The sequence below is a fragment of the Rhizobium sp. FG96 genome, from assembly GCF_057808655.1.
In genome coordinates this window covers 279,280-394,622 of sequence record NZ_JBMDIL010000004.1, presented here as the reverse complement: position 1 = coordinate 394,622, position 115,343 = coordinate 279,280, and the positions used below count along the sequence as shown (strand labels likewise).

General features: G+C 61.1%; 103 protein-coding genes, 1 tRNA gene, 1 pseudogene and 1 riboswitch (2 of these 106 only partly in view). Of the genes and pseudogenes, 57 read left to right on the top strand and 48 right to left on the bottom strand.

Translation table 11 applies throughout. The features are described from left to right. Positions 1–689: the beginning of an MFS transporter gene (locus tag ACODR6_RS10350; RefSeq protein ID WP_112718093.1), read on the bottom strand. 712 nt of this gene lie to the left of the window's left edge; 689 of the gene's 1,401 nt are visible here — the first part of the coding sequence; its start codon is at positions 687–689; its stop codon lies off the left edge, out of view. Between the two features lie 31 nt (positions 690–720). Then, complete coding sequence (locus tag ACODR6_RS10345) at positions 721–5,499, bottom strand: NAD-glutamate dehydrogenase (RefSeq protein WP_489022470.1); 4,779 nt, start codon at positions 5,497–5,499, stop codon at positions 721–723. Between the two features lie 277 nt (positions 5,500–5,776). Between ACODR6_RS10345 and pdxY the strand changes: the two genes are divergently transcribed. The 3 genes from pdxY (at position 5,777) to ACODR6_RS10330 (ending at position 9,040) form a co-directional block, all read left to right on the top strand. After that, a complete protein-coding gene (gene pdxY / locus ACODR6_RS10340; protein ID WP_489022469.1) occupies positions 5,777–6,655 on the top strand; it encodes a pyridoxal kinase PdxY in 879 nt (292 codons plus the stop codon). 62 nt (positions 6,656–6,717) lie between these two features. After that, complete coding sequence (locus ACODR6_RS10335; protein WP_489022468.1) at positions 6,718–7,359, top strand: carbonic anhydrase; 642 nt, start codon at positions 6,718–6,720, stop codon at positions 7,357–7,359. 91 nt (positions 7,360–7,450) lie between these two features. Further along, the gene (locus ACODR6_RS10330; protein ID WP_489022467.1) at positions 7,451–9,040 is read left to right on the top strand and encodes a GGDEF domain-containing protein; all 1,590 of its coding nucleotides are present in this window, start codon (positions 7,451–7,453) and stop codon (positions 9,038–9,040) included. A gap of 57 nt (positions 9,041–9,097) precedes the next feature. Here the strand turns inward: ACODR6_RS10330 and ACODR6_RS10325 are convergent, their stop codons facing one another. From ACODR6_RS10325 to ACODR6_RS10315, 3 genes and pseudogenes are all read right to left on the bottom strand, one after another. Next, on the bottom strand, positions 9,098–9,919 hold the full coding sequence (locus ACODR6_RS10325) for a lytic murein transglycosylase (protein WP_112718103.1): 822 nt from the start codon (positions 9,917–9,919) through the stop codon (positions 9,098–9,100). Positions 9,920–10,107: 188 nt separating this feature from the next. After that, the gene (locus ACODR6_RS10320) at positions 10,108–11,142 is read right to left on the bottom strand and encodes an aspartate-semialdehyde dehydrogenase (protein ID WP_112718105.1); all 1,035 of its coding nucleotides are present in this window, start codon (positions 11,140–11,142) and stop codon (positions 10,108–10,110) included. A gap of 111 nt (positions 11,143–11,253) precedes the next feature. Continuing rightward, a pseudogene (locus tag ACODR6_RS10315) lies at positions 11,254–11,443 on the bottom strand (hypothetical protein). Between the two features lie 111 nt (positions 11,444–11,554). On the opposite strand from ACODR6_RS10315, the gene ACODR6_RS10310 reads away from it, so the two are divergent. The 5 genes from ACODR6_RS10310 (at position 11,555) to ACODR6_RS10290 (ending at position 17,836) form a co-directional block, all read left to right on the top strand. After that, positions 11,555–13,303, top strand: a complete 1,749-nt coding sequence (locus tag ACODR6_RS10310; protein WP_489022466.1) for an alkaline phosphatase — start codon at positions 11,555–11,557, stop codon at positions 13,301–13,303. A gap of 73 nt (positions 13,304–13,376) precedes the next feature. Continuing rightward, entirely contained in the window at positions 13,377–13,850 is a 474-nt protein-coding gene (locus ACODR6_RS10305; protein ID WP_489022465.1) for a hypothetical protein, read from the top strand. Beyond that, positions 13,850–14,539: an ABC transporter ATP-binding protein gene (locus tag ACODR6_RS10300; RefSeq protein WP_489022464.1), complete on the top strand. Its 690-nt coding sequence runs from the start codon at positions 13,850–13,852 to the stop codon at positions 14,537–14,539. The genes ACODR6_RS10305 and ACODR6_RS10300 overlap by 1 nt, the downstream gene beginning before the upstream one ends. Next, the gene (locus ACODR6_RS10295; protein ID WP_489022463.1) at positions 14,536–15,771 is read left to right on the top strand and encodes an FtsX-like permease family protein; all 1,236 of its coding nucleotides are present in this window, start codon (positions 14,536–14,538) and stop codon (positions 15,769–15,771) included. Before ACODR6_RS10300 ends, ACODR6_RS10295 begins: the two co-directional genes overlap by 4 nt. Before the next feature lie 181 nt (positions 15,772–15,952). Further along, entirely contained in the window at positions 15,953–17,836 is a 1,884-nt protein-coding gene (locus tag ACODR6_RS10290; RefSeq protein WP_203429924.1) for an MFS transporter, read from the top strand. Between the two features lie 54 nt (positions 17,837–17,890). On the opposite strand, the gene lpxE is transcribed toward ACODR6_RS10290, so the two are convergent. The 3 genes from lpxE to leuB form a co-directional block, all read right to left on the bottom strand. Next, positions 17,891–18,619: a lipid A 1-phosphatase LpxE gene (gene lpxE / locus ACODR6_RS10285; RefSeq protein ID WP_130283016.1), complete on the bottom strand. Its 729-nt coding sequence runs from the start codon at positions 18,617–18,619 to the stop codon at positions 17,891–17,893. An 80-nt stretch (positions 18,620–18,699) separates the two neighbouring features. Further along, positions 18,700–19,458: a phosphatase PAP2 family protein gene (locus ACODR6_RS10280; protein WP_489022462.1), complete on the bottom strand. Its 759-nt coding sequence runs from the start codon at positions 19,456–19,458 to the stop codon at positions 18,700–18,702. Between the two features lie 112 nt (positions 19,459–19,570). Next, positions 19,571–20,683, bottom strand: a complete 1,113-nt coding sequence (leuB, locus tag ACODR6_RS10275; RefSeq protein ID WP_130283018.1) for a 3-isopropylmalate dehydrogenase — start codon at positions 20,681–20,683, stop codon at positions 19,571–19,573. A 175-nt stretch (positions 20,684–20,858) separates the two neighbouring features. Between leuB and ACODR6_RS10270 the strand changes: the two genes are divergently transcribed. Then, entirely contained in the window at positions 20,859–21,791 is a 933-nt protein-coding gene (locus ACODR6_RS10270) for a pyridoxal-phosphate dependent enzyme (RefSeq protein ID WP_489022461.1), read from the top strand. 57 nt (positions 21,792–21,848) lie between these two features. Here the strand turns inward: ACODR6_RS10270 and leuD are convergent, their stop codons facing one another. From leuD to ACODR6_RS10255, 3 genes are all read right to left on the bottom strand, one after another. Next, entirely contained in the window at positions 21,849–22,457 is a 609-nt protein-coding gene (leuD, locus tag ACODR6_RS10265) for a 3-isopropylmalate dehydratase small subunit (protein WP_112718121.1), read from the bottom strand. Positions 22,458–22,593: 136 nt separating this feature from the next. Continuing rightward, positions 22,594–23,013, bottom strand: a complete 420-nt coding sequence (locus ACODR6_RS10260; protein WP_489022460.1) for a VOC family protein — start codon at positions 23,011–23,013, stop codon at positions 22,594–22,596. Between the two features lie 126 nt (positions 23,014–23,139). Further along, positions 23,140–23,373, bottom strand: coding sequence for a hypothetical protein (locus tag ACODR6_RS10255; protein ID WP_112718125.1), 234 nt, complete (start codon positions 23,371–23,373; stop codon positions 23,140–23,142). Positions 23,374–23,484: 111 nt separating this feature from the next. Between ACODR6_RS10255 and ACODR6_RS10250 the strand changes: the two genes are divergently transcribed. Further along, positions 23,485–24,387, top strand: coding sequence for an HpcH/HpaI aldolase/citrate lyase family protein (locus ACODR6_RS10250; RefSeq protein ID WP_489022459.1), 903 nt, complete (start codon positions 23,485–23,487; stop codon positions 24,385–24,387). Between the two features lies 1 nt (position 24,388). Then, positions 24,389–24,595: a DUF1737 domain-containing protein gene (locus ACODR6_RS10245; RefSeq protein ID WP_112517868.1), complete on the top strand. Its 207-nt coding sequence runs from the start codon at positions 24,389–24,391 to the stop codon at positions 24,593–24,595. A 3-nt stretch (positions 24,596–24,598) separates the two neighbouring features. On the opposite strand, the gene ACODR6_RS10240 is transcribed toward ACODR6_RS10245, so the two are convergent. After that, a complete protein-coding gene (locus ACODR6_RS10240; protein WP_112718129.1) occupies positions 24,599–25,036 on the bottom strand; it encodes a metallopeptidase family protein in 438 nt (145 codons plus the stop codon). Positions 25,037–25,200: 164 nt separating this feature from the next. Between ACODR6_RS10240 and ACODR6_RS10235 the strand changes: the two genes are divergently transcribed. The 5 genes from ACODR6_RS10235 (at position 25,201) to bfr (ending at position 31,980) form a co-directional block, all read left to right on the top strand. Beyond that, positions 25,201–26,136 (top strand): ImuA family protein, encoded by a 936-nt coding sequence (locus tag ACODR6_RS10235; protein WP_489022458.1) that lies wholly within the window; start codon positions 25,201–25,203, stop codon positions 26,134–26,136. Positions 26,137–26,176: 40 nt separating this feature from the next. After that, entirely contained in the window at positions 26,177–27,586 is a 1,410-nt protein-coding gene (locus ACODR6_RS10230) for a Y-family DNA polymerase (protein WP_489022519.1), read from the top strand. Next, on the top strand, positions 27,583–31,038 hold the full coding sequence (locus ACODR6_RS10225; protein ID WP_489022457.1) for an error-prone DNA polymerase: 3,456 nt from the start codon (positions 27,583–27,585) through the stop codon (positions 31,036–31,038). Before ACODR6_RS10230 ends, ACODR6_RS10225 begins: the two co-directional genes overlap by 4 nt. An 86-nt stretch (positions 31,039–31,124) precedes the next feature. After that, a complete protein-coding gene (locus ACODR6_RS10220) occupies positions 31,125–31,523 on the top strand; it encodes a (2Fe-2S)-binding protein (RefSeq protein WP_112718135.1) in 399 nt (132 codons plus the stop codon). Continuing rightward, complete coding sequence (gene bfr / locus ACODR6_RS10215; RefSeq protein ID WP_130283029.1) at positions 31,489–31,980, top strand: bacterioferritin; 492 nt, start codon at positions 31,489–31,491, stop codon at positions 31,978–31,980. The genes ACODR6_RS10220 and bfr overlap by 35 nt, the downstream gene beginning before the upstream one ends. A gap of 209 nt (positions 31,981–32,189) precedes the next feature. On the opposite strand, the gene ACODR6_RS10210 is transcribed toward bfr, so the two are convergent. The 6 genes from ACODR6_RS10210 to rsfS form a co-directional block, all read right to left on the bottom strand. Beyond that, positions 32,190–32,723: an RNA pyrophosphohydrolase gene (locus tag ACODR6_RS10210; protein WP_489022456.1), complete on the bottom strand. Its 534-nt coding sequence runs from the start codon at positions 32,721–32,723 to the stop codon at positions 32,190–32,192. A gap of 9 nt (positions 32,724–32,732) precedes the next feature. Then, on the bottom strand, positions 32,733–33,935 hold the full coding sequence (locus tag ACODR6_RS10205; protein WP_489022455.1) for a divergent polysaccharide deacetylase family protein: 1,203 nt from the start codon (positions 33,933–33,935) through the stop codon (positions 32,733–32,735). A gap of 78 nt (positions 33,936–34,013) precedes the next feature. After that, positions 34,014–35,336, bottom strand: a complete 1,323-nt coding sequence (locus ACODR6_RS10200) for a S41 family peptidase (RefSeq protein ID WP_112718143.1) — start codon at positions 35,334–35,336, stop codon at positions 34,014–34,016. Then, entirely contained in the window at positions 35,326–36,750 is a 1,425-nt protein-coding gene (locus ACODR6_RS10195) for a murein hydrolase activator EnvC family protein (protein ID WP_489022518.1), read from the bottom strand. Before ACODR6_RS10195 ends, ACODR6_RS10200 begins: the two co-directional genes overlap by 11 nt. A 129-nt stretch (positions 36,751–36,879) precedes the next feature. Further along, positions 36,880–37,362: a 23S rRNA (pseudouridine(1915)-N(3))-methyltransferase RlmH gene (gene rlmH / locus ACODR6_RS10190; RefSeq protein ID WP_130283035.1), complete on the bottom strand. Its 483-nt coding sequence runs from the start codon at positions 37,360–37,362 to the stop codon at positions 36,880–36,882. 121 nt (positions 37,363–37,483) lie between these two features. Continuing rightward, entirely contained in the window at positions 37,484–37,930 is a 447-nt protein-coding gene (rsfS, locus tag ACODR6_RS10185) for a ribosome silencing factor (RefSeq protein ID WP_112718147.1), read from the bottom strand. 199 nt (positions 37,931–38,129) lie between these two features. On the opposite strand from rsfS, the gene ACODR6_RS10180 reads away from it, so the two are divergent. Beyond that, entirely contained in the window at positions 38,130–38,507 is a 378-nt protein-coding gene (locus tag ACODR6_RS10180) for a winged helix-turn-helix domain-containing protein (protein ID WP_489022454.1), read from the top strand. On the opposite strand, the gene modC is transcribed toward ACODR6_RS10180, so the two are convergent. The 3 genes from modC to modA form a co-directional block, all read right to left on the bottom strand. Further along, positions 38,508–39,575, bottom strand: a complete 1,068-nt coding sequence (gene modC, locus ACODR6_RS10175) for a molybdenum ABC transporter ATP-binding protein (RefSeq protein WP_489022453.1) — start codon at positions 39,573–39,575, stop codon at positions 38,508–38,510. Then, a complete protein-coding gene (modB, locus tag ACODR6_RS10170; RefSeq protein WP_112718153.1) occupies positions 39,572–40,273 on the bottom strand; it encodes a molybdate ABC transporter permease subunit in 702 nt (233 codons plus the stop codon). The genes modC and modB overlap by 4 nt, the downstream gene beginning before the upstream one ends. A gap of 92 nt (positions 40,274–40,365) precedes the next feature. Further along, positions 40,366–41,157: a molybdate ABC transporter substrate-binding protein gene (modA, locus tag ACODR6_RS10165; protein WP_489022452.1), complete on the bottom strand. Its 792-nt coding sequence runs from the start codon at positions 41,155–41,157 to the stop codon at positions 40,366–40,368. Positions 41,158–41,472: 315 nt separating this feature from the next. On the opposite strand from modA, the gene ACODR6_RS10160 reads away from it, so the two are divergent. After that, complete coding sequence (locus ACODR6_RS10160; RefSeq protein ID WP_489022451.1) at positions 41,473–42,258, top strand: class I SAM-dependent methyltransferase; 786 nt, start codon at positions 41,473–41,475, stop codon at positions 42,256–42,258. 265 nt (positions 42,259–42,523) lie between these two features. Here the strand turns inward: ACODR6_RS10160 and ACODR6_RS10155 are convergent, their stop codons facing one another. From ACODR6_RS10155 to obgE, 4 genes are read right to left on the bottom strand one after another with little or no spacing between them, the layout of a single operon-like run. Then, positions 42,524–43,108, bottom strand: coding sequence for a nicotinate-nucleotide adenylyltransferase (locus ACODR6_RS10155; RefSeq protein WP_413711279.1), 585 nt, complete (start codon positions 43,106–43,108; stop codon positions 42,524–42,526). Between the two features lie 37 nt (positions 43,109–43,145). Beyond that, positions 43,146–44,429, bottom strand: coding sequence for a glutamate-5-semialdehyde dehydrogenase (locus ACODR6_RS10150; protein WP_489022450.1), 1,284 nt, complete (start codon positions 44,427–44,429; stop codon positions 43,146–43,148). Next, positions 44,422–45,591, bottom strand: coding sequence for a glutamate 5-kinase (gene proB, locus ACODR6_RS10145; RefSeq protein ID WP_489022449.1), 1,170 nt, complete (start codon positions 45,589–45,591; stop codon positions 44,422–44,424). The genes ACODR6_RS10150 and proB overlap by 8 nt, the downstream gene beginning before the upstream one ends. Further along, entirely contained in the window at positions 45,578–46,660 is a 1,083-nt protein-coding gene (gene obgE, locus ACODR6_RS10140) for a GTPase ObgE (RefSeq protein WP_112718165.1), read from the bottom strand. Before obgE ends, proB begins: the two co-directional genes overlap by 14 nt. An 83-nt stretch (positions 46,661–46,743) precedes the next feature. Here obgE and ACODR6_RS10135 point away from each other — a divergent pair, with 83 nt between their 5' ends. Beyond that, positions 46,744–47,607: an endonuclease/exonuclease/phosphatase family protein gene (locus tag ACODR6_RS10135; protein ID WP_489022517.1), complete on the top strand. Its 864-nt coding sequence runs from the start codon at positions 46,744–46,746 to the stop codon at positions 47,605–47,607. A gap of 37 nt (positions 47,608–47,644) precedes the next feature. Here the strand turns inward: ACODR6_RS10135 and ACODR6_RS10130 are convergent, their stop codons facing one another. The 4 genes from ACODR6_RS10130 to rplU all read right to left on the bottom strand — a co-directional run bounded on the left by ACODR6_RS10130 (position 47,645) and on the right by rplU (position 49,633). Then, positions 47,645–48,232, bottom strand: a complete 588-nt coding sequence (locus ACODR6_RS10130; protein ID WP_449098874.1) for a GNAT family N-acetyltransferase — start codon at positions 48,230–48,232, stop codon at positions 47,645–47,647. Further along, entirely contained in the window at positions 48,229–48,885 is a 657-nt protein-coding gene (locus ACODR6_RS10125; protein WP_489022448.1) for a GNAT family N-acetyltransferase, read from the bottom strand. Before ACODR6_RS10125 ends, ACODR6_RS10130 begins: the two co-directional genes overlap by 4 nt. 124 nt (positions 48,886–49,009) lie before the next feature. Then, positions 49,010–49,279 carry a 50S ribosomal protein L27 gene (gene rpmA / locus ACODR6_RS10120; protein ID WP_112718171.1) on the bottom strand — a complete coding sequence of 90 codons (270 nt, stop codon included), beginning with the start codon at positions 49,277–49,279 and terminating at the stop codon, positions 49,010–49,012. Positions 49,280–49,315: 36 nt separating this feature from the next. Beyond that, positions 49,316–49,633 (bottom strand): 50S ribosomal protein L21, encoded by a 318-nt coding sequence (gene rplU / locus ACODR6_RS10115; RefSeq protein ID WP_112385937.1) that lies wholly within the window; start codon positions 49,631–49,633, stop codon positions 49,316–49,318. Between the two features lie 303 nt (positions 49,634–49,936). Here rplU and ACODR6_RS10110 point away from each other — a divergent pair. The 3 genes from ACODR6_RS10110 (at position 49,937) to ACODR6_RS10100 (ending at position 52,716) form a co-directional block, all read left to right on the top strand. Next, positions 49,937–50,026 (top strand) — tRNA-Ser (locus tag ACODR6_RS10110). Between the two features lie 178 nt (positions 50,027–50,204). Further along, the gene (gene galE, locus ACODR6_RS10105; RefSeq protein WP_489022447.1) at positions 50,205–51,188 is read left to right on the top strand and encodes a UDP-glucose 4-epimerase GalE; all 984 of its coding nucleotides are present in this window, start codon (positions 50,205–50,207) and stop codon (positions 51,186–51,188) included. Continuing rightward, positions 51,166–52,716 carry an alkaline phosphatase family protein gene (locus ACODR6_RS10100; RefSeq protein ID WP_489022516.1) on the top strand — a complete coding sequence of 517 codons (1,551 nt, stop codon included), beginning with the start codon at positions 51,166–51,168 and terminating at the stop codon, positions 52,714–52,716. The genes galE and ACODR6_RS10100 overlap by 23 nt, the downstream gene beginning before the upstream one ends. A gap of 5 nt (positions 52,717–52,721) precedes the next feature. Here the strand turns inward: ACODR6_RS10100 and ACODR6_RS10095 are convergent, their stop codons facing one another. Next, entirely contained in the window at positions 52,722–53,231 is a 510-nt protein-coding gene (locus tag ACODR6_RS10095) for a DUF1993 domain-containing protein (protein WP_489022446.1), read from the bottom strand. 323 nt (positions 53,232–53,554) lie between these two features. On the opposite strand from ACODR6_RS10095, the gene ACODR6_RS10090 reads away from it, so the two are divergent. From ACODR6_RS10090 to ACODR6_RS10020, 15 genes are all read left to right on the top strand, one after another. Then, the gene (locus ACODR6_RS10090; RefSeq protein WP_112718179.1) at positions 53,555–54,484 is read left to right on the top strand and encodes a sugar ABC transporter substrate-binding protein; all 930 of its coding nucleotides are present in this window, start codon (positions 53,555–53,557) and stop codon (positions 54,482–54,484) included. 69 nt (positions 54,485–54,553) lie between these two features. Beyond that, the gene (locus ACODR6_RS10085; protein WP_112718481.1) at positions 54,554–56,095 is read left to right on the top strand and encodes a sugar ABC transporter ATP-binding protein; all 1,542 of its coding nucleotides are present in this window, start codon (positions 54,554–54,556) and stop codon (positions 56,093–56,095) included. A 37-nt stretch (positions 56,096–56,132) separates the two neighbouring features. Then, complete coding sequence (locus ACODR6_RS10080) at positions 56,133–57,158, top strand: ABC transporter permease (protein ID WP_112718181.1); 1,026 nt, start codon at positions 56,133–56,135, stop codon at positions 57,156–57,158. A gap of 156 nt (positions 57,159–57,314) precedes the next feature. Then, positions 57,315–58,373: a dipeptidase gene (locus ACODR6_RS10075; RefSeq protein WP_489022445.1), complete on the top strand. Its 1,059-nt coding sequence runs from the start codon at positions 57,315–57,317 to the stop codon at positions 58,371–58,373. 48 nt (positions 58,374–58,421) lie between these two features. Beyond that, positions 58,422–60,065, top strand: coding sequence for an ABC transporter substrate-binding protein (locus ACODR6_RS10070; protein ID WP_489022444.1), 1,644 nt, complete (start codon positions 58,422–58,424; stop codon positions 60,063–60,065). 18 nt (positions 60,066–60,083) lie between these two features. Next, positions 60,084–61,151, top strand: coding sequence for an ABC transporter permease (locus ACODR6_RS10065; RefSeq protein WP_413710545.1), 1,068 nt, complete (start codon positions 60,084–60,086; stop codon positions 61,149–61,151). Continuing rightward, positions 61,148–62,083 (top strand): ABC transporter permease, encoded by a 936-nt coding sequence (locus tag ACODR6_RS10060; protein ID WP_112718189.1) that lies wholly within the window; start codon positions 61,148–61,150, stop codon positions 62,081–62,083. The genes ACODR6_RS10065 and ACODR6_RS10060 overlap by 4 nt, the downstream gene beginning before the upstream one ends. After that, positions 62,080–62,913 carry an ABC transporter ATP-binding protein gene (locus tag ACODR6_RS10055; protein WP_413710543.1) on the top strand — a complete coding sequence of 278 codons (834 nt, stop codon included), beginning with the start codon at positions 62,080–62,082 and terminating at the stop codon, positions 62,911–62,913. Before ACODR6_RS10060 ends, ACODR6_RS10055 begins: the two co-directional genes overlap by 4 nt. After that, on the top strand, positions 62,910–63,659 hold the full coding sequence (locus ACODR6_RS10050) for an ABC transporter ATP-binding protein (protein ID WP_112718193.1): 750 nt from the start codon (positions 62,910–62,912) through the stop codon (positions 63,657–63,659). Before ACODR6_RS10055 ends, ACODR6_RS10050 begins: the two co-directional genes overlap by 4 nt. Positions 63,660–63,819: 160 nt before the next feature. Further along, positions 63,820–64,011 (top strand): hypothetical protein, encoded by a 192-nt coding sequence (locus ACODR6_RS10045; RefSeq protein WP_489022443.1) that lies wholly within the window; start codon positions 63,820–63,822, stop codon positions 64,009–64,011. A 138-nt stretch (positions 64,012–64,149) separates the two neighbouring features. Next, positions 64,150–64,314 (top strand): hypothetical protein, encoded by a 165-nt coding sequence (locus tag ACODR6_RS10040; RefSeq protein ID WP_199627972.1) that lies wholly within the window; start codon positions 64,150–64,152, stop codon positions 64,312–64,314. Positions 64,315–64,512: 198 nt separating this feature from the next. Continuing rightward, positions 64,513–65,022 (top strand): Dps family protein, encoded by a 510-nt coding sequence (locus tag ACODR6_RS10035; RefSeq protein ID WP_489022442.1) that lies wholly within the window; start codon positions 64,513–64,515, stop codon positions 65,020–65,022. Positions 65,023–65,185: 163 nt separating this feature from the next. Continuing rightward, entirely contained in the window at positions 65,186–65,347 is a 162-nt protein-coding gene (locus tag ACODR6_RS10030; RefSeq protein WP_112718199.1) for a DUF1328 domain-containing protein, read from the top strand. Positions 65,348–65,678: 331 nt separating this feature from the next. Next, the gene (locus ACODR6_RS10025) at positions 65,679–74,201 is read left to right on the top strand and encodes a glycoside hydrolase family 94 protein (RefSeq protein ID WP_489022441.1); all 8,523 of its coding nucleotides are present in this window, start codon (positions 65,679–65,681) and stop codon (positions 74,199–74,201) included. Positions 74,202–74,300: 99 nt separating this feature from the next. After that, positions 74,301–75,509, top strand: coding sequence for an OpgC family protein (locus ACODR6_RS10020; RefSeq protein WP_489022440.1), 1,209 nt, complete (start codon positions 74,301–74,303; stop codon positions 75,507–75,509). Positions 75,510–75,559: 50 nt separating this feature from the next. Here ACODR6_RS10020 and ACODR6_RS10015 read toward each other — a convergent pair whose 3' ends face one another. Beyond that, positions 75,560–75,913, bottom strand: a complete 354-nt coding sequence (locus ACODR6_RS10015; RefSeq protein ID WP_489022439.1) for a VOC family protein — start codon at positions 75,911–75,913, stop codon at positions 75,560–75,562. A 299-nt stretch (positions 75,914–76,212) separates the two neighbouring features. Beyond that, complete coding sequence (locus ACODR6_RS10010) at positions 76,213–77,976, bottom strand: glucan ABC transporter ATP-binding protein/ permease (RefSeq protein ID WP_130283081.1); 1,764 nt, start codon at positions 77,974–77,976, stop codon at positions 76,213–76,215. A 316-nt stretch (positions 77,977–78,292) separates the two neighbouring features. Between ACODR6_RS10010 and ACODR6_RS10005 the strand changes: the two genes are divergently transcribed. Continuing rightward, the gene (locus ACODR6_RS10005) at positions 78,293–79,033 is read left to right on the top strand and encodes a LuxR family transcriptional regulator (RefSeq protein ID WP_112718209.1); all 741 of its coding nucleotides are present in this window, start codon (positions 78,293–78,295) and stop codon (positions 79,031–79,033) included. A gap of 117 nt (positions 79,034–79,150) precedes the next feature. Then, on the top strand, positions 79,151–82,615 hold the full coding sequence (gene pyc, locus ACODR6_RS10000) for a pyruvate carboxylase (RefSeq protein ID WP_489022438.1): 3,465 nt from the start codon (positions 79,151–79,153) through the stop codon (positions 82,613–82,615). Positions 82,616–82,669: 54 nt separating this feature from the next. Here pyc and ACODR6_RS09995 read toward each other — a convergent pair whose 3' ends face one another. The 3 genes from ACODR6_RS09995 to ACODR6_RS09985 form a co-directional block, all read right to left on the bottom strand. Beyond that, the gene (locus tag ACODR6_RS09995) at positions 82,670–83,431 is read right to left on the bottom strand and encodes an amino acid ABC transporter ATP-binding protein (protein ID WP_489022437.1); all 762 of its coding nucleotides are present in this window, start codon (positions 83,429–83,431) and stop codon (positions 82,670–82,672) included. Continuing rightward, on the bottom strand, positions 83,428–84,108 hold the full coding sequence (locus ACODR6_RS09990; RefSeq protein WP_199627960.1) for an amino acid ABC transporter permease: 681 nt from the start codon (positions 84,106–84,108) through the stop codon (positions 83,428–83,430). Before ACODR6_RS09990 ends, ACODR6_RS09995 begins: the two co-directional genes overlap by 4 nt. A gap of 210 nt (positions 84,109–84,318) precedes the next feature. After that, positions 84,319–85,089 (bottom strand): amino acid ABC transporter substrate-binding protein, encoded by a 771-nt coding sequence (locus ACODR6_RS09985; protein ID WP_112718217.1) that lies wholly within the window; start codon positions 85,087–85,089, stop codon positions 84,319–84,321. 248 nt (positions 85,090–85,337) lie between these two features. On the opposite strand from ACODR6_RS09985, the gene ACODR6_RS09980 reads away from it, so the two are divergent. The 3 genes from ACODR6_RS09980 to ispG all read left to right on the top strand — a co-directional run bounded on the left by ACODR6_RS09980 (position 85,338) and on the right by ispG (position 88,703). Then, positions 85,338–86,111 carry a DeoR/GlpR family DNA-binding transcription regulator gene (locus ACODR6_RS09980; RefSeq protein ID WP_489022515.1) on the top strand — a complete coding sequence of 258 codons (774 nt, stop codon included), beginning with the start codon at positions 85,338–85,340 and terminating at the stop codon, positions 86,109–86,111. Positions 86,112–86,161: 50 nt separating this feature from the next. Next, positions 86,162–87,355 carry an MFS transporter gene (locus ACODR6_RS09975; RefSeq protein WP_489022436.1) on the top strand — a complete coding sequence of 398 codons (1,194 nt, stop codon included), beginning with the start codon at positions 86,162–86,164 and terminating at the stop codon, positions 87,353–87,355. Positions 87,356–87,452: 97 nt separating this feature from the next. Beyond that, positions 87,453–88,703, top strand: coding sequence for a flavodoxin-dependent (E)-4-hydroxy-3-methylbut-2-enyl-diphosphate synthase (ispG, locus tag ACODR6_RS09970; protein WP_130283090.1), 1,251 nt, complete (start codon positions 87,453–87,455; stop codon positions 88,701–88,703). Positions 88,704–88,706: 3 nt separating this feature from the next. Here the strand turns inward: ispG and ACODR6_RS09965 are convergent, their stop codons facing one another. Both ACODR6_RS09965 and ACODR6_RS09960 read right to left on the bottom strand, forming a co-directional pair. Then, positions 88,707–89,345 (bottom strand): LysE family translocator, encoded by a 639-nt coding sequence (locus ACODR6_RS09965; RefSeq protein ID WP_112718223.1) that lies wholly within the window; start codon positions 89,343–89,345, stop codon positions 88,707–88,709. Positions 89,346–89,470: 125 nt separating this feature from the next. After that, positions 89,471–90,385 carry a polyprenyl synthetase family protein gene (locus ACODR6_RS09960; protein ID WP_489022435.1) on the bottom strand — a complete coding sequence of 305 codons (915 nt, stop codon included), beginning with the start codon at positions 90,383–90,385 and terminating at the stop codon, positions 89,471–89,473. 133 nt (positions 90,386–90,518) lie between these two features. Between ACODR6_RS09960 and mtgA the strand changes: the two genes are divergently transcribed. The 4 genes from mtgA (at position 90,519) to ACODR6_RS09940 (ending at position 92,883) form a co-directional block, all read left to right on the top strand. Further along, the gene (gene mtgA, locus ACODR6_RS09955) at positions 90,519–91,265 is read left to right on the top strand and encodes a monofunctional biosynthetic peptidoglycan transglycosylase (RefSeq protein WP_199627954.1); all 747 of its coding nucleotides are present in this window, start codon (positions 90,519–90,521) and stop codon (positions 91,263–91,265) included. 75 nt (positions 91,266–91,340) lie between these two features. Then, the gene (locus ACODR6_RS09950) at positions 91,341–91,988 is read left to right on the top strand and encodes a glutathione S-transferase family protein (protein ID WP_489022434.1); all 648 of its coding nucleotides are present in this window, start codon (positions 91,341–91,343) and stop codon (positions 91,986–91,988) included. A gap of 155 nt (positions 91,989–92,143) precedes the next feature. After that, entirely contained in the window at positions 92,144–92,329 is a 186-nt protein-coding gene (gene rpmF / locus ACODR6_RS09945; RefSeq protein ID WP_003543812.1) for a 50S ribosomal protein L32, read from the top strand. A 146-nt stretch (positions 92,330–92,475) separates the two neighbouring features. Next, positions 92,476–92,883: a hypothetical protein gene (locus tag ACODR6_RS09940; protein ID WP_112718233.1), complete on the top strand. Its 408-nt coding sequence runs from the start codon at positions 92,476–92,478 to the stop codon at positions 92,881–92,883. A gap of 10 nt (positions 92,884–92,893) precedes the next feature. On the opposite strand, the gene phaR is transcribed toward ACODR6_RS09940, so the two are convergent. Beyond that, entirely contained in the window at positions 92,894–93,466 is a 573-nt protein-coding gene (gene phaR / locus ACODR6_RS09935; protein WP_112718235.1) for a polyhydroxyalkanoate synthesis repressor PhaR, read from the bottom strand. 240 nt (positions 93,467–93,706) lie between these two features. Here phaR and ACODR6_RS09930 point away from each other — a divergent pair, with 240 nt between their 5' ends. After that, positions 93,707–94,888: an acetyl-CoA C-acetyltransferase gene (locus ACODR6_RS09930; protein ID WP_489022433.1), complete on the top strand. Its 1,182-nt coding sequence runs from the start codon at positions 93,707–93,709 to the stop codon at positions 94,886–94,888. A 62-nt stretch (positions 94,889–94,950) separates the two neighbouring features. Next, complete coding sequence (locus tag ACODR6_RS09925) at positions 94,951–95,676, top strand: beta-ketoacyl-ACP reductase (protein WP_489022432.1); 726 nt, start codon at positions 94,951–94,953, stop codon at positions 95,674–95,676. A gap of 3 nt (positions 95,677–95,679) precedes the next feature. Here ACODR6_RS09925 and ACODR6_RS09920 read toward each other — a convergent pair whose 3' ends face one another. The 4 genes from ACODR6_RS09920 to ACODR6_RS09905 all read right to left on the bottom strand — a co-directional run bounded on the left by ACODR6_RS09920 (position 95,680) and on the right by ACODR6_RS09905 (position 96,663). Next, entirely contained in the window at positions 95,680–95,811 is a 132-nt protein-coding gene (locus ACODR6_RS09920) for a hypothetical protein (protein ID WP_413710525.1), read from the bottom strand. Positions 95,812–95,880: 69 nt separating this feature from the next. Further along, positions 95,881–96,024 carry a hypothetical protein gene (locus ACODR6_RS09915; protein WP_199627951.1) on the bottom strand — a complete coding sequence of 48 codons (144 nt, stop codon included), beginning with the start codon at positions 96,022–96,024 and terminating at the stop codon, positions 95,881–95,883. A gap of 167 nt (positions 96,025–96,191) precedes the next feature. Beyond that, a complete protein-coding gene (locus ACODR6_RS09910; protein WP_130283108.1) occupies positions 96,192–96,479 on the bottom strand; it encodes a YMGG-like glycine zipper-containing protein in 288 nt (95 codons plus the stop codon). 28 nt (positions 96,480–96,507) lie between these two features. Then, complete coding sequence (locus tag ACODR6_RS09905) at positions 96,508–96,663, bottom strand: DUF3309 family protein (RefSeq protein ID WP_112718243.1); 156 nt, start codon at positions 96,661–96,663, stop codon at positions 96,508–96,510. Positions 96,664–97,395: 732 nt separating this feature from the next. Between ACODR6_RS09905 and ACODR6_RS09900 the strand changes: the two genes are divergently transcribed. From ACODR6_RS09900 to ACODR6_RS09880, 5 genes are all read left to right on the top strand, one after another. After that, positions 97,396–100,479: a helicase-related protein gene (locus ACODR6_RS09900; protein WP_489022431.1), complete on the top strand. Its 3,084-nt coding sequence runs from the start codon at positions 97,396–97,398 to the stop codon at positions 100,477–100,479. Between the two features lie 3 nt (positions 100,480–100,482). Continuing rightward, the gene (locus tag ACODR6_RS09895) at positions 100,483–100,887 is read left to right on the top strand and encodes an RNA-binding S4 domain-containing protein (protein ID WP_112718249.1); all 405 of its coding nucleotides are present in this window, start codon (positions 100,483–100,485) and stop codon (positions 100,885–100,887) included. A 193-nt stretch (positions 100,888–101,080) separates the two neighbouring features. Continuing rightward, positions 101,081–101,419 (top strand): ferredoxin FdxA, encoded by a 339-nt coding sequence (gene fdxA / locus ACODR6_RS09890; protein WP_112718251.1) that lies wholly within the window; start codon positions 101,081–101,083, stop codon positions 101,417–101,419. A 397-nt stretch (positions 101,420–101,816) separates the two neighbouring features. Next, complete coding sequence (locus tag ACODR6_RS09885; RefSeq protein ID WP_112718253.1) at positions 101,817–102,389, top strand: CarD family transcriptional regulator; 573 nt, start codon at positions 101,817–101,819, stop codon at positions 102,387–102,389. A 374-nt stretch (positions 102,390–102,763) separates the two neighbouring features. Further along, positions 102,764–103,627 carry an RNA polymerase factor sigma-32 gene (locus ACODR6_RS09880; RefSeq protein WP_112718255.1) on the top strand — a complete coding sequence of 288 codons (864 nt, stop codon included), beginning with the start codon at positions 102,764–102,766 and terminating at the stop codon, positions 103,625–103,627. Between the two features lie 50 nt (positions 103,628–103,677). Here ACODR6_RS09880 and ACODR6_RS09875 read toward each other — a convergent pair whose 3' ends face one another. The 5 genes from ACODR6_RS09875 to ACODR6_RS09855 all read right to left on the bottom strand — a co-directional run bounded on the left by ACODR6_RS09875 (position 103,678) and on the right by ACODR6_RS09855 (position 110,588). Continuing rightward, complete coding sequence (locus tag ACODR6_RS09875; protein WP_489022430.1) at positions 103,678–105,222, bottom strand: M48 family metalloprotease; 1,545 nt, start codon at positions 105,220–105,222, stop codon at positions 103,678–103,680. Positions 105,223–105,474: 252 nt separating this feature from the next. After that, complete coding sequence (locus tag ACODR6_RS09870; RefSeq protein ID WP_203429955.1) at positions 105,475–106,185, bottom strand: thiamine ABC transporter ATP-binding protein; 711 nt, start codon at positions 106,183–106,185, stop codon at positions 105,475–105,477. Further along, complete coding sequence (thiP, locus tag ACODR6_RS09865) at positions 106,172–107,809, bottom strand: thiamine/thiamine pyrophosphate ABC transporter permease ThiP (protein WP_489022514.1); 1,638 nt, start codon at positions 107,807–107,809, stop codon at positions 106,172–106,174. Before thiP ends, ACODR6_RS09870 begins: the two co-directional genes overlap by 14 nt. Continuing rightward, a complete protein-coding gene (thiB, locus tag ACODR6_RS09860) occupies positions 107,809–108,831 on the bottom strand; it encodes a thiamine ABC transporter substrate binding subunit (protein WP_489022429.1) in 1,023 nt (340 codons plus the stop codon). The genes thiP and thiB overlap by 1 nt, the downstream gene beginning before the upstream one ends. A 52-nt stretch (positions 108,832–108,883) precedes the next feature. After that, positions 108,884–108,996: riboswitch (TPP riboswitch) on the bottom strand. A 56-nt stretch (positions 108,997–109,052) separates the two neighbouring features. After that, the gene (locus ACODR6_RS09855; protein ID WP_112718491.1) at positions 109,053–110,588 is read right to left on the bottom strand and encodes an MDR family MFS transporter; all 1,536 of its coding nucleotides are present in this window, start codon (positions 110,586–110,588) and stop codon (positions 109,053–109,055) included. Between the two features lie 115 nt (positions 110,589–110,703). On the opposite strand from ACODR6_RS09855, the gene ACODR6_RS09850 reads away from it, so the two are divergent. The 4 genes from ACODR6_RS09850 to ACODR6_RS09835 all read left to right on the top strand — a co-directional run bounded on the left by ACODR6_RS09850 (position 110,704) and on the right by ACODR6_RS09835 (position 114,499). After that, entirely contained in the window at positions 110,704–111,231 is a 528-nt protein-coding gene (locus ACODR6_RS09850; protein ID WP_489022428.1) for a MarR family winged helix-turn-helix transcriptional regulator, read from the top strand. Positions 111,232–111,273: 42 nt separating this feature from the next. Then, positions 111,274–111,930, top strand: coding sequence for a thiamine diphosphokinase (locus tag ACODR6_RS09845; RefSeq protein ID WP_489022427.1), 657 nt, complete (start codon positions 111,274–111,276; stop codon positions 111,928–111,930). Between the two features lie 3 nt (positions 111,931–111,933). Further along, on the top strand, positions 111,934–113,757 hold the full coding sequence (locus ACODR6_RS09840) for an ABC-F family ATP-binding cassette domain-containing protein (RefSeq protein WP_489022426.1): 1,824 nt from the start codon (positions 111,934–111,936) through the stop codon (positions 113,755–113,757). Positions 113,758–113,875: 118 nt separating this feature from the next. Continuing rightward, positions 113,876–114,499, top strand: a complete 624-nt coding sequence (locus ACODR6_RS09835) for a hypothetical protein (RefSeq protein WP_489022425.1) — start codon at positions 113,876–113,878, stop codon at positions 114,497–114,499. 6 nt (positions 114,500–114,505) lie between these two features. Here ACODR6_RS09835 and ACODR6_RS09830 read toward each other — a convergent pair whose 3' ends face one another. Further along, on the bottom strand, positions 114,506–115,343 hold the end of the coding sequence (locus tag ACODR6_RS09830; RefSeq protein WP_489022424.1) for an ABC transporter ATP-binding protein/permease. 998 nt of this gene lie beyond the right edge of the window; 838 of the gene's 1,836 nt are visible here — the last part of the coding sequence; the start codon falls outside the window, past its right edge; it ends in the stop codon at positions 114,506–114,508.

Below are 115,343 nucleotides of genomic sequence, written 5' to 3'. Positions count from 1 at the left end.
GCATCAGGCGTGAAGAGGAACATCGGGATGATGAAGATCAGGTACCAGACCGCGGAAATCGGTCCGGTGACGCGGGCGTCCTCGCCGGTATGGGGATCGAGGCCGAAGAGCGGGTCGAAGCCAAGCAGCGTCTTGCCGGTTTCGAGGCTGCCGGCGAGCAGGGTGACGACGGCGATCAGCACGATCATGCCGCCGAGATAACCGAGGCCCCAGGCGGTGTTGGAGAGTCGTCCGACTTCGTCCTTGCCGACCAGCCGCGGCATCATCGAATCGTTGAAGACGATCGAGAACTCGGCGGCGATCGAGGCCAGGATCATGAAGATCATCGGGTAGATGACAGGTGAGCCGGGTGCCGCAAACCAGAGGCCGAAGAGGCTGGCGATCTTGATGACCGCGAAGAAGCCGATCCAGGGCTTTCTGGCGCCAGATTGGTCGGCGATCGAACCCAGGATCGGTGAAAGCACAGCGATGATCACCGAGGAGATCGTCGCCATGTTGCTCCACATGGCCTGGGCATGGACGGGATCGGTGGTGAGCCGGGAGACGAAATAGGGACCGAAGATGAAGGTGGTGACGACGGTGAAGAACGGCTGCGCCGCCCAATCGAAAAACATCCAGCCCCAGATACCCGCCTCCGGCGCTTTCTGCGGCGCCGGAGTTCCCTCTCCCGTCCAGTCGATTCTGCTCACACGTCCGCTCCCATTGTCGCGGCGGACTGTGTCACCTCGTCCGGTCGCGCGCAAGATCGGTCAGGAGACCTGCGGCAACGGTGATCCGGGCGAGATTCGGTTCGCCGCTGTCGCCGAGGCTGGATAGCTCTTCGGTGATGCGGTTGATGCGGATACGATCGACCGCGTGCCAGGCCTGAACCGGCAGCTTTTCCTTGCCGTGCTCCGAGAGCGCCGAGATGACGATGTCGCGGCGCGCGCTGGCGATCTGGTCGATACTGCGGGCCAGAGCCAGGTTCTCGTAGTGATCGGAAGTGACGATCCGGTTGCCGGCGGCAAGTAGGCGGCCGATGCGGAAGGTCTGCGATACTGCGAAATAGCTCTCGGCTGCGCGTGCCAGCGCTTCGCCGGTCCGCTCGGCGATCTGCATGATCTCCGGCACCAGTGCAAAGCCCGGAAGGCCGGCGATATCGGCTGCCAGCTTCTCGGGAAGACCGGCTTCCTGAAACTCCGTCTGCCGTGCTTCGAACTCGGCGGGCGCCTGCGCCGCGAAAGACGGCTTCAGCTTCTTCAGAGCTGCCTGCAGCCGGCTAACGGTTTCGGCGATATCGCCCTTGGCCATGCCGGTTTTCAGCATCAGGCGGGTCAGGACCGTGAAGCTATGGCCGATCTCTTCGTAGATGCGGTTCTGCATCTGGCCGGAAATCTTGCCATCCAGCGCATCGGTCTCGCTCCAGAGGCGTGTCAGATCGAAGCCATCGCGGGCGATGATTGCGGCACGGACGACTTCGGCTGCGGAGGCTGCTGTTGCGTCTACCATGCTGACGGCAAAGGCCGGACCGCCGCGATTGATCGCTTCGTTGGCCAGAACCGTTGCGACGATTTCGCGCTTCAGGCGATGGCTGTCGATGTCAGCGGCGTTGGTCTTCTGCATCTTCGCCGGGAAATAACCAGACAGCGTCGAGGCGAAATAGGGATCGTCAGGCAGGTCGCTGGCGATCAGCGCGTCGAAGAGCACGATCTTGGCGTAGGAAAGCAGGACGCCGATTTCCGGGCGGGTCAGCGGCTTTCCGGCGGCATAACGCTCGGCGAGCGTTGCATCGTCAGGCAGGGTCTCGACCTTGCGGTTCAGCTGCTTTGCACCTTCGAGCACGGTCATGAAGCGGGCGAGCTCCAGGCCGTTGGCGGTGCCCTTGCGCTCGGTCAACGAGATGGCGAGCGACTGCAGATAGTTGTTGCGCAGCACGAGGCTCGCGACTTCGTTCGTCATGGAGGACAGCAGCTGGTCGCGCTTGGAACGCGTCAGGCGGCTGTCATGCATGGCGTTGGCGAGTGCGATCTTGATGTTGACCTCGACATCCGAGGTGTTGACGCCGGCGGAGTTGTCTATGGCGTCGGAATTGCTGCGGCCGCCCTTCAGACCGTAGGCGATACGGCCCTTCTGGGTGACGCCGAGATTGGCGCCCTCGCCGATCACCTTGGCGCGGACATCGTCGGTGGCAATGCGGATCGGGTCGTTGGCGCGATCGCCGACTTCGGTGTCGGTTTCGGCCGCGGCTTTTACATAGGTACCGATGCCGCCGAACCAGAGCAGGTCGACCGGGCTCTTGAGGATCGCGGTCATGATCTCGAACGGTGTCGCCACGGACTTGTCGATGCCGATCGCAGCGACAGCTTCAGGCGTCAGGGTTACCGACTTTGCGGCACGGGAGATGATCATCGCGCCCTTCGACAGAACCGACTTGTCGAAATCCTGCCAGCTGGAGCGCGCGAGATTGAACAGGCGCTGACGCTCGGCGAGCGTCTTCTCCATATCCGGATCGGGATCGATGAAGATGTCGCGGTGGTCGAAGGCGGCGAGCAGCCGGATCTTCGGAGAGAGCAGCATGCCGTTGCCGAAGACGTCGCCCGACATGTCGCCGACGCCGGCGACGGTGAAGGGCGTCGCCTGGATGTCGATATCCATTTCGCGGAAGTGGCGCTTCACGGTCTCCCAGGCACCACGGGCGGTGATGCCCATCTTCTTGTGGTCGTAACCGGCCGAGCCGCCCGAGGCAAAGGCGTCGTCCAGCCAGAAGCCGGCTTCCTGCGCCAGCGCGTTGGCCGTGTCGGAGAAGGTCGCGGTGCCCTTGTCGGCGGCGACGACGAAATAGGGGTCGTCGCCATCGATGCGAACCGTGTTGGCCGGCGGCACGATATCGGCGCCGGAGATGTTGTCGGTAATCGACAGCAGCGTGCGGATATAGGTCTTGTAGGCTTCGCGGCCGGCGTTGAAGATCTCGTCGCGGCTGCCGCCGACCGGGAGCTTCTTCGGATAGAAGCCGCCCTTGGCACCGACGGGGACGATGACGGCGTTCTTGACCTGCTGTGCCTTCACGAGACCCAGCACTTCCGTGCGATAATCCTCGGCGCGGTCGGACCAGCGCAGGCCGCCACGGGCGACCTTGCCGAAGCGCAGGTGAACACCCTCGACCTCGACGCCGTAGACGAAGATTTCGCGGAAGGGCAGCGGCTGCGGCAGGCCATCGACCAGATGCGGGTCGAGCTTGAAGGCGAGCATCGCCTTGGTCGAGCCATCCTCGTTGCGCTGGAAATAGTTGGTGCGCAGCGTGGCGTCGACAACGTTGATATAGCGGCGCAGGATGCGGTCGTCGTCGAGGCTCGGAACGTTGGCGAGCGCCGTTTCGATCGACTGGTGCAGATCGGCAAGCTTCTTCAGCCGCGGCTTCTCGGCGACCGCCGGATCCATGGTTTCATGGAAGAGGCGGAAGATCGCTGCTGCGATATCAGGATATTTGTCGAGCGTAGCGGCGATATAATCCTGCGAATAGGCAATGCCCGCCTGGCGCAGATAGCGCGCGTAGGCACGCAGCACGTTGGTTTCGCGGGCGGAGAGGGCCGCCGAGAGGATCAGGCGGTTGAAGCTGTCATTGTCGATCGTGCCATTGAAGGCGGCAACGAAAGCTTCTTCCAGCGGCGCGCCGAAGCGGCCGAGATCGATGTCGGCGCCGCTGCGGGCTTCGAGCTCCATATCGTGCAGCACGACGATGCTGGTGGCGCCATCGGCAGCGGGGACTTCGATATCGAAAGTCCTTTCGCTGAGCACGTTGAAGCCGAGATTTTCAAGCAGCGGAACACGGCGCGAGAGCGGCAGCTGCTCGCCACTGTGGAAGATCTTCAGGGACAGGATGCGTCCGCGCTCATTGTCGTCGCGGTAATAGAACTCGATGCGGATCGGTTCGCCGGCTGCGCATGCGCTGATATCTGGAAGATCGCCGACGGCTTCATCCGGCGAGAAAGCTTCCTGGAAGGCGTTACTGACGCCGATCCGGGGTGCCTTCGGGCCTGCCAGCATCTCGAAGCGGCTGTCCCAGCGGGCGGTGATCGCCCGGATCGCTTCCTCAAGCTTGGCCTGGGGAATGCGCGGCGTCTTGCCGCCGGAGCGGCCGATGATGAAGTGGACGCGGGCGACGCCGCCTTCCGGGAAGGCCGGATAATAGGCGGAAACGCGGCCGTCATAGACGGTCTTCAGGTAAGTGCCGATCTTCTCGCGGACGATCGAGTCATATTCTTCGCGCGGCACATAGATGATGACGGAGACGAAGCGGTCGAAATGGTCGATGCGCGGCAGGACGCGCACGCGCGGCCTGTCGGCGAGGTCGTTGATCTGCTCGGCAAAGCTCGACAGCAGCGTCGTGTCGATCTGGAAGAGATCGTCGCGCGGATAGGATTCCAGCGTGTTGTCGAGCATGCGGCCGGAGTGGCTCATCGGGTCGAAGCCGAAATGCTCCTTCACCTTGGCGATCTTCGAGCGGATCAGCGGGATCTCGGACGCCCAGGACGTATAGGCCGTCGATGTGAAGAGGCCGACGATGCGGAGTTCGCCAGTGACGTTGCCATCCTTGTCGAAACGCTTGACGCCGACATAGTCCATATAGGCGCGGCGGTGGACCACCGATTTGACGTTGGCCTTGGTGACGATCAGGAAATCCGGACCGTCGAGGAAGGCGAGGATCTCGGGCGTCGTCGTCACCGCATCCTTGCCGGTGCGCAGGACGAGAACGTCGGGATTGGAGAGAATACCGAGGCCGGTGCCCTTGTCGCGCTCCACCTTGGCGCCGGCGCCCTTGCCGGAATAGACGTATTCGCGCATGCCGAGGAAGGTGAAGTTCTCATCGCGCAGCCAGGTCAGGAAGGCGAGTGCTTCGTCGCGGTCTGCCTTCTTGCGGCTGGAGCCATGTTCACGCAGCTCGTCGATCGCCGTATCGAGCTTGGACAGCATCGGCTTCCAGTCGGAAACCGCCTGATCGACCTGCTCCAGCACCGTCTTGATGCGCTTCTGCAGGTCGGCGGCCTGGGCCGATGTCAGCGGCGAAATATGGATCTGGATATGGCTGACGCGCTTTGCCGGATCGCTCGGCTCATCGGCCGAATACAGCTCAGGAGCCTTGCCGTCTTCGAGGACCAGAATGGGGTGAACCGCCATGAAGAGATCGCGGTAGGTGCTGGTCACCTCGCCCATCACGGACTCGTAGAGGAAGGGCATGTTGTGGTCGGTGATCGTCAGAACCGATACGGCAATGCCCGCGGGCTCGACATCCGCGATGGTGTCGATGCTGACGCGCGGCGTCTTGCCGTTCCAGGCCTGTAATTCGCGGGCGGAATGGACCGCCGACAGCGCGAGCATCTCTGGGGTGTAGCGGTCGAGATCGTCGCCGCTGGCGCGGCTGAAGAGAATTTCGGGCTCAAGAAATTTGTCGCCGGTCGCGGCCGCGATCTTCTTGGCGCTCCCGATCTGCTTTTCACGTTTCGGATTTTGTCTTACGGCCATTTCAGATGCTCCCCCCGAGTCGGTCGGTTTTGGGCAAAATATCAGAAGAGTTATCGAAAAAATCTCTAAAAGAGGCGGTTTGACGGCAGCTTTCGTTCATTTTCGCCCCTGTTTGGATCACTTTCCGGAAGAATTGACGCTTATCTCGAATAGCTAAAATAAGTCGTCTCCGGTTTTCTCCGTCCGCTTCGCGACCTTTCCACGCAGAGATGAAGAACGGTTGACAGCTGTGGCGCAAAAAGGGGATCAACGGCGCATCGGGTTCAGGACCATCATCATGCCAGAAAATACCGCTGCCGGAACGGTTATCGTCATCTCCAGTCACGTCGTTCGTGGTTCGGTCGGCAATCGCGCCGCCGTCTTCGCGCTTGAAACGCTCGGACATCAGGTCTGGGCTCTTCCGACGGTGGTTTTGCCCTGGCATCCCGGGCATGGCCGCTCCACACGGCTGACCTTTGCCGAAGCCGACTTCGATGCGGCGATCGATGACCTGATCCGCGCGCCCTGGGTGGGCGAGGTGAAGGCGTTGCTGTCAGGCTATTTCGGCAATGCGGCGCAGGCCAAGTCGGTGGCCCGGCTGGTCAGCTCGCTGCGGCAGGGCAATCCGGATCTTCTCTACGTCTGTGACCCCGTCATGGGCGATCTCGGCGGGCTCTATGTCCCGCAGGCAACGGCTGAAGCGATCCGCGACCACCTGATCCCGCTTGCCTCGCTCGCGACACCCAACCGCTACGAGCTCGCCTGGATGGCCGGCGCACCGCTCGATGACAACAATGCCGTCATGGAGGCGGCGTTGTCGCTCGGCCCGTCACGCATGCTGGTCACCTCGGCTGTTCCGATGATGAGCGGCGGGATCGGCAATCTCTATCTTTCCGGACGCCACGCGCTGCTTGCCGAGCATCGGGCGATCGACAATCCGCCGAATGGGCTCGGAGACCTCCTGGCTGCGCTCTTCATGTCACGGTTGCTCTCGGGCATGGATGACGAGAAAGCGCTGCAGCTGGCGACGGCCAGCGTCTATGAAGTGCTTGCTCGCGCCGTCAAACGCGGAAGCGACGAATTGACGCTTGCGAGTGATGCTTCCAGTCTCGCCACGCCGATGGCCATGGTGCAGATGAGCCGCCTCATGCATCCGGCGCAGCGGCGCAAGCAATAGCAACGACTCATTTTGCACTGCAGCAGTTGATCTTGCCCGCGCCAAGCGGTAATCGAAATGTCATGCAGCGTTTTCCTGGATCACTTCTCGACGGTTATCGCAACTTCATGAGCGGGCGCTATGCCGATGCGCGCGACCGCTACAAGACGCTTGCGGAAAACGGGCAGAGCCCAACCACGCTCGTCATCGCCTGCTGCGACTCCCGCGCGGCTCCGGAGTTGATCTTCGATGCCGGCCCGGGCGAGCTCTTCGTCATCCGGAACGTCGCCAATCTCGTGCCGCCCTATGAGCCGGACGGGCATTTCCATGCGACTTCGGCTGCCCTCGAATTTGCCGTACAGGCCCTCAAGGTCACCGATATCGTCGTCATCGGCCATGGCCGTTGCGGTGGTATCCGCGCTGCACTCGATCCGAGCTCAGAACCGCTCTCGCCGGGCGATTTTATCGGCCGCTGGATGTCGCTCGTCAAGGATGCCGCCGAGCAGATCGGCAGCAACGACGTTATGACCCAGACCGAGCGCCAGACGGCGCTCGAGCGTGTCTCGATCCGCAACTCGATCAACAATCTCAGGACCTTCCCCGAGGTCAAGGCGCTGGAAAAAGAGGGCAAGATCGCCCTTCACGGCGCTTGGTTCGACATCTCGACCGGCGAATTGTGGGTCATGGATGCCGAAACGCGCGATTTCATCCGCCCTGACGTATAGGCCTTCGCATATAGGTTTATGGGTTCTTTAGGGAATCCCGCTAGAATTTCATCGAAACACGTCTTCAACCTGCGGATTGCGGCGGCTTTCGATGAAGTTCGAAACGACCAACAAGATCATTCTCGCGGCCATCCTGCTGCCTTTCATCTTCATGATCGCCGAAGGCGTTCTGGTCGTACGCACGTCGTTCCGCCAGTATGTTTCGCTGGAAAAAGACTATCGTTTCGCTGATGTTCTGGCGCGCGGTGGCTCGATCGCGGCGAACGAGATCCTCGGCGAGACCGTTGCGACCAGGCAGTATCTCACCCATCCCGGTACCGACAATGCGGTCAGCATGCAGCAGAGCCGCGCGCGGCTCGATGAGGAGCGCCGGAAATTCCAGATGAGCCTGCCCTCGGCAGGCATGCTCGATGGCAATCTCCAGAACGAACTCTCCGATCTCGCACTTGCCTATAGCCGTATCATTTCGATCCGCGCCGCTGTCGACCGCGGATATTATGCCGGGGGCGATCCGGGCTATGTCTATTGGCAGGCAGCGCTGAAGCAGCTTGATGTCGTCGATGCGCTATCGCCGCTGATCCAGGATCCTGTCTTGTTGGAAAAATCGAACGAGCTGATGGGTATCCTGCTGACCTATTACGGTGAGCGGCTGCTAACATTCATCGGCACGCGTCACCTGAGCGAGCACGGCTATTCGCTGCGCTCCAGCGACCTCTATGTGCAGGGCAAGATGATGCAGGCCGAGGGTATGGACCATATGGTCTTCCACTCGACGTCCCCGCTCGTCACGTCGATCACTGATTACATGAAACTGCCGCAGCAGGTTCGTGCCGACGCGGTGACCGATGCGATCCTGACCCGCGAAGCGCGGCCTCCGCTGGAGGTCCGCAACGATTGGGCGGCGGCGCAGGCTGACCGCATTGCTTTCCTCAAGGAGAAGATCACCGAGGCGACTGCGGACATCCATCGCACCGGCGAAACGCTGGCGCAGCGCTCGCATCTGCATGTGATGCTGGTTTTTGTGCTCTGCGGCGGCTTGCTGCTGCTTGCTGGCGTTGTCGCGACATTGGCGACCAAGGGTCTCGGGATGATCTCGCGGCTGACACGGGAGCGTGAGGTTTTGGTCGGTGAGCTTCGCAGTGCGGCGCAGACGGATCTTCTGACCGGGCTTTATAACCGCCGTGGCTTCGAGGCGGCTGCAGCTGCCCTCTTCGAGCAGGCCAAAAGCGGGTCACGATGGATCTCGGTGGTGCTCTTCGATCTCGATCATTTCAAGAAGATCAACGATATCCATGGTCATGACGTCGGCGATATCGTGCTGCGCCACGTTGCGGCTGTCGCCAAGCATAATTTCCGCCAGTTCGATCTGCTGGTGCGCCATGGCGGGGAAGAGTTTCTTGCGCTGCTGCCTGATGTGACGCCGGATGAGGCGGCGGCCGTTGCCGAAGCCGTGCGTGAGGCGATAGAGCGTGCAGTCATCATATTGCCGGGCGGAGAAAGCCTGGTGGTAACCGCGAGCTTCGGCTGCGCCGGTCGCACGCAAGCCGGCGGTGGTCATCATTTCGAAGATCTGGTCAAGCGGGCGGATATGGCGCTCTATGCCGCCAAGGCTTCCGGACGCAATTGCGTCGTGGCGGGCTCACTGGTGCCGCAACCGATGGCACGAGCCGAAGCCAAATGAGAAAGGCGCCCATGAGGCGCCTTTCGATTTCGTCTGCAATCAATCTGTCGCCGCGGCTTATTGGCCGTCGATCTGCTGACCGATATAGGCGATTGCCTGCTGGTAGACCGTTGCTGCATTCCAACCCTGGATGGCGACGAAGTTCGGCTCGCCCGGCTGGTAGCCTGCGCCGGCGCGCCAGCCGTGACCCTTTAGGAAGTTTGCGGTCGATGCGAGAGCGTCGGCGCGCGAGCCGACCATGTCGACGCGGCCATCGCCATCGCCATCGGCGCCGAAGCGGACGACATTGCGCGGCAGGAACTGCGTCTGGCCGATTTCGCCGTGCGCCGCGCCACGCGCCTGCGGGCTCAGATAGCCTTCGGAGACGAGCTGAAGGGCAGCGTAGAGCTGGTCGGTGAAATAGTCGGAGCGGCGGCAGTCATAGGCCAGCGTCGAGACCGCAGACATGGTGTGCTGCGTGCCCATATAGCTGCCGAAGCCGGTTTCCATGCCCCAGATTGCGATCAGCGGGCCGGCGGGGACGCCGTAACGGCGCTCGATCGAGGTGAAGAGCGCCTGGTTGGAGCGCTTCATGCCCTTGCCGCGGGAGATGATTGCTGCGCCGCCGCGCTTCTGCATGAAGGCGTCGAAGGAGAGCTTGAAGCTCTTCTGGCCGCGGTCGGCGGCAATTGTCGGGCGATTGTAGGCGACGTTGGCGAAGGCGCGGTTGAGAACCGACTGGCTGACGCCCTGCGCTGCAGCTTCCTGCTTGAACTGCTGCACCCAGGCATCGAAGCCGGCGCCGTTGTTGCCGCATTGCGCAGCATTGGCCGCTGCCGGAACTACATGGAAAGCGCCCACCGCCGCGATGGCCGCCACCAAGAACTTTGTCATGCGCATGAGAAACCCCGATCTCGATCTGCAGTCGCTGGAATGCCGGGCAGAATGCCAGCCGGGGGTGATTTTGTCACGATCACCTTTTAGCGAGATTGGCGGTCTGCGGCGCGATAGCCGTCTGTCTGTTAAGGAAAGCCCCGCAAGTCTGACGACATGCGGGGCTGATAGCAAGCTATGGTTAATATTCGGTATCAGGCGGCCTGCTTGCGCGGCTTGACGAGGCCGCGGTTGACCAGGAGTTCGGCGATCTGAATGGCGTTCAGAGCCGCGCCCTTGCGCAGGTTGTCGGAAACGACCCACATGTTGAGACCGTTCTCGACAGTCGCATCTTCGCGGATGCGCGAGATGTAGGTCGCGTCTTCGCCGGCGGATTCGTAAGGCGTGATGTAGCCGCCGTTTTCATGCTTGTCGATGACCTGGCAGCCTGGGGCGTCGCGCAGGATATCGCGGGCCTGGTCGGCAGTAATCTCGTTTTCGAACTCGATGTTGACCGATTCCGAATGACCGATGAAGACGGGGACGCGAACCGCGGTGCAGGTCACCTTGATCTTCGGGTCGAGCATCTTCTTGGTCTCGGCCAGAACCTTCCACTCTTCCTTCGTGTAGCCGTCTTCCATGAACACGTCGATGTGCGGGATGACGTTGAAGGCGATGCGCTTGGTGAACTTCTTGTTCTCGATCGGATCGGCAACGAAGACGGCACGCGTCTGGTTGAAGAGCTCGTCCATGCCGTCCTTGCCGGCGCCGGAAACCGACTGGTAGGTCGAGACGACCACGCGCTTGATCTTGGCAGCGTCATGCAGCGGCTTCAGGGCCACGACGAGCTGGGCGGTCGAGCAATTCGGGTTGGCAATGATGTTCTTCTTGGTGAAGAGCGAGATGGCGTCGGGGTTCACTTCCGGCACGATCAGCGGCACTTCGGCGTCGTAGCGCCAGGCCGAGGAGTTGTCGATGACGACGCAGCCCTGCTGGCCAATCTTCGGCGACCACTTCTTCGAGACGTCGCCGCCGGCGGACATCAGGCAGATGTCGGTGTCGGAGAAATCGTAGTTTTCGAGGTTGGAAACCTTGAGCGTGCGGTCGCCGTAGGAAACTTCCGTGCCCTGGGAGCGGGCGGAAGCGAGCGCCACGACTTCATCGGCGGGGAAGCCGCGTTCGGAAAGAATGTTGAGCATTTCCCGGCCGACGTTTCCGGTTGCTCCCGCGATTGCTACTTTGAAACCCATTTTAAGCTCTCTTTCTCTTCTCTCCTCTTGTCCGGTGAGGGGGGAAGGCGCGAAATCCTCGCGACTTCCTGTCCCCAGCCGGGCCGGGGAGAGAGCGGCAGGCCAGAGACGTCAGACGGTTTTCGTCGTCGTTTTGGCCTTGGTTTTGGAAGAAACCGGAACGGCAATATCCATCCCGGCACTCAGTGCCCGGTCATTGCATGCAGCAATGGCGTGTTCGCGGCGAACCATGGATAATTCCTTTTCCGCCGTTGCTCTTAAAAGGTTTTCCACAGGAGTCAAGGTTTTTGCGCTGGCCCAACGGCCTCCCGGCGGCTGCGGCAGATTGTCATAGCGATGTCATCGACATGTCATCCCCGGCGGCTATCCCCGGCCCGTTGTTTATTGACTGCAACGAAAACGGGGGTTTTCCATGCGTATGATTTTTGCCGCTCTGGCGGCCACAACGATTCTTGCCGGTGCCGCACAGGCGGCCACCGTCTATCCGCTTGACCGTGCGACGATTCTCGCCGGCTCGCCGTTCGATTTCAAGGTCGAGCTCGGCAAGCAGGTCAAGGCTGAAGACATCAAGATCACGGTCAATGGTCAGGACTACAAGACGGTTCTCGGGGGCGAGGCCAAGTTTGTAGAGCTGGAAAAGGGTAAGGAAGACAAGGCACTCGGTTCCGCCATCATCCTGCGCGGCCTGACGATCGCTGTGCCCGGCGAGTACAAGGTCGAGGTTTCGGCCGGTGACGAGAAGAAGTCGGTCACCTGGAACGTCTACGGCACCGGCACCGCGCCGAAGGCCAAGAACGTCATCTTCCTGATCGGCGATGGTCTTTCCGTTGCGCATCGCACTGCTGCCCGCATCATGTCCAAGGGCATGACCGAAGGTAAGGCCAATGGCCGCCTGAACATGGACGATCTCGACCGTATGGCCTTCATCGGCACCTCGGCGACGGATTCGATCACGACGGACAGCGCCAACACGATGTCGGCCTACATGAGCGGCCATAAGGGCGCCATCAACTCGCTCGGCGTCTACGCCGACCGTACGCCCGATACGCTCGACGATCCGCGCGTCGAAACGCTCGGCGAAGCGCTGCGCCGCCAGACCGCCAAGTCGATCGGCATCGTCACCACTTCGGAGCTCCAGGACGCCACGCCGGCTGCCGTCGTCTCCCATACCCGCCGCCGCGACGATAAGGCCGAAATCACCGGCATGCTGTTCGACGTCAAGCCGGATGTCGTTCTCGGTGGTGGCTCGGCCTACTTCCTGCCGCAGGCAACCGCGGGCTCGAAGCGCAAGGACGACAAAGACTATGTCAAGATGTTCCAGGACGCCGGCTACAAGCTTGCGACCGACAAGACGGAACTTTCGGCAGCTGCCGGCGCCAACGACGGCAAGATCCTCGGCCTGTTCCACACCGGCAATATGGATACGACGCTGGACCGTGAATTCCTGAAGAAGGGCACTGTCGGCAAGTTCCCGGCACAGCCGGGTCTCGTCGAGATGACCAAGGTCGCTCTCGATACGCTGTCGAAGAACCAGGAAGGTTTCTTTCTGGTCGTCGAAGCTGCGAATATCGACAAGATGACTCATCCGCTCGACAACGAGCGCGCTGTCGTCGACACGATCGAGTTCGACAAGGCAATCGGCGTTGCCAAGGAATTTGCTGCCAGCAACCCGGATACGATGATCGTCGTCACCGGCGACCATACGCACGGCATCACCATCGTCGGCACGGTCGACGACACCGTTGAAGGCACCGACATGCGCGAGAAGGTCGCTGGTCGCGGCTTTACCAACTATGTCGACGCAAACAACGACGGCTATCCTGACAATATCGACGTTTCCAAGCGTCTCGCGATGTTCGTATCGAACTATCCGGATCATTACGAAACCTTCCGTCCGAAGCTCGACAATCCCTATACGCCGGCTGTTCAGAACGAGAAGAAGGACTTCGTCGCCAACGAAGCTTACAAGGACGTTCCCGGTGCCGTCTTCGTTCAGGGCAACCTGCCGAAGAGCCAGGCTTCCGGCGCTCACACCGTCGACGACGTGGTGCTGCAGGCGGCCGGTCCCGGCGCCGAAGGCTTCAAGGGCTATATGGAACAGAGCGACGTCTATCGTGTGCTGGCCGATGCCTTCGCGCTCGGCGCGAAGCAGACCAACTGATCCATCGCGGGGGACACCGTCCCCCTCTCTTTGCCAATCACGTTCCCGGCTGTCACGGCCGGGAACCCATTTGATGGAGATCGGCATGAAAAAGCCTTTGGCCCCGCTTCTCAACCGGCGCGCATTCATGGCCGCCGCCGGACTGCTGCCCTTTGCGGCGTCAATGTCGCACGCGGCGGATACAGCGCTCAGCTTCGACGAGCTCTACGGCAAATTCGGTGTGCTCGGCCTGGAATTCTCGAACAAGGTCAAAACACTGGCAGGCCAGGAGATTTCGATGCACGGCTTCATGGCGCCGCCGCTGAAGGCTGAGGCTGCGTTCTTCGTGCTGACCGAAATTCCGATGTCGCTCTGCCCGTTCTGCTCATCCGACGCGGACTGGCCCGACAATATCGTCGTCGTCTATCTCGACGAGAAGCAAACATTTGTGCAGCCGAGCCAGACGATCGAAGTCCGCGGCACCCTGGAATACGGTTCCTGGAAAGATCCGGAAACCGGGTTTGTGAGCCTCCTGCGCCTGCGGCAGGCCGAGTATTCGATCGCCTGATGCTGGCTCTCGAGATCAACGATCTGTCCGTGGTCTTTCCGGGCTTGAGCGCGCCTGCGCTTGAGATCGGGCGGTTGTCTCTTGCGGCCGGAAGCCGGGTAGCGATTACCGGTGCTTCGGGCTCCGGCAAGAGCACCTTCGTCAATATCGTCACCGGCCTTGAGCGCGCCGGAAGCGGATCCGTCCGCTGGAATGGCGAGGATATCTGCCGCCTCTCCGAGAGCCGCCGCGACCGTTTCAGGGCCGCGAATATCGGTTTGATCATGCAGGACTTTCATCTCTTTCCCGGGATTTCGGCGGTCGAGAATGTTCTCCTGCCAGCGCGGCTTTCGGGTGTCGCCGATTCTTCACTGATCGCCCGCGCTCACGAATTGCTGGCGCGCACCGGCCTGTCGCGACCCGGTCAGAAAATTGAGACGATGTCGCGCGGCGAGATGCAGCGTGTGGCGATCGCGCGCGCCCTGCTGCGCAAGCCCGGTGTCATCGTGGCCGACGAGCCGACGGCGAGCCTCGATGCCGAAACCGGGCACATTATCGGCGATCTGCTGCTCGATCTTGCGATCGCCGAAGGCGGCACGCTGATCGTCATCTCGCATGATACGCGCCTTTCGGACCGGATGGATCGCCGCATCCTGCTGCGCTCCGGACGGATCGCCGACGACACCCTGATGGACGAGGCTGCGGCATGATCCGTTTCATTCTGGCCGACCTCCGGCGCCTGTGGGCCGGTTCGCTCGTCGTCGTGCTGCTCGTGGCGCTGGCAACGGCGCTCGGCGTCAGCGTCATCCTGCAGGAGCGCGCGCTACGTCTCGGCAGTGCTCGTGCTGCTGACAAGTTCGATCTCGTCATCGGCGCCGGCGGCAGCGAAACGCAGCTGGTGCTGTCCTCCATTTTCCTCCAGTCGTCACCCCTGCCGCTGATGCCGGGTGAGGTGCTTGCCAAGCTTGCGGCAGACCCGCGCGTCGCCTGGCTTTCGCCCGTCGGTTTTGGTGATTCCTTCTCCGGCTATCCGGTCGTCGGCACGAGCACCGCGCTTCCTGCGGATCTCTCGGGCGGGTTCAGCGAAGGCAAAGGTTTTGCTGCCGAAACCCAGGCGGTGGTCGGCGCGGTTGTCACGCTGCCGCTCGGGGCCGAGATCAAGCCGATGCACGGCACTAGCGAAACCGGTGGCCATACGCATACGGAAATCGTCTATCGCGTTACCGGGCGGATGAAACCGACAGGAACGGCCTGGGATCGCGCCATTTTCGTTCCGATCCAGGCTGTGTGGTATATCCATGGGCTGGAGGCGCATGGCGAAGCGAAGCATGACGAGGCTGGTCATGAGGGACATGATCATGAGCCGGAGTCCGGCCACGAGCTCGATGTTGACTGGTCTGCGGAGACACCCGCCGTTCCCGCAATCCTGGTCAAGCCGAAGACGATCGCGGATGCCTACAAGCTGCGGCAGGATTACCGTAATGGCAGCACCGTCGCCGTCTTCCCGGGCGAAGTCCTGACGAACCTTTATGCGACGCTCGGCGATGCGAAGCGTGTTCTCGTTGCCGTCGCTTCCGGCGCCCAGGGACTGGTTGCGGCGTCGCTTATTCTGGTGACGGTCATCCATATCGGCCAGCGGCGGCGCCAGATCGGGGCTCTCCGGGCCTTCGGCGCGCCGCGGCATGCCATCTTCGGGATCGTCTGGGGCGAGTTCTTCGCGCTGATCGCGATCGGCATCGCCGGTGGGTTTGGCTTGGGTTATGGCGCCGCGCTGATGCTGTCAGGGCTTTTCAGTGCAAGCAGCGGTATCACGGTGCCGGTCGGCTTTGCGCGCCAGGATGTGTTTCTTGCGCTTTTGTTGCTCGGCTTCGGAGCGCTGCTTGCGGCTCTACCCGCCGTTCTTGCTTACCGGCAGTCTCCAGCGCAGGCCTTGCGCGCCTGAGGCGTTCGCGGGCTGCGACAATCTGTGCAAACGCATTAGACTAAAGTCATAATCCCAAAGCCGCTCTCTTTATCCGAATCCTTTTCTGCCACACTCTTCACAGGCGAGCCGCGTCCAGGGGCATACTTTGAGGAGAGTTTGGGACGCGCCTTGCTGCTCATCACTCTGTGGAGGACAGACAATGGCAAATGTCGCAAGCGCCGAAGGCGCGAAGGCCGGTCCGATGACCGGCGAGGAGAAGAAGGTCATCTTCGCCTCGTCGCTCGGCACCGTTTTCGAATGGTACGATTTCTATCTTTACGGTTCGCTCGCCACCTATATCGGCGCGACCTATTTCACCCAATATCCGGAAGCGACGCGTAACATCTTCACGCTTCTCGCCTTTGCGGCGGGCTTCCTTGTCCGTCCGTTCGGTGCGCTGGTGTTCGGCCGTCTCGGCGATCTCGTCGGCCGCAAGTACACGTTCCTGGTCACGATCCTGATCATGGGTTTTTCGACCTTCCTCGTCGGCATCCTTCCGGGTGCGGCGACAATCGGCATTGCGGCTCCGATCATCCTGATCGTGCTGCGCCTGCTGCAGGGTCTGGCGCTTGGCGGTGAATATGGCGGCGCGGCGACCTATGTTGCCGAACATGCGCCGAATGGCCGGCGCGGCTACTTCACCTCATGGATCCAGACGACGGCGACGCTTGGTCTCTTCCTGTCGCTGATCGTCATCATCTCTGTCCAGCAGATGCTCGGCTCGACCGCATTCGCTGCCTGGGGCTGGCGCATTCCGTTCCTGGTTTCGGTTTTGCTTCTCGGCGTTTCGGTCTGGATTCGTCTCAAAATGAACGAATCTCCGGCCTTCCAGAAGATGAAGGCCGAGGGCAAGGGCTCGAAGGCGCCGCTGACGGAAGCCTTCGGTACCTGGAAGAATGCCAAGATCGCCATCATCGCGCTGCTCGGTGCCACGATGGGTCAGGCAGTCGTCTGGTACGGCGGCCAGTTTTACGCGCTGTTCTTCCTGCAGAACGTTCTGAAGGTGGATCTGCAGTCGGCCAATATCATGGTCGCGATCGCACTTATTCTTGCAACGCCGTTCTTCGTCATTTTTGGCAGCCTGTCCGACAAGATCGGCCGCAAGCCGATCATCATGGCGGGCCTGCTGATTGCCGCCATCACCTACCAGCCGCTGTTTAAGGCGATGACCTATATGGCCAATCCGGCCCTCTATGAGGCACAGGCTGCGATCCGCGCAACGGTGACCGCCGACCCGGCAGACTGCAAGTTCCAGTTCAACCCGACCGGTACATCGAAGTTCACCAGCTCCTGCGACGTGGCTACGGCGTTCCTAACGAAGAACTCGGTACCTTATGACGTCGTGCCCGGCCCGGCAGGACAACCGGCAACCGTCAAGATCGGCGAAGCGACCATTCCGAGCTTCGACGTCATCGCCGCCGGCGACAAGGCCAAGGGCATGACGGCCGCTTTTGAGAAGAGCACCAACATGGCGCTTCACGATGCCGGTTATCCGCTGAACCGTGGCGCCGCCAAGGTTCCGGATTCCAAGCTCGATGCTTTCATCGCTGCCAATCCGGAACTCAATCTCAACGCCGAGACGATCCGCGGCGGCGAGAAGGAAACGATGCCGGCCGACAAGCTGATTGCCGGCAAGCTGCTGACGGCGGAAGAAGCCAACGGCGTGACCGACATGGCGGTCTATACGGTCGCCGGTGGCGGCAGCTTCGCCATGGTTGCCGATCCGGCGCGCGTGAACTGGGTCGGCACGATCGCTGTCCTCTTCGTTCTCGTGCTCTACGTGACGATGGTCTATGGCCCGATCGCAGCACTTCTGGTCGAGCTCTTCCCGACCCGCATCCGCTATACCGGCATGTCGCTGCCTTACCATATCGGCAACGGCTGGTTCGGCGGCCTGCTTCCGGCAACGGCTTTCGCGATGAGTGCCGCCGCCGGCGATATCTACTACGGCCTCTGGTATCCGATCGTCTTCGCAGGCATCACGCTGGTCATCGGCCTGCTGTTCCTGCCGGAAACCAAGAACCGCGATATCCACGCTGACTAAAGATTTGGCGTACTGACGAAAACAGACCCGGCGCTCTCAAGGTGCCGGGTTTTTCTATGCCCGCAGCATGCGTTTTGGCACCGGCCAGCCATCCGCCACCCTGAAAAGGATGCCGTAGCGCGAAAAGACGATGGCGATCATCAGCGAAAACCAGCCGCCGAGCGCTAGGCCGGCGATCACATCGCTCGGGTAGTGGGCGCTGACCATGACGCGGGTCATGCCGAGCCAGAGGGCGCAGGCAAGGAAGACGACGCGGTAGCGCGGGAAGAGAAGCGACAGCGCCGCGAAGAAGGCGCCGATGGTCGTCGCATGTCCTGACGGGAAGCTTTCGAAGGCGGCGTGACCCGAAAAGGGCGAGAATGAGAAGATCCCGTAGTCATCGAAATGCTGCGGCCTGGCGCGGCCAATGGCGCGCTTCAGGATATTGGCAAGGATCCCCGACAGGGCGATCGAGATCAGCAGGTAGGCGCCGATCCAGCACATCTGCAGCGCCTGGATGCGGGTGCGCAGCGATCTGACGATACGAAGCGCCGCTAGGCCTTCGAAGAACAGAAAGGCGCTGACGATGATGATCCATCCGGACGTGCCGAAATCGGTGAGGATGCGGCCGAGGCGGCGGATGACGGGTGGCACCTGTCCGGCGCCGACGGGACCGTCGAGAAGCAGCATCGAGAGCAGGACGGCATTGCAGGTGATGAAAAGGCAGGTCTGCCACCGCAATTGCGGCATGCGACAGGTGCTCCGGCGCCAGCGCCTGTCGAGCGAGGAAAGTATCGCCTGCATCAAATCCGATCCGTTCGAAAATCAATCTCAAGAATGGACCGACGCTAGCATCCGGCGGCGACAGTTTTTTTACGAAGCCCTCAAAGGAGGCGGCTAAGCCGCGGTATCGGCCAGCCCTCGCGCCCGACCGAGAAGACAACGCCGAAACGGGCGAAGCCGGTGGAGAGCGCAAAGGCGAGCCAGGCTCCGAGCGCCAGTCCGGCGGCGACATCGCTCGGGTAGTGGACGCCGATGATGACCCGGGTGGCGCCGAGCCACAGACCAATGCCGATGAAGACAAGCCGGAAGCGCGGGAAGAGCAAGGCCAGCGACATGAAGAGCGCGCCGATATTGGCGGAATGTCCAGAAGGAAAGCTCTGGTGCAGGAAATCCCAGCTGAACGGCGTGAAGCTGAATATGCCCTCCTGCTCGTAGAGCAGCGGCCGGGCGCGGCCGATCAGGAACTTCAGCGGATTGGCGATGGCACTGGCAAGGATAACGGAGAAGCCGACATAGGCGGCCATCTGGCCGAAATAGGTCATCCGGAATCTGCGCCTCACTTTCCAGAGGCGGCGGCGGACGACATAGCCAGTGAGCAGAATGGTGGCGAGGCCGGCAAGGATCCAGGCGAGCCTGCCGATGTCGGTCACGTCACCGGCAATCGAGACCAGCGGTGGTGAAAGGCTTTTGACCGCCTGCCCCAGCGGCCGGTCGAAGACGAAGAAGGCAATTGCGACGGCGTTGATGGCGAAGAGCGCGAAAGCTTTCCAGGGAACCCGACGATGGATCGTGCGACGCGCCTCATAGCGCTTCTTCAGATAGGCTTTGCAGCCTGGCTTCGCTCCGGCGGTGTCGCTCATTCTGTCCCTTCGTGGTTGGCACGGGGGACATAGGGAGACGAGGCGGCGGCTTCAATGAAAAAGCCCTCCGCGTGGATGCGCGAAGGGCCTGAAAAGCGTTTCACGTGAAATATCAGGCAGAGAGCGCCTTGAATTCCGCGAGGATGGCATCGCCCATTTCGACGGTGCCGACCTGCTTGCAGCCTTCGCCCATGATGTCGCCGGTGCGGATGCCCTTGTCGAGAACGTTGGCAATCGCCTTCTCGAGGTTGTCGGCTTCGGTGACCATGTTGAAGGAGTAGCGCAGGCACATGGCGAAGGAGGCGATCATGGCGATCGGGTTGGCAATGCCCTTGCCGGCAATGTCAGGTGCCGAACCGTGAACGGGTTCGTAGAGCGCCTTGCGCTTGCCGGTCTTGCCATCGGGAGCGCCGAGCGAAGCAGACGGCAGCATGCCGAGCGAACCGGTCAGCATGGCTGCGACGTCGGAGAGCATGTCGCCGAACAGGTTGTCGGTGACGATGACGTCGAACTGCTTCGGTGCACGGACGAGCTGCATGCCGCCGGCGTCGGCCAGCATGTGCTCGAGCTGAACGTCGGCGTATTTTTCCTTGTGCGTCGCCGTCACCACCTGGTTCCAGAGCACGCCAGACTTCATGACGTTGCGCTTTTCCATGGAGCAGACGCGGTTCTGGCGGGTGCGGGCCATTTCGAAGGCAACGCCGGCGATGCGCTCGATTTCGTAGGTGTCGTAGACCTGCGTGTCGATGCCGCGCTTCTGGCCGTTGCCGAGATCGATGATCTCCTTCGGCTCGCCGAAATAGACGCCGCCGGTGAGCTCGCGGATGATGAGGATGTCGAGGCCCTCAACCAGTTCCGGCTTCAGCGAGGAAGCGGAAGCGAGCGCCGGATAGCAGATTGCCGGGCGCAGGTTTGCGAAGAGCTGCAGATCCTTGCGCAGGCGCAGGAGGCCTGCTTCCGGGCGCACTTCATAGGGAACGCTATCCCACTTCGGGCCGCCGACGGCGCCGAACAGAACCGCATCGGCGGCAAGCGCCTTCTCCATGTCGGCTTCGGAAATCGCCTGGCCGTGGGCATCATAGGCCGAGCCGCCGACGAGACCTTCGTCGGTGACGAAACCGGCCTTCATTGCATCGTTCATGTAAGCGATGATCTTGCGGACCTCGCCCATGGCCTCGGGGCCGATGCCGTCGCCCGGCAGCAGGAAAAGATTGCGCGCTGTCATGAAACCCTCCGCGGAAAAACAAGCTGCGGCTTCTTAGACCCCGGAAAACGGCATTTCAAGCAAGAGAGAGGCCGAATCGGTACGGTTTGCCGCGCTATCGATCTGTGCTGGACTGTTGACCCCTGCCCGTCTCCGCGCCAAGAAGACGGTCACGTTTCAAGAAATGGAATTCAGAATGTCCCCGTCTCCATTGCATCTCAACACCCCTCTCCTGCGCAGCGCTGCCGATTATAGCGCCAGCGGCAAGCCGCTCTTACTGAAGCTCGATGCGCTGCAGCCTTCAGGCAGCTTCAAGATGCGCGGTGTCAGCCGGCTGTGCCAGCATGAGGTGGAGAATGGCGCAAAGGAAATCTTCTGCGCCTCCGGTGGTAATGCGGGGATTGCCGCGGCGTTTGCGGGCCGGGCGCTCGGCGTTCCCGTTACGATCGTCGTGCCGGAGACGACGTCGGCCGAGGTTCGCCAGTCGATCGAGGCGACCGGCGCCTCTGTTCTGGTGCATGGCGCGGTCTTCGATGAGGCCAATGCCTATGCGATCAAGCTCTCGGAAGCGCGCAAGGCCGCCTATGTGCATCCCTTCGATCATCCGCTGCTCTGGGAAGGGCATGGAACATTGATCGATGAGGTCGTTGCGAGCGGCACCCGTTTCGACTGCGTCGTTGCCAGCGTCGGCGGCGGTGGTCTGCTGGCTGGTATCGTCGCGGGCCTGAAGCGCAATGGCCTTGGCGATGTGCCGGTGATCGCCGTCGAAACCGAAGGTGCGGCCTCCTTCCATGAAGCGCTGAAGGCGAAGGAGCGCATCACCCTGCCCGGCATCACCTCGATCGCCAATTCGCTTGGTGCCCGGCAGGTTGCGCAGCATGTCTTCGATCTGCCCAATCACCATCCGATCGAAAGCGTCACGGTGACCGATGCGGAAGCGGTTGCCGCCTGCCTGAAATTTGCCGATGCCCACCGCATTCTCGTCGAGCCCGCGTGCGGCGCGGCGCTCGCCGTTGCCGATGTGCATGCAGGCCTGCTGTCACGCTTCGAAAACCCGCTCATTGAAGTCTGCGGCGGCATCGGGGTGTCGCTCGGCAAGCTCAAGGCGTGGCAGGAACGGTTTCTCTGAGGGGCAAACAAAAAAGCCGGGCATTGCCCGGCTTTTTCGTCAGATGTTCTCGATAGCTCAGGCAGCCCAGGGGCGCGAAGCGGAATTCTTCTTTTCGAAGCTGTCGATCGCCGTGCCCTTTTCCATCGTGAGACCGATGTCGTCCAGGCCGTTCAGCAGGCAGTGGCGCTTGAAGGCGTCGAGGTCGAACTTGATCGAGCCGCCGTCCGGGCCGGTGATCTCGAGGTTTTCGAGGTCGACGGTGAGGATGGCGTTGGATCCGCGCGAAGCGTCGTCCATCAGTTTGTCGAGATCTTCCTGGCTGACCTTGATCGGCAGGATGCCGTTCTTGAAGCAGTTGTTGTAGAAGATGTCGGCGAAGCTGGTGGAGATCACGCAGCGGATGCCGAAATCGAGCAGTGCCCACGGGGCATGCTCGCGCGAAGAGCCGCAGCCGAAATTGTCGCCGGCGACGAGGATCTTGGCGTCGCGGTAGGCCGGCTTGTTCAGCACGAAATCGGCGTTCTCGGAACCGTCTTCATTGTAGCGGGCTTCGGCGAAGAGACCCTTGCCAAGGCCGGTGCGCTTGATGGTCTTCAGATAGTCCTTCGGAATGATCATGTCCGTGTCGATGTTGACGACGGGCAGGGGCGCGGCAACGCCGGTGAGCTTCACGAATTTATCCATGACCTAGGCTCCAAATTCAGCGGATGTACTTTCGTTGATCAGCATCTAGTCCAGTTTCCCGCCGAAATGAAGGAGAATCTTTCCAAAATGACGGCTGCGCGGCGTTTCACGCAGCCTGACCACTTTGCATAGGCGGCTATTTGGATGCTGCGTTGAGGCCCCATACGACGCCAAAGGGGTCGCGCAGCTGGCCGTAGCGATCGCCCCAGAACATCAGCTCGATCGGCATGACGACTTCGGCGCCGGCGGCCACTGCGCGGTTCCACCAGGCATCGATGTCGTCGATGACGAGCTGGATCGCAAAGCCTTCGTGACCCTTGAAGGGATGGCCGTATTCCGGATAGGCATCCGACAGCATCAGCGAGCTGCCGTTGATATAGAGATGCACATGCATCGTCCGGCCCTTCTCGTCGGCCGGCACGACATAGGCCTCTTCGGCGCCGAATGCCTTCTTGTAGAATTCTGCGGCCTTGAGCGCGCCGTCGACTGTCAGATACGGCAGCAGGCCATTCTTGACCGGCGGCATCTTGGCGGGTGCGGTTTCCATCGTGCTCATGTTCTTCCTCCGTCTCCTGATTTTGAAGGTCCGGCATCGAGGCCGTCCGCCTCAAGGACGTGAAGGTAGAGCGGGAGCCGACAGCTCCATAAAGAATTTTTCGTGAAGGCTTGGTGGCCGGTGCGATCAGAGATCGATGATCGTACCGCGGCCGTCGTTCCAGATGCGCATTTCGCGCTGCTGGGTCTGGGCCTTGGCGCGCACCGGAGCCGGTTTCATCTTCAGCGACAGGGCGCGTCCAACCATCAGCACGGTCAGGATGCCGCCGACGGCGAGCGTGACCGAGAAGGTAAACAGCGCAAGAGCCACAAACACGGTGACGCCTGCCAGCATGAGGAAGATGGAACGGATATTCTGCATAATTCTAGACCTCTCTTCGAAAGGAATGTGGTCCTTGATTTCCTTCTGTGCAAGGCAAGCGTGGCTTTTTGTTGTCTTGTCAGCCTTCACAAAGCTTGGCACACATTCGTGATGAGCCGAAATTCCCCCGCCCGTTCCCTTAGCCTGCGCCGCTCGGTGCTCAGCGTTCCCGCCATCAATGCCCGCGCATTGGAAAAGACCCATGTGCTCGATTGCGATGCCGTCATCTTCGATCTGGAGGATTCCGTCGCGCCGGAGAAGAAGGATGAGGCGCGGGCAAACCTGAAGGCGTTCTTCGCCGGCCCGGCGCTGGCGGGCAAGGAGAGGATCATCCGCATCAATGCCCTCTCCTCCGGCTTCGGCCCTGCCGATATGGAACTGGTGCGGGCTCTCGAGCCGGATGCGGTGCTGCTGCCGAAAGTGGACGAGCCGCAGGATGTGATGGCGATCAGCGACATGCTTGGCGATGCCGATGCCGCGGAAACGCTGCGGATTTGGGCGATGATCGAGACGCCGCGCGGCATCTTGAATTCGGCGGCGATCGCCGAGTTCGGGCGGACAGCCGGGTCGCGGCTCGATTGCTTTGTCGTGGGCTTGAACGACCTGCGCAAGGAAACCGGCGTTCTGCCGCAGCCGGGGCGCACCTATCTGGTGCCGTGGCTAATGCAGGTGATCCTGGCCGTCAGGGCCTATGGGCTCGATGCGATCGACAGCGTCTTCAACGATTTCAGGGATGCGGATGGCTTCGAGGCGGAATGCGCCCATGCCCGCGCCATGGGTTTCGATGGCAAGATGCTGATCCATCCGGCGCAGATCGAAAGTGCAAACCGGCATTTCGGGCCTGACGACGCCGCCATCCGCGAGGCCGAAGAGATTATCGCTGCCTTTGCCGATCCTGCGACTGAAGGTCTCAACGTCATCAATTCAAACGGCCGGATGATCGAGCGCCTGCATCTTGTCCAGGCGGAAAGTCTGGTTCATAAATCCCGCCGCATTGCTGAACGGAAATCATGACATGAAGCTCTACCGCCTTCTGACCGGCCAGGACGATGCCGCATTCTGCCACCGCGTAACCGATGCCCTCAACAAGGGCTGGTCGCTGCAGGGCTCTCCCTCGGTCACCTTCAATGCCGAGACCAAGCAGGTCATTGCGGCCCAGGCGATCGTCAAGGACGTCGAAGGCAAGGACTACCACCCGGATATGAAGCTCTCCGAGCAGTAAGATTTACCGGTCGGCCGCCTCTTCGGCGCTCGCCTCGATACGCTCCATGTCGTCATCGCTGAGGCCAAAATGGTGGCCGATTTCGTGGATGAGGACATGGGTGATGATATCGCCGAGCGTTTCGTCGTTCTCGGCCCAGTAATCCAGGATCGGGCGGCGATAGAGGCGGATGCGGTTCGGCAGTTCGCCGGTTTCCATCGTGAACCGTTCCGAAATGCCCCTGCCCTCGAAAAGGCCGAGCAGGTCGAATGGCGTTTCCAGCGCCATGTCCTCGAAAACGTCGTCGTCCGGGAAATCTTCGATCTCGATCGTCAGATTGGCGGTAAGCGAACGGAATTCATCCGGCAGGTGGCTGTAGGCCTCCATCGCCAAGGATTCAAATGTGCTGAGCGTCGGAGCATGGCGATCGCGCCAATCCTCGCTCTGGTCTATGCGGGCCATCAAAAACCCCTTTCTCTGCCGCCCATATAGAACCTTTGTGAAGGATTTTCGAGTGTGGAATCAATGGCAGGAATAAATTCACAACAAACGGCTGTTGACTCTTCCGGCAAGCTCTGGAATCCATAAGAACATAACAGGAACAATTCTGATCTGGAGTGAACGTCATGGCACAGACGGCCGTGACGCGCGAGCGGCTTTTTGCGCTCCGCGAAACCATTGCAAAGCTTGAAGGAAAACCGGTGCCGGCGCTTGCGGCAGCCGAACAGGAAGCGCTGGGTAAGGGAAATGCACCGCGAAAGAGGGATGAGACACCACGGTTTTCCTTTGGCATACCGGAGCTGGACGAGGCGCTCGAAGGTGGATTGCCGCTCGATGCACTGACAGAAATCCGCACGAAGATGTTTCTCGATGCTGGCAGCAGCAGCGGATTTGCGCTGGCGATCGCCGCAGCTTTGCAGCATCGGTCCGAGGAAAAAAATCCCGTCCTCTGGATCGCCGACAAGGTCAGTACGATCGAGGCAGGGGTGCCCTATGCCGTCGGGCTCAAGGATTTCGGATTGCGGCCGGAGCTTTTCCTGCATGCGAGCCCCAGAAAACTGGAGGATGCGCTCTGGCTTGCGGAAGCGGCGCTGGAAAGCGGCGCCTTCGTGACGACGATCCTGGAAATCCGCGGCAATCCGAAATCCTTCGGCCTTGCCGAGAGCCGGCGCTTTCATCTTCGGGCGAAATCGGCCGGCCGCTCCCTGCTGCTGCTGCGGCAATCAGGAGAGGAAGAGGCAAGCAGCGCACATTTCCGTTTTCTTGCCCGGCCCGCCCCTGCGCGGGAACGGACCCTGCCGGATGGTTCGATGCTGGGCGGTAGCATCGGCAATCCGGTCTTTCATCTCACCCTGGAGAAGAGCCGCAATCCGGCCCCCCTCTCCCTCTTCCTGGAGTGGAACCCCCATGACCGCCAGTTTCTCCCTGTCGAACAGCCAGTCGTCACTCGCTTTCCAGAGCAGCGGGCAGCGCATTCTGGCGCTGTACTTCCCGCATCTTTCGACCGACAGGATCGCCCGCAAGCGGTGGGGCCTCTCGTGGCGTTCGAAAGGGCGTCCTGAGGCCGCTCCGATCGTCTGCTCGGGTCGCTCCGACAACACAATGCGGCTGACGGCGCTGGACGAGAAGGCGGAAAAGCTCGGCCTCAAGAAGGGTCTCGGCGTCGCCGAAGCCCGCGCCATCCACCCGATCATCGATGTCGTGGAAGAAGATGCGCCAGCCGACAAACGCCTGCTCGAGGCCGTCGCCGACTGGTGTGACCGCTATACGCCGCTGGTCGCCCTTGACGGCAAGGACGGGCTCTTCCTCGACATAACAGGCTGCTCGCATCTCTTCGGCGGCGAGCGGGCGATGCTGAAGGATATCCTGTCTCGTCTTGCCGGCATGGGCTTCGATATCCGCGGCGCGATTTCCTCGTCACCGGGACTATCCTGGGCCGTCAGCCGTTTCGGCGAAGGCGGGGTGATTGCGGAGGACGAGGCGGAAGCGGTTCTCGAGCCCCTGCCGGTCATGGCGCTGCGGCTGGATGTATCGGTCATAGAGGCATTGCAGAAGCTCGGCCTGCGCTATGTCGGCGATCTTATGCAGGCGCCGCGCGCGCCGCTCACCCGCCGCTTTGGCGGCAGTGTGCTTTTGCGGCTCGATCAGGCATTGGGGCATGACGAAGAACCGGTCTCTCCCCGCCTGCCGGTCGCCAGCCTGTCGGCCGAACGGCGGCTTGTTGATCCCATTGCCGCCGAAGAAGAGATTATCGCTCTTGCCAGCCAGGTCGCCCATTGCCTGAAGCCCTCCTTTGAAACCCAAGGCGTCGGAGGCCGGGTCTTCGAGCTGGTCCTGTTCCGGGTGGATGGATGCGTCTTTCGAATTTCTGCGGGGGCGTCCCGGCCTTTGCGGGATCCGCAGCGCATTGCCGGTCTCTTTTCCGAACGCCTGACAGCAATCCATGAGGATATCGATGCGGGATACGGTTTCGAAATCCTGCGGATCAATGTTCTCCGGCATGAGAGCTTCCATAATGTTCAGGACGATTTCGAAGGGAATAGGCAATCACAGGTCTCGCTTGCCGTCTTCGTCGACAAGGTATCGGCCCGTCTCGGCGAGGAATGCCTGACCCGTTTCGAATTGCGCGAAAGCCATATCCCGGAGCGGGCGACCTTTGCCGTTCCGGCCATTCAAGTCCTCGACAGAGCGCCGGTGGAGGTAATGCCACCCGCGGCAAAGAGCGAGCGGCCTGCTCGCCTGCTTCCGGCACCTGAATTGATGGAAGCGTTTGCCGCCGAGGTTCCGGATGGCGCGCCAGCGCATTTCCGCTGGAGGCGCATTCGTCACCGTGTCCTGAAGAGTGAAGGACCGGAGCGGATCGCCATGGAATGGTGGATCGATGGCGTCGGCGCCAAGGAGCGCGACTATTTCAGCGTCGAGGACGAGCAGGGCTATCGCTTCTGGATCTATCGCGAAGGTCACTATGGGCCGGATACCCCGCAATGGTTCATGCATGGAATTTTCGCATGAGCCCGGCCTTCTTCGAGATAGGAGCGAAAAGCAACTTCTCCTTTCTGGAGGGTGCCTCCAAGCCTGAGGAGATCGTCACCCAAGCGGCCCTTCTCGGTCTCTCCGGCATCGGGATCGCCGACAGGAATTCCGTGGCCGGTGTCGTGCGCGCCTATGCTCAGACGAAGGTCCTCCGTGGCAAGTATAAGCGAAAGTTGGCGGGCCGGCTGGAAAAGGGAGAGGAGGCAGAAGAGATCCTGGATCCGGTGCCGTTTCAGCCGGGAGCGCGGCTCGTCTTCTGCGATCAGACGCCTGAAATCCTGGCTTACCCGAAAGACCGGAAAGGCTGGGGGCATCTCTGTCGTCTGCTGAGTGCCGGAAATCTGAAGAAGGGAGCGGTAAAGGGAATCTGTCTTCTGGAGGAGGCGGATCTCATGGAATGGGGCGATGACATGATGCTTGCTGTCGTGCCCGATCCCAAGCTCATCAAGGACAGCGGTGGGCGAGGCCTGTTCCTGGATTGTCTCCGCCGCCTCAAAGACCGGTTCCGTTCCAATCTCTTCCTGGCATTGACCCCATCTTACAACGGTCATGATGCGCTGACATTCGCGGCCTTTGCCAATATGGCGGCAGACATCGGTGTGCCACTGATCGCGACCAACCAGCCGCTTTATCATGCAAGAACGCGCAGGCCGCTATCCGATGTGGTGACCTCCATTCGCGAGCATGTACCGATCCCCCGGGCCGGTTTTCTTCTCGCGCCGAATGCGGAACGCTATCTCAAGGAAGGCCGGGAAATGGCGCGGCTCTTCAGGAACTACCCAGAGGCGATTGAGAACACCGGCCATCTTTTTGCTCAGCTGAAATTCTCCCTGGACGAGATCAGCCACAATTATCCGGAGGAAAACGCTCCCGGTGAAACGGCCTATGAAACGCTCGACCGGCTGACGCGGGCCGGTGCGGTGAAGCGGTATCACCCCGGGGAAGTTCCGGAGAAGATCCAGGATCAGATCGATTATGAACTCGATCTGGTCAGGCAGAAAAACTATGCATCCTATTTCCTGACGGTTCATCGGATCGTCCAGCATGCGCGCTACGACAAGAAGATCCTGTGCCAGGGGCGTGGTTCTGCAGCAAATTCCGTCATCTGCTATTGCCTTGAGATAACCGAAGTCGATCCTGCAAAAAGTACCCTGCTCTTCGACCGGTTCATTTCCATGGACCGGGATGAGCCGCCGGATATAGATGTCGACTTCGAGCATGACCGGCGCGAAGAGGTCATCCAGTTCATCTATGAGACCTACGGCATCAATCATGCCGGCCTGACTGCAGGGGTGACCACCTACCGGACGCGCTCGGCAGGGCGCGAAGTGGCCAAAGCCTTCGGTCTTTCCGAAGATGTTCAGTCGGCGATCGGCAGTCTGGTCTGGGGATGGTCGGACGATAGTCTGTCCGAGCGCGAGGCACGCGCCGCGGGTCTCGACATGTTCGATTCTATGACGAGAAACGTGCTGCAATATGCGTCCGAGCTCCTCTCCTTTCCGAGGCATCTGACGCAACATGTCGGTGGCTTCGTCATTACCCGCGATCGGCTCGATGAGATCGTGCCGATCATGAAGACCGCGATGCCCGGCCGCTACATGATCGAGTGGGACAAGGACGATCTGGATAATGTCCGGATTCTGAAAGTCGATGTTCTCGCACTCGGTATGCTGACCTGTTTGCGCAAGGCTTTTGCGCTGCTTGAGGATCACTATGGGGTCCGCAAAACGCTGGCCGATCTCGGCAACAGGGAGCACGGCGAAGAGGGGCGGCCGGTCTATGCGATGATGTGCCGGGCGGATACGCTTGGCGTCTTTCAGATCGAAAGCCGGGCGCAGATGAGCATGCTGCCGCGTCTTAGGCCCGACCGGTTCTATGATCTTGTCATCGAGGTAGCGATCGTCCGTCCGGGGCCAATTCAGGGCAATATGGTGCACCCTTACCTCAAACGGCGGGAACAGTTCAAAAGCGGCGCCAAGATCGATTATCCGAGCAAGGAACTGGAATCCGTGCTGGAGAGAACGCTTGGCGTTCCGCTCTTCCAGGAACAGGCAATGCAGATCGCCATCACGGCGGCGGGTTTCAAACCCGCCGAGGCCGACAAGCTGCGGCGCGCCATGGCGACGTTCAAGCGAACGGGCACGATCGGAAATTTCGAAAGCCGCTTTATCGCGGGGATGGCTGAGAGAGGGTATGATCGCGAATTCGCCCAACAGTGCTTCAATCAGATCAAGGGTTTCGGCGAGTATGGCTTTCCGGAAAGCCACGCGGCTTCCTTCGCCCTGCTCGTCTACGCCTCATCCTGGATGAAGGCCTATTATCCCGACGTTTTCTGTGCGGCGATGCTGAACTCGCAGCCCATGGGTTTCTATGCGCCGGCGCAGCTGGTGCGCGACGCGCGTGAGCACGGCGTCGAGATCCATGAGGTCGATATCAACAGTTCGGATTGGGACTGCCTACTGGAGAAGGCGACCTTCGATAAGAGCAAGGTCGATTTCCGGCATGCCGGGATGCGCGATGTCATCCAATCAAAGCGCGCTGTTCGGCTCGGTTTCCGGCAGGTGAAGGGTCTCTCTGAAGACATCATGCGGCGGCTCGTTGACATGCGTGGAAACGGTTATCGCTCGATCCACGACCTCTGGCTGCGCTCCGGCCTCAAGAAATCCGATATCGAAAGATTGGCCGATGCAGATGTCTTCGGGTCCATCGGGCTTACCCGGCGCGAGGCTCTATGGGCCGTGCGAGCTCTGGATGTGCAGAGCGCCGCCGAGAAGCTGCCGCTATTCGAATGTGCGGGTAAAGATGATCTGCAGATCGAGCCGGAGACACAGCTGCCGGAAATGCTGCCCGGGGAGCAGGTGATCGAGGACTATCGCTATCTCTCGCTGTCGCTGAAAGCGCACCCCGTCTCCTTCCTGCGTGAGGACTTCCGCAGGGCCGGCATAACCCGCAATGTCGATCTGCTTGAGGTCGCCAATGGCAGGCGGGTGACGATTGCCGGGCTTGTCCTAGTCCGGCAGCGGCCGGGTTCGGCCAAGGGTGTCATCTTCATGACCCTAGAAGACGAAACCGGTGTCGCCAATGCGATCGTCTGGCCGGCGGTGTTCGAAAAATATCGGTCTACCGTCATGGGTGCCCGGCTGGTGAAAATCCGCGGCAAGTTGCAGAGCCAGAGCGGCGTGATCCATACGGTTGTCGAGCACATCGAGGACATGACCCCGGCGCTCGGTATTCTCCAGCAGGAGGCCCGGCGGTTCGGGGCAAGCGACCGGTCGGATGAGGCCATGCGGCCGACGGTTGATCACCGGCAGAAGAAGATCATGACAGCGCTGGAACGTGCAGGTCTGGAAAAACGCATGGCCGGAGAGAAGAGCGATAAGGAAGTGGCAGAAACCGTGAAAGTGATGCCGAGAGGGCGCAATTTCCATTGATCCCGCGAAAATGCAGCAAGATCAGATCGATAGGTTTTTACCGTGCAGGGTGTTCACCTTGATGTGAGCGTCCCGGGCATCTGGTGATGTTTTTTCATCTCGATTTTTTCTTGACACTCACCATCTTCTTTAGCAGAAAACACGATAGTGAATGTCATGTTTGGAATGATGACGTGCTGGTCTGCAGCTGCAACTACATAACCGACAAGGAAATCCGTGAGGTTATCAACAGCCTTCTCGACGAAGACTGTTGGCAGCTGATCGTTCCTGCGAAGGTCTATCATGCCATGGAGAAGCGCGGCCGTTGCTGTGGTTGCTTCCCCAACGTCGTCGACATCATCATCCAGACTACCGAAGACTATCATGCCCGTCGCCACTCGACGGAAGCCGAAATATTTGATTTCATGTCCCGCCTAAAAGAATTCCATGAGGAAAACAGGAGAGCGGACATTGAAAGGCGACAAAAAAGTCATCGAGCGGCTTAACGAGGCGCTGTTTCTCGAACTCGGTGCAGTCAACCAGTATTGGGTCCACTACCGCCTTCTCGAAGATTGGGGCTACACCAAGCTTGCGAAGAAGGAACGCGCCGAATCCATCGAAGAGATGCACCACGCCGACCGTCTCGTCGCCCGCATCATCTTCCTTGAAGGCCATCCGAACCTGCAGACGCTGGCGCCACTGCGCATCGGCCAGAACGTCAAGGAAGTGCTGGAAGCCGATCTTGCCGGCGAATATGACGCCCGCACGGCCTACAAGAAATCCCGCGATATCTGTCACGATGCCGGCGACTACGTGTCGATGAAGCTGTTCGAAGAACTGCTGATGGACGAGGAAGGCCATATCGACTTCCTGGAGACGCAGCTCGAGCTGCTGGAGAAGATCGGCGAAGCCAAGTATGGCCAGCTGAATGCCGATCCCGCCAACGAGGCGGAAGGTCACTAAGACCAAACAAAACGGCCGCGAAAGCGGCCGTTTTCATATCCTGCTTTGGGTACCTATCCGCCGCCGTCGTAGACCGCGTCTCTTATGGAGACATACCGCTGAGGCAATACGGCAGCGGTTACGCTGGTAGTTTTTGGTCTCTGGCTCTGTGATCACCCTGCCCACGGAGCGTGATCGACGATCTTGAACGTGGCGATCCGCTTGCCGTCTCAGTCCGCCGCCTTCAGCCCGGCGAGATGCGAGAACTCAGCGACAACCTGGTCGTACACTGCGCGCTTGAATGGCACGATGAGGCCGGGTAGCTCGGCCATCGCCTTCCATTCCCAGGCGTCAAACTCCGGCTCGTGGCCTCCCGGTGGCGGGTTGATCGCGATCTCGTTTTCGTTGCCCTCGAAGCGGAAGGCGAACCAGCGTTGGGTCTGGCCGCGGAACTTACCCTTCAGGCCGATGCCGATCAGCTGCGGCGGCAGGTCGTAACTGATCCAGTCGCTCGCCTCCGCGAGCAGGGAGACGGTTTTCATGCCGGTCTCTTCGTAGAGCTCGCGATAGGCAGCCTCCAGCGGGTCCTCGCCCTTGTCGATGCCGCCCTGCGGCATCTGCCAAAGCTGCGGCGAGCCATCATATTCGGAATTGCCGACCGGGATGCGGCGGCCGGCCCAAACCAGTCCTTCGCGGTTCAAGATCATCACGCCCACGCAGGGGCGGTAGGGCAGGTCTTCAGCCTTCACGGGCGCCTTGGTCATTGCATGTCCTCAGGGCTTTTGCGGGTCGTTGGCAAGCGCTGCGACGCCGACGATCTCGATGCCGCGCATGGACGCTTCTTCGCTCCACTTGGAGATGGCGTCAATGCTCTCGTCGAAAGCCGAGGCGACGCCGATCGCCTGGCCGTTGCGCTTGGCGATCCGTTCCAGCTCGTCGAGCTTCTGCATGATGGCGTTGACGTCGAGCTGGTTGTCCAGCTGCAGGTCGGCGAAGGCATAGGGCAGCTCGGTGCCCTTGGCGACGGCCTCGGTCTTCGACTGTGCCGAGGAGCCGTCGTCGAGGAAGAGCAGCCCGCGCTTGCCGATATCGCGCATCACCGGCTCCATAGCGTCGGGGTTCGACAAGAAGCGGCCGCCGAGATAGTTCATGACGCCGGTGTAGTTGGTGATCTCGCCCATCGCCTTGTGGAGGTTCTCGATATTCTTGGCCGGCGGTTTCGAGGTCAGCAGCGTTTGCGGGCCTGGATCGTTTGCCGGATAATCGAAGGGCTCCAGCGGCACCTGCATCAGGATTTCGTGGCCGCCGCGGCGGGCCTCCTGCATCCAGCGCTGCAAGCTGTTGCCGCTGGCGGCGAAGGCAAAGGTGATCTCTTCCGGCAGTTCCTTAATGGCGCGCTGCGTGCCCGTCTGGCTGAGGCCAAGGCCGCTGACGACGATGGCGATGCGGGTGCCGCGGGCGCCGGACCACGGGCGTGCGTACTGGTCCATCGGGCGGCGTCCATCAGGACCGACGATCGGCAGACGTCCGAAGGGAGAGTCTTCCAGCAGCTTGTCGTTCGGCATCGCCGCCATGCGCGGATCCTGGCCGATCTGCGTCGCGTCGACCAGCGCCGGACCATTGCCGTCGCGCGGGCGCGGACTGTACTTGGTGACGACAGAGCCGTCGCCCGTCACCATCGTCTCGACATTGGCGCCTGAATGCGGATCGGAGCGTGTCATGCCGCTGGCAGGCTGCTTGTCTGGTGCGGGGGGCGTCTGGGCGGTATCCGTCGGTACGCCGGAAGAGCCTGTACCGGCGACCGGCGGTGCGGGCTGCTTCTGCAGGCCGTCGTCGCGCATTGCTGTGTAAAGCGAGAAGCCGCCGATGGCGATCAGGCAAAGGCTGGCGGCGATCCGGCCAATGCGCAGGATGCCCGGCCTCTTCGGGCCAGATTTACGCTTCTGGCCGAGCGGTGCATGCAAATCCGTTCCCAATTTCCTCGCCCGCCCCAAACCGGGAAACAGTCAGAATCATCAGGCCGGATGTTACTCCGGCCTGATACAATCTCGAAATTACTTTGCGGAAACCGCCTTTTCCGGATTCGGCGGGAAGGCCGGATCGGTCTTCTTGCCGCGGAGCAGGTCCAGCGCATAGTTGAGCTGGACGTCGTCCTTCGGATCCGGCGGGACGTAGGCAACAGAGCCGGAGCCTTCGTCCGTCTCGCTCTGGCCCTTGATGTGGCCGCGCAGGCTGGATTCGCCCTCGGTCACCATCTTGCCCTTCAGATCGTCCGGAAGCGGCTCGTCGACCTTGATGTCAGGCGTAATGCCGGTGCCCTGGATCGAGCGGCCCGAAGGCGTGTAATAGAGCGCCGTCGTCAGGCGCAGGGCGCCGTTTTCGCCGAGCGGGATGATCGTCTGGACCGAGCCCTTGCCGAACGAGCGGGTGCCGAGCACCGTTGCGCGGCGCAGATCCTGCAGAGCGCCCGCGACGATTTCCGAAGCGGAAGCCGAGCCGCCGTTGATCAGCACGATCACCGGCTTGCCGTCGGTCAGGTCACCCGGGCCGGCGTTCCAGCGGCGGGTTTCATCCGGGTTGCGGCCGCGGGTGGAAACCACTTCGCCACGCTCAAGAAGTGCATCAGAAACCTTGATCGCCTGGTCGAGCAGACCGCCCGGATTGAGGCGCAGGTCGAGCACGTAGCCCTTCAGCTTGTCGGCCGGAACGGTTGCCTTGATCTTGGTGATTGCCTTTTCGAGATCCGGATAGGTCTTCTCGGTGAAGGAGATGACGCGCAGGTAGCCAACATCGTCCTCGACGCGAGACTTCACGGCCTGTACGGCCACGACGTCACGGACGATCGTCAGTTCGATCGGCTTGTCGGCGCCCTTGCGGATAAGCGTCAGCTTGATCGGCGTGTTGATGGCGCCGCGCATCTTTTCGACGGCGTCTTCCAGCTTCAGGCCGCGGACCGACTGGCCGTCGATTTCGGAAATGTAGTCGCCGGCGAGAACGCCAGCCTTGGCAGCCGGAGTGTCGTCGATCGGGGTGATGACCTTGACGAGCTCGTCTTCCATGGTGACTTCGATGCCGAGGCCGCCGAATTCACCCTTGGTCTGGGTGCTCATGTCCTCGGCGTCCTTGGCATTCATGTAGCTGGAATGCGGGTCGAGGGAGGAAAGCATGCCGTTGATGGCGTTTTCGACGAGCTTGTTCTCGTCCGGCGGCGTCACGTACTGGGCGCGCACACGTTCGAAAACATCACCGAATACCGAGAGCTCCTTGTAGGTGGATGCTCCCGCCGCCTCGGCGGGCACGCCTGCCGAATAGATGACGCTCATCGCGGTCGCACCCATCAATGCGCCGACCAGAACAAGAGAAGCCCTACGAATCATTGCGTGCCTTTCCAGTGTCTTTGGCGGTCCACCACGGCCGGGAATCGACCGGTTTACCGTCTTTTCGAAATTCAATGTAAAGCGTTGGAAGATTTGTTTCCAGCGCCAATGCTGTCGCGCTTGCCACTCTTTTTGCGCCCATTGCCGCAAGCGGTTCACCGGCGAAAACGAACTTGCCCTGGCGGGTGCTGATGGTGTCCATCCCCGATAGAACCAGGTGGTAACCGTCGCCCGTATCAAGAATGATCATCTGGCCATAGCTGCGGAATGCGCCGGCATAAACCACCAGTCCGTCCGCCGGTGCGGTGACCACCGAATCCGGGTTGGTCGCCAGCGTCATGCCCATGGCCTCGTGCCCGGTGCCGTCGGCATCGCCGAACTGACGCAGAATATCGCCCGCCACGGGCAGCTCCAGCTTCGCCTTCAATTCTCCGAACGGATATGCGGGCGCAATGCGGTTTTTATCGGGCACACCGCTGTCTGCCAGGGCCTTCGCCTGGGCCCTTTGTTCATCGGTCAGGAGCTTGCGATTCTCTTCTTCGCGACGGGCAGCCTCGGCGGCGTCGCGCACGGAAGAGATCTCCGATTCCATCGATGCGACGAGGCCTTCGAGCGTCGTCGCCTTGCCGGCGAGCTCCTCAGAATGCTTCTTTTCGGCCTCAAGCTCGGCGGCGTTGCTGCGGCTCAGCTTGTCGTTTTCGGCGAGCAGCAGGTCCATGCGCCGCTCTTCCTCGATGCCGTTGGTCATCGTTGCCGTCAGGTCGGCGCGTTCCTTGGTGCTGGCTGCCTGCAAGGCGGCGAGATTGGTCAGGTCAGCAGCTAACTTATCGGTTTCCTTGCGCATTCCTGGCACGACGGCGCCGAGCAGAATAGCGCTGCGGACGGATGCGAGTGCGTCATCGGGGGTTACCAGAAGCGCCGGCGGCGGGTTGCGGCCCATGCGCTGCAGTGCTGCCAGCACCTCGGCGAGCAGGCCGCGGCGATCATGCAGTGAGCGGCGAATGCCGTCCTCCTTGACGCCGAGATCGGCGAGCTTCTTCTCGCTGTCGAGGATCTGCTTTTCCAGTGTCTTGCGGCGGGCGGCGGAATCGATCAGCGCCTGGCGAATGGTCGTGCTGCTCTTGTCGAGATCGGCGATGCTCTTCTCAAGCTCGTTCACTTTGTCTGACGAAAGATTGATCGTTTTCGAGAGAGCATCGAGCTCGGCGCGAGTCTCGTCACGCTTCTTGGCGAGCTCTGCGGCCGGATCCGGCGGCGGCGCTTCTGTGGCTTGAGGCGTTGCAGGTGGTGCGACAGGCGCAGGTGTGGCCTCATCACCGCTCTGGGCGGGTGCATCCTGCGCTTTCGATGGAAGCGGCAAGAGGGAGGGCACGGCTGCCGCGGTAAGACCCGCCGCAAGAAGAGGCAAAATCAGGCTCGTTCGCTTGCGGGCGCGTCGTGTCATGCGTGTTCGGGGCAACTCTCAAAATCGCGCGGAGACTAAGCTGATTTGGCAGCTTTGACCAGAAAGATCGCAGCGGCGGAATACACGGCTGCGTGAGGCTCAGACCCGGTGGTAGGGGTGGCCGGAGAGGATGGTCACGGCGCGGTAGAGCTGTTCGGCGATCAGAGTGCGGACGATCTGGTGCGGCCAGGTCATCTTGCCGAGGCAAAGCGTCATGTCGGCGCGGTCGTAGAGAGCGGGATCAAGCCCGTCGGCGCCGCCGATCGCGATCGTCAGGTCGCGTTTGCCGTTGTCGCGGTAAGTGCCGAGCGTGCTTGCGAAGGCCTCGCTGTCGAGCGCCTTTCCGCGCTCGTCGAGCAGGATGAGGATGCCGCCATCCGGAAGCGTCTTCAGTAGCATTGCCGCTTCCTCGCGCTTGCGGGTCTCGGCATTGGAGGCGCGGCTTTCGGCGACTTCGGCAACACGGGAAAATTCGAGGCCTACCGCCGGGCCAGCCTTGGCGAAGCGGTCGAAATAGCGGGCCGCAAGATCCTTCTCCGGGCCGGATTTGAGCCGCCCCACGGCAAAAAGGCCTATGCGCATATCATCCGCTCCTGTTCAGCGCCCTTCAAGAACGCAAAACCGGCCTACTGAGGCCGGTGTCCATTGTTTCCGGCCTTGCTGCATGCCGCATGTCAGGCGCCGGATGAAGGCCGGGTGCCTGTTAGTGGCGCGTTTCTTCGTCCATATCCGGAGCGGCCCACATCTTTTCGATGTTGTAGAACTCGCGGATTTCGGGGCGGAAAACGTGCACGATGATATCGCCGGTATCGATCAGGATCCAATCGCCACCTTCCTGTCCCTCGACACGAGCGGCACCGAAGCCGTCGTCCTTCAGATCGGAGAGGAGGTGGTCGGCAATCGCCATGACATGGCGGTTCGATCGCCCGGAGACAACGACCATGTAGTCGCCCAGCGCAGATTTCCCAGCAATGTCGATGGTGGCGATATCTTCAGCTTTCGAGTCCTCGAGGCTGGCGAGGACGGCTTGCAGGGCGCGGGCAGCGGCATCGGCGCCACGTTCCGGGCTCTTCGGGATAACGGCGAGCGTTCTTCCCTTGGCGTGTACTGTTGTCAGTGCTTTCCCTTTCCTGGAATAACAGACATGCACATCAACTGATTTGGATCGTCCAAATCATAGTTAAGATAGGCATCAAACCATTAATCTTTCAAGACACAGGCCCGGTTTCGTAGCGCGAAGACTTGCGCTGGCGATCAACAATTATGACAGGCCGCAGTCGATGGCGGCGGTGTACAGCGGCAAAGGCCCGGCGTAAAGTGCCGCCATTGTTTTAGAAAATGCGGATTACATGCCCAAGCTCGCCAAGAACAATCTCATTCCGGTGCTCCGTATCAGCTTCCCGCACGAGGATCGCCTCGGCCGCGGCAAGATGGAACTCCTCGAGCATATTCGCGAAACAGGATCGATTTCGGCGGCGGGCAGGGCGATGGACATGTCCTATCGCCGCGCCTGGCTGCTGGTCAGCGACATGAATCGGATGTTCAAGCAGCCGGTCGTCGAATCGCAGCGGGGTGGCCAGAAGGGTGGCGGCGCGGCGTTGACGCCGTTCGGTGAGGAGCTGCTCGCCTGCTTCCGCCGGATGGAAGCGACAGTGCGCACGACCCTTGCCAGCGAGCTCGCCTGGCTCGAAGACAACCGCAGCCCTGCCGATAGCGGGCAGCGCTGATCACGGCTGCAGCGCCACCGTCTTTATGATGGCGTAGACGGGCTTGCCCGGCGCCAATGCCAGTCTCTCGACAGAGAGTGCAGTGATGCGCGACAGCACGATATCGCCACCACAATCCACCTGGATCTCGACCGTTCCGTCGTCGGCCGGCGCCAGATCGCGGATGCTGCCTTTGAGGATGTTGAGGGCGCTGAGGCCCTCCGGCTTTTGGGTCGCGAGCATGACGTCACGGGCCGGGATGAGGATGCGCACGCGCTTGCCGGGCTGGACCGCCGTTCCGGGGAGCTGCAGCTGCGCGGTTTTCAGCGCCACGGTGGCGAGCCGGTGGATGGTATCGACGCTTTCGACCGTTCCTTCCAGCAATGCGCCGGCCTCGCGCCGCCCCTCTTCCGTCGATGGCTTGCTCAAGACATCGACGGCACTGCCGATCGCGTCAACCCTGCCGTCGCGCATGACGACGACCTGACTTGCGAGGCGTGCCACTTCGGCGATGGAATGGCTGACATAGACGATCGGGATCTGGGTCTCGTCACGCAGCCGTTCGAGATAGGGCAGGATTTCGGCCTTGCGCGCGTCGTCGAGCGCGGCCAGCGGCTCATCCATCAATAGCAGGCGCGGGGACGAAAGCAGGGCCCGGCCGATGGCAACGCGTTGTCTTTCGCCGCCAGAAAGCTTCGCCGGGCTGCGGCCAAGCAATGGCTCGATACCGAGCATGTCAATCACCCGGTCGAAATCACCGGCCCCGCCCGTCTTCGGCGCGAACCACCGGCCGTAGGTCAGGTTGCTGCGAACGCTCAGGTGCGGAAAAAGGCGCGCTTCCTGGAAAACGTAGCCAAAGCGGCGGCGATGGCGGGGGACGAAAATGCCCTTTGCGGTGTCGGTCAGTGGTTCTCCGTCGAGCAGCACCCTGCCCTCTTCGGGCCGGGTCAATCCGGCGATGATGCGGATCATCGAGGTCTTGCCCGAACCGGAGCGGCCGAACAAGGCGGTGACGCCGCTTTCGGACGTGAAGGCGCCGTCGAGGCGAAAGGACCCGAGGCGATGTCTGGCTTCGACGGTCAGCGTCATTCCGGATCGATCCTCCGGCCGGCGAGATAGGCCATGAATTCGGAGGCCAGCAGGGCCGCCATCGAAATGACGACTGCCACCATCGTCAGCCTGAAGGCGCCGGCGTCCCCCCCCGGTACCTGGGTGAAGGTGTAGATGGCGGCCGACAGCGTCTGCGTTTCGCCCGGGATGTTGGAGACGAAGGTGATGGTCGCGCCGAATTCGCCCATGGCCTTTGCGAAGGAGAGGATCATGCCGGCGATGATGCCCGGAAGCGTTAGCGGCAGAGTGACGGTGAGGAAGACCCAGAGCGGGCTGGCGCCCAGTGTTCCCGCAGCTTCCTCAAGCTTGCGGTCGACGGCCTCGATCGACAGGCGGATGCTGCGGACCATCAGCGGAAAGCCCATGACGGCGCAGGCAAGCGCCGCGCCCGTCCAGCGGAAGGAGAAGACGATGCCGAGATACTGGTCAAGCAGGCTGCCGATCGGCCCACGGCGGCCAAACAGGACGAGCAGCAGGAAGCCGGTGACGACAGGAGGAAGAATAAGCGGCAAATGGATGATGCCGTTCAGCAACGACTTGCCATAGAAGCGTCCGCGGGCGAGCAGCAGGGCGGCGCCAATGCCGAATGGCAGGCTAGCCACCATGGCCACGGCGGAGACGCGCAGGCTCAGCATGATGGCGGTCCACTCTTCGGCGCTGAGGCCAAGGGCATCCAAGATCGCTGTTCTCCAAAAAGATAGAAGGCTCGCTGATGTGCGAGCCTTCACGCTAAGCTGCAGAATGAAATTCCGCAATCATTTCAGTTCGATCACTTCAGGATCGTGAAGCCCTGCGCCGTGAAGAACGGAGCTGCCTTGTCGGACTTCAGGAAATCGAGATAGGCAGCCGCATCGGCATTCTTGCTCTCGGCGAGAAGGGCGGCCGGGTAGATGATCGGCGGATGGGAATCGGCCGGGAAGGTGCCGACGATCGCAACGCCCTTATCGGCAGCCGCGTCGGTCTGATAGACGATGCCGTAGGGCGCTTCGCCGCGGGAAACGAGGGCCAGCGCGGCGCGGACGCTTTCGGCAAAGGCTGCCTTCGGCTCCACGGCCTTCCAGATGCCGAGCTTGTCGAGCGCGGTCTGGCCGTATTTGCCTGCCGGGACAGACTTCGGCTCGCCCATGGCAAGCTTGCCGTCGCCGATCAGACCGGCAAGATCGAAGCCCTGCTTGATGTCGACAGGCTTGGCCTTGTCCTTGGCGGCGACCAGAACCAGGCGGTTGCCGAGCAGGTTGGAGCGCGTGTCGTCCTTGATCAGCTTCTTGCCGGCGACATAGTCCATCCAGTTGAGGTCGGCGGAGATGAAGACATCAGCCGGTGCAGCATTCTCGATCTGCTTTGCCAGCGCGCCACTTGCTGCGTAGGAAACGACGGCTTCCTTGCCGCTCTCCTTTGCCCAGGCCGCATTGGCGGCGTCGAGCGCATCCTTGAGGCTGGCTGCGGCAAAAACGGTGACCTTCTCGGCGGCTGCGGCCGGCTGCGGTAGGGTGCCGAGGCCGATAAAGCCTGCCGAAATCGCGGCAATAGCCAGTTTCATCCAATGGCGGCGGTTTTGCATGTCATTCACTCCCCAGTTCGAAATATCGAAGGGAATATATCGATCTGTTGCTGCTTTGCTAGCGATATATTTGGCAGGACATATTGCGGAAGCGCTATAGATTATCTGCCCAAGTATTGCCACAAATGACGAAGCAATCGCGACATTTTTCTCGCGATGATTGCATCTATTCTGCCGGAATCCCTTGGAGAACAAAGTAAAATAGAGTCATCTTCGGGTTGATCTTGCCGAAACTGTTTTATCTGCTGTTTAATGACGGTAGAAATATGCAGGAATCGCTATGGAATTAACAGGCATAGAGGATCAGCAGTTTTGATGAACTCGACGACACGGAAATTCATCTTTCATGACTTGCAGACGATCGAGGGATACATTGATCCCCCGGATGCACTGGTGTTCCTCTCGTTGTTGCAAAGTCAAAATAGCAAGAGCCTTGCCGGCGGCATTGCCGAGATCGGCGTGTTCTACGGGCGCTCATATTACCTCTTCCGTAAAATCTGCGGTCCGGAGCAGAAGGTCGTGGCGATCGATCTCTTCGATCTCGGCCAGACCGATGACGGCGCCTCGCCGCAATATGGCCGTTTCCTAGAGAATGGCCGGCGTCTCGGACTTGCTGTCGATGAGGAGCTGGTCATCAAGGGCGATAGCACGCGGCTTTCAGCCGATGAGATCAGGGCCAAGGCGAGCGAAATCCGATTCTTCAGCATCGATGGCGGGCATATGCTGCCGCATGTCGTGGCCGACAGCCAGCTGGCGAAGGATTGCCTGGCGCCGCATGGCGTGATCGCCTTCGACGACACCTTCAATCCGGCATGGCCGGAGGTCACGGTCGGGGTCGCCGACTTCCTGCGCGAGAATGGCGCGGAGTTCTCGGCCTTCTGCATGACCAAGTACAAGACCTATGTCTGCCGCCGCGACCATCACCAGTTCTATTACGATGTCATCGCCAAGGCGCCGGACCTGACTGCCTTCGACCATGTCGAAACGGAATTCCTGGGGTCCAAAGTTGCAAGGCTCCACAATCCAATCAGCAGGCGAATGGTCTATGAATTGATGATCCGGTCAGGAATGAGCGCCTTTTCGGAACGGGTCTACCGATAGCCCGTTCGGATTGCCGCAAAAAGCAGCATCATCATGCGAAGTATTTAGCCTAGCCTTGCGCATGATGCATTGCTGCAATGCGATATGCGATCTTCACGTTTCGATCGATTATGGTAAAACATACTCATCGAAACGGCCACTCCTCCTCCCAGGCCGTTCGATATGGATCGGCAACACTCCTCCTCCCAGTTGTCGATCAAGTTTATGAAGCCCGACGGATCCTCCCCCGTCGGGCTTTTCATTTCTCCACACTTCCAGAATTCGTTTATTCGGCAGCCTTGCGGATTGCCGTCGAGCTCAAGGCAGAGCGCGGTCCGTGGATGAAGGTCCAGGCGGGCGCCGGCTTCTTCCAGAGCGCCCTTGCATCATCCTCATCGATACGCGCAAAGGCGAAGGTCTTGGCCATTTTCGAAGAAAGATAGGAGAGCGTCGAGCCGGGCCGGTCGATCACGGCGATCGGGAAGGTGCGGGCGATATCCTGCCACTTCTGCCATTTGTGGAAGGTTTCCAGACTGTCGGCGCCCATGATCCAGACGAAATGGACATGCGGATTGCGCGCCTTTACGCGCGCCAGCGTATTGGCCGTGTAGCTGATGCCGATCGACTGCTCGAAGGCCGTGACCTTGATATGCGGATCGGTGGCGATCGTCTCGCTGAGCGCGATGCGCTCGGCGAGCGGCGCCAGATGATTGCGGCTCTTCAGCGGATTGCCGGGTGTCACCATCCACCAGAGCTGATCGAGGCCCAGGCGGCGGATGGCGATCTCGGCCACCAGCGCGTGGCCCTGGTGCGGCGGGTTGAACGACCCGCCGAAAAGACCGACGACCATGCCGCGCTCGGTGTGCGGCATGCGAAGATAGCGCCGGTCGATCTCTTCTGGGATCACGTCAGGGCCGCGTCTGTCCGGTACCGCGAACGCGGTATTTGAAGGAGGTGAGCTGCTCGACGCCGACTGGGCCGCGGGCGTGCATCTTGCCGGTGGCGATGCCGATTTCCGCCCCCATGCCGAACTCACCGCCATCGGCGAATTGGGTCGAGGCGTTATGCAGCAGGATGGCCGAGTCGATCTCGGTGAAGAAGCGCTCAACGACGGCAGGATCCTCGGCGATCACGGCTTCGGTATGGTTCGACGAATAGGTCTGGATGTGCTTGATCGCGCCGGAGATACCATCGACAAGCGCAACTGAAATGACGGCATCGAGATACTCCGTCGACCAGTCTTCCTCGGTCGCAGGCTTGATGCCCGGAGCGGCGTTGAGGACATCGGCAGAGCCACGGATTTCGCAGCCGGCGGCAGCAAGTCCATCGAGAAGCGGCTTCAGATGCGTTTCAGCGACCGCGCGGTCGACCAGCAGTGTCTCGACAGCGCCGCAGACGCCGGTGCGGCGCATCTTGGCGTTGACGATGATCTCCTTGGCCATGCCGAGATCGGCAGACTTGTCGACATAGATATGGCAGAGGCCTTCGAGATGGGCGAAGACCGGGACGCGGGCTTCGTTCTGTACGCGGGCGACAAGGCTCTTGCCGCCACGCGGCACGATGACGTCGATCGCGCCTTCAAGGCCGCGTAGCATAGCACCGACGGCGGCACGGTCGGTGACGGGAACCAGCTGGATCGCATGCTCTGGCAGGCCGGCTTCCTTCAAACCCTCGACCAGGCAGGCATGGATCGCTTGCGAGGAACGGCGCGAATCCGAGCCGCAGCGCAGGATTACCGCATTGCCGGCCTTCAGGCACAGCGCGCCGGCATCTGCCGTCACGTTCGGGCGGCTTTCGAAGATGACGCCGATGACGCCGAGCGGCGTGCGGGTGCGCTGGATCTTCAGGCCATTCGGCCTGTCCCAGGCGGCGATGACTTCGCCGACCGGATCCTTGAGCGCGGCAATCGTGCGGATGCCCTCGGCCATTTCGGCGACGCGCTTGTCGTTCAGCGTCAGGCGGTCGATGAAGGAAGCCAGCAGGCTGCCGCCTTCGACATCTTTCAGGTCCTTGGCGTTTTCGGCGAGGATATGCGCCTTGTTGCGCAGGATCGCATCGGCCATGGCGTTCAGCGCCTTGTTCTTGCTTTCGGTGGAGGCAAAGCCCAACGGTCGTGCTGCAGCCTTTGCCTTGCGGCCGATGTCGTTCATCAGCACATCAATGTCAGGGCCCTGCACAACGGTATCAAGCATAGCTTGCGTCCTTCCTCTGCCTTTCCGATTTCGAACTTATCTGCGCCGTCATCACCATGTCGTCACGGTGGATCATCGCGGCACGGCCGGGATAACCGAGAATCTTCTCGATCTCCGCGGACTTGCGGCCGGCGATCTGGCGGGCCTCGTCGGCGTCGTAGCTCGCAAGACCACGGGCAATCTCGCGGCCCGAGGGGCCGATGATTGCAACCGTGTCGCCGCGGCTGAAGACGCCGTTGATCTTGCGCACGCCTGCGGGAAGCAGGCTCTTGCCGGCGCCGAGCGCCGTCATCGCGCCCTCGTCGATATGGAGCTCGCCCGCAGGCTGCAGCTGACCGGCAATCCAGGTCTTGCGGGCGGTCACGGGCGTTCCAGATGGCGCAAACCAGGAAGAGCGGGCGCCATTGGCGATGGCTGATAGCGGGCTATCCGTCTTGCCCGAGGCAATGATCATGGCGCAGCCGGAGGTCGTCGCGATCTTGCCAGCGTCGATCTTGGTGCGCATGCCCCCGCGCGACAGCTCGGAGGCGGCGCCACCGGCCATGGCTTCGATCTCGGGGGTGATTTCGGCGATCGTCTCCAGGAATTTTGCATCCGGGTCGAGATGCGGCGGGGCGGTATAGAGGCCGTCGATATCCGAAAGCAGGATCAGCAGGTCGGCGCCGGTCATTGTCGCGACGCGTGCGGCTAGGCGATCATTGTCGCCATAGCGGATTTCGCTGGTGGCAACCGTGTCATTTTCGTTGATGATCGGCACGGCGCCGATCTTCAAGAGCTGGTTGATGGTGGCGCGGGCGTTGAGATAGCGGCGGCGCTCTTCGGTATCGCCGAGTGTCAGCAGGATCTGCCCGGCGACGATTTCGTCGCGCGACAGGCTTTCCGACCAGGCGCGCGCCAGCGAAATCTGGCCGACGGCGGCGGCAGCCTGGCTTTCTTCCAGCTTCAGGGCGCCGGAGGGAAGATCGAGAACCGAGCGGCCGAGGGCGATAGCACCGGAGGAAACCACGAGAACATCGGTGCCCTTGGCCTTCAGCGCTGCGATGTCGGCGCACAAGGCATCGAGCCAAGCCTTCTTCAGGCCCGTCTTGCGATCGACGAGCAGTGCAGAGCCGATCTTGATGACGATGCGGCGATAGCGGTCGAGCGGCTTACGCGTTGTCATCCACTTCGCCTTCTTCATCGGATGCCATATCGCGGTGACGAAGCTTCGGCGTCTTGGCGATCTTTTCAGACGAGCCGGCATTGGCCTCGGTGATGATCTCGCGCAAAGCACGCAGCACCTCGGTCATGCCCTTGCCGGTCGCTGCCGAAATCTGGAACGGGGTGCGGCCGCAGGCCTTGGCAAGTTCCTTGGTCTTCTTCTTCAGCGTTTCGTCGTCAAGCACGTCGATCTGCGACAGCGCGACAATCTCGACCTTTTCGCCGAGTTCCTCACCATAGGCTTCGAGCTCGTGGCGGACGGTCTTGTAGGCTTTGCCGACCTTCTCTTCCTGTGCGGAAACAAGATGCAGAAGAACGCGAGTGCGCTCGACATGGCCGAGGAAGCGGTCACCGATGCCGACGCCTTCGTGGGCGCCCTCGATGAGGCCCGGGATATCGGCGAGAATGAATTCCTGGCCGTCCACGGTCGCAACGCCAAGGTTCGGATGCAGCGTGGTGAAGGGATAGTTGGCGATCTTCGGGCGGGCGCGGGTGACCGAGGCCAGGAAGGTGGACTTGCCGGCATTCGGCATACCGACGAGACCGGCGTCAGCAATCAGCTTCAGCCGCATCCAGATGGTCTTTTCCTCGCCCTCGAGGCCGGGATTGGCCCAATCGGGCGCCTGGTTGGTCGAAGACTTGAAATGCGCATTGCCGAAGCCGCCGTTGCCGCCGGCTGCAATGCGGAAGCGCTGACCTTCCTCGGTGAGATCGCAGATCAGCGTTTCGCGGTCTTCTTCGAAAATCTGCGTGCCGACCGGCACCTTGAGCGTGACGTCGCCGCCATTGGCGCCGGTCCGGTTGCGGCCCATGCCGTGCGTGCCGATCTGCGCCTTGAAGTGCTGCTGATAGCGGAAGTCGATCAGGGTATTGAGCCCGTTGACAGCCTCGGCCCAGACATCGCCACCGCGTCCGCCATCGCCGCCATCGGGGCCGCCGAACTCAATGAACTTCTCGCGCCGGAACGAGACGCTGCCCGCGCCACCGTCTCCAGACTTGATATAGACCTTTGCTTCGTCGAGAAATTTCATTTTACTTCCAGTACCGGTGGCTATTAACGCGCCCCATTCGCCGCTTTCGATATAGGCGGTTCATGCGGAGGTCAAAGAATATCGTGAAGTTTGCGAGCTATAACATACAGTACGGCTTCGGTCTTGATGGGATTTACGACCTGGGACGCATTGCGGAGAGCCTCGAGGGTGCTGACGTCATCGCCCTGCAGGAGGTGACCCGAGGCTACGAGAAGAACGATTTTGCCGACATGCCGGCCGATCTGGCGGCCTTCTTTCCCGACTATTTCTGGGTCTATGGCGCGCCGTGCGATCTGCATGTTGCGGCCGGCGAGGGCGGCTTTCCGCCGCGTGGCACGCGCTTCCAGTTCGGCAACATGATCCTGTCGCGTTTTCCGATCCTGTCGACGCGAGCGATCCTGTTGCCGCGCAGCCGCACGGTCTCCAAGCTCAACCTGCAGCGCGGCGCGACCGAGGCGTTGATCGATATTCCCGGCCGGCCGCTGCGCGTCTATTCCGTGCATCTCGACCATGTCTGGGTCGACGAGCGCATTGCCCAGATCCGCCATCTCAACGAGCGGATCAATGCGTTTCGCCTTGAAGGCGGGTCGGTCAGCGGAGCGGCGGAGATCGGTCTGGAGGAGTTGCCTCTGCCGGAGGATTACGTCGTCATGGGCGATTTCAACATGGTGCCGGAATCGCCGGAATATTGTGCTTTCGCCGGTGCCAGGGACGGCTACTACGGCCGCACCCCGCGCGTCGGCACGCCGGTCGATGCGCTTGCGGCGCTCGATGGTTATCATCCGGGAAGCTATAGCTGGATGGATCCTGGAGATCACGGAAAGCGCATGCATCTCGATTATTGTTTCGTCAGCGGCGGATTGGCAGGCAGCCTGAGAGGCGCCCATATCGATACGGGGTCTGTCGGTTCCGATCACTTCCCCATCTGGGCCGAGATCGAAATCTAGAAACGCCGCGGCGGAACCGCGACGTCTCCTTCATGTTTCAGGCGGCCCTGGCGGCTTGCAGTGCGCCGGGCTGGAGAACGGTTTCGACATGCGCCACCATGGTGTTGCGGGCGAAACTGTAGATCTCCGAGCAGCCGGTCATCCGGAAGCCGAGCTTTTCCTGCAGCCGGAGCGATGCCGGATTGTCGGCAAACACGCCGGAATGAACAGGCATGTCGGGCATCCGGCGCGAGAACCGCTCCAGAACGGCTTCGACAGCCTCGCTCATGTAGCCGCGCCGCCAGTAGTAGCGGTTCAGCCAGTAGCCGAGGTGCCAGCGGCCATGACGAAGCTCGACGGAAACCATGCCGATATGGGCATCGTCGCCATTGGTGATCGCCAGGTTCCAGCCCGGCAGGGCGCCTGAAGTGACCGGAACCAACCAGTCCAGAGCATCCTGCCGGTGATAGGGTGCCGGGACGCGCGAAAGCATGCGCGTCACGGCAAAGTCGGACAGCGTTTCCGCCATGGCATCGGCATCGCTCAGCCGGTGAGGGCGCAGCGACAGTCTTGCCGTGCCGATAACCGGGGCAGGCCCCGGCGTCATCGGTTGGACCTTCGGCCGGTCGAGCAGGGCAGCACTCATGACAGAGCCCCCCAGCTTCTCAGCGACATCCAGGTCTTCCGATCCAGCCGGTACCATTCGACGGGTACGTTGGAACCGAGCGCCAGCGATGCGGCAAGGCCGGATCCCTGGAACTGGAAGCCGCACTTCTGTATGACCCGCCGCGAGGCGATGTTCATCACCCGGCAACGGGCATCGATCTGGTCGATGTTTTCCCTGGTGCGGAAAACCATGTCGACCAGCGCGTGGCACGCTTCCGTCGTGTAGCCTTGACCCCAAAAGGGTTCGCCGAGCCAGTAGCCGATCTCGACGGTGCGGCCATCGGCATGCGGCTCGACACCGCAGCAACCGATAAACGCGCCGTTTTCAGCTTTGGTAATCGCATAGACGCACTTGCCGATCTCGCCATTCTTCGTGCGACGCACGAAGTCAGCGGCATCATTGGCGGTATACGGGTGCGGCATGCGCGATACCATTGTGGCGACTTTGGCGTTGTTGGCGAGATGGGAAAGGGCGTCAATGTCTTCCTCGTGCGGCGCGCGCATGACGAGCCGTTCCGATAACAAGACAGGGCAATCAATCCTTAACCGCTCCGGCCTCAGCCGTTCCTTGGGAGACCTCTGGTCTTCCCGGGTTGACCGTGATTGGTCGACCCTGATCAGTTCGCCTTGCATGTTCAGTCCTCCTTATGGACAAAGAAAAAGGGGAGATGGCGCCCCATCTCCCCTGTTTTCTGGACTGAACCTGATACGCTCAGCCGGGTCGATGAGACGCCGGCTGTTTTAAAGCGCTACCGGCTTATTCCGCTGCTTCGGCTTTCGGCATTACAGATACGTACACGCGACCATTGGCCTTCGTTCGGTAGTCCACATTGCCTGCCGTAAGCGCAAAAATGGTGTGATCCTTGCCGAGGCCGACATTGGCGCCCGGATGCCACTGCGTACCGCGCTGACGCACGATAATGTTGCCTGCGATGACGGCTTCGCCGCCGAACTTCTTCACGCCAAGGCGCTTAGACTGAGAGTCGCGACCGTTGCGCGACGAACCGCCAGCTTTTTTGTGTGCCATTGGATTTCTCCTTTAAACCTTGTTGCCCGAAACCGATTACTTGGCTGCCAGGATGTCCGTGATACGGACAACCGTGTGATGCTGGCGATGACCGCGCGAGCGCTTCGAGTTCTGACGGCGGCGCTTCTTGAAGGCGATGACCTTCTTGCCACGGTTCTGCTCGACCACTTCGGCCTTTACCGATGCGCCCTTGACGAAGGGTGCGCCGATCGCCGCATCGGCGCCTTCGCCGATGACGAGTACTTCGGTGAATTCAATGGAGTCGCCAGCGGATGCTTCAAGCTTCTCGATGGTCAGCACGTCGTTTGCTGCCACACGGTACTGCTTACCGCCGGTCTTGATGACTGCGAACATTGTTTAATCCTTTCATGTTCGATCCAGCTCTCCCCGCAAGATGCAGGTGGCCGTCTTTTTATCAGTCTGTGTTAAGCAGGGATTTCAGGGCGGATGCCCCAAACTCTGTCTGCCGGTGAAGCTCCACGCGAGCGAGGAGCGGGCAAGGCACGGACTTTTCCACGCCTATTGCGGACGCGGGATAGACGAGTGTCAAAAATCTGTCAAGGCAGAAGGATGAAAAAGCTTCTCAATTTCGTCTTGCCAGTCCGTGATTCTATCGCTATGAGACAGCCCGCGCCCAACAGCGCCAACCAGAACTGCGGAGAGGTGGCAGAGTGGTTGAATGTACCGCACTCGAAATGCGGCGTGCCTGCAAGGGTACCGTGGGTTCAAATCCCACCCTCTCCGCCATTCATCTTCCAAGCATAGTTCTTGCCGGGTCCGACATTTCGGCACAGCGCTCGCCACCCGAGCTAAGCCTTCCTATACCTCTTTTGCTGCTCTGCAGCATCTCTCGGTCAGTCCCCCTTTTTCTTGCCGTTTATCTCCTCTAGGTTCCTGTCATCCGATACGGCAACAAAGGTGGTGCATGGCAGGTGAAACTGTTCTCGTGGTCGGCGGAGCCGGCTATATCGGCTCGCATACGTGCCTCGATCTGGCGAACAAGGGGTATAAGCCCGTCGTTTTCGACAATTTCTCGAATGGTCATCGGGAATTCGTCAAATGGGGGCCGGCCGAGGAAGGGGATATCCGGGACCGGGCGCGGCTCGATGAGGTGCTGGCGAAGCACAAGCCTTCGGCGATCCTGCATTTTGCGGCGCTGATCGAGGTCGGCGAATCGGTCAAGGATCCCGTTGCCTTCTATGAGAACAATGTGGTTGGGACACTGACGTTGCTGTCGGCGGCGCAGGCGGCCGGGATCAATGCCTTCGTGTTTTCCTCGACCTGCGCAACCTACGGCCTGCCGCAGAGCGTGCCGCTCGATGAACAGCACCGGCAGGTGCCGATCAATCCTTACGGACGGACGAAGTATATCGTCGAGCAGGCGCTGGCCGATTATGACCAGTATAAGGGCCTGCGCTCGGTGATTCTGCGCTATTTCAATGCGGCCGGGGCCGATTTCGAGGGCCGGATCGGCGAGTGGCATGATCCGGAAACGCATGCGATCCCGCTGGCGATCGATGCAGCACTCGGCCGCCGCCAAGGCTTCAAGGTGTTCGGCAGCGACTATGAGACGCGCGACGGCACCTGCGTGCGCGACTATATTCATGTGCTGGATCTTGCCGACGCCCATGTGCGCGCGGTCGAATATCTGCTGCGCGGCGGTGAGTCGGTGGCGCTCAATCTCGGCACCGGTACCGGCACGACCGTGAAGGAGTTGCTCGGGGCGATCGAGGATGTGTCGAACCGGCCGTTCCCGGTCGAATATATCGGCCGCCGCGAGGGTGATTCGCATACGCTGGTTGCCAATAACGACAAGGCGCGCGATGTGCTCGGATGGGTGCCGCAATATGATCTGTCGCAGATCATAAGCTCGGCCTGGAACTGGCATTCGCGCACCAATCAGCACTGAGGCAGCCTTGAGCAGACGTCCGAACGTTCTCCTGATCACCGCGGATCAATGGTGCGGTGATTGCCTTTCCGCAGTCGGCCATCCCACTGTGCGGACGCCTGGTGTCGATGCGCTCGCCGGCGAGGGCGTGCTGTTTCGCAACCATTATGCCGGGGCGGCGCCCTGCTCCCCGGCGCGAGCCACGCTTTATACCGGCCTCTATCAGATGAACCACCGGGTCTGCCGGAACGGGTCGCCGCTCGACCGTCGTTTCGACAATCTGGCGCTGATGGCGCGGCGGGCAGGCTATGATCCGACGCTGTTCGGCTATACCGATACGGCGCCCGATCCGCGGGCACTCGATGCCGGTGATCCGCATCTGACGAGCTATGAAGGCCTGCTGCCAGGTTTCACGGCACGGCAGTTGTTGCCGGAGCACGAAAAGCAGTGGCTGTCCTGGCTCCGGTCGCGCGGGCATGCCGGGGCGGTGAACCGCGATATCCATATTCCGGCCGGGGCACAGGCGGGTGAAATATCGGCCGGCAGCCCGGCCTATTCAAAAGACGAGACGCAGACGGCTTTTCTGGCGGGTGAATTCATTCGCTGGCTCGGCGAGCAGGAGGATGCCTGGTTTGCGCATGTCTCTTTTCTCCGCCCGCATCCGCCGTTTTCGGTGCCGGAGCCCTATGGCGCGATGTTCAGGCCCGGTGACGGACCGGCCTTCGCGCGTGCCTCTTCCGCTGCAGCGGAGATGGAGGTGCATCCCTATCTCGCCTATGCGATGCCAAGGAGCGGCAAAGGTAGCTTCATCCATGGCGCCAAAGGCCTGGTCAACGATTGGGATGCCGATGATTTCGCAGCAATCCGGGCGATCTACTATGGGATGATTGCCGAGGTGGATGCGCAGCTCGGGCGGATCTGGCAGGCGCTGAAGGATGCCGGGATCTGGGATGACACGATCGTCATCTTCACCTCCGACCATGCCGAGATGATGGGCGACCACTGGATGTTGGGGAAGGGCGGCTTCTTCGACGGCAGCTATCACATCCCGCTCGTCATCCGTGATCCGCGCACAGGGCAAAAAGGCGCGACCATCAGCCAGTTCACCAGCGCTGCCGATATCTTCCCGACGCTTTGCGAAACGCTTGGCATGAGCGCTCAGAACGGGCTCGATGGCCGTTCGCTGCGCGCGCTTGTCGATGGTGCGGATGCCGGCCAGTGGCGGGATGCGGCCTTCTGGGAATTCGACTTCCGGGAGATCGCCAGCGGTGATGCCGAGGCGCATTTCGGGCTAAGGCCCAATCAGTGCAATCTCGCGGTCATCCGCGACGAACAGTTCAAGTATGTGCATTTCGCGGCGCTGCCGCCGCTGCTCTTCGATCTAAAGGCTGATCCGATGGAGCTGCGGAACCTTGCCGCCGATCCCGCGCATGCGGGAACGCGGCTTGCCTATGCGGAGAAGCTGCTGTCGCTCAGGGCGCGCCACCTCGATCAGACGCTTGCCTATACCGAACTGACGGAAAAAGGGCCGGTGTCTTACCGGCCCTGAAGGGTTCAGCCGAAATTGCCGAGATAGTCCATCTTGCCGACCGGGGCGCCGTGGTTGCGCAAGATGGCGTGGGCCATGCCGATGTGGAAATAGAAGTTCGGAAGCACAAACGTGGCGAGATATTCGTCGCCGCTCAGCGTTACCGTCTTGCCGCCGATCTGGCGGGTGACTTCTGCCTTTGCAGCGCCATCGAGCATGTCAGGCGTAACCGTCGCCAGATAGGCTTCGGCCTTGGCGAGGCGTTCGCGCAGATCGGCGACCGTCGTTTCGTTATCTTCGAATTTCGGCGCTTCGGTCGAGGTCAGGCGGGTGATGCCGAACTTCGCGGTATCGGTAGCGCGCTGAAACTGGCCGGCGAGCGAAAGCATGTCAGGCGCCAGTCTTGCGTTCACCAAGATGCTGGAATCGATCCCTTTTTCCTTCGCGTAAGCCTCCGCCTTGTCGAGATAGGCGGCAAGCGTTTTCAATCCGCGCTGAAAGACCGGAACGGTCAGCCGGTACATGGAAACAGACATTGAAATCTCCTTTGGGCAATGAGTTCAGCAGGCCGCTGAAGGCGCTTATCTAGGCGCGCCGCATGACGATTGCATCGTCGCACGCTGCGGCTGCCAGACTTTTTTTGGCGAGGGTCCTTTCGCCATTGCTTTAAAAAGAGTTGACGTCCTGCCCGGAAAATGGAATGAATATTCCGTCAGGCAAATTTTACGGTTTGTTTGTTCCGTTTTGACGGAGCCGCCTCACGGGAGTGGCGGTACATTGGAATTACGGCTTTTGGGCTGGGCCCGAAGTTCCGGCGTGAGGAGGGTGCTGCCGGACACCGCTTTGTGGAGGAAATAAAATGAAAAAGTTTATCCTGGGCACCGCTATGGCGCTTGTCATGTCGACGGCCGCTCACGCTGCAAATGTCGGCGTGTCGATGGCAAAGTTCGACGACAACTTCCTGACCGTTCTTCGCAACGGCATGGTTGACTACTCGAAGACGCTGAGCGGCGTGACGCTGCAGGTCGAAGACGCGCAGAACGACGTCGCCAAGCAGCAGAGCCAGATCCAGAACTTCATCGCTTCCAAGGTCGATGCGATCATCGTCAACCCTGTCGATACCGATGCGACGGCTGCCATGTCGAAGCTCGCTGCCGATGCTGGTATCCCGCTTGTTTACGTCAACCGCCAGCCTGTGAACATCGATACGCTGCCTGACAACCAGGCCTTTGTTGCTTCCAACGAACAGGAATCCGGCACGCTGGAAACCAAGGAAGTCTGCCGTCTTCTCGGTGGCAAGGGCAAGGCCGTGGTCATCATGGGCGAGCTCTCGAACCAGGCTGCCCGCATGCGTACCCAGGACGTTCATGACGTCGTGAAGACCGACGAATGCAAGGGCATTGAAATCGTCGAAGAGCAGACGGCAAACTGGGATCGTACCCAGGGCTCCGACCTCGTCAGCAACTGGCTGTCCAGCGGTCTCGAGTTCAACGCCGTCATCTCCAACAACGACGAAATGGCGATCGGCGCGATCCAGGCTCTCAAGGCCGCCGGCAAGGACATGAAGGACTACGTGATCGGTGGCGTTGATGCCACGCAGGACGCACTGGCTGCGATGCAGGCAGGCGATCTCGACGTGACCGTGTTCCAGGACGCCGCCGGTCAGGGCAAGGGCTCGCTCGACGCGGCTCTGAAGCTCGCCAAGGGCGAAAAGATCGACAAGAAGGTCTACATCCCCTTCCAGCTCGTAACTCCTGAAAACGTCAAGGACTTCGTCACCAAGAACTAAGGTGACTGTCGTCGCGGATGCGGGCGCTCGCCCGCATCCAACTCCTCTGCCGTATCCGGAGAAATGAAGATGGCTGTGAGCCCGTCCACCATGGCTGCCGTGCGCGCCAGCGGGGCCGTTCCGAATGCGGAATACCTGCTGAGCGCCGAAGGTGTGCGCAAGGAATTTCCAGGCGTCGTGGCGCTTGATGATGTCCAGTTCCGTCTGAAGCGTGGCTCCGTCCATGCGCTGATGGGCGAGAACGGCGCCGGTAAATCCACCCTTATGAAGATCCTTGCCGGCATCTACACGCCCGATAAGGGCGAGGTGCGGCTGAAGGGTATCGAGATCCAGCTCAAGTCGCCGCTCGACGCGCTGGAAAACGGTATCGCCATGATCCATCAGGAACTGAACCTGATGCCGTTCATGACAGTTGCCGAAAATATCTGGATCCGCCGCGAGCCGAAGAACCGGCTCGGTTTCGTCGATCATCGCGAAATGTACCGGCTGACCGAAGATCTTTTCAAGCGGCTGAATATCGACCTCGATCCCGAGATCGAAGTTCGCCACCTGTCCGTCGCCAGCCGGCAGATGGTCGAGATCGCCAAGGCGGTTTCCTACAATTCAGATGTCCTGATCATGGACGAGCCGACATCGGCGCTGACCGAGCGTGAGGTTGCGCATCTCTTCCAGATCATTCGCGATCTGCGCGCCCAGGGCATCGGTATCGTCTACATCACCCACAAGATGAACGAGCTCTTCGAGATCGCCGACGAATTCTCGGTGTTCCGCGACGGCAAGTATATCGGCACGCATGCATCGACCGATGTGACGCGCGACGACATCATTCGTATGATGGTTGGCCGCGAGATCACCCAGATGTTCCCGAAGGAAGAAGTCCCGATCGGCGACGTCGTGCTTTCGGTCAAGAATCTCACTTTGAAGCGCGTCTTCCACGATGTCTCCTTCGACGTGCGCGCAGGCGAAATTCTCGGTGTTGCCGGTCTTGTCGGCTCGGGCCGTTCCAACGTCGCCGAAACGCTCTTCGGTGTTACGCCGGCGAGTTCGGGCACGATCGAGCTGTTCGGCAAGAAGGTGGATATCAGTTCCCCGGCCGTGGCGATCCAGAACGGCATGGCATTCCTGACGGAAGACCGCAAGGATACGGGCTGTCTGCTCATTCTCGATGTGCTCGAGAACATGCAGATCGCCGTGCTGCACGACCAGTTCGTCAAGGGCGGTTTCGTCCAGGAACGCGCCATCGAGGCGACCTGTGAGGAGATGGCGCGTAAGCTGCGCGTGAAGACGCCCAATCTCAATGAGCGGGTCGAAAACCTTTCGGGCGGTAATCAGCAGAAGGTGCTGATCGGCCGCTGGCTGCTGACCAACCCGAAGATCCTCATTCTAGACGAACCGACGCGCGGTATCGACGTCGGCGCCAAGGCGGAAATCCACCGGCTGGTCACGGAAATGGCGCGCACCGGCGTGGCGGTGATCATGATATCATCGGAAATGCCCGAGGTGCTCGGCATGAGCGATCGCGTTATGGTCATGCATGAAGGCCGTGTGACCGGATTCCTCAATCGCGACGAAGCAACACAGGTGAAGGTGATGGAGCTTGCCGCGCAGTGATCGCGCCGCCGCTCCAACCATCAAAGGGAGGTTTGACATGAACACAGAGGCAGCCGAGGGCCAGGCCCCGCTCGTGACACGGGCGCGCCGCCGCCGGATACCGCCGGAACTCAGCATCTTCCTAGTGCTGATCGGCATCGCGCTCGTCTATGAAATCCTCGGCTGGATCTTCATCGGACAGAGCTTCCTGATGAACCCGCAGCGCTTGACGATCATGATCCTGCAGGTGTCGGTCATCGGTATCATCTCGGTGGGTGTGACGCAGGTCATCATCACCGGCGGTATCGATCTCTCGTCGGGTTCGGTGGTCGGCATGACGGCGATGATCGCGGCGAGTTTTGCCCAGGCCTCCACCTGGCCGCGCGCGCTCTATCCTGGTCTGACCGACATGCCGTTCTTCGTGCCGATTGGCATCGGCCTGCTGATCGGCCTTCTGGCCGGCTATATCAACGGCCAGCTGATCGCCAAGACGAAGATCCCGCCCTTCATCGCCACGCTCGGCATGATGGTCTCGGCGCGCGGTATCTCGAAGTGGTACACCAAGGGGCAGCCGGTTTCCGGCCTGACCGACCAGTTCAATTTCATCGGCACCGGCATCTGGCCTGTCATCGTCTTCCTCGTCGTCGCGCTGATCTTCCACATCGCCCTGCGCTACACCCGCTATGGCAAGTTCACCTATGCGATCGGCGCCAACATGCAGGCGGCGCGTGTCTCGGGTATCAATATCGAGGCGCACCTCATCAAGGTCTATGCGATCGCCGGTCTTCTGGCGGGTCTCGCCGGTGTCGTCACCGCAGCCCGCGCACAGACGGCGCAGGCAGGCATGGGTGTGATGTATGAGCTCGATGCGATCGCCGCGGCTGTCATCGGCGGCACGTCGTTGACGGGCGGCGTGGGACGCATCACCGGTACTGTCATCGGCACGATCATCCTTGGCGTCATGACCTCGGGCTTCACCTTCCTCAGGGTGGACGCCTACTATCAGGAGATCGTCAAGGGCGTGATCATCGTCGCTGCCGTCGTCGTCGACGTCTACAGGCAGAAGAAACGCGCCAAGCACTGAAACGTGAAAAAATGACGGGGCCGCAAGGCCCCGTTTTCATGTTTGCGGCCTGTTTCGGCACTGCCGCAAATTTCTAAAAAAGGGGCTGGTCTATTTTTCCAGCCTTTCTATTGTTGTCGCTTGATATTTGCCCGGAAGGGTAGAGCAGGAAGACAGATGCAGCTCGTATTCGATGGCCACAACGACGTTCTCCTCAGGCTTTGGACACATGAAAGGGATGGCGCCGATCCGGTTGCCGAATTTCTGAACGGAACGACGCAAGGCCATATCGATGCGCCGCGTGCCCGCAAGGGCGGTCTGGCCGGCGGTCTCTGCGCCATCTACATTCCCTCCGGCGATCTCGTCTTCGCCGACCCCGACGAGAACGGCCATTACGAGACGCCGCTTGCAGCGCCTCTCGACCGTCTTCCCTCGCTTGGCATTGCCACCGAGATGGCGGCGATCGCGCTTCGGCTGGATGCTGCCGGTGCATGGCGCCTCTGCCGCAGCGTTAAGGATATCCGCAAGGCCATGGCCGAGGGCATCTTTGCCGCCGTCATGCATATGGAAGGCTGCGAGGCGATCGGTGCCGATCTGGCGGCGCTTGAGGTTTTCCATGCTGCGGGTCTTCGCTCGCTCGGTCCCGTATGGAGCCGCCACAATGTCTTCGGGCATGGCGTCCCCTTCGCATTCCCGAAAAACCCCGATACCGCGCCCGGTTTGACGGATGCTGGTTTCGAGCTGGTGCGCGAATGCAATCGCCTCGGCATTATGATTGACCTGTCGCACATCACCGAGAAGGGTTTCTGGGATGTCGCCAAGACCAGCGATCAGCCGCTGGTCGCCACCCATTCCAACGCGCACGCACTGACACCGGTGGCACGAAACCTCACCGACAAGCAGCTCGATGCGATCAAGGAATGCAACGGGCTGGTCGGCCTGAACTATGCGACGGCGATGCTGCGCGCCGACGGGCGCTCGGATGGCGAAACGCCGCTTTCCGACATGATCCGCCACGTCAACCACCTCGTCGATCGCGTCGGCATCGATTGCGTCGCGCTCGGATCCGACTTCGACGGGGCGACGATTCCCGACGAAATCGGCGATGCTGCAGGCAACCAGAAGCTGATTGCCGCTCTCCGGGACAGTGGATATGGTGACAGCGATCTCAAAAAACTTGCCAGCGAGAACTGGCTGAGAATCCTGGCTTCGGCGTGGAGGGAGAAGGACGTCTAAGGCCTGAAAACTGCTTTGTAATCAATCAAAAACAGGGGAACAGAACCAATGATGATTACCAAAATCAACCGCAGCTTCCGCGCACTTTCCGCCGGTGCCGCACTCTCGCTTCTCATGATGGCCGCACCCGCGGCCTTCGCTGAAACGCCGAAGGATACGCTGGTCGAAGGCTTCGCCATCGACGACATCATCACCATGGATCCGGGCGAAGCATTCGAGCTTTCGACCGCCGAAGTGACCAGCAACACTTACAGCCTGCTGGTTCGCCTCGACATGGCCGACACCTCGAAGGTGAAGGGCGATCTCGCCGAAAGCTGGACCGTTTCCGACGACGGCCTGACCTATACGTTCAAGCTGAAGCCGGGCCTGAAGTTCGCTTCCGGCAATCCCGTCACCGCCGAAGACGTTGCCTGGTCGTTCGAACGCGCCGTCAAGCTCGACAAGAGCCCGGCCTTCATTCTCACCCAATTCGGCCTGACCGGCGACAACGTCACCGAAAAGGCAAAGGCTGCCGATCCGAACACCTTCGTCTTCACCGTCGACAAGCCCTACGCGCCGAGCTTCGTGCTGAACTGCCTGACGGCGACCGTCGCCTCGGTGGTCGACAAGAAGCTGGTCCTGGACCATGTGAAGCCTGTGACCGTCGACGCGGACCACAAGTATGACAACGACTTCGGCAATGAATGGCTGAAGACCGGCTATGCTGGCTCGGGTGCCTTCAAGCTGCGCGAATGGCGCGCCAACGAAGTCGTCGTCATGGAGCGCAACGACAACTATTACGGCGACAAGCCGAAGCTGAACCGTGTCATCTACCGCTACATGAAGGAAAGCTCGGCGCAGCGCCTGGCGCTTGAGGCCGGCGATATCGATATCGCCCGCAACCTCGAGCCGGGTGATCTCGATGCCGTCTCGAAGAATGCCGATCTGGCAACGACCGACGCGCCGAAGAGCACGATCTATTACGTCAGCCTCAACCTGAAGAACGAGAACCTGAAGAAGCCTGAAGTTCAGCAGGCCTTCAAATATCTCGTCGATTACGACGCGATCGGCGCGACGCTGATCAAGGGCATCGGCGAAGTCCATCAGACCTTCCTGCCGAAGGGCCAGCTCGGCGCTCTCGATGATAACCCCTTCAAGCTCGACGTCGCCAAGGCGAAGGAACTGCTCGCCAAGGCAGGTCTCAAGGACGGCTTCTCGGTCACTATGGATGTGCGCAACACGCAGCCGGTCACCGGTATCGCCGAATCCATGCAGCAGACGCTGGCGCAGGCCGGCGTGAAGCTGGAGATCATCCCAGGCGATGGCAAGCAGACGCTGACCAAATATCGCGCCCGCACGCACGACATGTATATCGGCCAGTGGGGCTCGGACTATTTCGACCCGAACTCCAACGCCGATACCTTCACGGCGAACCCGGATAATTCCGACGCCGGCACCAACAAGACGCTCGCCTGGCGCAACACGTTCGAGGCGCCCGAGCTCGACAAGGAAGCCAAGGCCGCCCTGCTTGAGCGTGACGGCGCCAAGCGCGCTGCCATGTACCAGGACATTCAGAAGAAGTACCTGGAAAACAGCCCCTTCGTCTTCATCTTCCAGCAGATCGAAGTGGCCGGCTATCGCAAGAGCCTGAAGGACTTCAAGCTCGGCCCGAGCTTCGACACCAACTATGTCGGTCCGATTGCCAAGGAATAGTCCGGTAGGATTGGTTCGTTGAGCATTACCGAAACCAAGACGGAGGCGCGGCCCGCGAAGGGCCGCGCAATGCCGCTTGCCAAGGCGATCGGGCGTTTCCTGATCGCTGCGGTCACCACCTATCTCGGCCTGCTGGCCGTCACCTTCTTCATCGGCCGTGTCGTGCCGATCGATCCGGTTCTCGCCATTCTCGGCGACCGGGCGCCAACCCATGTCGTCGAGCGCGTGCGCCGCGAGATGGGCTTCGACCTGCCGCTCTACGAGCAGTTCTACATCTATCTCAAGGGCATCCTGTCGGGCGATTTCGGCAATTCGGTCCTGACCACGAACCCTGTCATGACCGATATCCGCCGTGCTTTCCCGGCGACCATCGAGCTCGCCACCTGCGGCACGATCATCGGCGCCGTCATCGGTATTCCGCTCGGCGTGCTTGCCGCCGTCCGCCGCGGCAGCCTCGCCGACCAGGTGGTGCGTGTCATCGGCCTTGTCGGCTATTCGGTGCCGATCTTCTGGCTGGCGCTGATTTCGCTGGTCATCTTCTATGCCAAGCTGCGCTGGGTGGCCTTCCCGGGCCGTATCGATATCGTCTTCGAATATACGTTCACGCCGATCACCGGCTTCTATCTGCTCGACAGCGCCTGGCAGGGGCAGTGGGACGTCTTCTATGATGTCTTCCGCCACATCATCCTGCCGGCATCGCTGCTTGGATATTTCTCGCTCGCCTATATCAGCCGCATGACGCGCAGCTTTATGCTGAACGAGCTCAGCCAGGAATATATTGTCGCGGCGCGCGCCAAGGGCCTGTCGGAAACGCGGGTGATCTGGGGCCATGCGCTGCGCAACGCGGCGGTGCCGCTGGTGACCGTGATCGCGCTTTCCTATGCCGGTCTGCTGGAGGGCTCGGTGCTGACGGAGACGGTGTTCTCCTGGCCCGGCATCGGCCTCTACATCACCAATTCGCTGCAGAGCGCCGATATGAACGCCGTACTTGGCGGCACGATCGTCATCGGCACGGTCTTCATCGGCATCAACCTTCTGTCCGACCTTCTCTACCGGACACTCGATCCAAGGACGCGAAGCCGATGACGGTTCCGGTCAACCAGACACGTCCCATGAGCCGCCGCGAGTGGCTGCTTTCCGATCGTCCGCAATCGCGCATGCAGGCGCGTCTCGGGCGTGCCTATGTCACCTGGCGCCAGTTTACGGCGAACAGGCTTGCCGTCGTCGGCCTGGCGATCATCATCGCCCTGCTGTTCGTCGCCGCCTTCGCCGATCTGCTGGCGACACATTCGCCCGTTATCGGCGATCTCAAGAATGCGCGGTTGCTGCCGCCCGGCAGTGAGGGCTATCTGCTCGGTACCGACGATCAGGGTCGTGATATCTATTCGCGCCTGATCTACGGCTCGCGGCTCACGCTCTTCGTCGTCGTTCTCGTCGCCATCATCTCCGCGCCGATCGGGCTGATCGTCGGTACGGTTTCCGGCTATGCCGGCGGCTGGGTTGATGCGACGCTGATGCGCATCACCGATATCTTTCTGGCCTTCCCGAAGCTGGTTCTGGCGCTTGCTTTCGTCGCCGCACTCGGTCCGGGTATTCAGAACGCCGTCATCGCGATCGCCATCACCTCCTGGCCGCCCTATGCTCGTATCGCCCGCGCCGAAACGCTGACGGTGCGGCGGTCGGACTATATCTCGGCGGTGAAACTGATGGGCGCCTCGCCTATCCGCATCATCATCCGCCATGTCATGCCGCTCTGCATTTCGTCGCTGATCGTGCGCGTGACGCTCGATATGGCCGGCATCATCCTGACGGCTGCCGGTCTCGGCTTCCTCGGCCTCGGCGCCCAGCCGCCGCTGCCGGAATGGGGTGCGATGATCGCCTCGGGCCGCCGCTTCATTCTCGACCAGTGGTGGGTTGCGGCCATGCCGGGTATCGCCATCCTGATCGTCAGCCTCGGCTTCAATTTGCTCGGCGATGGCCTGCGCGATGCGCTCGATCCGAAGGAGAGCGGCCAATGACCGACCTTCTCGACGTCAAGAATCTGCGTGTTAGTTACCCCACCCGCACGGGCGTGATCGAGGCCGTGCGCGGCGTATCCTTCACGCTCGGCAAGGAGCGTCTCGGCATCGTCGGCGAATCCGGTTCCGGGAAGTCGCAGACGGGCCGGGCGATCATGGGGTTGACACCGAAACACGCCATCGTCAGCGCCGATACGCTCAATTTCAACGGCATCGATCTGCTGACTGCTTCTGCCAAGCAACGGCGCCTGCTGCGCGGCAAGCGTATTGCCATGGTTTTGCAGGATCCGAAATATTCGCTCGACCCGGTCATGTCGATCGGAAGGCAGATCTGCGAGACGCTGCAGACACATGAGAAGGTCGGGCGCTCGGAAGCCAAGGAGCGGGCGCTCGCCATGCTTGAGGCGGTGCAGATCCGCGATCCCAAGCGCGTCTTCGATCTTTATCCGCACGAAGTCTCGGGCGGCATGGGGCAGCGCGCGATGATCGCCATGATGCTGATCGCCGGACCCGAACTGTTGATCGCAGACGAGCCGACCTCAGCCCTTGACGTGACCGTTCAGCTGGATGTGCTGAAGATCATGGACAAGCTCGTCTCCGAGCGTGGCATGGGACTGATTTTCGTCTCGCACGACCTGCGCCTCGTCTCCTCCTTCTGCGACCGGGTCATCGTCATGTATGCGGGGAAGATCGTGGAGGAATTGAAGGCATCGGAATTGAAGAATGCGCAGCATCCCTACACGCAGGGCCTGTTGAGCTGCATGCCGCAGATCGGCGAGGATCGCCATCCGCTGCCGGTTCTCGACCGCAAGCCGGAGTGGGCCGCATGAGTGCTGCACTTTCCGTCGAAAAGCTCGGCGTCGTCTATGACGATTTCCATGCGCTGAAGGATGTCAGCATCGAGGTGGCCACCGGCGAATCCTTCGGGCTGGTCGGTGAATCCGGATCCGGCAAGTCGACGCTGCTGCGCGCGGTTGCCGGGCTCGCGCCCGTCAGTTCCGGCACCATCCGCATTCACGGCGAGGCGCTGCAGGGCGCAAAACGCAGCAAGGCTTTCTATCGCAGCGTCCAGATGGTGTTTCAGGACCCCTACGGCTCGCTTCACCCGCGCCAGACGATCGACCGCCTGCTGCTCGAGCCACTCGCCATCCACGGCATCGGCGACAGCGAGAGGCGTATCGAGCGGGCGCTCGACGAGGTCGGCCTCGGAAACGGTTTCCGCTTCCGCTATCCGCATCAGCTTTCCGGCGGCCAGCGGCAGCGTGTGGCGATCGCCCGGGCGCTGATCGTCGAACCTTCGGTGCTGCTGCTCGACGAGCCGACCTCGGCGCTCGATGCCTCGGTGCAGGCCGAAGTGCTCAATCTGCTGGAGCAGATTCGCCGCGACCGCAAGCTGACATTCGTGATGGTGAGCCACGATCTCGGCGTCGTCACCCATATGTGCGAGCGCCTCGCCGTGATGCGCGGCGGTGCCGTTGTCGAGCGGTTGAGCTCGGCTGAGCTCGCCCGTGCCGATGTCCAGGAAGAATACACCCGCAATCTGATGGTCGCGAGCAAGGGTTTCGTCAAAGCCTGAAGTGCAGCCTTTTCAAGCATTTGAAAAGGCTGCCTCGATGCACCTATTAAGGTTAACGTAGCGTTAAAAGACGACCATTCGACTAGACTATTGACAGGCCCGTCCCATCTGTCATGATCCCGTTAACGACTGTTAGTTTTCGTGATCATGGAGGTAAGGGATGTTCTTTCTCGGTGGCATGACCATGGGATATCTCGAGCCGCCGGCCGCAAAAGCTGAGCGCGCCGAACCACCAATCGTCAGCATTCCCGCCGAAAAGGACCGCCGCCTCATCGATATCTCCGCTGCTGCACAGCGTGAGGAAAACGCGATCGAACGGTCGTTGATCTGGGCCTGGCGCACTCTCTGCTGAGCTTTCTTCCGGCACCGGTGAGATTTTCTACCTGGCTGCCTCTGGAAGGAATTTTATCTCTACCTACCTGATAGAGAATATAAGAATAAAGATGCGAGGCATGACGCCCGCATCAAAGAGAACAGACGGAGGCAACACATGGCAGACCTGGGTATATCGCATACTCACGCGAACCATTATGGTTCCGTGCCGGCAAAGAAGCCGCTCTCCATGCGCGGCAAACTGCAGCTGGGCATCAACGCGGCATTGCTGACGGCAGCTTTCGCATTCGTTGCTGCACTCGTATTCGGCCTGATCGGCTGATCTGGCGCACCGGCGCTGGCCGGTGCCTTTCCTTCGGAACAATGTGCCATTCGCGGCATTCTCCAATCACGCATTCAGCGCAAGGAGACTGGGCGTGAAGGGCGTGTTGCTCTGGCTCATCGGCAATTCCGATCCCAGTCATCATCCTTCGCTACCTGTGCCACGCTGTCTCGCGTTCCCAGTCAGGAGTAGAGGACGATGGCAAATACAGCCGTACTAAAGCCGAAATCACGCGACGTCTCGGTCAAGACCGGACTGTCCGACAAATATTGCGCCGACATGGCCAAGAGCCTGTCGGCGATCCTGGCCAGTACCTATCATCTGGTCATCAAGAGCCACATCTATCACTGGAATGTCGTCGGTCCGCTGTTCAAGCCACTGCATGAGCTGACCGAGGAGCATTACAACACGCTCTTCGAGGCGACAGATATCGTGGCGGAACGGATCCGCGCGCTCGGTCATCTGGCGCCCGCTCATATCGGCGACGCTGCCAAGTTTGCTCCGTCGAACCGCGATTTCAGCCAACTGACGGCCGAGGACATGGTGCTTGATCTGATTGCCGATCACGAAGCGGCCTGCCGCGCGATGCGCGAAGCCGGTACTTCTGCTGATGAGAACGGCGACCTGGTAACCACGGATATGCTGACGGATCGCCTGACGTTCCACGAGAAGGCTCTCTGGATGCTCAAGGCGATCATCGCAAAGTAGGCGCGGGCGCACGTTGCGCCTTACCGCTGCTGCAAGGGCGCATGGATGAAAACCATGCGCCCTTTCTTTTGCAACGCATTGATCCCAAAAGATTTTCGACAGCACAACGGAACCTTGATGCCTGCTGGCCGTTTCATTTGCAAGCAAACCAAAGGAGATGGGCATGCTTTATTACGCTCTCGTATTTCTCGTCGTCGCCCTGATCGCCGGCCTGCTTGGTTTCGGCGGTATTGCAGGCGCTTCGGCCTCCATTGCGCAGGTCTTGTTCTTCCTGTTCCTGGTGCTTTTCGTCGTGTCGCTGGTCATGCGTCTGGTCAGGCGCTGACGGCCGGGATCTCCCCTCCCGACCGTGAAAATCCGGTGCCTTCGCGGCGCCGGATTTTTCATGCGATGCGTGCCATTTCTTAGCTCTTGACTTGAATTATCGGGTTGGTGTCCAACTTTCCCGAGATGGCTTTGCGGGAGGGGCAGAGAAGGACGGCCAGATCGTGCGAAGCCATGCCTTGAGATAGGGCTTAAACCGTTTCGCATCGAAAAATCGGCCGCAATAACTTCTTTCGACAACACTGCATTGCCGTTCATGCGGCAGTCATATTTGCCGGTGCAAAAGGCTAGCCAAAATTACCATAACTTCGTTTGGATCCAGAACCGAACCCATGTCAATTTCCAATCCGTCTCCGAGCCCGTCGCGCGATTCCGAAGTGAAGCAGATCGATCATAACGACTCGATCCGTTCGACCTACCTCTCCATCGAAGACATCAAGGCGATGGGCGAAGCAGTCGCCCGCAGCGGGGCAGATTCGCTTCCTGCCTTCGCGCCTTTCGACTTCTTCGCGCGGCACAAGGAGAACGAGAAGGAGATCCTGCGGGTCTACCGGACGACGGCCGCGGATGTGGAATCGGGCGAGACCATCACGCCGGCCGCCGAATGGCTGCTGGATAACCACTACATCGTCGAAGAGGCGATCCAGGAAGTCCGCCGCGACTTTCCGCGCCGTTTCTACCGCGAACTGCCGACCATCAATGTCGGCGGCACGCAGGTGCCGCGCACGCTCGTGCTCGCCTGGCTCTACGTCGCTCACACCCACAGCACGGTCTCGCAGGAAAGCCTGACGGCGCTGGTCGATGGGTTCCAGCAGGTCGAGACGCTGAAGATCGGCGAGCTCTGGGCCGTGCCGTCGCTGGTGCGCTACGTGCTGGTCGAAAACCTCCGCCGTATCTCGAGCCGCGTCGAGCGCAGCCGGCGCATGCGCCGCCGCGCCAACGAGGCTGCCGACGAGCTTGTGCGTCTCGCCGATCCGGCCAAGGCTGCCGAATATCTGAAGTCGCTGGAGACGCTCGCCGAGGACAATACGTTCTCGACGCAGTTCCTCTATCGCATGCGCGACGGCTCGCAATCCTCAAGCCTGGCGATTGCCTGGCTGGATGACCGCTTGGCATCCCTCGGCCGCGATACCGAAGAAGCGACGATGGCGGAGCACAGCCGCCTGTCCTCCGGCAACGTGACGATGGGCAACATCATCCGCAGCCTGCGCGAGATCGACGATACCGAATGGTCCGTCTGGGTCGAGCAGGTCAGCCATGTCGACAAGCTGCTATGGGACAAGTCGGATTACGGCATTCTCGATTCCGGCTCGCGCAACAAGTATCGAAAGCAGATCGAAAAGCTCGCCAAGCGCTCGCCGCTGACCGAAATGGAAGTGGCGCAGCTGGCTCTCGACATGACGGAGGAGGCCAAGGCTTCCGACGAGCCGCAGCCGCATGAGCCGAATGTCGGCGGATTCCTGGCCGGCATGCATCGGCCGAAATTCGAGGCGCGGGCCAATTACCGCCCGACGCTCGTGCAGCATTTCGTCCGCACGGTCCGCAAGTTCAACTGGCTGTCGATCGCCGTGCCTGTGGCGCTGCTGACGATCTTGGCGATGGTCATCGTCGGCAAGTTCATGGCCAATGCAGGCATGAGCCCGGCGGAGATCATCGTTCTTCTGATCATGTTCTCGCTGCCGGCCTCGGAAGGCGCGACGGGTCTTTTCAATACCGTGCTATCCTTCTTCGTGACGCCGTCGCGTCTCGTCGGCTACGAGTTCAAGGAAGGCATTCCAGAAGACGCGCGCACGCTCGTTGTCGTTCCCTGCCTGATTTCCAACCGCGACAGCGTCGATGAGCTCGTCCGCAATCTCGAGGTCCACTATCTCGCGAACCCGCGCGGCGAAATCTATTACTCGTTGCTCAGCGACTGGCCGGACAGCCAGGTCGAGGAAACCGCCAACGATCTCGAAGTGCTGGACTATGCCCGCCGCGAGATTGCCAACCTCTCGGCCCGCTACGCCTTCGACGGCAAAACCCGCTTCTACCTGCTGCACCGCCGCCGCCTCTACAATCCGGCCGAAGGCGCATGGATGGGCTGGGAGCGCAAGCGCGGCAAGCTGCATGAGCTGAACATGCTGCTGCGCGGCGACAGCGATACGACCTATCTGCCGGGCGCCAACATCGTTCCTGAAAACGTCCAGTATGTCATGACGCTCGATGCCGACACGCGCCTGATGCGCGATGCGGTCACCAAGCTCGTCGGCAAGCTCTACCATCCGATCAACCGTCCGGTTCTCAACCCGAAGACCGGCCGCGTCGAAAGCGGTTACGGCGTTCTGCAGCCGCGCGTCACGCCGTCGCTGACGACGGGCAAGGATGCCTCGGTCTTCCAGCGCGTCTTCTCGATCAACCGCGGTCTCGACCCCTATGTCTTCACGGTTTCCGACGTCTATCAGGACCTCGCCGGCGAAGGCACGTTTACCGGTAAGGGCCTCTATCACGTCGATGCCTTCGAGGCGTCGCTGAAGGGTCGTATCGATGAGAACTCGGTTCTCAGCCACGACCTTCTCGAAGGCTCCATGGCGCGCTGCGCGCTCGTCACCGATCTGGAACTCGTCGAAGACTTCCCGATCCGCTACGAAGTCGAAACCTCGCGCCAGCATCGCTGGGCGCGCGGCGACTGGCAGCTGCTGCCATACATGTTCAATCCGAAATACGGCGTCACCGCGCTCGGCCGCTGGAAGATGTTCGACAACCTGCGCCGCTCGCTGACGCCGATCGCCTGGTTCTTTGCATCGGTTCTCGGCTGGTATTTCATGGGTCCGCTCGGCGCGCTCGTCTGGCAGATCCTGCTGATCTTCTGCCTGTTCGTTGCGCCGACCCTGTCGCTCATCAACGGCATCATTCCGCGCACAAGCGATATCGTCGCACGCGCCCATCTTTATACCGTCTGGTCGGATATCCGGGCCGCCAACGCCCAGGTCGCGCTGCGTATCGTCTTCATCGCCGATACCGCGTGCATGATGGCCGATGCCATCGGCCGTTCGCTCTACCGTCTGTTTGTCAGCCACAAGCTGATGCTGCAGTGGCGTACCGCCGCCAGCGTTCAGGCTGGCAAGCAGGGCACGATCAGCTCCTACTACAAGGCGATGTGGCATGCTCCGGTTCTGGCCGTGCTCGCCCTCGCTTTCGCCGCACTGTCAGGCGACAGCGCCTTCCTCGTCGGCATTCCGTTTGCCGTTCTCTGGATCCTCTCGCCGCTCGTTGCCTACTATGTGAGCCAGTCGGCAGAGACGGAAGACCGGCTCGAAGTGGCCGAGAAGGATTCGATCGAGCTCCGCAAGATCGCCCGCCGCACCTGGCGCTACTTCGACACGTTCACGACGGCCGAGCAGAACCATCTGCCGCCTGACAACGTGCAGGAAACGCCGCATGTCATCGTCGCGACCCGCACGTCGCCGACCAATATCGGCGTCTATCTTCTCTCGGTCGTCTCAGGCCGCCAGTTCGGCTGGTTCTCGTTTGAGGAGACGATCGACCGGCTGGAGAAGACGATCGCCACCATCGACAAGATGGAGAAATATCGCGGTCACCTCTACAACTGGTACCACACCGATACGCTGCAGACGCTCGGCCCGCGCTACGTTTCGGCCGTCGACAGCGGCAACCTTGCCGGTCACCTGATTGCCGTCTCGTCCGCCTGCCGCAACTGGGCGGAAGCGCCGTCTGCCCATATGCAGGGCAATCTCGATGGCGTCGGCGATACTGCCGGCATTCTCGGCGAAGTGCTGGCCGATTTGCCTGACGATCGCAAGACCGTGCGTCCGCTGCGCCGCCGCCTGGAAGAGCGCATCATCGGCTTCCAGAACGCCCTTGCCGCCGTCAAGCGCGAGCACGAGTTCGCCTCGATCCGCGTCATCAACCTTGCGGTCCTCGCGCGCGACATCCAGAAGCTCGCCGTCAACCTCGACCACGAAGTCAAATCGTCGCTCAGCGGCGAGCTGACCCGCTGGGCCGAGCAGCTGGTGAAGGTCTGCGAAGCGCATATTTCCGACAGCACTTACGATCTGTCGAATATCGATCCGCTGCGTCCGCGCCTGATCGCTCTCCGCGACAAGGCTCGCGACCTTGCCTTCTCGATGGACTTCTCGTTCCTGTTCCGTCCGGAGCGCCGTCTTCTGTCGATCGGTTACCGCGTCGAAAGCGGCGAGCTCGACCAGGCCTGCTACGACCTCCTGGCATCGGAATGCCGCCTGACTTCGCTCTTCGGTATCGCCAAGGGCGACCTTCCGACCGAGCACTGGTACCGCCTGGGACGCCAGGTCGTTCCGGTCGGTTCGCGCGGCGCGCTGGTCTCGTGGTCCGGCTCGATGTTCGAATACCTGATGCCGCCGCTCGTCATGCAGGAGCGCGGTGGAGGTATTCTCAACCAGACCAACAATCTCGTGATCGTCGAGCAGATGAATTACGGCCGCAAGCTGGGCGTTCCGTGGGGTATTTCGGAAGCGGCCTTCAATGCCCGCGACCATAACATGAACTACCAGTACACCAACTTCGGTGTTCCGACGCTCGGCCTGAAGCGTGGTCTCGGCCACAACGCCGTCATCGCGCCCTATGCATCGATCCTCGCCAGCCAGTACGATCCGAAGGCAGCCCTCGAAAACCTCGAGCGCCTGCGTGGTCTCGGCGCGCTCGGCAAGTACGGCTTCCATGACGCCGTCGACTTCACGCCGACCCGCGTTCCGGAAGGCAAGAAGTGCGCGGTGGTCTATAACTACTATGCCCACCACCACGGCATGTCGATTGCGGCAGTTGCCAACGTCGCCTTCAACGGTCATCTGCGCGAGCTCTTCCACTCCGATCCGGTGATCGAAGCCGCCGAACTGCTGCTGCAGGAAAAGGCGCCGCGCGACATTCCGGTGATGAGCGGCAAGCACGAGTCGGATACGCCTGCCAGCATCCAGGACGACCTGCTGCGTCCGGAACTACGCAAGATCGCCGATCCGCTGTCGCGCGACCGCGAGCTCGTGTTCCTGTCGAACGGCCACTATTCGATGATGCTGACGGCGACCGGCGCCGGCTATGCCCGCTGGAACGGCCAGTCCGTGACCCGCTGGAAGCCCGATCCGACCGAAGACCGTTGGGGCAGCTTCATCTTCCTGCGCGATACCGCCACTAATGAATGGTGGTCGGCGACCGCGGAGCCGAAGAGCGTCGAAGGTGAAAAGGTCAACGTGCTCTTTGCCGATGAAAAGGCGGAGTTCACCAAGATCGTCGGCGATCTGACCAGCGAAGTCGAATGCATCGTCGCCACCGAGCACGATGCCGAAGGCCGCCGCCTGACGCTGCTCAACATGGGCACCGAAGACCGGTTCATCGAGGTCACCTCCTATATGGAGCCGGTGATCACCACCGATGATACGGACAATGCTCACCCGGCCTTTGCCCGCATGTTCGTCAAGACTGATTTCGGCAAGCGCGGCGACGTCATCCGCGCCGAGCGCAACAAGCGCGATCCGAATGAAGCGAACATGAGCATCGCGCATCTGATCGTCGACAGCGCCGGTCCGCAGCGCCAGACCGAGTTCGAAACCGATCGCCGCAAGTTCCTCGGCCGTGGCCGTAGCCTAGCCGATGCGGCTGCGTTCGATCCGGGTGCAACGCTCTCCGGCAGCGAAGGCTTCACGCTCGATCCGATCCTGTCGCTGCGCCGCACGGTTCGGGTGCCGGCCGGCAAGAAGGTCATCGTGATCTTCTGGACCATCGCCGCGCCGAGCCGCGACGACGTGGACAAGGCCGTCGAGCGCTACCGTCACGCCGATGCCTTCCAGCACGAGCTGGTGCAGGCATGGACGCGCACGCAGGTGCAGATGCGCCATGTCGGCGTTACCTCGCAACAGGCTGCCGCTTTCCAGCATCTCGGCCGTCATCTCGTCTATCCGGATATGGATATGCGTTCCGACGCCTCGGTTCAGGCCGGCATGGCATCGCAGTCGTCGCTCTGGCCGCTGGCGATTTCGGGCGACTTCCCGATCTTCATGCTGCGCATCAACGACGACATGGATCTCGATATCGTTCGCGAAGCGCTGCTGGCGCAGGAATATCTGCGCTCGCGCGGCGTCACCGCCGATCTCGTGATCATGAACGAGCGCGCCTCCTCTTATGCCCAGGATATGCAGCACGCTGTCGACCAGATGTGCGAAAACGTCCGTCGCATGGGCCAGGCTGATGGTCTGCGTCAGCATATCTTTGCCGTGCGCAAGGACCTGATGGAGGAAACGACCTATCACGCGCTGATGGCCGCTGCCCGCGTCACCTTCCATGCGAAGAACGGCAAGGTGCTCGACCAGATCAACCGCGCCATCGCGCTCCGCTCGCCCTCCAAGGAAGAGCAGGAAGAGATGCAGAAGGCTGCCGAGCGCAGCAAGATGACGGCGACGAAGCGTATCGCGCCGGTCATCAAGCCGCGGGCGGTGCCTGCCGAAATCGAAGAGCAGGGCGATCTCGACTTCTGGAACGGCTTTGGCGGCTTTGCCCGCGACGGACGCGAGTATGTCGTTCGCCTCGCCGGCGGCACGGCAACGCCGCAGCCGTGGATCAACGTGATCTCGAACGACAAGTTCGGCTTTCACGTTTCGGCCGAAGGCGCAGGCTTCACCTGGTCGGTCAACTCGCGCGACTATCAGCTGACCAGCTGGTCGAACGACGCCGTCGTCAACCGTTCGGGCGAAGCGATCTATGTCGCCGATCTCGACAACAATGACATCCTGACGCCTTATGCGGGCCTGTCGCAGCGCGCCGATGCGCGTTTCGAAACCCGCCACGGTCTCGGCTATTCGGTCTTCTCCAGCGAGCAGAACGATATCGCCATGGAGGTCACCCAGACCGTCCATCGTGAAAAGCCGGTGAAGATGCAGCGCGTTCGCCTGCGCAACAACGGCGCCGGCGCCCGCAAGCTCAGGCTTTACGGCTATGTCGAGTGGGTGCTCGGCAACAATCCGCAGCGCACCGTTCCCTTCATTCTGTCTTCGGCGGATGAGGAAACCGGAACGCTGTTTGCCGGCAACCAGTACAGCATCGACTTCTCGAATCGGGTGGCCTTCTTCGCCGCCAGCGAGAAGCCGTCGAGCTTCGGCACCAGCCGTCGCGAGTTCATCGGCAAGGCCGGTACGATCCAGGCACCGCAGGCGCTAAAGCCCTCCGTTCCGCTCTCCGGCTCGACCGAGCTCGATGGCGATCCGGCCGCCGTGCTGGCAATCGACATCACGCTGGCGGCGGGCGAAGCGCGCGACGTCACCTTCTTCATGGGCGATACTGCGTCCAGGGATGAGGCGGCAGCGCTTGCGAAAGAAATCCGTTCGGCCAGCATCGAGGATGCAGTTCAGGCAAACCGCGACTTCTGGCAGGGCTTTACCGGCAAGGTGCAGATTACGACTCCCGATCAGGGCATGAACAATCTCATCAATGCCTGGCTGCCCTATCAGAGCCTCGGCTGCCGTATCATGGCGCGCTCGGCCTTCTATCAGGCAAGCGGCGCCTTCGGCTTCCGCGACCAGCTGCAGGATACCCTGGCCTTCGTGCTGCAGGAGCCTTCGCTGGCTCGCAACCAGATCGTCAACGCCGCCTCGCGGCAGTTCCGTGAAGGTGACGTCCAGCATTGGTGGCTGCCGGGAACGGGTGCGGGCGTCCGCACGCTGATCTCGGATGACGTCGTCTGGCTTGCCTACGGTATCCACCATTATTGCAGCGTCACCGGTGACAAGACCGTGCTCGACGAGCAACTGCCGTTCCTCGAGGGTCCGGCGCTGCTCGAGGGCCAGCACGACTCGTTCTACAAGCCCGAGATTTCCGAGGACAAGGCGAGCATTTACGAGCATGCCGCTCTCGCCCTCGATCTGGCGATCAAGCGGACCGGCTCGAACGGCATGCCGCTGATCCTCGGCGGCGACTGGAACGACGGCATGAACCGCGTCGGCATCCATGGACAGGGCACGAGCGTCTGGCTCGGCTGGTTCCTCGCCGGTGCGCTTCGCTCCTTCACGCCTTATGCCGAGGAACGCGGCGACAACGCGCGCGTTGAACGCTGGACCAAGCATCTCGGCGAACTCAAGACGGCTCTCGAAAGCGCTGGCTGGGATGGCGGCTACTATCGCCGTGGCACGTTCGACGACGGCAGCCTGCTGGGTTCGAAGGAAAGCCTGGAATGCCAGATCGATTCGATCGCGCAGTCCTGGAGTGTGCTCTCGGGCGAAGGCAATCCTGATCATGCCAAGACGGCGATGGATGCGGTTCTGAGCCGTCTCGTCGATCGCGACACGCGCATCATCCGGCTGTTCACTCCGCCTTTCGCGACCTCGGCCAAGGATCCGGGCTATATCAAGGCCTATCCTCCGGGCGTTCGCGAGAACGGCGGCCAGTACACGCATGCTGCGACCTGGGTGGTCATGGCGCTGGCGGAGATGAACCGCGGCGACGATGCGCTGGCCTGCTTCGATCTGCTCAACCCGATCACGCATTCGCGCGACAAGAGTTCTGCCGAGCACTATCGCGTCGAGCCTTACACGATCGCGGCTGACGTCTACGGCGAAGGCGCTCTCAAGGGACGCGGCGGCTGGACCTGGTATACGGGATCGGCCGGCTGGCTCTATCGCGCCGCCGTCGAAGGCATCCTCGGAATCCGGCTGAAGGACGGGCGACTGTTCGTTCGTCCGGCGCTTCCAAGCAGCTGGGATGGCTTCTCTGCAGAGGTCGAACATTCGGGTGTGAAATACCGCATTTCGGTCTCAAAATCGTCCCAACCCGGCGGCTACAGTCTGGCTATCAACGGCAACGACATCGCCAATCCCTCTGAGGGATATCCGGTCGGATAGCAGCATTCTTCAAGCTCACACTCCGGCGATTCGTTGCGGCCAAAAGGGAAACCTTTTGGCCGCAACTGCGTTTGCAAATCGGAACCAGGAGAGACATTCATGGCGACTACGCCGGAAAAGACGATCGGCGCTGAGCGCGTGTCACCGTCCGCGGCCCGGCCGCAACGCGATACAAGACTGGATGTATTGCGCGGGCTGGCCCTGATCACGATCTTCATCAATCACGTCCCCGGGCAGATTTTCGAATATGTGACGACGAAGAATTTCGGCTTCTCCGACGCTGCCGAAGCCTTCGTGCTCATCTCGGGTATTGCAGTCGGCCTTGCCTATGGATCGGGCTTCAAGTTCGGCCGCAGGCTGGAGATGGCGAAGAAGGCCGTGAAGCGTGCCTTTACGCTCTATCTCGCCCATATGATCACCACCTTCATCACGCTGGCGCTGTTCATCTGCGGCGCCTGGCTGTTCCATAGGCCGGGGCTGCTGGTGGAGATCAATATCCTGGCGGTGCTGACCAACCTCAAGGAAGGTATTCCGGCGCTGCTGCTGCTCGGCCACCAGATCGGCTACAACAACATCCTGCCGATGTATGGCGCGCTGATGCTGATGGTGCCGATCATCCTGCTGCTCAACTCCTGGCATCCTCTGCTGGCGCTTACTGTCTCGGGCACCGTATGGTTCGTCTCGGGCATCTACCAGATCGCCCCGCACAACATGATCATCGCCGACTACTGGTTCCTGAACCCGCTGTCGTGGCAGTTCATCTTCACGATCGGCATTGTCGGCATGATGCATGTGAAGCGTGGCGGCAGGCTGCCGCGCCATCCCGTCCTGTTCATGCTTGCATCGGGCTATGTGGCGCTGTCCTTTGCCTGGGTCGTCGGTCATCTCTGGGATCTCGGTAATGCGCTGGCGGCGCTTGGCCTGCCCGCCGTTCTCACCGGCTTCGACAAGACCTTCCTGTCGCTGCCGCGTCTGCTGCATGTGCTGGCGCTGACCTATCTGGTCATCAATATCCCGGCTCTGTCGCGTCTGCTGCGACGTCCGGCTGATCATCCGCTGACGATCCTTGGCCGCCACTCGCTGAACATCTTCGTTGCCGGCACGATCCTGGCGATGGCCGGTCAGGTGCTGCTCTATGTCACCAATCGCGACCAGTTCATCGGCCCGATGTTCGTGGTCGCTGGTCTTTCGGCCCAGTTTGCCTATGCCTACCATCTGGAGCGCAAGCGCCTGGATGCGAAGGTCAAGCCGGTGATGGCGCGCACGGCGGTGCCGGTCGCCATCCGGGTCGGCGATCGCCGGAAATAAGCTGCAGGGATCGATGTGATGCCAATGGCCGGCGGGGTTCTCTCCGTCGGCTATTTCTTATGCGCGAGAATGTTGATGAGGCGGCCGAAGGGATCGCGGACATAGAAGCGGCGGACGCCCCACGGCTCGTCGGCAGGGCCATAGACGATCTCGAAGTCTGTGTTCCTGATGTCTTCAAGCACGGCATCGACATCATCCACCTCGATCGAGAGATCGGGCACATCCGTACCGGACCCGCCCTCGCTGGCGATGCTGACCTGCACCTGCATGGCGCTGCCATTGCCGTAGGTGACGATCCAGCCGTGATCCATCAGCAGATCGAGCCCCAGGATGTCGCCGCAGAAGCGCTGCGCCAGCGACAGGTCGCCGGCGGCGATGTTGGTGATGATGCGGCGAACGGCCAAGCTGCTTCCTCCAGCGTCAAATGCGCGGAGCCGATGCTAGCGGCTTTCCCCATGCGATTGAAGCATTGGGAGTGCCTGGAATCACCTGCGTGATGCCTGTGATCACCGGCCGATCATGTGAGGCACCAAGCTAGCTCTTGCGAACTGCTCAGAGTGCTAGATCGCGTGATCATGCCGTCGACAGCGACGCAGCGGTATCAGAAGCGAGCCTTAGGCCAAGAAGCACCCAGACCAGAGCGCAAAAGAAAAGGCCGGAAGGTGATCCTTCCGGCCTTTGGCATTTCGGTACGGCTGTCGCCTTAAGCAGCTTCGGTGGCGTGTGCCTTGCGGACTTCGTCGTCCGTCAGGATGCCGCTGGCGCGGAGCAGGGCGGCGAAGCGGCCGTTGCTCTGGCTGAGCTCGTCGAAGCTACCCTGCTCGACGATACGGCCATTGTCGAGGAACAGCACCTTGTCGGCCTCGCGGACCGTCGAGAGACGGTGGGCGATGATGAAGGTGGTGCGGTTCTGGCGCAGGTTGTCGATTGCGGCCTTCACGCGGTTTTCGGTTTCGACGTCGAGCGCGCTGGTCGCCTCGTCGAGCACGAGGATCGGAGCGTCCTTCAGGATGGCGCGGGCGATCGCGATACGCTGACGCTCGCCACCAGAGAGACGGTTACCGCGCTCGCCGACATGGGTGTCGTACTGGTCTTCGCGCGTCTCGATGAAGTCCGCGGCCGCAGCGGCTTCCGCTGCTTGGCGCATTTCTTCCTCGCTGGCGCCTTCGCGGCCGAGGCGGATGTTGTCGCTGATCGAACGGTTCAGCAGACCGGCATCCTGGAACACGGTTGCGATGAAGCGGCGCAGTGACTTGCGGGTCACCTTGGTGATGTCATGGCCATCGACAAGGATCTGGCCGCTGTCGGGGTCGTAGACGCGCTGCAGCAGGTTGACGAGCGTCGTCTTGCCGGCGCCGGTCGGGCCGACGATCGCGATCGTCTGGCCGGCCTTGGCCTTGAAGTTGACGTTGTGCAGGCCCTGCGACGAGTTACCGAAGCCGAAGGAGACGTCGCGGAATTCGACTTCGCCCTTGACGTCCTTGATGTCGGCATTGCCGGCAGGCTCTTCACGGTCACGAACGGAGTCTTCGAGGACGTAGAAGTCTTCAAGCTTCGAGCGGGCTTCAAAGATCTGCGTGGCGAACTGGCGCATCTGGTCGAGACGCGAGATCAGCAGGTTGGCAAAGCCGATGAAGGCAATGACGTCACCGATCTTGATTTCGCCAGCCTGCACCAGCAGCGTGCCGATGACGAGGATGACCATCATGGCGATCGTGGAAGCCATGCGGTTCAGCGCGCCGGCAATAGCCCACCAGTCGAGAACCGGATATTGGGCCTGCAGAAGGCGGTCGGTAAAGCCCTTCAGAGCCTTGGTTTCAGCTTCGATACGGTTGTAGCTGTGCAGCACCGAAACGTTGCTGATCGAGTCGCTGACATGCGAAAAGACAGTGTGGTAGTGGTTTTCGACCGAAGCCTGACCATCCTTCGTGCGGCTCATGACCACACGGCCGATCGCCCAGTAGGCTGCGCCGAGCACCAGCAGAACGATCGACAGGCGATAGTCCATCGAGATGGCGGTCGGGATCAGCAGGCCGATTGCGACAGCCGTCGCAAGGTGGTTGCGCATGAACTCGAGCCAGAGGCCGAACAGCGTCTCGCAGGCGCGCAGCAGCGTATGCAGCGCATTCGACGTGCCACGCTGATGATGCCAGGAGAGCGGCATGGAAATGATGCGGCCGAAGGCTTCGGTCAGAAGCGTGGCACGCCGGCCATGCGCCAGCCTGTCAGCCTCGCGGGCGACAAGCACGAAGGCGATGGTGTTGAAGACGGCGAAACCGGCCCACATGAACAGGATCGGCTTCACTTCGCCCTTGCCGGAGATGGCATCGATAATGCGGCCGAAGAGGATCGGTTCCGCGATGGTAATGGCTGCCAGAACAATGTTGGCAACGACCACCAGGGATACGCGGAGCTTGTAGGCGCCAAGGTAGCGCAAAGCTCTTGCATAGACCTTGAATAGCGACACAGCAGTACCTCTTTTGTGCATCTGCAAAACGGGATGCTGCGACGCTACTAAAATCTACCTGAACCGGCGATTAACACCGCGTTCACGCACCGCTTTTTTCGACATTGTGACAGGAGGGTGCGACGAGATGACATCGGTTGAAAACTGTTCAATGGACAACAGTCGTGACAATTTTCGCTTGCATTTGGAAGGTCATACGTCACACCATAAAGCATACGGGTTAAAATGATTAAACCGAAGACCGTTGAGATGCCGGCTGCGTTTTTTGCCGGTCGACGGCCCTCAACCGCACGCCCTTTTCGGGCAGGGGGCATTTGTGAATATTCATTCGTTGATTCAATTGCTTGTCGTTATCGAGGAATGCAAGAAGATCGAACGTGTGGTCGAGGAGCTTGAGAATGTTCTGCATTCCTATGGCTTTGAATATTTCGTTCTTCTGCGTCACCCGAAGCGCAGCGTCGATCCCTGGGGCGCCGTGCTCGCCGGCGACTGGCCGGAGAAATGGACGCAGGTTTATGCAACCAAGAAATATTTCCTGATCGATCCGACTGTTCGCTATCTCGGACAGACGAGCCGCCCCTTCCGCTGGCAAGAAGCGCTCGCCGCCTATCGCCGAGACCCGCATCAGCGCCGGATGGAGCAGATGATGAACGATGCTGCCCAGCATGGGCTGAGCGATGGCTACGTGCTTCCGGTCCATGGCCGCAGCGGCCTGCTCGGCAGCCTCAGCATCGGCGGCGTGCCCGTCGATCTGTCTCCGGTGGAGCTTTCGCTGTTTTGCACCGTGACGCACAAGGCCTTCTGGCGACTCCTGGAATTGCGGGGCGAGGCGGAGGCTTTGGACAGCCCGACGCTGATGGAAACGCCGCTGACACGGCGCGAACTGGAGATCCTGCATTATCTCGCCGATGGCATGACCTCGATCGAGATCAGCAAGTTGCTGAGCATCTCCAACCACACCGTCGACTGGTACATGAACGGAATTCAGGACAAACTGAAGGCCAAAAACCGCCAGCAGGCCGTCGCTTTGGCCTTTAGATACGGCTTAATTACCTGATGGCGGAGAAATTCTATTTCGTGGCGGCAAGGGAAATTGAACTTTCTGTAACAGCACGTTAAGAATTCTCTTCGCGGGTGCAGCATTGCCCGCGTCCCGTGCTTTGAGGAGAGTGCATTGCCCATATCCAAGATTCTTGTCGCCAACCGCTCCGAAATCGCCATCCGCGTGTTCCGCGCGGCCAACGAGCTCGGGATAAAAACGGTCGCGATATGGGCAGAGGAAGACAAACTCGCGCTGCACCGCTTCAAGGCGGACGAAAGCTATCAGGTCGGCCGCGGGCCGCATCTTGACCGTGATCTCGGACCGATCGAAAGCTACTTGTCGATCGACGAAGTGATCCGCGTTGCCAAGCTGTCCGGCGCCGATGCGATCCATCCGGGTTACGGCCTGCTGTCGGAAAGCCCTGAATTCGTCGATGCCTGCAACAAGGCGGGCATCACCTTCATCGGTCCGCGGGCCGATACGATGCGCCAGCTCGGCAACAAGGTTGCAGCGCGCAATCTGGCGATCTCCGTCGGCGTTCCCGTTGTTCCGGCAACCGAGCCGCTTCCCGACGACATGAAGGAAGTTGCCCGCATGGCCGAGGAGATCGGCTATCCGGTGATGCTGAAGGCATCCTGGGGCGGCGGTGGCCGCGGTATGCGCGCGATCCGCGATCCGAAGGATCTTGCCCGCGAAGTGACCGAAGCCAAGCGCGAAGCGATGGCCGCCTTCGGCAAGGACGAGGTCTATCTCGAAAAGCTCGTCGAACGCGCCCGCCACGTCGAAAGCCAGATCCTCGGCGATACGCATGGCAATGTCGTGCATCTCTTCGAGCGCGACTGCTCCATCCAGCGCCGTAACCAGAAGGTCGTCGAGCGCGCGCCGGCACCTTATCTCAGCGAAGCGCAGCGCCAGGAACTCGCCGCCTACTCGCTGAAGATCGCCGAGGCGACGAACTATGTCGGCGCCGGCACCGTCGAATACCTGATGGATGCCGATACCGGCAAATTCTACTTCATCGAAGTCAATCCGCGCATCCAGGTCGAGCACACCGTCACCGAAGTCGTCACCGGCATCGATATCGTCAAGGCGCAGATCCATATTCTCGACGGCTTTGCCATCGGCGCGCCTGAGTCCGGCGTCCCCAAGCAGGCCGATATCCGCCTCAACGGTCACGCGCTGCAGTGCCGCATCACCACCGAGGATCCGGAGCATAACTTCATTCCGGATTACGGCCGTATCACCGCCTACCGCTCAGCATCGGGCTTCGGCATCCGCCTCGATGGCGGCACGTCCTATTCGGGCGCGATCATCACCCGCTATTACGATCCGCTGCTCGTCAAGGTGACGGCCTGGGCGCCGAACCCGTCGGAAGCGATCTCGCGCATGGACCGCGCGCTGCGTGAATTCCGTATCCGCGGCGTCGCCACCAACCTGACCTTCCTGGAAGCGATCATCACGCATCCGAAGTTCCGCGATAACAGCTACACGACGCGCTTCATCGACTCGACGCCGGAGCTCTTCCAGCAGGTCAAACGCCAGGACCGCGCCACCAAGCTTCTGACCTATCTCGCCGATGTGACCGTCAACGGTCATCCGGAAGCCAAGGACCGGCCGAAGCCCTCGGCCGACATTGCCGAGCCGGTCGTTCCCTATATCGAAGGCGGCAAGGTGCCGGATGGCACCAAGCAGCTGCTCGACAAGCTGGGTCCGAAGAAGTTCGGCGAATGGATGCGCAACGAGAAGCGCGTTCTGATGACCGACACGACGATGCGTGACGGCCACCAGTCGCTGCTGGCAACGCGCATGCGCACTTATGACATTGCCCGGATCGCCAGCACCTATGCCCAGGCGCTGCCGAACCTCTTGTCGCTGGAATGCTGGGGTGGCGCGACCTTCGACGTCTCCATGCGCTTCCTGACGGAAGATCCCTGGGAGCGTCTGTCGCAGGTGCGCGAGGCCGCGCCGAACCTGCTTCTGCAGATGCTGCTGCGCGGCGCCAACGGCGTCGGCTACAAGAATTACCCCGACAATGTCGTCAAATACTTCGTCCGTCAGGCGGCTGCCGGCGGCATTGACCTCTTCCGCGTTTTCGACTGCCTGAACTGGGTCGAGAACATGCGCGTCTCGATGGACGCGGTGGCCGAAGAGAACAAGCTTTGCGAAGCGGCGATCTGCTACACCGGCGATATCCTGAACTCGGCGCGCCCGAAATACGATCTGAAGTATTACACGGATCTCGCTGTGCAGCTGGAAAAGGCCGGTGCGCATATCATCGCGCTCAAGGATATGGCGGGCCTCCTGAAGCCAGCCGCTGCCAAGGTTCTCTTCAAGGCACTGCGCGAGGCGACCAGCCTGCCGATCCACTTCCACACGCATGATACCTCGGGTATCGCCGCCGCGACCGTTCTTGCGGCTGTCGATGCTGGTGTCGACGCCGTCGATGCGGCGATGGACGCGCTCTCGGGCAATACTTCGCAGCCCTGCCTCGGCTCGATCGTCGAAGCGCTGCGCGGCTCCGAGCGCGATCCGGGTCTCGATCCGGAATGGATCCGCCGCATCTCCTTCTATTGGGAAGCGGTGCGCCACCAGTACGCGGCCTTCGAGAGCGACCTCAAGGGTCCGGCATCGGAAGTCTACCTGCACGAAATGCCGGGTGGCCAGTTTACCAACCTCAAGGAACAGGCCCGCTCGCTCGGCCTCGAAACCCGCTGGCACAAGGTGGCGCAGGCCTATGCCGACGCCAACCAGATGTTCGGCGATATCGTCAAGGTGACGCCGTCCTCCAAGGTGGTCGGCGACATGGCGCTGATGATGGTGAGCCAGGATCTGACGGTCGCCGATGTTATCAATCCGGAGAAGGAAGTCTCCTTCCCGGAATCTGTTGTCTCGATGCTGAAGGGCGACCTCGGTCAGCCGCCGTCGGGCTGGCCGGAAGCGCTGCAGAAGAAGGCGCTGAAGGGCGATGCACCCTATACGGTCCGTCCGGGCTCGCTGCTTGAAGACGCCGATCTCGATGCCGAGCGCAAGGCGATCGAAACCAAGCTGGAGCGCGAGGTCACCGACTTCGAATTTGCTTCCTACCTGATGTATCCGAAGGTCTTCACCGACTTCGCCTTTGCATCGGATACCTATGGCCCGGTCTCGGTTCTGCCGACGCCTGCCTATTTCTACGGTCTCGGTGACGGCGAAGAGCTGTTTGCCGATATCGAGAAGGGTAAGACGCTGGTTATCGTCAATCAGGCGATGAGCGGCACCGACAGCCAGGGCATGGTCACCGTGTTCTTCGAACTCAATGGCCAGCCGCGCCGCATCAAGGTTCCGGATCGCGCCCATGGCGCATCGGGTGCCGCTGCCCGCCGCAAGGCGGAGCCGGGCAATGCCGCCCATGTCGGTGCGCCGATGCCGGGCGTCATATCCCGCGTCTTCGTCTCGCCCGGCCAGGCGATCAATGCGGGCGATGTGCTTGTTTCGATCGAAGCCATGAAGATGGAAACGGCGATCCACGCCGAGAAGGACGGCACGATCGCCGAAGTTCTCGTCAAGGCGGGAGATCAGATCGATGCCAAGGACCTGCTGGTCACCTATTCGGCCTAAAGATTTGAGGGGCGGGCCTCAGGCCCGCCCCTTTCATTTGAAGAGTGCGGCCGCCTAGATATCGTAGGTGTGGGCGGCGTTGATCGTCGAGATGAAGCGCTTGGTGCGCTCACGCTCAGGCGCCGTGAAGATCGCCTTGGCGCTGCCGGTTTCGACGACGCTTCCGGCTTCCAGGAAAACGACGTTGTTGGCGATCTTCGAGGCAAGGCGCAGGTCGTGCGTTGCCATCACCATGGTCGTACCTTCGCTGGCGAGCTTGCCGAGAACGTCGACGACTTCGGCAGACAGTTCCGGATCGAGCGCCGATGTCGGCTCATCGCAGAGCAGGACACGCGGCGAAGGGGCGAGGGCGCGTGCGATTGCGACACGCTGCTGCTGGCCGCCGGAGAGCGTCGCGGGCCAAGCATCGGCCTTGTGTGCCATGCCAACCTTGGTGAGCAGCTCCATGGCGCGTTCACGGGACTTTTCCTTCGGCCAACGGAGAACCGTGACGAGGCCTTCCATGACGTTCTCGATTGCCGTCTGGTGCGGAAAGAGCTGGAAGTTCTGGAAGACCATGCCTGTCTGGCGGCGGATGCGCTGGATCGATTGCCAGCCGGTCTTCTTGCCGGGTGCGAAATCGAGCTTCTCATCGCCGATGCGGATTGCGCCCGCTGTGGGGATTTCCAGCAGGTTGATGCAGCGCAGCAGCGTGCTCTTGCCGCCGCCGGAAGGGCCGACGAGCGCGGTGACGCTGCCTTCGGGAATGCTGATGCTGATGTCTTTCAGGATCACAGCGTCGCCGAAGCGCTTTTCGATGTTGGAGAGCTCGATCACGAATTTGCCTCCAGCGTGCCGCCATAGCGGGCGAAGCGGCGTTCGAGCCTGACCTGCAGGGCTGAAAGCACCGAGCTCAGGACGAGATAGATGAGAGCCGCCTCGATATAGAGGATCAGCGGTTCATAGGTCGTGGCGACGATGCGCTGGGCGGCCTGGAAAAGCTCGGGCACGGTGATCGCGGCTGCGAGCGAGGTGTCCTTGACCAGCGAGATGAAGGTGTTCGACAGCGGCGGCACGGCGACGCGGGCGGCCTGCGGCAGGATGGTGCGGGTCATTGCCTGGCGCCAGTTCATGCCGATCGAGTAGGCGGCTTCCCACTGGCCCTTCGGCACCGAGGAGATGACGGCACGGATGATTTCGGAGCTGTAGGCGCCGATATTCAGGGTGAAGCCGATCAGCGCTGCCGGGAAGGCATCGAGGAGAATGCCGATGCTCGGGAGGCCATAGAAAATGACGAAGAGCTGCACGAGCAGCGGCGTGCCGCGGATGATCCAGACGTAGAAACGGGCGATGGCCCTGAATGGCGCCGGGCCGAACAGCCGGGCAACGGCGGTCAGCAATCCGAGGGCAAGCCCGAAGACAAAGGAAAGAAGCGTCAGCGGAATGGTGAACTTGATGCCGCCCCACAGGAGCGTCGGCAGCGATTCCACCATCAATTGGAGCCAGTGCGGCACGGGTATTCCCTCTCACGGGTTATGCGTTGACGTGGAATACCCCTCCCCAACCCCTCCCCACAAGGGGGAGGAGTTCGGAGGAAGCGCCGTTCAGGCATAAATCGACCCTATCCGCCTTGGCCTTGGTGCTCGTTTCGAGAAACGGCCAATAAAAAGCCCCTCCTGCTTGTGGGGGAGGGGCTGGGGAAGGGTCTGCTCTAGTAGCCAGACTTACTTGGAAACGTCCTGACCAAAATACTTGTCGGCGATCTTCTTGTAGGTGCCGTCGGCCTTGATATCGACCAGGGCCTTGTTGATCGCTTCAAGCAGTTCCGGCTCACCCTTGCGGATGATGATGCCGGAGTAGTCGGCATTTTCCTGCTGGGCAACGATCTTCACCGGAGCGTCGGGCTTGTGCTTCTTGAAGTCGAGGAAGGAGAGGCTGTCGTTGACGGTCGCGTCAGCGCGCTTGGTCAGAACGAGCTGGATCGACTGGTCGAAACCGTCGGTGCCGACGAGTTCTGCGCCGGCCTGTTCAGCAAGCTTGCCGAAGTTGCTGGTCAGCGACTGTGCGGACTTCTTGCCCTTGAGGTCGGCGAAGGACTTGATGCTGTCGTCGTCCGAACGGGCGATCAGTACGGCCTTGGAGGCGATGTAGGGCTCGGAGAAGTCGTACTTCTGCTTGCGGGCGTCGGTGATGCCGACCTGGTTGATGACGGTGTCGTAGCGGTTGGCATCAAGACCGGCGATCAGGCCGTCCCACTTGCCTTCGACGAACTCAGCCTTGACGCCGAGCTTGGCGGCGACGGCTTCACCGATTTCGACGTCGAAGCCGACGAGCTTGTTGCTGTCATCATGGTAGGTGAAGGGCGCGTAGGTGCCTTCCGTGCCGATCTTCAGGACGCCAGCCGACTTGATGGCGGCGAGGTTTTCGCCAGCGTGAGCGGCGAAGGCTGCTGCGGAGATCAGGGCTGCGGCGGCAATGGTCTTCAGGATTTTCATTTTTCTGTTCCGTAAAGGGAGGAAATTCAATGCTGCATAGATCGCAGAAAATAGGGCGTGGTGAAGCGTAGAAAACTGCAAAGAAAATCGGCAACTGCGAATATTTTTCTCATTTGCCGCGTTTTTGGCGCGGCTTGTTTCAGAGCGTCAATAAACGTGTGCCGGCCGCGCTATTGCACGCCTGCGATTATATGTTTATGCACGTTTCTATCTGTTTGTGCCGATTCTTGTCTGGAGCAAGGATGAACGTGAACGAAATGTTGCTGCGCGAGCGGCAGGGAATGATTTCGGTGAAGCTGGAGACGCATGGGCGCGTGCTGGCGGCGGAACTTGCGAGCGAATTCGGCGTCTCCGAAGATACGATCCGCCGGGATTTGCGCGAGATGGCCGCGGCCGGTCTCTGCGAGCGCGTCTATGGTGGCGCCCTGCCAGTTTCGCCGGCGGGCGGCAGTCTCAAGCAGCGGATGAGCGTCGCTTTCGAGCGCAAGCAATCGCTGGCGCAGGCCGCAGTGTCGCAGATCAAGGCGGGATCGACCGTGTTCTTCGATGCCGGCAGCACCAATCTGGCTATCGCCAATGCGCTTTCGCAGGACATGGCGCTGACGGCGGCGACCAATGCCCCGGCGATTGCCGCGGCTCTGCTCGACAAGGCGGGTGTCAACGTCATCCTGATCGGCGGCCAGATCGACCGCCAGGTCGGCGGGGCGCTTGGCGCCAAGGCGCTGCGCGACATGGAGCAGTTGTCACCCGATCTCTGCGTGCTCGGCGCCTGCGGCGTCGATCTGGAAGCGGGTGTCACAACCTTCGGGTTTGAGGATGCCGAGTTCAAGCGGTTTGCCGCCTCGAAGAGCCGCCGGGTTCTGGTGGCCGCGACATCGGAAAAGTTCGGCACGGCCGCGCCGCACAGCGTGATGCCGGTCGCTCACTGCGAATGCCTTGTCGTCGAGCATGATGCCGACGAGGCCCTGCTTGCCGCTTATCGCGAGCGGGGGTGCCGCACCGTGCAGGCGGCGGCAAACTGAATATGGAACGGCCTGCTGGCATGCAGGCGGTAATGGGATGAGACGGGATAATGGATAATCAAGTAAATGCGGCTGCTCAGGCGCAGCACGGCTTCTTCCCGAAGAGCCGGATCGCGGTTTCGCTGCTGTTTCTCATGAACGGCTTCCTGGTCGGCTGCTGGGCGCCGAAGATTCCGGAATTTGCGGAACGGCTTGCGATCACCAAGTTCGAGCTTGGGCTGATGATTCTGGTCTTCGGTCTGGGATCGCTGACGATGATGCCGATCGCGGGGGCGAAGATCGCCAAGCATGGTTCGCGCGTCGTGACACTGGCGATGGCCGTCTGCCTGCTGCCGATCCTGCTCGCCCTGACGGTGGCGCCGAATGTCATCACCGGCGGTATCGCGCTCTTCCTGTTCGGCGGCTTCGTCGGCGCCATGGACGTCGCGATGAATGCCAATGCGGTTGCTGTCGAGAAGTCGATGCGCCGGGCGATCATGTCGTCCTGCCATGCTTTCTGGAGCCTCGGTGGCCTGATCGGCTCGGGGCTTGGCGGTCTCTTGATCTCCAAGATCGGCGTGCTCGGTCATGCGGGTCTTGCGACTGCTCTTGCGGTCGCCTTCCTGGCGATTGCCTGGCCGATGGTGCTTTCCGATCCGCCGCATCCGGATGAGAAGAAGGAAAAGACCCGGCTGCCGATGGTGCCGCTGCCCTGGCTGCTCGGCCTGATGGCATTGTTCTCGATGGTTCCGGAAGGTGCGGTTCTCGATTGGGGTGCGCTCTACCTGCGCCAGGAAATGGGCGCTTCCGTTGCGCTCTCCGGCTTCGGCTTTGCCGCCTTCTCGCTGACCATGGCCGCCATGCGCTTTGCCGGTGATATGGTGCGCGACCGCTTCGGCGGTGTGAAGACGCTGCGGGTCTGCACGCTGTTTGCGATCACGGGCATGCTGATTGCCGGTTTTGCGCCGAGCGCCGAGCTTGCCATTGTCGGCTTCGCTTTCTGCGGCATCGGCATCTCGAACATGGTGCCGATCGCCTTCTCGGCAGCCGGCAACGTGCCGGGGCTGAAGCCGGGGATCGGCATCTCCGTCGTCACCACCATGGGCTATTCCGGCATGCTGGTGGCGCCCTCGGCGATCGGCTTTGTTGCCGAGCATGTCGGCTTCTCGACGGTGTTCCTGGCGCTGCCGGTGCTGCTCGTCGTCGTGCTGATCTTTTCGAAACTGGCACGCTATGCCGACGGTGCTTCGGGCGGCGGCCACTGAGGCCGCCAAGCAAAAGTGAAGCGCGGGGCGGTTGACAAGGCAGCGGGCATGATCCACCTGAAAGGCACGATTTCCAAAGGGTTCAAGAGCTCTGTCCATGTCTTCAGCTACGGATTTTGATCCGAAACCGCGCCGCGCCTCGGTTGCCGTCGATGTCGGCGGCGTCATCGTCGGGGGCGGCGCGCCCGTCGTCGTCCAGTCGATGACCAATACCGATACGGCCGATATCGATGCGACGGTTGCCCAGGTTGCCGCGCTCTTCAAGGCCGGTTCGGAAATGGTGCGCATCACCGTCGATCGCGACGAAAGCGCTGCCGCCGTTCCGAAGATCCGTGAGCGTCTGCTGCGGCTCGGCATGGACGTGCCGCTGATCGGCGACTTCCACTATATTGGTCACAAGCTGCTTGCCGATCATCCTGCCTGCGCCGAGGCGCTGGCGAAATACCGCATCAATCCGGGCAATGTCGGCTTCAAGGACAAGAAGGACAAGCAGTTCGCCGAGATCATCGAGATGGCGATCCGCTACGACAAGCCGGTTCGCATCGGCGTCAACTGGGGTTCGCTCGACCAGGATCTGCTGACCGCGCTTATGGACCAGAATGCCGAGGCGGGTTCGCCGCTTTCGGCCCGCCAGGTCACCCGCGAGGCAATCGTTCAATCGGCGCTGATCTCGGCCAATCTTGCCGAGGAAATCGGCCTGCCGCGCAACCGCATCATCCTGTCCGCCAAGGTCAGCCAGGTTCAGGACCTGATCGCTGTCTATTCTATGCTGTCGGAGCGCTCCGACCATGCGCTGCATCTCGGCCTCACCGAGGCGGGCATGGGCTCGAAGGGCATCGTCGCCTCGTCGGCGGCAATGGGCTATGTGCTGCAGCACGGTATCGGCGATACGATCCGCGTGTCGCTGACGCCGGAGCCGAATGGCGACCGGACGCGCGAAGTGCAGGTGGCGCAGGAACTTCTGCAGGTCATGGGCTTCCGGCAGTTCATTCCCGTCGTTGCTGCCTGCCCCGGCTGCGGCCGCACGACGTCGACGGTCTTCCAGGAACTGGCGCAGAACATCCAGAACGACATCCGCAAGAACATGCCGGTCTGGCGTGAGAAATATCCGGGAGTCGAGGCGCTGAACGTTGCCGTCATGGGCTGCATCGTCAATGGTCCGGGCGAAAGCAAGCATGCCGATATCGGCATCTCTCTGCCGGGCACAGGTGAAACGCCGGCAGCCCCCGTCTTTATCGACGGTCAGAAGGCGCTGACGCTGCGTGGCCCGAATATCGCTGCCGATTTCGAGGCGCTGGTGACCGATTATATCGAGAAGCGTTTCGGCCAGAAGACGGCCGCCGAATAGCCGCTAGATGCGGCTGGTCAGCAGCTTCAGCCCCGCGAAGCAATAGAAGGCGGACATTGCGCCCTCTATCCAGCGGCGGAGGCTGTTGTAGATCCTGAGCGCGTGCGGCGTCGAAAACAGCACCGCATATCCCATGAAGATCGCAAAGCCCGTCGTCAGGCAGATGGCGACGATGAGCACGGCCACCGAGCCCGGTGCGCCCTGCGGCATGCCGAGCGCGATGATGGCGAGCCAGGCAAAGATCGCCTTCGGATTGGTGACGTGGATACCGTAACCCTTCAGCAGCAGGGCACGCGTCGAAAGCGGCTGCACATCCTTCGCCTGCGCAAGCTCGTTGCCTGCACGCATCGCCTTGAACGCCTTGTAGGCGAGATAGAGCAGATAGAGCCCGCCGAAGACCTTCAGAATCTCAAGGGCGATCGCGTAAGTATGCAGCAACGTTGCAAGGCCAAGCGCTGCAGCGCAGGCCCACGTGAACGAGCCACCGAAAATCCCGACACCGATCGTCATGCCCGCCTTACGGCCCTGCGTCATCGACGTCGCGACGATCGCCAGAATGGCGGGGCCAGGGCTGATGACCGCGATCACATAAGCGATATAGGCGGGCATGATGGACGGGAGATAGGATAGCGTATCGTGCATGGGGCTGCTCTTTGGCGGGAAAGCCTGAACCTGTCAGAGTTTTCGTCTGCTGTCACGCCGTCTCGATATTGTTTTCGGCGAGAGCCTCATCGGCCGCTGGCGCCGGACCTTTCCGGCGCTCTCCGTCAGCTCTTGCGGTTTGCAACGAAGCGCGCGGTGGCGGACAGCGTTGCTGCGGTGTTGCCGTAGGGCTCGAGCAGCGCCGTCGCGTCTTCGACGTGGCGGCGCAGTTCCGTTTCGGCCCATTCGATGCCGTTGAGGGCGACCAGCGTGCCCTTGCCGCGGCCGGCGTCCTTGCCTGTCGCCTTGCCCATGGTCTCGGCATCGGAGGTGATGTCGAGCAGGTCGTCGGCAAGCTGGAACGCCAGGCCGATCTTCTCGCCGAATGCTCGCAGACGCTTGCGGTCTTCCTCGCTCGCGCCGGCAACGATGGCACCGGCCTCGCAGGCGAAGCGAATGAGCGCGCCGGTTTTCATAGCCTGCAATGTAACGATGCCGGAGGCATCGGGTGCTGCCTTTTCTGCCGCGAGATCCAGCGCCTGGCCGCCGGCCATGCCGCCCAGGCCCGCGCCGCGGGCGAGCGCCAGGATCAGCGCGGTCTTTCGCGCGTCCGGCAGGGCGGTTTCGGGGGCTGCGATGATGTCGAAGGCGTAGGTCAGCAGGCTGTCGCCGGCAAGGATCGCCGTTGCCTCGTCAAAGGCGATATGGACGGTGGGCTTGCCGCGGCGCAGATCGTCGTCGTCCATGGCAGGCAGGTCGTCATGGACGAGCGAATAGCAATGTACGCATTCCAATGCGGCGCCGACGCGCAGTGCTGCCTGGCGGTCGCCGCCGAGAAGCAATGCGCTCTCGACGACCAGGAATGGACGCAGGCGCTTGCCGCCATTGAGCACGGCGTAATGCATGGCCGAGCGCAGGCTTTCGGGCCTGGCGATCTCGTCGGCCAGAACCGGCTTCGCAAGCAGCGCCTCGAGCAACGCTTCGATCTCTCGGGCGTTGATTTTCAACCGTTCGTCAAATGCAGCGGGGCTCTGGCTCATGGCCGCTGTTTGGCATGAGCAAAGCCCGAGGCGCAACGGAATTGTAGATGACGCGCCCAAGATTCCTTTGTGCTCTGGCCTTGGCCCTGCGCAAACGGTAAGGAGAACCAAGGGAACAGGTCTGGGCCAAACGTTGGACATCGCGCCGGAGAGAGAGGAAAGCATCGCCATGCCGGCTCATCGGCGGATGTATGCGTGGCTGCGCGGCCGCTCCTTGCTGGCGCGCATCGTGCTTGGCATCCTGGCGCTCTGCGTGCTGCCCTATGCGCTGATCTTTCTCTATCTCATTCCTTTCATCCATCCGGTCTCGACGCTGATGCTGCGCGATCTCGTGCTGTTGCGCGGCTATGATCGGCAATGGGTGTCGCTGGACGATATTTCGCCTGCGCTCGTGCAGTCGGTGATGATGTCCGAAGACGGGCAATATTGCTTCCACGGCGGTGTCGACTGGGGCGAGATGCGCATGCTGATCGAGGATACGCTCGACGGCGCCTCGACACGCGGCGGCAGCACTATCCCGATGCAGACGGCGAAGAACCTGTTTCTCTGGAACAGCCGTTCCTTCGTGCGCAAGGGGCTGGAGCTTCCTCTTGCTGTCGCCTCGGATTTCGTCTGGACCAAGCGGCGGCTGATGGAGATCTATCTCAACATCGCCGAATGGGGCCCGGGCATCTACGGCATCGAGGCGGCGGCGCGCTATCACTTCAAGGTTCCGGCTTCCAAGCTGTCGCGGCGCCAGGCGGCGTTGCTTGCCGTTTCACTGCCGAACCCGATCGACCGCAATGCCGGCAAACCGGGCCGCGGCTTGCGGCGGCTGGCAGCGGTGATCGAGCGCCGTGCGCAGGGCGCCGGCGACTACATCAAATGCATTTATGATTGAGCCCTGAACAATTCATTGGTGAGCCAAGCCCGCGGCCGGTAGAGAGAAGGCCTGACACAGCGGATGGATCGGACCATGGACAAGCTCACCCTCTATATCGGCAACAAGAACTATTCGTCCTGGTCGCTGCGGCCATGGATCGCCATGGAGGCGACCGGCATTCCCTTCGAGGAAGTCGTCGTGCCCTTCGATTTCGAGGCCGGCAATCCGCGCTTCAAGGAATTCTCGCCGACCGGCCGCGTGCCGGTGCTGCATCATGGCAATGTTCGCGTCTGGGAGTCGCTGTCGATCATCGAATATGTCGCGGAGCTTTATCCTGAGGCGGGCCTGTGGCCGAAGGACCGGGCGAGACGGGCCGTTGCCCGCTCGGTATCGATGGAGATGCTCTCCGGCTTCCGCGCGATCCGCAATGCCTGCCCGATGAATATCCGCCGTCCGAAGGGCAAGATCGCGCTTGCCGATGGCGTCATGGCCGACGTCGTGCGCATCGAGACGATCTTCCGCGAATTGCGGGAGCAATCCGGCGGTCCCTTCCTGTTCGGCGGCTTCTCGGCTGCCGATGCGATGTTTGCGCCCGTCATCAATCGCTTCGATGTTTATGACCTCGTGACATCCAGCGAGACGCTGAGCTATATGGCCGCTGTGAAGGCGCATCCGGCCTGGGTGAAGTGGGAGGAGGCTGCTCGCGCCGAGCCCTGGATCGTCCCTCACGACGAGGTTTGAGACAGGAATCAAAGGATTCTCAAAAAATGCGTTTGGGGACTGGTCAAGGCCATCCAAGGCATGTATAAGCGCGCAAAATTTCCGAAATCGCGACATGTCCGTTTCGGCCGCCAGTCTGGCCGGGAATGTGTTGCCTGTGAAGTGGAGTACGAGAAATGGCTGTACCGAAGAGAAAAACGAGCCCGTCCAAGCGCGGTATGCGCCGTTCTGCAGACGCACTGAAGGCTCCGACCTACGTTGAAGACAAGAACTCCGGCGAACTGCGCCGTCCGCACCATATCGATCTGAAGACCGGTATGTATCGCGGCCGTCAGGTTCTGACGCCGAAGGAAAGCGCATAAGCTTTCCTGCTTCTGGTTTTTCCAGATCGAAGAGACCGGCCGCGTGCCGGTCTTTTTGCGTTTGCGCATGATTATATTCGCAAATGTCTTGAAGTGGCACGGTCATCTACGGCAGTATTCTACCGATCGAGGGAGAATAGACCGACATGCTCGCTGCAATGCCGCTGATGATCATTCCATTTATTCTTTACAACATGGCAATGCTCGGACTGATGGGAAGCGGCGGCATACCCGCGCTTCAGCATGACATCATTGTTCTCTCGATGATTTCAGGGGCGATCTGGAGCATGGCGCTCGGCGATCTCTTCATCGTCGTGGCGCTCGTCATTCTCTTCGTCGAGATATTGAAGGCGACCCGCAATGGCTCGGGCAGCCTGGTCAATCACATGCTGTCGATGCTGGTGTTCATTGCCTTCCTGGTCGAGTTTCTTCTCGTCCAGGATGCAGCTACGCAGGTCTTCTTCATTCTGATGACGGTGGCGTTGATCGATGTGATCGGCGGCTTCGCCGTGTCTATCCGGACGGCGGGCCGCGATGTTTCGATAGGTCTCTAGGGCCCAGAGCTCAGAGATTGTCGAGCTTGTTCTGAAGCGCGCGCAGCTGTTCCTTCAGCTCATCGATATCCTTGGCTTCGGCCTTCTTCGTCTCCTTGGCGGGAGGCGTCATGAAGGGCGAGAACATCTGCATTGCCTGCTGGAACATTTCGGTGTTGCGGCGAACCTGATCCTCGACCATCTGCATCGGAAGCTGCAGGTTCTTGCCGAGCGGCGTTTCGCCGAAGGCGCGTGTCACCTGCTCGCGCATCTGCGACTGCTGCTCGGTGAAAGCCTTCATAGAGTGCTCGAGAAAGCTCGGAACGACCATCTGCATCTGGTCGCCGTAGTAAGTGATCAGCTGGCGGAGGAAGGAGATCGGCAACAGCGTGTTGCCGGTCTTCGATTCCTGCTCGAAAATAATCTGGGTCAATACCGAGTGGGTGATGTCATCGCCGGTCTTGGCATCCTGGACCGTGAAGTCCTCGCCCTTCTTCACCATCTCTGCCAGGTCTTCCAGCGTCACATAGGTGCTGGTGCCCGTATTGTAGAGTCGGCGGTTGGCGTATTTCTTGATGACTATCTGACCCTCATTCTTCGCCATATCAGTCTCCTGAACCCCGTCTGATTATGTGGAAATTCCTCCAATATCGAATGTAGACGCAAAAGAACGCCGGTGACAATCTCTTTGTGCGATGCGGCAACCCCTTTTATTAGCGGCATAATTCCGTTCTTCGTAAGTGCGGCCTAAAATTGCTCTGTGACAGTCTTGCCGTTTGACTCGGGCTAAAAGCTTTGCCAGTTTCGCCTTATATAGAGTGGTGAAAAAGCGAGGAGGCTTCCCATGAGCAACACATCCATCGTCATCGCCAGCGCGGCCCGTACAGCGGTCGGCTCGTTCAACGGCGCATTCGCCACTGTCCCCGCGCATGAGCTCGGAGCGACCGCGATCAAGGGTGCGCTGGAGCGCGCCGGCGTCGATGGCGCCGAAGTCGACGAGGTCATTCTTGGTCAGGTGCTGCAGGCAGGCGAAGGACAGAACCCGGCGCGCCAGGCAGCCATGAAGGCAGGTGTTCCCAAGGAAGCGACGGCCTGGGCCGTCAACCAGCTCTGTGGCTCCGGTCTGCGCGCCGTCGCGCTCGGCATGCAGCAGATCGCGCTTGGCGATGCCAAGATCATCGTTGCCGGCGGTCAGGAATCGATGTCCATGGCGCCGCATGCCGCGCATCTGCGCGGTGGCACGAAGATGGGCGACATGAAGATGATCGACACGATGATCAAGGACGGCCTGACCGACGCCTTCTACGGCTACCACATGGGTATCACCGCCGAAAATATCGCTCGTCAGTGGCAGCTTTCGCGTGACGACCAGGACCAGTTTGCCGTGTCCTCGCAGAACAAGGCCGAAGCAGCGCAGAAGGCTGGCCGCTTCAAGGATGAGATCGTGTCCTTCACCATTCAGGGCCGTAAGGGCGATACGATCGTCGATGCCGACGAATATATTCGCCATGGCGCAACGATGGAGGCGATGGGCAAGCTGCGCCCGGCTTTCGACAAGGACGGTTCGGTAACCGCAGGCAATGCCTCGGGTCTTAACGATGGTGCCGCAGCCGCCGTTCTGATGAGCGAAGCGGAAGCTTCGCGCCGGGGCATCCAGCCGCTCGTGCGTATCGTTTCCTGGGCAACGGCCGGCGTCGATCCGCAGGTCATGGGCACAGGCCCGATCCCGGCATCGCGCAAGGCACTGGAGAAGGCCGGCTGGTCGGTCGGCGATCTCGATCTCGTCGAGGCCAACGAGGCCTTCGCGGCGCAGGCCTGCGCCGTCAACAAGGATCTCGGCTGGGATCCGGCGATCGTCAACGTCAATGGCGGTGCTATCGCCATCGGTCATCCGATCGGCGCGTCCGGCGCGCGCGTTCTCAACACGTTGGTTTTCGAAATGAAGCGCCGCGGCGCCAAGAAAGGTCTGGCAACACTCTGCATCGGCGGCGGCATGGGCGTCGCGATGTGCCTCGAAACACTTTAAATAGCATGCGATCCATGCCTTAATGGCTTGCGATTGAAAGCCAAAACAAAGGGGAGCGAAACATGAGCAGAGTGGCTTTGGTCACCGGTGGCACGCGTGGCATCGGTGCAGCGATTTCGATGGCGCTCAAGAACGCCGGCTACAAGGTGGCGGCGAACTATGCCGGTAACGACGAGAAGGCGCAGGCCTTCCACGGCGTAACAGGCGTTCCCGTTTTCAAGTGGGATGTTTCCGACTACGTTGCCTGCGGCGAAGGCATTGCCAAGGTGGAGGCGGAGCTCGGCCCGGTCGAGGTTCTCGTCAACAATGCCGGCATTACTCGCGACGCGATGTTTCACAAGATGACCCCGCAGCAGTGGCATGAGGTCATCAACACCAATCTCACCGGCCTGTTCAACATGACACATTATGTCTGGGGCGGCATGCGCGACCGCAGTTTCGGCCGCGTCGTCAACATTTCCTCGATCAACGGCCAGAAGGGCCAGATGGGGCAGGCGAATTATTCGGCCGCCAAGGCTGGCGATCTCGGCTTCACCAAGGCGCTGGCTCAGGAAGGTGCTGCGAAGAACATCACCGTCAACGCCATTTGCCCCGGTTACATCGGCACGGAAATGGTGCTCGCAGTGCCGGAGAAGGTTCTGAACGAGCGGATCATTCCGCAGATCCCGGTGGGCCGCCTTGGCGAGCCCGAAGAGATCGCGCGCTGCGTGGTGTTCCTGGCATCTGATGATGCGGGCTTCATCACCGGTTCGACCCTGACCGCGAATGGCGGCCAGTTCTTCGTCTGACGGCTAGCTGCCGCTGCGGTGATGGCCGTGACTGCCGTAGTTGTTCGGAAAGTTGCCGGCGTCATAGGGATTGGCGCTGGCGCTGAAGGTTGCGACGGCAACGATTGCCGCAGCGATGACGATAATCTTGCGCATGGATAAATCTCCATTGTTCCCGGCCTCATTGGGCTGGGGTGTGAGGTCTTGCGAGTTGTTGAACTGGGATCAGCGGGACGGCGGGTGACGCTTCGCCTTGACCGGGACTTTCTGCATGGCAGCGCCACGATCACGGATGGCGGCGAGCGCTGTTGCCAAAGAGAGTGCTGCGATCAGGGTGGCGGCAGCGGAAGACAGAATGAGCTGAGCCATCGGACATTCCTTTCTGGCCGGAAAGAAGCCGGCTTGTTGATCGGGATGTGGGGAGTGTCTTGGCGGTTCGCCAGATCGGCTTTGGGAACCAAGCGTCAACGCGCCGTTGACGAGGAGCACAAATAAAAACGGGCGCCGAAGCGCCCGTTCATCACGCGATCACTGCATTAGCAACGTACATCGCGTCTTTGGCCATTCACGATGATGTAGCAACCGTAACGGTCGCGGTAGACCCGGTGATTGTAGCGGCCATTGCGCTGATCGACAGAGTTGCCGACTGCAGCGCCGACCAGGCCGCCTGCAACGGCGCCGACGGCGGCGCCGCCCCAGCTGTTGGAAACCGCACCGCCAATAAGGGCGCCAGAGCCAGCGCCGATGGCGGTGCCCTGCTCAGTTGCCGTGCACGATGCGAGCGCACCTACGAGTGCTGCAACGAGAACAACTTTCTTCATCATGACTTACAACTCCCCAGTTACATGGCCTTTAGATGCGGCCCATCAGGACAAGGATAATGATAATAACGAGAACTAGCCCTAAACCGCCAGAAGGTCCATAGCCCCAGCCGCGGCTATAACCCCAATTCGGCAGTGCGCCGATCAAAAGCAGAATAAGGATAATGAGAAGTATCGTGCTAAGCATGTTTTCCGGTCCTTCAACTCACGCCGAGTTTCGAATGGACAATAAACACGCGTCCCGGGTTTTTGTTCCCGGCTAAACTTATTTATGTACGTGAACGGATTTCGCCTTATTTACGATTGCGGACTTTATATTGGGCGAAAAGATAAAAACGCGGAAGCTAGGAAAAAGTTCCGTCCCTCGTTCTGTTTTTTAACAGGCGGTAAAATTGCGCCGGAAAACGTTAATGCGATCGGCCGCAACGAAAAAAGATCCACGCGAGGCCTTCCGCATATAGTCGCTTGCTGCACCCGGCATCAACATCTAGCGGCGAACAAAGCGCGAAACTTCGGAGGTCGGTGATTCGTCTGTGATTCGTTCCGGCTTTGGCCCGAAGGTTAATTTTCGCGGATTTTGCAAATTTCTTTGTCGGGCAATTGACAGGCGATTCTCGGCTAATGGGCCGTGGGCTTGGCTCAACGTGCCCTCTGAGCCGCCGGATTCAGCATCTAGTGGGAAAAACTGATTCAAAACCAATACTTAGCCGTGAACAAAAGCTGAATCAGCGGGAGTCAGCGATTCGTCGCCGATTCGTTCTCAAGCTGTTCCGAATCTAAAAACAGAGGCTTAGCGGCGGTCCTTGAATCAAAATAGCAGCGCATATCGGCGGCCCGGCTCTTGCGTTTGCTGGCCCGCCTGTCCATGTGTTGTCTGCCGACTTGACCCTGAGGCTCCCCCGCCTCACTTGCATGGACCATGACACAGAATTCGCAGCCCATGATCCTGAGCGGACGCGGCGTTACCGCGGTGCTCGGACCGACCAATACAGGCAAGACGCATTATGCCATCGAGCGCATGGTCGCGCACGGTACCGGTGTGATCGGTCTGCCGCTGCGCCTTCTGGCGCGCGAGGTCTATACGCGGCTGGTCGAAAAGGTCGGTGCGCATAACGTTGCGCTGGTGACCGGCGAAGAGAAGATCTCGCCGCCGAATGCCCGCTTCTCCGTCTGCACCGTCGAGGCGATGCCGCGGGAAACCAAGGCCGCCTTCGTGGCGATCGACGAAGTGCAGCTCGCCGGCGATCTCGAACGCGGGCATATCTTTACCGACCGCATCCTGCATCTGCGCGGCCGCGACGAAACCCTGCTTCTCGGCGCCGGGACGATGCGTCCGATCCTGCAGCAGCTGCTGCCGGGGATCACCGTCGTGGAGCGGCCGCGCCTGTCGCAACTCCTCTACGCCGGCCAGAAGAAGATTACCCGGCTGCCGCAGCGCTCGGCCATCGTCGCCTTCTCGGCTGACGAGGTTTATGCGATCGCCGAACTGATCCGCCGTCAGCGCGGTGGTGCTGCAGTCGTTCTCGGGGCGCTCAGCCCGCGCACCCGCAATGCCCAGGTGGCGCTCTATCAGGCGGGCGATGTCGAATATCTGGTGGCGACCGATGCGATTGGCATGGGTCTGAACCTCGATGTCGATCATGTCGCCTTTGCGCAGGACCGGAAATTCGACGGCTACCAGTTCCGCAATCTCAATCCGGCCGAGCTCGGCCAGATCGCCGGCCGCGCCGGCCGCCATGTCCGGGATGGCACCTTCGGGGTCACCGGTCAGGTCGCGCCGTTTGACGATGAGCTGGTGCAGAGGATCGAGTCGCACGAGTTCGACAACGTCAAGGTTCTGCAGTGGCGGACCAAGGAACTGGATTTCGGATCGATACAATCGCTGCGGGCAAGTCTCGAAAAGCCGCCGAGCGTCCAGGGTCTGACACGGGCGCTGCCGGCTGTCGATCAGCAGGCGTTGGAGCATCTTTCACGATATCCGGAAATTATTGACCTTGCGACAAAGCCCGAAAGGGTTGAAAAGCTCTGGGAGGCTTGTGCGCTGCCCGATTACCGGCGCATTGCACCGGCCCAGCATGCCGATCTGATCTCGACGCTCTTTTCCGATCTTGTGCGCTATGGCACGGTTAACGAGGATTTCCTCGCGGAGCAGGTGCACCGTGCGGACCGCACGGACGGTGAAATCGACACGCTTTCGGCGCGAATCGCGCAGATAAGAACCTGGACCTATGTGTCGAACCGGCCCGGCTGGCTTGCCGATCCGACACACTGGCAGGAAAAGACGCGGGAAATCGAAGATCGATTGTCCGATGCGTTACATGAAAGGTTGACGAAACGCTTTGTTGATCGCAGGACATCTGTGCTCATGAAGCGCCTGAGAGAGAATGCGATGCTGGAAGCTGAAATCAGTGTGAATGGTGATGTCTTTGTGGAGGGGCATCATGTGGGTCAGTTGAGCGGATTCCGCTTTACGCCCGTCGGTGGGACGGATGGACCGGACGCCAAGGCCGTACAGGCTGCTTCACAGAAGGCGCTTGCTCTGGAATTCGAAGCGCGCGCAGCGCGCATGCATGCCGCTGGCAATGGCGATCTGGCGATCAGCGCCGATGGCCTGATCCGCTGGCTCGGCGATCCCGTTGCCCGGCTGTCCGGCAGCGACCATGTGATGCGTCCGCGGGTGATCCTGCTTGCCGACGAGCAGCTGACCGGCAATGCGCGCGATCACGTCGCCGCCCGCGTCGAGCGCTTCGTCAATCATCACATCAGCACGGTTTTGAAGCCGCTCGACGATCTGTCGCGCGCCGAAGACCTGCAGGGTCTTGCCAAGGGTCTGGCGTTCCAGCTCGTCGAGAATCTCGGTGTTCTGTTCCGCCGCGACGTTGCCGACGACGTCAAGTCGCTGGATCAGGATGGCCGTGCCTCGATGCGCCGCTATGGCGTGCGTTTCGGCGCTTATCATATCTTCGTCCCGGCACTCTTGAAGCCGGCTCCGGCCGAGCTCATCACGTTGCTCTGGGCGCTCAAGAACGACGGCCTCGACAAGCCGGGTTACGGCGACCTCATTCCGGTGCTTGCCGCCGGACGCACGTCTGTCGTCACCGATCCGAGCTTCGAGCGCACTTTCTACAAGCTTGCCGGTTTCCGGTTCCTCGGAAAGCGCGCCGTCCGTATCGACATCCTCGAGCGGCTTGCCGACATCATCCGTCCGCTGCTGCAATGGAAGCCGGGTCAGGCAAACCGTCCCGAAGGCGCTTATGACGGCCGCCGTTTCACGACGACGACTGCGATGCTGTCGATCCTCGGTGCGACGCTTGAAGACATGGAAGAGATCCTCAAGGGTCTCGGCTATCGCGCCGACGCCGTGAAGGCTGAGGAGGCGGCTGCTCATCTGGCTGTGCAGGACGCTTCGGCGGCACCTGCTGCAGCCGCCGAGCCTGCAGCGGAAGATGCTTCCGAGAAGGCCGATCACGACGACGCCGACCAGGCTGACGAAGCAACGGCTGAAACGCCGGCTGCCGAAGCGGCACCGGTCGCGGTTGAGGTCGCTGCCGAGGCTGCTCCGGCCGCCGCAGACGGCGAACCCACCGAGCCGAAGCCGGTTCTCCTGTGGCGTCTTGGCGGCCGCAACGACAACCAGCGTCAGGCCCGCAATCATGGCGGCGAACGCCGTGGCGGTGGCAATAACGAGCGTCCTCAGGGCAACCGCCGTCATGGTGGTGGCGAAGGCGGTGAGAACCGTGAAGGTCGCGACAACCGCGATGGCAACCGCCAGCAGCGTGGCCGCGACGGCGGTAAGCCGCATCAGGGCCGTGGCGACCGCAACGACCAGCGTGGCGATCGTCAGGACCGTGGTGACCGCAAGGATCGCAACGACCGTAACAACAACCGCGGCGGCGCCCAGCCGCTGCGCTTCGAGGCCAAGCCGCCGCGCAAGGAAAAGCCGATCGATCCGGATTCACCTTTCGCAAAGCTCGCTGCCTTGAAGGAGCAGATGAAGAAGTAACCGATGGGCGGGGAGACACAGCCAGCAAGCGGTTCGCGTCAGCGTCTCGATAAATGGCTGTTCTTCACGCGCATGGTGAAATCGCGCTCCCTGGCGCAAAGCCATATCCAATCGGGACACGTTCGCATCAATGGCGAACGTGTTTCCCAGCCCAGCCAGACCGTGAAAATCGGCGACCGTATCGAGCTGCAGCTCGAGCGGCGTGACGTGGTCTTGGTGGTCAAGCAGCCCGGCGAGCGGCGTGGCCCGTTTGAGGAAGCGAAGCTGCTTTACGAAGACCTGACGCCGCCTGCGGATGAGACCAAACGCCTCACCCCCTATGAGCAGGCGATCCGCGCAGCGGGCGCAGGGCGGCCCACGAAGAAAGAGCGCCGTGCAATCGACAAGCTCCAGTCGGGCGAGGATTAGAAAACTCTATCCAAACCGGCCGCTTTTGAAGATCGATTATCCTTGAAATCGGCCTGTAAAGCCGGTACGTCACATCAACTCGCCGGATAGCGTTCTAGCCTCCCAAGCCAGTACACGCTGCCCCTCCGGCTCAGGGAAAGACGCGACGTTCCAGGTTGGTCTGCCCCGCTCGCGTGAAATCCTGGAGTTCTTCATGACCTATGTCGTGACCGACAATTGCATTCGCTGCAAATATACCGACTGCGTGGAAGTCTGCCCGGTCGATTGCTTCTATGAGGGCGAGAATTTCCTCGTCATCCACCCTGATGAATGCATCGATTGCGGCGTTTGCGAGCCGGAATGTCCTGCCGAGGCGATCAAGCCGGATACCGAGCCGGGTCTCGACAAGTGGCTCAAGATCAACGCCGAATATGCCAGCATCTGGCCCAACATCACCGTCAAGAAGGACTCGATGCCCGAGGCCAAGGAGATGGATGGCGAGACCGGCAAATTCGAGAAGTACTTCTCCGAAAAGCCCGGCTCAGGCGACTGAGGCCAAGCTGCTGAAATCCGCTTGAAATCGGGTTCAGATGGCGCTTAAACGTTTCAAGTGATGCTTCTCTAATATGTGAGCCATGTGTTGCCCGCATGACTCACACGCACCAAATTATTGATTTCCTCATATTTTTGTGATAGGTTCTGAACACTGACCCATTTGAGGCACGAAGCGTGCCCAAAACCATCACGAAAGCAAATAAAATCCGTACGCGGTTCCCGTGACATATCAACATCTTGAGCTGTCCGATCGTTGATCGCGCGCATGAATTTCTTTTGCTTCTGTCTGGTGGGACCAGAGTGAAGTCACCCGACGGTAATCAACCGTCTCATCCGGGCCTGACTGACCCGGCTCCGGCCGCCGCCGGAAGCGTAACAGGGAGTTTTTGATTAGAATGACGACCCAGCAGAAAAAACCTTCAGCAGCTCGCCACGGCTTCAAGACCGGTGAATCGATCGTCTACCCCGCTCATGGGGTCGGTACCATCAGCGCTATCGAAGAGCAAGAAGTTGCCGGCATGAAGCTTGAACTTTTCGTAATCGATTTCGAAAAGGACAAGATGCGCCTGAAGGTTCCGGTCGCAAAAGCGATGAGCATCGGCATGCGCAAGCTGTCGGAGACCGATTTCGTTGAGCGCGCGCTCAAGGTTGTCCAGGGCAAGGCACGCGTCAAGCGCACCATGTGGTCGCGCCGTGCGCAGGAATACGATGCCAAGATCAATTCGGGCGACCTGATTTCGATCGCGGAAGTCGTACGCGACCTCTACCGCGCCGAAAACCAGCCGGAGCAGTCCTATTCCGAGCGTCAGCTCTATGAAGCTGCCCTCGACCGCATGGCCCGCGAAATCGCCGCCGTCAACAAGATGTCGGAAACCGAAGCCGTCCGCCTCGTCGAGACCAACCTGAACAAGGGTCCGAAGCGCGGCAAGGCCATCGAAGAAGACGACTCTCAGGACGAAGCCGCATAATAGCGCTTTGTTTTTCCTTGCAAAAAACCCGGCCTTCGAGCCGGGTTTTTTATTGGAACTTTTTCCGTGCTGACGCGTTTAAACCTCGTAAGTGCGGACAAAAGCCAGGTGAACCCACCGATCGTCCGCTGTTGTAAACGTTCGATGAGGAGTGGGTCATGACTTCCACATATTGCCAGAGCGGCAACGTGAAGAAACAGATCCTGCTTTACCGTCTGACCGGTACTTGATGAAGAGATAGGGCCTCGTCCTGAAAAGTCCAGGAGCGGGGCCTTTTGCATTCGAGAGCTGAATTTGATCCGGACGGCGACGTTCCGGAAACGAACCTTCATTGTTTTTGTTTTGGGCGCGAGGCCTGATTTTAGGAGACCGATATGAAGAACATGTCTGCAGACCGGCGCATGATCAAAATAGCGATGGCGGCTCCCTATCTCGCCCGCGAGGAAGAACATGAACTGGCGATCCGCTGGAAGGACAATGAAGACCGCGGCGCCCGCAACCAGATCGCCATGGCCCATATGCGCCTCGTCATCTCGATGGCCGGCAAGTTCCGCAATTTCGGTCTGCCGATGAGCGATCTCGTGCAGGAGGGCTATGTCGGTCTCTTGGAAGCCGCTGCCCGTTTCGAGCCGGAGCGCGAAGTTCGTTTCTCCACCTATGCCAGCTGGTGGATCCGTGCGTCGATCCAAGATTATATCCTGCGCAACTGGTCGATCGTCCGCGGCGGTACGAGTTCCGCGCAGAAAGCGCTTTTCTTCAATCTTCGCCGCCTTCGCGCCAAGCTTGCCCGCGGCGATACGCAGCTGACCCTGCAATCCATTCATCAGGAAATCGCCGCAGCCCTCGGCGTCAGCCTTGCCGACGTTCAGACGATGGATGCGCGGCTTTCCAGCAACGATGCGTCGCTGCAGGCGCCGTCTGTCTCCGGCGACGCCGACAGTGCCGAGAAGATGGATTTCCTCGTCAGCGACGATCCCCTGCCCGATGAGCAGGTCTCCAACATGATCGATGGCGAGCGCCGCCGCGTGTGGCTCGCCTCTGCGCTGACGCATCTCAACGAGCGCGAGATGAAGATCATCAGCGCCCGCCGTCTCGCTGAGGATGGAGCGACGCTCGAAGAGCTCGGCGCCGATCTCGGAATTTCCAAGGAGCGTGTGCGCCAGATCGAAAGCCGGGCGATGGAGAAGCTCCGCAGCGCGCTCGTGAGCGCCGACCCGCACATGGCCGCCTACGCCTGAACGTTCTTACTCCCAGTAGCACAGACTGGCCCGGTTCATCCGGGCCTCTTTTATTCGGCGATGATTTTGACGCGGTCGCCGGGGGCGACGGTGGCGCCTGTCGGCAGCGCATTGATGAGCTTGAAGAGATCGAGCTTGCGATCGGTGCCCATCATGCGGGCGGCAAGCGTCGTGATGTTGTCGCCCGGGCGGACGGTGACGACGCGGATGCGCAGCGGCTTCAGCGACGACATCTCATCCGGGGTCATGCGGCGGAAGCTGGCGCGCAGGACATCCGCTGTCTGCTGCAGGGCCGTGCTGCCCTTAGGAACGGCTGTCAGGAAGCGGAAGATCTGCTGATTGTTGCGGATGACCGTGACGTCGAAATCCCAGCGGTCAGCGCTGGCACGGGCGGTTGCCGCTTCCATGCCGTTGATCGTCGTCGCCTGGATCGTCGAGGGATCGAGGCCGGTGACCCAGCCGCTCGAGATATAGTTGGTCAGGCTCTGGTTGTTGCTGTCGGCAACGCCATCGAAACGGATGGCGATATCGCCGGGGCCGGTCGCCATGACGGCTTCGACCTTGTTGTCGATGGTGAAATCGGGCGGTACGTCGAAGCGGATGCCGAGACCGCCATGCAGGAAGGTCTGGCCGCGCACATAGCCCTCTTCCGGGCTGTCGCCGTAGAGCAGACCGTCGATGCCATCGAGATAATAGTCACGGCCCTTGTCGCCGACCTTGCCTTCCTGACCGAAGGCGCGGGCGTGGTCGCGGGCCAGCTCGATACGCTGCGCGGAATTCGGATGGCTCGACAAGAAGTCCAGGCTCTGGTCGGCATCCGGATCGGCCGACATGAAGCGGCTGTATGCGGCCATGCTGTCGAGGAAGCGGCCAGCAGCATAGGGGTCGTAACCGGCTTCGCCCAGCATACGTACGCCGATGACGTCGGCCTGCAGCTCCTGCTGGCGGGAGAAGGCGGCGAGGCGCAGCTTGCCGCGGGCGAGCGCCTGCTTGCCGGCGATATCGCTGGAGAGGACTTCCGCAACGACACGGCTGGCGATGACTTCGGCTTCTTCGCGCTTCTGGCGCTCGATGCCGTGATTGGCCGTCACGTGACCCATTTCGTGCGAGAGCACGGCGGCAACCTCGGAGGCATCATTGGCAAGCGCCAGCAGGCCGCGTGTCACGTAGAGATAGCCGCCCGGCAGCGCGAAGGCGTTGATCGCCGGCGAATTCAGGATTGTGATGCGATAGGACTGGCTCGGATTTTCCGAAACGGCCGTCAGCGCGCCGGCAATGCGGGCAACGAGGCGTTCGGTCTTGGCGTCCTTGTATTCACCGCCATAGCTCGCGACGATGCGCGGGTGTTCGCGGGCGCCCATCGCGGCGCGCGGATCGTTCTTCTGCACTTCATCGACGATCTGCGGATTGGACGAGGGCGAGACGGTCGGCTGGTAGGATTGCTCGATGATCGACTGGCAGCTGTTAAGCGCGACTGCGGCAGCAGTCAGCAGCAGCGCATGCCGTCCCCGGTGGCGCAAAGTGGAAAGCATAGTCCTGGAGGGCGCGGGTCTCGTCCACGTCTTCATGCTGTCCAGTCTGGCTCTCCGAGTCATCTTGCTTTTCAGCCGGTTCGCCGCTTTATCGATCCGGCCACTTCCAACGGGGTTCAACAGGCGCCCATCCTGGCTCTCGCAGTGCACAACGGATGGATACAGGTCATTGCTGTAGCTGATTTCCGCATCGGTTGCATAGCGAGACTCTGCTTAATTGTGGCGCCGTTGTAATTTAGCAAGCTTGGCGTGGTTAAGGAGTTCTTTCGCTCGGATGAAATTGTGGCGAAAGTGCCATCGCACCCTGCAGATTCGTCAACCGCGCAGAAATTGCCGCAATGCGGGCATATCTTTTCGCGCGAGATATTCATCGATCGGCGCGGCAAGCGCGATCGCGCCATGGTCGATGAAGACCCCATAGCTGGCGATGCGGCGGACTTCGTCCGGGTCATGCGAGACGACGATCACGGTGCTGCCGGTCTCGCGCTGCATCGTCGTCAGAAGCTCCACCATGCCGCTGCGCAAACCGGGATCGAGGGCAGCGAAGGGTTCATCGAGAAGCAGGATCGGGCGATTGCGGACGAGGGCGCGGGCGAAGGCGGCGCGTTGGCGCTCGCCGCCTGACAGTGTCGCCGGAAGCCGCTTCTCGAAGCCTGCAAGTCCGACCTGCGCCAGCGCCGCCGAGATGCGGCTACGGTCCGCCTGCGTGAGCTTCAGGGCCGGATTGATGCCCAGCCCGATATTGGTGAAGATATCGAGATGGGCGAAGAGATTGTTGTCCTGGAAGACGAGCGATACCGGCCGCTCTGACGGATGGACGCCGGTGACGTCCCTGCCATCAAGCAGCACCTGGCCACTCTCCGGTATCTCGAAGCCTGCCAGCAGATTGAGGAAGGTCGATTTTCCGGCGCCCGAGGGGCCGGTCACGGCGATGATCTGGCCGCCGGGGAGTGCGCAATCGAAGTGAAAAGCATGGCTGCCAAGTGTCAGGCGGACGTTCTGCATAGCGATATCAGCGGCCGTCATCGGCACCATGTCCTCGCACCTGGCCGGATGTTCCGGCGATTGTCAGCAACAGGCATATCACGCCGAGGATCAGCGCAAAGCCATCGGCATCATTGGTTCTGTAGCTTCCCATGCGGCTATAGACTAGCCACGGCAGGGTGATGAAACCATCTGACCCAAAAAGAGCAACGGCGCCGAGATCACCGAGCGACAGCGCCATAGCGAAAGACAGGGCGGTGAGGAACGGCCTGCGCAGCCCCGGCCAATCGATAAGCCGCAGCCGCGCGATGCCGGCGATCCCGAGGCTTGCCGATAGCCGCGCCGTACGGCGCTGATGGACGAGATAGGCCGGTTCGAGCACGCGCATGACGAAGGGCAGCGCCATCAGCATGTTGATCAAGACGACGAGGGCAGGCGCGAAAATTTCTGCATCTCCGAACGGTCGCAGGGTCATGAACCATCCTGTGGCAAGCACGACCGGCGGGGCCAATAGCACCATCGAAGATGCGCCGCCCATCGTGGCGAAGAAGGCGCGGTTGCCACGGCCGGACTGCTTGCTGGTGGCGATGGTCTGGCGGGCGCGGATCAGGGCTGCCGATACCAGCAGCGCCAGTGTGGCGGCGGAGATGGATATACCGAAGCTCATCGCCGCGGCCTGCCAGAAGACGGGTTCGCCAAGCAGTTTCGGCAGGTCGGCTTTCAGGCCGGCGACGACGACCGAGAGAAGTGGCGACAGGAGAAAGGCTGTGACGACGATCAATAGCAGGCTGTCCAATAGCCTCGCTGTGGGCTTCCTGCCATCGAAACGCATTGCTCGTTGGCCCGTCGTCAGCCCCTCGTCAGGGCTCGCTGGCAGGAGCGACATGGCGGCGAGGACGAGGCCGGTCAGCGCGATCTGCAGCAGGGAAAGTGCGACGGCGCGGCCGGGATCGAAATCGAAGCGAAGCGACTGGTAGATCGCCACCTCGACCGTCGTTGCCGCAGGACCGCCGCCGAGCGTCAGCACCAGCGTGAAGCTGGTGGCACAGAGCATGAAGATCAGCCCCGCGATACCGGGGATCAGGCCGCGGATGGCGGGCCATTCGATGAAACGGAAGATGGCGCGCTGACGCATGCCGAGATTGCTCGCCATCAGCCAGTATTCAGAGGGCAGCCGTTCAAGACCGGCAAGCATCAGCCGGCAGGCGAGCGGCAGGTTGAAGAAGACGTGGGCAAGCAGAATGCCGGTCAGGCCATAGATGCTGACGGGTTCGGCGAGGCCGAGTTTCGTCAGCGCGCTGTTGAGCAGGCCCTGCCTGCCCCAGATGCCGATCAGGCCGAGCGCGCCGATCAGGACGGGCAGTCCCATCGGCACCGCCATCAGCCGGATGATCCAGATGCGGCCGGGAAATTGCGGCTGGCGGGCGAGCGACCGCGCGACAGGGATCGCCAGGAAAACCGATAGCAGCGTGGAGAGGACTGCCTGCAGCAGCGTGAAGCGCAGGACGCGGAGGATATAGGGATCGGAAATGATCCCGGCAAAGGCAGCGCCCCCGCCGGAGGCGGCAAGCGAAACGGCAGCGATACCGATGAAAAGCAGGATGGCGGCGAGCGCAATTGCGCCGCCCGCCAATGCATTTCGCCGTTCCGCCGCCGTCTGCAGCATCAGTTCATGCTCATCGCCGCAAGCCACTCGTCGATCCAGGCCTTGCGGTTCTTGGCGACGTCATCCGGCGACATCAGGAAAGTCTTGGAGGGGTTGACGAGCTTGCCGAAAGCATCCGGCAGGGGCGTGGATGTCGCCGAGACCGGCATCATCCAGTTGTTGGTCGGGATCGTGTCCTGGAAGCCGGGGGTGACCATGAACTTCAGGAAGTCGCGGGCAAGATCCTTGTCTGGCGCGTTCTTCAGCAGGCCGGCGACTTCGATCTGGATATAGTGGCCCTCGGAGAAGGCGGCCGCCTGATAGCGGTCGGTGTTTTCAGCGACCATGTGGTAAGCCGGGGACGTCGTATAGGAGAGCACCATCGGCGCCTCGCCCTTGGTGAACAGGCCATAGGCCTCCGACCAGCCTGGCGTGACCGTCAGGATGCGGTTCTTGAGCTTGGCCCAGGCTTCCGGCGCCTTGTCGCCGTAAACGGACTTCACCCAAAGCAGCAGGCCGAGACCCGGCGTAGAGGTGCGCGGATCCTCGATGACGATCTTCTGCGACGGGTCGCCGTCGACCAGTTCCTGCATGCTTTTCGGTGGGTTCTTTACCGTCTGCGTGTCGTAGATGATGGCGAAGTGGCCGTAGTCATAGGGAACGAAGACATCGTCCTTGAAATCGCCGGGTACCTTCAAGGCGCTGGTATCGACGCCGCTGGCGTCAAACAGGCCCGTATCCTTGGCTTCGGTGATCAAGTTGGTGTCGATGCCGAGCACGACGTCGGCCTTCGTCGAGGCGCCCTCGAGCTTGAGGCGTGAGAGAAGGGCGACGCCATCGGCGACGCTCACGAAATTGACGGTGCAGGCGCAGGTCTTCTCGAAGGCTTCCTTCACCTTGGGGCCAGGACCCCATTCGGAGGTGAAGCTTTCGTAGGTATAGACCGTCAGCGTCTTGTCTGCGGCCTGGGCCGGAGCGATGGCTGAGGTAACGGCGAGAAGCGCCGTGGCGAAAAGTGCGATCAATGGTTTGCGGCCGGGCATGGCGCGCCTCCTCCTATACAAGTTGTTTCACGGGAAAAGGGCGGTGCCTGGTGTCACGCGCGCATCTAATCCCTCCGCCGGTGTTAACCGGATCAGGTTCCGCGGGTTGGCTTGAAGCCTCTCAGCCAGCTGTCCTTGCGGACACGGGCACCCCGTTAGAGCGTTGGCAGATGTATAGTGGTGACGGCTTTATGACAAGGGCGAAGCTCGCCCTCGTCAGGTCACTCGGCTGCTTCAGCTGCAGCCGCAGACGTCTTCGCTTCGCCGTGGCGCGGCAGCTGTACTGGCTTCAGCAGGAACGCTGCGATCAGGCCGATCAGGGCGAAAGCGCAGGAGGTCATGAAGAGCGGCGTGAAGGCCGCCGAATAGGCATCGGCCACCGCCTGTCGGCTGGCTTCCGGCAATGCCGCCATCATCTTCGGCGTCAGCTGTTCGATATCGGCGACACCGGGGATGGAGACGCCGACCTTGGCGAGTTGCGAGCCGATGATCGCGCCGTAGATCGAGATGGCGATCGAGGCGCCGCCCATGCGCGACAGCGTCACCGAACCCGTTGCAGCACCGACGTCACGGGCCGGAGCCGCGTTCTGCACGCCGATGATCGGTACCTGCTGCGCCAGCCCGATGCCGATGCCGTGCAGGGCCATCAGCAGGCCGATAACTGGTAGGGGCGTTCCAGCGTGAACCTGCGTCAGCAACGCGAAAGCGATGGCGCTGCAGGAGAGGCTGGCGATGGCGAAGGGCTTGTAACGGCCGGTGCGCGAGATGGTGCGGCCGGCAAACAACGAACCGCAGACAAGACCGCCGGTTAGCATGATGAAGAGCAGGCCGGCATGCGAGGGCGAGAGGCCTGTTGTCGTCTGCAGGAACAGCGCGAAATAGTTGGCCATGCCGATGGCGATGCCGCCGCCGGTGATCGACATGATCAAGAGAAGCGGGAAGGTCGGGTTGCGGAACAGCGACAGCGGCACGATCGGTTCGGCAGCGCGGCGCTCGACGAAGACCCAGGCGATGGCGCAGACAACGCCTGCGGCAATGATGCCGAGGCTCTGCGGTGCAAGGATCGAACCGAAGAGCTCGCTGCCATCGGCCATCAGCACGATGCTCGTTGTGGTCATCGCCAGCAGCAGGGCACCGGCATAGTCGATCTTCGGGCGGCGGTGCGGCTTGCGGTAGGGCAGCATCAGCGCCAGGCCGATGAGCACAACGAAACCGATGGGGACATTGACCAGAAAGATCGAGCGCCAGCCGAACAGATCGCTCATCATGCCGCCGAGAACGGGGCCGATGGCGCTCGATGCCATCAGCACGAGGCTGGAATAGCTCTGGTAGCGGGCGCGCTCGCGCGGCTCGAAAAGGTCGGCATTGACGGCGAAGATCGACACCATGATGCCGCCGCCGCCGAGGCCCTGCAGCACGCGGGCGGCAATCAGCGTGTTCATCGAGACAGCCAGACCGCAGACAGCCGAGCCAACGGTGAAGATCGCGATCGCCGTCATCATCACATATTTGCGGCCGAAGAGGTCGCCGAGCTTGCCGTAGACGGGCATCACGGCGCTGAGCGACAGGAGATAGGCCGAGCCGATCCAGCCGAAGCGCTCGAGGTGGCCGAATTCGCCGACGATCGTCGGCAGCGCCGTCGAGACGATCTGATTGTCCAGCGTTGCCATGAACATCGCGGTCATCAAAAACAGGAAGAGAATAAGCCTGCGGCGGGGATCCGTTACGAGCGGCTGGGAGGCAAGCTGCATATCCATGAAGACAGTTCCGATCTTGATCGTCAATTTATGTGACAAAAGCATATAAATGTCAATGACACTTGAATGACGCAGGCATGTTTCCTTCCCGTAAGCCTTCTGTTATGCTCGCCGCATGAACGAGAAACCCGCCCGAATTCACGAGCTCGATCCCCTGTCGCTGGAAAGCGAAAGTGTCTTGAGCATCGGCCAGAGCATGACCCGCATGAAGCTCATGACGGGCCGCAGGCTGATCGGGCGTCTTGCGATCCAGAGCGTCGCGCCGGATCTCGAACTTTCGCATCTCGATGTGCTCGATGCCGTACGCCGCGCGCAGCCGGCGGAGGAAGTGACGGTCGGGACGATCGCGGAGATGCTGCGCATCGATCCGTCACGCGCCAGCCGCGTGGTTGCCGACATGGTCAGCCGCAACATTCTTCGCCGTGCGGCATCGCAGGCCGATGCGCGCCGGATCGTCGTGGTGATGACGCCGATCGGCCAGCGGCTGCTTGCCGAAATCCGTGCGCAGAAGATGGCGCTGATCGGCGAAATCCTCGACGGATGGAGCGAAAAAGACGTCGATGCCTTCGCCGCACTCTATGAGCGCTTCATCGACGGCTATGAAAAAGCCTTCGAACGGCGCGACAAGGGTACGCCCGGCTGAGCGCTGCCCCTTTCCCTCGACCCCTGCTTTGCGCTATGGGCAATGCCCATGACGGAAACCACCTTCACCATCCTGCTTGGCGGCGAGCTGACGCCGACGGAACGGCTGCGCAGCGCCGTTGCCGGTAGCCGCTTCATCGCGGCCGATGGCGGTATGCGGCATGCGGCCGAGCTCGGCGTCGTGCCGGAGCTCTGGGTGGGCGATTTCGATTCCACGGCGCCTGATCTCGAAGGCGCCTTTCCCGATGTACCGAAGCAGCCCTACCCGGCCGCCAAAGCCTCGACGGATGGCGAGATCGCCGTGTCTGAAGCCATTGCGCGTGGGGCAGAACGCTTGATCCTTGCCGGTGCCCTGGCGGGCGAGCGCTCCGACCATGCGCTTCAGCATCTGCTTTACGCCGTCAGCCTGGCAGAAGAGGGTTTCGACCTGCTGCTCACCTCCGGGGTGGAGGAAGCGGTTCCGCTTCTTGCCGGAACCATCGAGCTCGATCTGCCGAAGAACAGCCTGTTTTCAGTTCCCGGGTTCAGCGAACTGCGTGGGCTCTTCATCGAGAACGCCCGCTATCCGCTCTCGGATTTCCATTTACCCTTCGGCTCATCGCGTACCATTTCCAATGTGGCGGAAGGCAAGGTTCGTTTCACGCTCGGCAGCGGCCGCGCGATCATCCTTGCCCGCCCTTATGATCTTTCCGGAGTCTGATTCTTGGCGCCTCCCATTCTCAAACTGGACGACATCTTCCTGAGCTTCGGCGGCACGCCGTTGCTGGCGGGCGCAAGCCTGCAGGTGGAGCCCGGCGACAAGATCTGCCTCGTCGGCCGCAATGGTTCCGGCAAGTCGACACTGCTGAAGATCGCCGCCGGCATTGCCGAGGCGCAGTCCGGCGACGTGTTCCGTCATCCGTCCTCGACCGTGCGTTATCTGGAACAGGCACCAGATTTCGTCGGCTTCTCGACCGTGCAGGCCTATGCCGAAGCCGGGCTCGGGCCGGGCGACGATCCCTATCGTGTCACGTATCTGCTATCGCATCTCGGCCTGACCGGCGAGGAAGACCCGAAGAACCTTTCGGGCGGTGAAGCCCGCCGCGCGGCCCTTGCCCGCGTCATGGCGCCGGAGCCGGATATCCTGCTGCTCGACGAGCCCACCAACCATCTCGACCTGCCGACCATCGAATGGCTGGAAGGCGAGCTGCAGAAGACTCGGAGCGCCCTGGTTCTGATCTCGCATGACCGCCGTTTCCTCGAAAAGGTCTCGACCGCGACTGTCTGGCTCGATCGCGGCACCTCGCGGCGGCTGGATCGCGGCTTCGGCCATTTCGAAGCCTGGCGCGATCAGGTTCTCGAAGCCGAAGAGCTGGAGCAGCACAAGCTCGGCAAGGCGATCGAGCGCGAAGAGCATTGGCTGCGCTACGGCGTCACCGCGCGCCGCAAGCGCAACATGCGCCGCCTCGGCGAATTGCAGACGATGCGCTCGCAATATCGCGGCCACAAGGGTCCGCAGGGCACGGTGCAGGCCACGGTTTCTGATGCACAGGAATCCGGCAAGCTGGTCATCGAAGCCGAGAAGATCACCAAGACTTATGGCGACCGGCCGATCGTGACGCCTTTCTCGATCCGCGTTCATCGTGGCGATTGCATCGGTCTTGTCGGCCCCAACGGCGCCGGCAAGACGACGCTCTTGAAGATGCTGACCGGGCAACTGGAGCCCGATAGCGGAACCGTGAAGCTCGGCACCAATCTGGAAATCGCGACGCTCGACCAGAAACGAGAGGAGCTCAATCCCGAAGATACGCTGGCTAATTATCTGACGGATGGCCGCGGCGAAAACCTGCTGGTCAATGGCGAGCAGCGGCATGTCACCGGCTACATGAAGGAATTTCTGTTTCAGCCGGAGCAGGCGCGCACGCCGATCAAGAATCTCTCCGGCGGCGAACGTGCGCGTCTGATGCTGGCGCGGATTCTATCGCGGCCGACGAACCTCTTGATCCTAGACGAACCGACCAACGACCTGGATATCGAAACGCTCGACCTGTTGCAGGAAATCGTTGCCGGCTTTCCGGGCACGGTCATTCTCGTCAGCCACGATCGTGATTTCCTGGACCGCACCGTGACGTCAACGATCGCGCCTGCCGTTCCGGATGCGCCCGATGGCCGCTGGATCGAATATGCCGGTGGCTATTCCGACATGATGGCGCAGCGCAAAGGCGCGCTGGAGGAGCGGCGTAAGGCGGAGAAGGCTGCCGAGAAGGCAAAGGCGGAGGCTTCGCCTGCTGCCGAGGCGCCGAAAGGCAAAGGCAAGCTTTCCTTCAAGCAGAAATTCGCGCTGGAAAATCTGCCAAAGGAAATGGCAAAGGCCGAGGCCGAGATCGCCAAGCGCGAAGAGAAGATGGCCGATCCCAACCTCTTCACCAAGGATCGCAAGACCTTCGACAAGCTTGCTGCCGAGATGGAAAAGCTGCGCGACAGCCTGACCAAGATGGAAGAGGAATGGCTTGAGCTGGAGATGCTCAGGGAAGAGCTTGAAGGCTAAAACGTAGCCGTTCTGGTGATTTCACGTTTCCTTGATTCGCCGGTTGCCGGGTGCGGCCCTAGAGTCCGCCACGGCAGCCGGGGATATGCCTGCTATCGTGGCGACAAGGAATAGTCATATGTCTCGCAAGTCCTCTTCCGCATTTCTGACGGCGCTCGCCGCCGCAGCCATCAGTTTTTCCGCCGTCCAATCCAGCCATGCCGACGACACCCAGCGTATGCGCATCCGCGGCACCGTCGAAAGCCTGACTGGCGATACGCTGACGATCAAGACCCGCGACGGCAGCGATCAGTCGATCGCCATGCAATCCGGCTACAAGGTCGGCGGCATCCAGCGGGCATCCGTCGACGATATCAAGCCGGGTGATTTCGTCGGTGTCGGCTCGATGCCGAAGGGCAGCGGTCCGAACGATGCGCTGCAGGTGATGATTTTCCCGGCCTCGATGAAGGGCACCGGCGAGGGCAATCGTCCATGGGATGCCAAGCCGAATACCGAGATGACCAATGCAACGGTCAGCACCTCCGTCAAGGCGGTCAACGGCAAGACGATCACGCTCACCTATCAGGGCAAGGAAAAGACGATCGCCATTCCCGATGGCACACAGATCGTAACCATTGCGTCGGCGACCAAGGATGATCTGAAGCCAGGTGCCGCCGTCATCGTCACGGCCGAGAAGGCTGCCGATGGCAGCGTTTCGTCCAAGCAGGTTTCCGTTGGACTCAGCGGCGTCCAGCCGATGTAATGATTGCTAGAGCACCGGAGCCGCCGCCGGGCGGCCGGTGCCGGCTTTCGGCGGTGCGGGTTCTTCTGTCTTGGAAGCGATCGCTTCCAGATGCAGCACCCGCGGCTTCAGCACTTCCATATAGGTCTCGGAGCGGCCGATATAGATCATCGCCGTGTCCGGCAGCGCCGTCAGCAGGTTGGTCAGCGTCGTCTGCCATTCCGGTTCGAGACCTTCGAGCACTTCGTCGAATACGACCCAGCGCGGCCGCACCAGTAGGAGCCGGGCAAAGCCGATGGCCTTTTGCTCGTCGGAATCCAGCACCTTGTCCCAGCGCGCACGCGTATCGAGACGGCCGATGAGCTGACGCAGCCCGGCCTTCTCCATAGCAGCCTCGATATCCTCGTTCTTGTAGGAACCGGCAGGTTCGGGGAAGCAGAGCGCCTCGCGCAGCGTGCCGCCGGGGATATAGGCGACCTGCGGGATGAACAGCATGTCGTCGGATGGCGGCAGGCCCATGGTGCCGCTGCCGCAGGGCCACAGACCGGCCATTGCCTGGAACAGCAGCTTGCGATTGACGTTGTGATCGCCGTTGATCATCACCTTCTCGCCGGCCTTCAGCGTGACGTCAGGCTCGTGCACACGGAAGCCGCCGCACTGGTCGACTTCCTCGCCGAGCTTTGCTGCGATCGTCACGTTCTTCATCACAAGCCTGTCGGCGGCGGTATCCTCATAGGCGATGACATTCTTCGGGTTCATCGCGTCATCCATGTGCTGAAGCGCATGTCGGAAATCGGTGACGCGGTTCAGCGTTGCGCGCCATTCGGCGATCGGGCCGAAATTGGCGACGTACCAGCGCAGCGCC

Coding starts and splice junctions, on each gene's coding strand:
- ACODR6_RS09930 (WP_489022433.1), top strand. CDS start 93,707: ATGAGCAACACATCCATCGTCATCGCCAGCGCGGCCCGTACAGCGGTC.
- ACODR6_RS09950 (WP_489022434.1), top strand. CDS start 91,341: ATGGACAAGCTCACCCTCTATATCGGCAACAAGAACTATTCGTCCTGG.
- ACODR6_RS10320 (WP_112718105.1), bottom strand. CDS start 11,142: ATGGGTTTCAAAGTAGCAATCGCGGGAGCAACCGGAAACGTCGGCCGG.
- pdxY (WP_489022469.1), top strand. CDS start 5,777: ATGCCAGAAAATACCGCTGCCGGAACGGTTATCGTCATCTCCAGTCAC.
- ACODR6_RS10220 (WP_112718135.1), top strand. CDS start 31,125: ATGTTTTTTCATCTCGATTTTTTCTTGACACTCACCATCTTCTTTAGC.
- ACODR6_RS09880 (WP_112718255.1), top strand. CDS start 102,764: ATGAAGAACATGTCTGCAGACCGGCGCATGATCAAAATAGCGATGGCG.
- ACODR6_RS10050 (WP_112718193.1), top strand. CDS start 62,910: ATGAGTGCTGCACTTTCCGTCGAAAAGCTCGGCGTCGTCTATGACGAT.
- ACODR6_RS10060 (WP_112718189.1), top strand. CDS start 61,148: ATGACGGTTCCGGTCAACCAGACACGTCCCATGAGCCGCCGCGAGTGG.
- ACODR6_RS09845 (WP_489022427.1), top strand. CDS start 111,274: ATGCCCATGACGGAAACCACCTTCACCATCCTGCTTGGCGGCGAGCTG.
- ACODR6_RS10130 (WP_449098874.1), bottom strand. CDS start 48,232: ATGAGTGCTGCCCTGCTCGACCGGCCGAAGGTCCAACCGATGACGCCG.
- ACODR6_RS10090 (WP_112718179.1), top strand. CDS start 53,555: ATGAAAAAGTTTATCCTGGGCACCGCTATGGCGCTTGTCATGTCGACG.
- ACODR6_RS09870 (WP_203429955.1), bottom strand. CDS start 106,185: ATGACGGCCGCTGATATCGCTATGCAGAACGTCCGCCTGACACTTGGC.
- ACODR6_RS10310 (WP_489022466.1), top strand. CDS start 11,555: ATGCGTATGATTTTTGCCGCTCTGGCGGCCACAACGATTCTTGCCGGT.
- ACODR6_RS10035 (WP_489022442.1), top strand. CDS start 64,513: ATGGCAAATACAGCCGTACTAAAGCCGAAATCACGCGACGTCTCGGTC.
- ACODR6_RS10200 (WP_112718143.1), bottom strand. CDS start 35,336: ATGATTCGTAGGGCTTCTCTTGTTCTGGTCGGCGCATTGATGGGTGCG.
- ACODR6_RS10020 (WP_489022440.1), top strand. CDS start 74,301: ATGGCGACTACGCCGGAAAAGACGATCGGCGCTGAGCGCGTGTCACCG.
- phaR (WP_112718235.1), bottom strand. CDS start 93,466: ATGGCGAAGAATGAGGGTCAGATAGTCATCAAGAAATACGCCAACCGC.
- obgE (WP_112718165.1), bottom strand. CDS start 46,660: ATGAAATTTCTCGACGAAGCAAAGGTCTATATCAAGTCTGGAGACGGT.
- modA (WP_489022452.1), bottom strand. CDS start 41,157: ATGCAAAACCGCCGCCATTGGATGAAACTGGCTATTGCCGCGATTTCG.
- ACODR6_RS10290 (WP_203429924.1), top strand. CDS start 15,953: ATGGCAAATGTCGCAAGCGCCGAAGGCGCGAAGGCCGGTCCGATGACC.
- ACODR6_RS10280 (WP_489022462.1), bottom strand. CDS start 19,458: ATGAGCGACACCGCCGGAGCGAAGCCAGGCTGCAAAGCCTATCTGAAG.
- ACODR6_RS10045 (WP_489022443.1), top strand. CDS start 63,820: ATGTTCTTTCTCGGTGGCATGACCATGGGATATCTCGAGCCGCCGGCC.
- ACODR6_RS10230 (WP_489022519.1), top strand. CDS start 26,177: ATGCGGCTGACGGCGCTGGACGAGAAGGCGGAAAAGCTCGGCCTCAAG.
- ACODR6_RS10025 (WP_489022441.1), top strand. CDS start 65,679: ATGTCAATTTCCAATCCGTCTCCGAGCCCGTCGCGCGATTCCGAAGTG.
- ACODR6_RS10080 (WP_112718181.1), top strand. CDS start 56,133: ATGAACACAGAGGCAGCCGAGGGCCAGGCCCCGCTCGTGACACGGGCG.
- ACODR6_RS09835 (WP_489022425.1), top strand. CDS start 113,876: ATGTCTCGCAAGTCCTCTTCCGCATTTCTGACGGCGCTCGCCGCCGCA.
- thiP (WP_489022514.1), bottom strand. CDS start 107,809: ATGCTGCAGACGGCGGCGGAACGGCGAAATGCATTGGCGGGCGGCGCA.
- rpmA (WP_112718171.1), bottom strand. CDS start 49,279: ATGGCACACAAAAAAGCTGGCGGTTCGTCGCGCAACGGTCGCGACTCT.
- ACODR6_RS09920 (WP_413710525.1), bottom strand. CDS start 95,811: ATGCGCAAGATTATCGTCATCGCTGCGGCAATCGTTGCCGTCGCAACC.
- ACODR6_RS09875 (WP_489022430.1), bottom strand. CDS start 105,222: ATGACTCGGAGAGCCAGACTGGACAGCATGAAGACGTGGACGAGACCC.
- ispG (WP_130283090.1), top strand. CDS start 87,453: ATGTCTTCAGCTACGGATTTTGATCCGAAACCGCGCCGCGCCTCGGTT.
- ACODR6_RS10055 (WP_413710543.1), top strand. CDS start 62,080: ATGACCGACCTTCTCGACGTCAAGAATCTGCGTGTTAGTTACCCCACC.
- ACODR6_RS10150 (WP_489022450.1), bottom strand. CDS start 44,429: ATGCTTGATACCGTTGTGCAGGGCCCTGACATTGATGTGCTGATGAAC.
- ACODR6_RS10345 (WP_489022470.1), bottom strand. CDS start 5,499: ATGGCCGTAAGACAAAATCCGAAACGTGAAAAGCAGATCGGGAGCGCC.
- ACODR6_RS10160 (WP_489022451.1), top strand. CDS start 41,473: ATGAACTCGACGACACGGAAATTCATCTTTCATGACTTGCAGACGATC.
- proB (WP_489022449.1), bottom strand. CDS start 45,591: ATGACAACGCGTAAGCCGCTCGACCGCTATCGCCGCATCGTCATCAAG.
- ACODR6_RS10210 (WP_489022456.1), bottom strand. CDS start 32,723: ATGACCAAGGCGCCCGTGAAGGCTGAAGACCTGCCCTACCGCCCCTGC.
- modC (WP_489022453.1), bottom strand. CDS start 39,575: ATGACGCTGACCGTCGAAGCCAGACATCGCCTCGGGTCCTTTCGCCTC.
- ACODR6_RS10155 (WP_413711279.1), bottom strand. CDS start 43,108: ATGCCGCACACCGAGCGCGGCATGGTCGTCGGTCTTTTCGGCGGGTCG.
- ACODR6_RS09895 (WP_112718249.1), top strand. CDS start 100,483: ATGGGCGGGGAGACACAGCCAGCAAGCGGTTCGCGTCAGCGTCTCGAT.
- ACODR6_RS09975 (WP_489022436.1), top strand. CDS start 86,162: ATGGATAATCAAGTAAATGCGGCTGCTCAGGCGCAGCACGGCTTCTTC.
- lpxE (WP_130283016.1), bottom strand. CDS start 18,619: ATGCAGGCGATACTTTCCTCGCTCGACAGGCGCTGGCGCCGGAGCACC.
- ACODR6_RS10095 (WP_489022446.1), bottom strand. CDS start 53,231: ATGTCTGTTTCCATGTACCGGCTGACCGTTCCGGTCTTTCAGCGCGGA.
- ACODR6_RS09960 (WP_489022435.1), bottom strand. CDS start 90,385: ATGAGCCAGAGCCCCGCTGCATTTGACGAACGGTTGAAAATCAACGCC.
- leuD (WP_112718121.1), bottom strand. CDS start 22,457: ATGGATAAATTCGTGAAGCTCACCGGCGTTGCCGCGCCCCTGCCCGTC.
- ACODR6_RS10235 (WP_489022458.1), top strand. CDS start 25,201: ATGGCACAGACGGCCGTGACGCGCGAGCGGCTTTTTGCGCTCCGCGAA.
- ACODR6_RS09855 (WP_112718491.1), bottom strand. CDS start 110,588: ATGGATATGCAGCTTGCCTCCCAGCCGCTCGTAACGGATCCCCGCCGC.
- ACODR6_RS10255 (WP_112718125.1), bottom strand. CDS start 23,373: ATGCAGAATATCCGTTCCATCTTCCTCATGCTGGCAGGCGTCACCGTG.
- ACODR6_RS09850 (WP_489022428.1), top strand. CDS start 110,704: ATGAACGAGAAACCCGCCCGAATTCACGAGCTCGATCCCCTGTCGCTG.
- galE (WP_489022447.1), top strand. CDS start 50,205: ATGGCAGGTGAAACTGTTCTCGTGGTCGGCGGAGCCGGCTATATCGGC.
- ACODR6_RS09965 (WP_112718223.1), bottom strand. CDS start 89,345: ATGCACGATACGCTATCCTATCTCCCGTCCATCATGCCCGCCTATATC.
- ACODR6_RS10250 (WP_489022459.1), top strand. CDS start 23,485: ATGAGCCGAAATTCCCCCGCCCGTTCCCTTAGCCTGCGCCGCTCGGTG.
- ACODR6_RS10075 (WP_489022445.1), top strand. CDS start 57,315: ATGCAGCTCGTATTCGATGGCCACAACGACGTTCTCCTCAGGCTTTGG.
- thiB (WP_489022429.1), bottom strand. CDS start 108,831: ATGCCCGGCCGCAAACCATTGATCGCACTTTTCGCCACGGCGCTTCTC.
- ACODR6_RS10040 (WP_199627972.1), top strand. CDS start 64,150: ATGGCAGACCTGGGTATATCGCATACTCACGCGAACCATTATGGTTCC.
- ACODR6_RS09910 (WP_130283108.1), bottom strand. CDS start 96,479: ATGATGAAGAAAGTTGTTCTCGTTGCAGCACTCGTAGGTGCGCTCGCA.
- ACODR6_RS09915 (WP_199627951.1), bottom strand. CDS start 96,024: ATGGCTCAGCTCATTCTGTCTTCCGCTGCCGCCACCCTGATCGCAGCA.
- ACODR6_RS10240 (WP_112718129.1), bottom strand. CDS start 25,036: ATGGCCCGCATAGACCAGAGCGAGGATTGGCGCGATCGCCATGCTCCG.
- ACODR6_RS10300 (WP_489022464.1), top strand. CDS start 13,850: ATGCTGGCTCTCGAGATCAACGATCTGTCCGTGGTCTTTCCGGGCTTG.
- rplU (WP_112385937.1), bottom strand. CDS start 49,633: ATGTTCGCAGTCATCAAGACCGGCGGTAAGCAGTACCGTGTGGCAGCA.
- ACODR6_RS10225 (WP_489022457.1), top strand. CDS start 27,583: ATGAGCCCGGCCTTCTTCGAGATAGGAGCGAAAAGCAACTTCTCCTTT.
- ACODR6_RS10125 (WP_489022448.1), bottom strand. CDS start 48,885: ATGCAAGGCGAACTGATCAGGGTCGACCAATCACGGTCAACCCGGGAA.
- ACODR6_RS10305 (WP_489022465.1), top strand. CDS start 13,377: ATGGAGATCGGCATGAAAAAGCCTTTGGCCCCGCTTCTCAACCGGCGC.
- ACODR6_RS10085 (WP_112718481.1), top strand. CDS start 54,554: ATGGCTGTGAGCCCGTCCACCATGGCTGCCGTGCGCGCCAGCGGGGCC.
- ACODR6_RS10245 (WP_112517868.1), top strand. CDS start 24,389: ATGAAGCTCTACCGCCTTCTGACCGGCCAGGACGATGCCGCATTCTGC.
- rlmH (WP_130283035.1), bottom strand. CDS start 37,362: ATGCGCATAGGCCTTTTTGCCGTGGGGCGGCTCAAATCCGGCCCGGAG.
- ACODR6_RS09885 (WP_112718253.1), top strand. CDS start 101,817: ATGACGACCCAGCAGAAAAAACCTTCAGCAGCTCGCCACGGCTTCAAG.
- ACODR6_RS09940 (WP_112718233.1), top strand. CDS start 92,476: ATGCTCGCTGCAATGCCGCTGATGATCATTCCATTTATTCTTTACAAC.
- ACODR6_RS10270 (WP_489022461.1), top strand. CDS start 20,859: ATGTCCCCGTCTCCATTGCATCTCAACACCCCTCTCCTGCGCAGCGCT.
- ACODR6_RS09925 (WP_489022432.1), top strand. CDS start 94,951: ATGAGCAGAGTGGCTTTGGTCACCGGTGGCACGCGTGGCATCGGTGCA.
- ACODR6_RS09900 (WP_489022431.1), top strand. CDS start 97,396: ATGACACAGAATTCGCAGCCCATGATCCTGAGCGGACGCGGCGTTACC.
- ACODR6_RS10180 (WP_489022454.1), top strand. CDS start 38,130: ATGCCCAAGCTCGCCAAGAACAATCTCATTCCGGTGCTCCGTATCAGC.
- ACODR6_RS09985 (WP_112718217.1), bottom strand. CDS start 85,089: ATGAAAATCCTGAAGACCATTGCCGCCGCAGCCCTGATCTCCGCAGCA.
- fdxA (WP_112718251.1), top strand. CDS start 101,081: ATGACCTATGTCGTGACCGACAATTGCATTCGCTGCAAATATACCGAC.
- ACODR6_RS10260 (WP_489022460.1), bottom strand. CDS start 23,013: ATGAGCACGATGGAAACCGCACCCGCCAAGATGCCGCCGGTCAAGAAT.
- ACODR6_RS10330 (WP_489022467.1), top strand. CDS start 7,451: ATGAAGTTCGAAACGACCAACAAGATCATTCTCGCGGCCATCCTGCTG.
- leuB (WP_130283018.1), bottom strand. CDS start 20,683: ATGACAGCGCGCAATCTTTTCCTGCTGCCGGGCGACGGCATCGGCCCC.
- ACODR6_RS10070 (WP_489022444.1), top strand. CDS start 58,422: ATGATGATTACCAAAATCAACCGCAGCTTCCGCGCACTTTCCGCCGGT.
- ACODR6_RS09905 (WP_112718243.1), bottom strand. CDS start 96,663: ATGCTTAGCACGATACTTCTCATTATCCTTATTCTGCTTTTGATCGGC.
- ACODR6_RS10295 (WP_489022463.1), top strand. CDS start 14,536: ATGATCCGTTTCATTCTGGCCGACCTCCGGCGCCTGTGGGCCGGTTCG.
- ACODR6_RS10030 (WP_112718199.1), top strand. CDS start 65,186: ATGCTTTATTACGCTCTCGTATTTCTCGTCGTCGCCCTGATCGCCGGC.
- rpmF (WP_003543812.1), top strand. CDS start 92,144: ATGGCTGTACCGAAGAGAAAAACGAGCCCGTCCAAGCGCGGTATGCGC.
- ACODR6_RS10335 (WP_489022468.1), top strand. CDS start 6,718: ATGCAGCGTTTTCCTGGATCACTTCTCGACGGTTATCGCAACTTCATG.
- ACODR6_RS10325 (WP_112718103.1), bottom strand. CDS start 9,919: ATGCGCATGACAAAGTTCTTGGTGGCGGCCATCGCGGCGGTGGGCGCT.